This is a genomic window from Brachyspira hampsonii, from assembly GCF_002214805.1.
GTDB classification, from domain to species: Bacteria; Spirochaetota; Brachyspiria; order Brachyspirales; family Brachyspiraceae; genus Brachyspira; species Brachyspira hampsonii.
The window spans coordinates 2,422,200-2,537,542 of sequence record NZ_CP019914.1 but is presented as its reverse complement, the minus strand read 5'-3'; the positions used below and the strand labels follow the sequence as shown (position 1 = coordinate 2,537,542).

The 115,343-nt window shown below is 26.8% G+C and carries 95 protein-coding genes, 1 tRNA gene and 1 riboswitch (2 of these 97 cut by a window edge); of the genes, 47 read left to right on the top strand and 49 right to left on the bottom strand.

What is annotated here, in order from left to right:
- Positions 1-9 carry the start of an Rpn family recombination-promoting nuclease/putative transposase gene (locus tag BHAMNSH16_RS11155; protein WP_083250049.1) on the bottom strand. Its footprint begins 903 nt before the window's first position, so only the first 9 of its 912 coding nucleotides appear in the window; its start codon is at positions 7-9; the stop codon falls past the left edge of the window.
- Between the two features lie 156 nt (positions 10-165).
- Between BHAMNSH16_RS11155 and BHAMNSH16_RS11150 the strand changes: the two genes are divergently transcribed.
- Together BHAMNSH16_RS11150 and BHAMNSH16_RS11145 are read left to right on the top strand one after the other, a co-directional pair.
- The gene (locus BHAMNSH16_RS11150; protein ID WP_008728675.1) at positions 166-1,050 is read left to right on the top strand and encodes a polyprenyl synthetase family protein; all 885 of its coding nucleotides are present in this window, start codon (positions 166-168) and stop codon (positions 1,048-1,050) included.
- An 89-nt stretch (positions 1,051-1,139) separates the two neighbouring features.
- On the top strand, positions 1,140-2,993 hold the full coding sequence (locus BHAMNSH16_RS11145) for a motility associated factor glycosyltransferase family protein (protein WP_069731577.1): 1,854 nt from the start codon (positions 1,140-1,142) through the stop codon (positions 2,991-2,993).
- Positions 2,994-4,017: 1,024 nt separating this feature from the next.
- Here BHAMNSH16_RS11145 and BHAMNSH16_RS11140 read toward each other — a convergent pair.
- Positions 4,018-4,881, bottom strand: coding sequence for a hypothetical protein (locus BHAMNSH16_RS11140; protein WP_008730105.1), 864 nt, complete (start codon positions 4,879-4,881; stop codon positions 4,018-4,020).
- Positions 4,882-5,083: 202 nt separating this feature from the next.
- Between BHAMNSH16_RS11140 and BHAMNSH16_RS14345 the strand changes: the two genes are divergently transcribed.
- From BHAMNSH16_RS14345 to BHAMNSH16_RS11120, 4 genes are all read left to right on the top strand, one after another.
- Positions 5,084-5,263, top strand: a complete 180-nt coding sequence (locus BHAMNSH16_RS14345) for a hypothetical protein (protein ID WP_164071382.1) — start codon at positions 5,084-5,086, stop codon at positions 5,261-5,263.
- A gap of 220 nt (positions 5,264-5,483) precedes the next feature.
- Entirely contained in the window at positions 5,484-6,890 is a 1,407-nt protein-coding gene (locus tag BHAMNSH16_RS11130; RefSeq protein ID WP_069731969.1) for a hypothetical protein, read from the top strand.
- Positions 6,891-7,192: 302 nt separating this feature from the next.
- Positions 7,193-7,396 carry a 50S ribosomal protein L31 gene (rpmE, locus tag BHAMNSH16_RS11125; RefSeq protein ID WP_008724038.1) on the top strand — a complete coding sequence of 68 codons (204 nt, stop codon included), beginning with the start codon at positions 7,193-7,195 and terminating at the stop codon, positions 7,394-7,396.
- 146 nt (positions 7,397-7,542) lie between these two features.
- The gene (locus BHAMNSH16_RS11120) at positions 7,543-8,247 is read left to right on the top strand and encodes a B3/B4 domain-containing protein (protein WP_008730088.1); all 705 of its coding nucleotides are present in this window, start codon (positions 7,543-7,545) and stop codon (positions 8,245-8,247) included.
- A 124-nt stretch (positions 8,248-8,371) separates the two neighbouring features.
- Here the strand turns inward: BHAMNSH16_RS11120 and BHAMNSH16_RS11115 are convergent, their stop codons facing one another.
- The gene (locus BHAMNSH16_RS11115) at positions 8,372-11,497 is read right to left on the bottom strand and encodes an efflux RND transporter permease subunit (RefSeq protein WP_008730085.1); all 3,126 of its coding nucleotides are present in this window, start codon (positions 11,495-11,497) and stop codon (positions 8,372-8,374) included.
- A gap of 241 nt (positions 11,498-11,738) precedes the next feature.
- Positions 11,739-12,002, bottom strand: a complete 264-nt coding sequence (locus BHAMNSH16_RS11110) for a hypothetical protein (RefSeq protein ID WP_069731970.1) — start codon at positions 12,000-12,002, stop codon at positions 11,739-11,741.
- Positions 12,003-12,123: 121 nt separating this feature from the next.
- Between BHAMNSH16_RS11110 and BHAMNSH16_RS11105 the strand changes: the two genes are divergently transcribed.
- From BHAMNSH16_RS11105 to BHAMNSH16_RS11095, 3 genes are all read left to right on the top strand, one after another.
- On the top strand, positions 12,124-12,741 hold the full coding sequence (locus BHAMNSH16_RS11105) for an HD domain-containing protein (RefSeq protein ID WP_008730081.1): 618 nt from the start codon (positions 12,124-12,126) through the stop codon (positions 12,739-12,741).
- Between the two features lie 390 nt (positions 12,742-13,131).
- A complete protein-coding gene (locus BHAMNSH16_RS11100; RefSeq protein WP_008722843.1) occupies positions 13,132-13,386 on the top strand; it encodes a DUF4160 domain-containing protein in 255 nt (84 codons plus the stop codon).
- 2 nt (positions 13,387-13,388) lie between these two features.
- Positions 13,389-13,637 (top strand): DUF2442 domain-containing protein, encoded by a 249-nt coding sequence (locus BHAMNSH16_RS11095; RefSeq protein ID WP_008730080.1) that lies wholly within the window; start codon positions 13,389-13,391, stop codon positions 13,635-13,637.
- 228 nt (positions 13,638-13,865) lie between these two features.
- Here BHAMNSH16_RS11095 and BHAMNSH16_RS11090 read toward each other — a convergent pair whose 3' ends face one another.
- From BHAMNSH16_RS11090 to BHAMNSH16_RS11015, 16 genes are all read right to left on the bottom strand, one after another.
- Positions 13,866-15,779 (bottom strand): P-loop NTPase fold protein, encoded by a 1,914-nt coding sequence (locus tag BHAMNSH16_RS11090; RefSeq protein ID WP_088859753.1) that lies wholly within the window; start codon positions 15,777-15,779, stop codon positions 13,866-13,868.
- The gene (locus BHAMNSH16_RS14750; protein ID WP_069731939.1) at positions 15,780-17,042 is read right to left on the bottom strand and encodes a TaqI-like C-terminal specificity domain-containing protein; all 1,263 of its coding nucleotides are present in this window, start codon (positions 17,040-17,042) and stop codon (positions 15,780-15,782) included. It lies immediately after the preceding gene.
- Positions 16,999-17,151: an Eco57I restriction-modification methylase domain-containing protein gene (locus tag BHAMNSH16_RS14745; protein WP_123809073.1), complete on the bottom strand. Its 153-nt coding sequence runs from the start codon at positions 17,149-17,151 to the stop codon at positions 16,999-17,001. Before BHAMNSH16_RS14745 ends, BHAMNSH16_RS14750 begins: the two co-directional genes overlap by 44 nt.
- Before the next feature lie 171 nt (positions 17,152-17,322).
- Complete coding sequence (locus tag BHAMNSH16_RS11075; RefSeq protein WP_008728037.1) at positions 17,323-17,499, bottom strand: type II toxin-antitoxin system HicB family antitoxin; 177 nt, start codon at positions 17,497-17,499, stop codon at positions 17,323-17,325.
- A 2-nt stretch (positions 17,500-17,501) separates the two neighbouring features.
- Positions 17,502-17,744 carry a type II toxin-antitoxin system HicA family toxin gene (locus tag BHAMNSH16_RS11070; RefSeq protein WP_008728036.1) on the bottom strand — a complete coding sequence of 81 codons (243 nt, stop codon included), beginning with the start codon at positions 17,742-17,744 and terminating at the stop codon, positions 17,502-17,504.
- Between the two features lie 1,154 nt (positions 17,745-18,898).
- On the bottom strand, positions 18,899-20,074 hold the full coding sequence (locus tag BHAMNSH16_RS11065; RefSeq protein WP_069732206.1) for a hypothetical protein: 1,176 nt from the start codon (positions 20,072-20,074) through the stop codon (positions 18,899-18,901).
- On the bottom strand, positions 20,064-20,594 hold the full coding sequence (locus BHAMNSH16_RS11060; RefSeq protein WP_069732207.1) for a hypothetical protein: 531 nt from the start codon (positions 20,592-20,594) through the stop codon (positions 20,064-20,066). Before BHAMNSH16_RS11060 ends, BHAMNSH16_RS11065 begins: the two co-directional genes overlap by 11 nt.
- A gap of 310 nt (positions 20,595-20,904) precedes the next feature.
- The gene (locus tag BHAMNSH16_RS11055; RefSeq protein ID WP_008729260.1) at positions 20,905-22,215 is read right to left on the bottom strand and encodes an Eco57I restriction-modification methylase domain-containing protein; all 1,311 of its coding nucleotides are present in this window, start codon (positions 22,213-22,215) and stop codon (positions 20,905-20,907) included.
- A 54-nt stretch (positions 22,216-22,269) separates the two neighbouring features.
- Complete coding sequence (locus BHAMNSH16_RS11050) at positions 22,270-23,394, bottom strand: UvrD-helicase domain-containing protein (protein ID WP_069732209.1); 1,125 nt, start codon at positions 23,392-23,394, stop codon at positions 22,270-22,272.
- Positions 23,381-25,108 (bottom strand): ATP-dependent nuclease, encoded by a 1,728-nt coding sequence (locus tag BHAMNSH16_RS11045; protein ID WP_069732210.1) that lies wholly within the window; start codon positions 25,106-25,108, stop codon positions 23,381-23,383. Before BHAMNSH16_RS11045 ends, BHAMNSH16_RS11050 begins: the two co-directional genes overlap by 14 nt.
- 69 nt (positions 25,109-25,177) lie before the next feature.
- A complete protein-coding gene (locus BHAMNSH16_RS11040; RefSeq protein WP_241033608.1) occupies positions 25,178-28,321 on the bottom strand; it encodes an Eco57I restriction-modification methylase domain-containing protein in 3,144 nt (1,047 codons plus the stop codon).
- A 965-nt stretch (positions 28,322-29,286) separates the two neighbouring features.
- Positions 29,287-30,438 (bottom strand): XRE family transcriptional regulator, encoded by a 1,152-nt coding sequence (locus tag BHAMNSH16_RS11035; protein WP_069731680.1) that lies wholly within the window; start codon positions 30,436-30,438, stop codon positions 29,287-29,289.
- Positions 30,431-31,153, bottom strand: a complete 723-nt coding sequence (locus BHAMNSH16_RS11030; protein WP_069731681.1) for a DUF5986 family protein — start codon at positions 31,151-31,153, stop codon at positions 30,431-30,433. Before BHAMNSH16_RS11030 ends, BHAMNSH16_RS11035 begins: the two co-directional genes overlap by 8 nt.
- Positions 31,154-31,292: 139 nt before the next feature.
- Positions 31,293-34,637: a type IIG restriction enzyme/methyltransferase gene (locus BHAMNSH16_RS11025; protein WP_069731682.1), complete on the bottom strand. Its 3,345-nt coding sequence runs from the start codon at positions 34,635-34,637 to the stop codon at positions 31,293-31,295.
- Between the two features lie 116 nt (positions 34,638-34,753).
- Positions 34,754-37,525, bottom strand: coding sequence for an isoleucine--tRNA ligase (gene ileS, locus BHAMNSH16_RS11020; protein WP_008727898.1), 2,772 nt, complete (start codon positions 37,523-37,525; stop codon positions 34,754-34,756).
- Between the two features lie 136 nt (positions 37,526-37,661).
- Positions 37,662-39,983: a BspA family leucine-rich repeat surface protein gene (locus BHAMNSH16_RS11015; protein ID WP_069731689.1), complete on the bottom strand. Its 2,322-nt coding sequence runs from the start codon at positions 39,981-39,983 to the stop codon at positions 37,662-37,664.
- A gap of 792 nt (positions 39,984-40,775) precedes the next feature.
- Between BHAMNSH16_RS11015 and BHAMNSH16_RS11010 the strand changes: the two genes are divergently transcribed.
- From BHAMNSH16_RS11010 to BHAMNSH16_RS14740, 5 genes are all read left to right on the top strand, one after another.
- Entirely contained in the window at positions 40,776-41,453 is a 678-nt protein-coding gene (locus BHAMNSH16_RS11010) for a hypothetical protein (protein ID WP_008730918.1), read from the top strand.
- Between the two features lie 14 nt (positions 41,454-41,467).
- The gene (locus tag BHAMNSH16_RS11005) at positions 41,468-41,905 is read left to right on the top strand and encodes a hypothetical protein (RefSeq protein ID WP_008730919.1); all 438 of its coding nucleotides are present in this window, start codon (positions 41,468-41,470) and stop codon (positions 41,903-41,905) included.
- Between the two features lie 171 nt (positions 41,906-42,076).
- Entirely contained in the window at positions 42,077-42,331 is a 255-nt protein-coding gene (locus BHAMNSH16_RS11000) for a hypothetical protein (protein WP_008722815.1), read from the top strand.
- A gap of 307 nt (positions 42,332-42,638) precedes the next feature.
- The gene (locus tag BHAMNSH16_RS10995) at positions 42,639-43,316 is read left to right on the top strand and encodes a hypothetical protein (protein ID WP_039954849.1); all 678 of its coding nucleotides are present in this window, start codon (positions 42,639-42,641) and stop codon (positions 43,314-43,316) included.
- A 171-nt stretch (positions 43,317-43,487) separates the two neighbouring features.
- A complete protein-coding gene (locus BHAMNSH16_RS14740; RefSeq protein WP_008730922.1) occupies positions 43,488-43,613 on the top strand; it encodes a hypothetical protein in 126 nt (41 codons plus the stop codon).
- A 116-nt stretch (positions 43,614-43,729) separates the two neighbouring features.
- On the opposite strand, the gene BHAMNSH16_RS10990 is transcribed toward BHAMNSH16_RS14740, so the two are convergent.
- The 4 genes from BHAMNSH16_RS10990 to BHAMNSH16_RS10975 form a co-directional block, all read right to left on the bottom strand.
- Positions 43,730-45,160 (bottom strand): sodium:solute symporter family protein, encoded by a 1,431-nt coding sequence (locus tag BHAMNSH16_RS10990; RefSeq protein WP_008730924.1) that lies wholly within the window; start codon positions 45,158-45,160, stop codon positions 43,730-43,732.
- A gap of 150 nt (positions 45,161-45,310) precedes the next feature.
- Entirely contained in the window at positions 45,311-46,672 is a 1,362-nt protein-coding gene (locus BHAMNSH16_RS10985; RefSeq protein WP_008730925.1) for an MATE family efflux transporter, read from the bottom strand.
- 544 nt (positions 46,673-47,216) lie between these two features.
- Entirely contained in the window at positions 47,217-48,275 is a 1,059-nt protein-coding gene (locus BHAMNSH16_RS10980; protein ID WP_008730926.1) for a tetratricopeptide repeat protein, read from the bottom strand.
- Between the two features lie 442 nt (positions 48,276-48,717).
- On the bottom strand, positions 48,718-50,877 hold the full coding sequence (locus BHAMNSH16_RS10975; protein ID WP_069731683.1) for a tetratricopeptide repeat protein: 2,160 nt from the start codon (positions 50,875-50,877) through the stop codon (positions 48,718-48,720).
- Positions 50,878-51,050: 173 nt separating this feature from the next.
- Between BHAMNSH16_RS10975 and BHAMNSH16_RS10970 the strand changes: the two genes are divergently transcribed.
- Positions 51,051-52,064: an alpha-hydroxy-acid oxidizing protein gene (locus tag BHAMNSH16_RS10970; protein WP_008726962.1), complete on the top strand. Its 1,014-nt coding sequence runs from the start codon at positions 51,051-51,053 to the stop codon at positions 52,062-52,064.
- 267 nt (positions 52,065-52,331) lie between these two features.
- Here the strand turns inward: BHAMNSH16_RS10970 and BHAMNSH16_RS10965 are convergent, their stop codons facing one another.
- The 7 genes from BHAMNSH16_RS10965 to BHAMNSH16_RS10935 form a co-directional block, all read right to left on the bottom strand.
- On the bottom strand, positions 52,332-53,165 hold the full coding sequence (locus tag BHAMNSH16_RS10965) for a leucine-rich repeat domain-containing protein (RefSeq protein ID WP_069731684.1): 834 nt from the start codon (positions 53,163-53,165) through the stop codon (positions 52,332-52,334).
- 132 nt (positions 53,166-53,297) lie between these two features.
- Positions 53,298-54,281 carry a leucine-rich repeat domain-containing protein gene (locus BHAMNSH16_RS10960; RefSeq protein ID WP_069731685.1) on the bottom strand — a complete coding sequence of 328 codons (984 nt, stop codon included), beginning with the start codon at positions 54,279-54,281 and terminating at the stop codon, positions 53,298-53,300.
- A 287-nt stretch (positions 54,282-54,568) separates the two neighbouring features.
- Complete coding sequence (locus BHAMNSH16_RS10955; RefSeq protein ID WP_008732784.1) at positions 54,569-55,138, bottom strand: hypothetical protein; 570 nt, start codon at positions 55,136-55,138, stop codon at positions 54,569-54,571.
- Positions 55,139-55,315: 177 nt separating this feature from the next.
- Positions 55,316-56,746: an SGNH/GDSL hydrolase family protein gene (locus tag BHAMNSH16_RS10950; RefSeq protein WP_069731686.1), complete on the bottom strand. Its 1,431-nt coding sequence runs from the start codon at positions 56,744-56,746 to the stop codon at positions 55,316-55,318.
- A 161-nt stretch (positions 56,747-56,907) separates the two neighbouring features.
- Positions 56,908-58,383, bottom strand: coding sequence for an MBOAT family O-acyltransferase (locus tag BHAMNSH16_RS10945; RefSeq protein ID WP_069731687.1), 1,476 nt, complete (start codon positions 58,381-58,383; stop codon positions 56,908-56,910).
- 117 nt (positions 58,384-58,500) lie between these two features.
- Entirely contained in the window at positions 58,501-58,767 is a 267-nt protein-coding gene (locus BHAMNSH16_RS10940; protein ID WP_069731688.1) for an HPr family phosphocarrier protein, read from the bottom strand.
- A gap of 12 nt (positions 58,768-58,779) precedes the next feature.
- The gene (locus tag BHAMNSH16_RS10935) at positions 58,780-60,639 is read right to left on the bottom strand and encodes a BglG family transcription antiterminator (protein ID WP_088859752.1); all 1,860 of its coding nucleotides are present in this window, start codon (positions 60,637-60,639) and stop codon (positions 58,780-58,782) included.
- A 153-nt stretch (positions 60,640-60,792) separates the two neighbouring features.
- Here BHAMNSH16_RS10935 and BHAMNSH16_RS10930 point away from each other — a divergent pair, with 153 nt between their 5' ends.
- The 8 genes from BHAMNSH16_RS10930 to BHAMNSH16_RS10895 all read left to right on the top strand — a co-directional run bounded on the left by BHAMNSH16_RS10930 (position 60,793) and on the right by BHAMNSH16_RS10895 (position 68,551).
- Positions 60,793-61,098 carry a PTS sugar transporter subunit IIB gene (locus BHAMNSH16_RS10930; RefSeq protein ID WP_008728615.1) on the top strand — a complete coding sequence of 102 codons (306 nt, stop codon included), beginning with the start codon at positions 60,793-60,795 and terminating at the stop codon, positions 61,096-61,098.
- 22 nt (positions 61,099-61,120) lie between these two features.
- Positions 61,121-62,443, top strand: a complete 1,323-nt coding sequence (locus tag BHAMNSH16_RS10925) for a PTS sugar transporter subunit IIC (RefSeq protein WP_008728616.1) — start codon at positions 61,121-61,123, stop codon at positions 62,441-62,443.
- An 18-nt stretch (positions 62,444-62,461) separates the two neighbouring features.
- The gene (gene celB / locus BHAMNSH16_RS10920; protein ID WP_008728617.1) at positions 62,462-63,787 is read left to right on the top strand and encodes a PTS cellobiose transporter subunit IIC; all 1,326 of its coding nucleotides are present in this window, start codon (positions 62,462-62,464) and stop codon (positions 63,785-63,787) included.
- A 31-nt stretch (positions 63,788-63,818) separates the two neighbouring features.
- Positions 63,819-64,901: a DUF871 domain-containing protein gene (locus tag BHAMNSH16_RS10915; protein WP_008728618.1), complete on the top strand. Its 1,083-nt coding sequence runs from the start codon at positions 63,819-63,821 to the stop codon at positions 64,899-64,901.
- Between the two features lie 20 nt (positions 64,902-64,921).
- The gene (locus tag BHAMNSH16_RS10910) at positions 64,922-65,248 is read left to right on the top strand and encodes a PTS lactose/cellobiose transporter subunit IIA (RefSeq protein WP_008728619.1); all 327 of its coding nucleotides are present in this window, start codon (positions 64,922-64,924) and stop codon (positions 65,246-65,248) included.
- A 200-nt stretch (positions 65,249-65,448) separates the two neighbouring features.
- A riboswitch (TPP riboswitch) is annotated at positions 65,449-65,559 on the top strand.
- Between the two features lie 148 nt (positions 65,560-65,707).
- Positions 65,708-67,315 carry a peptide ABC transporter substrate-binding protein gene (locus tag BHAMNSH16_RS10905; protein ID WP_008728620.1) on the top strand — a complete coding sequence of 536 codons (1,608 nt, stop codon included), beginning with the start codon at positions 65,708-65,710 and terminating at the stop codon, positions 67,313-67,315.
- 78 nt (positions 67,316-67,393) lie between these two features.
- Entirely contained in the window at positions 67,394-68,056 is a 663-nt protein-coding gene (locus tag BHAMNSH16_RS10900) for a TenA family protein (RefSeq protein WP_069732203.1), read from the top strand.
- 84 nt (positions 68,057-68,140) lie between these two features.
- Entirely contained in the window at positions 68,141-68,551 is a 411-nt protein-coding gene (locus BHAMNSH16_RS10895; RefSeq protein ID WP_008728621.1) for a rhodanese-like domain-containing protein, read from the top strand.
- Positions 68,552-68,663: 112 nt separating this feature from the next.
- Here BHAMNSH16_RS10895 and purH read toward each other — a convergent pair whose 3' ends face one another.
- Positions 68,664-70,193, bottom strand: coding sequence for a bifunctional phosphoribosylaminoimidazolecarboxamide formyltransferase/IMP cyclohydrolase (gene purH / locus BHAMNSH16_RS10890; protein WP_008728622.1), 1,530 nt, complete (start codon positions 70,191-70,193; stop codon positions 68,664-68,666).
- Positions 70,194-70,369: 176 nt separating this feature from the next.
- Here purH and BHAMNSH16_RS10885 point away from each other — a divergent pair, with 176 nt between their 5' ends.
- The 7 genes from BHAMNSH16_RS10885 (at position 70,370) to BHAMNSH16_RS10855 (ending at position 78,835) form a co-directional block, all read left to right on the top strand.
- Positions 70,370-71,692, top strand: a complete 1,323-nt coding sequence (locus BHAMNSH16_RS10885; protein WP_069732204.1) for an AAA family ATPase — start codon at positions 70,370-70,372, stop codon at positions 71,690-71,692.
- A gap of 16 nt (positions 71,693-71,708) precedes the next feature.
- The gene (locus BHAMNSH16_RS10880; RefSeq protein ID WP_069732205.1) at positions 71,709-72,155 is read left to right on the top strand and encodes a hypothetical protein; all 447 of its coding nucleotides are present in this window, start codon (positions 71,709-71,711) and stop codon (positions 72,153-72,155) included.
- Positions 72,156-72,486: 331 nt separating this feature from the next.
- The gene (locus BHAMNSH16_RS10875; protein WP_069732115.1) at positions 72,487-73,590 is read left to right on the top strand and encodes a hypothetical protein; all 1,104 of its coding nucleotides are present in this window, start codon (positions 72,487-72,489) and stop codon (positions 73,588-73,590) included.
- A gap of 162 nt (positions 73,591-73,752) precedes the next feature.
- A complete protein-coding gene (locus BHAMNSH16_RS10870; protein WP_008728075.1) occupies positions 73,753-74,637 on the top strand; it encodes a DUF4261 domain-containing protein in 885 nt (294 codons plus the stop codon).
- Between the two features lie 230 nt (positions 74,638-74,867).
- The gene (locus BHAMNSH16_RS10865) at positions 74,868-75,368 is read left to right on the top strand and encodes an NADH-quinone oxidoreductase subunit NuoE family protein (RefSeq protein ID WP_008728074.1); all 501 of its coding nucleotides are present in this window, start codon (positions 74,868-74,870) and stop codon (positions 75,366-75,368) included.
- A 14-nt stretch (positions 75,369-75,382) separates the two neighbouring features.
- Complete coding sequence (locus BHAMNSH16_RS10860; RefSeq protein WP_008728073.1) at positions 75,383-77,071, top strand: NuoF family protein; 1,689 nt, start codon at positions 75,383-75,385, stop codon at positions 77,069-77,071.
- A 15-nt stretch (positions 77,072-77,086) separates the two neighbouring features.
- Positions 77,087-78,835 (top strand): NADH-dependent [FeFe] hydrogenase, group A6, encoded by a 1,749-nt coding sequence (locus BHAMNSH16_RS10855; RefSeq protein ID WP_008728072.1) that lies wholly within the window; start codon positions 77,087-77,089, stop codon positions 78,833-78,835.
- 92 nt (positions 78,836-78,927) lie between these two features.
- Here the strand turns inward: BHAMNSH16_RS10855 and BHAMNSH16_RS10850 are convergent, their stop codons facing one another.
- Together BHAMNSH16_RS10850 and BHAMNSH16_RS10845 are read right to left on the bottom strand one after the other, a co-directional pair.
- Positions 78,928-79,878, bottom strand: coding sequence for a flavodoxin family protein (locus tag BHAMNSH16_RS10850; RefSeq protein ID WP_008728071.1), 951 nt, complete (start codon positions 79,876-79,878; stop codon positions 78,928-78,930).
- Between the two features lie 254 nt (positions 79,879-80,132).
- On the bottom strand, positions 80,133-80,597 hold the full coding sequence (locus BHAMNSH16_RS10845; protein WP_008728070.1) for a NanQ anomerase/TabA/YiaL family protein: 465 nt from the start codon (positions 80,595-80,597) through the stop codon (positions 80,133-80,135).
- A gap of 218 nt (positions 80,598-80,815) precedes the next feature.
- Here BHAMNSH16_RS10845 and BHAMNSH16_RS10840 point away from each other — a divergent pair, with 218 nt between their 5' ends.
- The gene (locus BHAMNSH16_RS10840; RefSeq protein ID WP_069732116.1) at positions 80,816-81,904 is read left to right on the top strand and encodes a PP2C family protein-serine/threonine phosphatase; all 1,089 of its coding nucleotides are present in this window, start codon (positions 80,816-80,818) and stop codon (positions 81,902-81,904) included.
- A 12-nt stretch (positions 81,905-81,916) separates the two neighbouring features.
- Here BHAMNSH16_RS10840 and pth (BHAMNSH16_RS10835) read toward each other — a convergent pair whose 3' ends face one another.
- The 5 genes from pth (BHAMNSH16_RS10835) to BHAMNSH16_RS10815 form a co-directional block, all read right to left on the bottom strand.
- Positions 81,917-82,813, bottom strand: a complete 897-nt coding sequence (gene pth, locus BHAMNSH16_RS10835; protein ID WP_008729113.1) for an aminoacyl-tRNA hydrolase — start codon at positions 82,811-82,813, stop codon at positions 81,917-81,919.
- Positions 82,810-83,400 carry an aminoacyl-tRNA hydrolase gene (gene pth, locus BHAMNSH16_RS10830; RefSeq protein WP_008729112.1) on the bottom strand — a complete coding sequence of 197 codons (591 nt, stop codon included), beginning with the start codon at positions 83,398-83,400 and terminating at the stop codon, positions 82,810-82,812. The genes pth (BHAMNSH16_RS10835) and pth (BHAMNSH16_RS10830) overlap by 4 nt, the downstream gene beginning before the upstream one ends.
- A 25-nt stretch (positions 83,401-83,425) precedes the next feature.
- Complete coding sequence (locus BHAMNSH16_RS10825) at positions 83,426-84,016, bottom strand: 50S ribosomal protein L25 (RefSeq protein WP_008722958.1); 591 nt, start codon at positions 84,014-84,016, stop codon at positions 83,426-83,428.
- Between the two features lie 17 nt (positions 84,017-84,033).
- A complete protein-coding gene (locus BHAMNSH16_RS10820) occupies positions 84,034-84,987 on the bottom strand; it encodes a ribose-phosphate diphosphokinase (RefSeq protein ID WP_008729110.1) in 954 nt (317 codons plus the stop codon).
- Between the two features lie 23 nt (positions 84,988-85,010).
- Positions 85,011-85,082 (bottom strand) — tRNA-Gln (locus BHAMNSH16_RS10815).
- Positions 85,083-85,278: 196 nt separating this feature from the next.
- On the opposite strand from BHAMNSH16_RS10815, the gene BHAMNSH16_RS10810 reads away from it, so the two are divergent.
- Positions 85,279-86,736: an HD-GYP domain-containing protein gene (locus BHAMNSH16_RS10810; RefSeq protein ID WP_069732117.1), complete on the top strand. Its 1,458-nt coding sequence runs from the start codon at positions 85,279-85,281 to the stop codon at positions 86,734-86,736.
- Here BHAMNSH16_RS10810 and BHAMNSH16_RS10805 read toward each other — a convergent pair.
- Both BHAMNSH16_RS10805 and mtnK read right to left on the bottom strand, forming a co-directional pair.
- Entirely contained in the window at positions 86,733-87,788 is a 1,056-nt protein-coding gene (locus BHAMNSH16_RS10805; RefSeq protein ID WP_008728583.1) for an S-methyl-5-thioribose-1-phosphate isomerase, read from the bottom strand. The genes BHAMNSH16_RS10810 and BHAMNSH16_RS10805 overlap by 4 nt on opposite strands.
- Before the next feature lie 39 nt (positions 87,789-87,827).
- Positions 87,828-89,042: an S-methyl-5-thioribose kinase gene (gene mtnK, locus BHAMNSH16_RS10800; protein ID WP_008728582.1), complete on the bottom strand. Its 1,215-nt coding sequence runs from the start codon at positions 89,040-89,042 to the stop codon at positions 87,828-87,830.
- Positions 89,043-89,476: 434 nt separating this feature from the next.
- On the opposite strand from mtnK, the gene BHAMNSH16_RS10795 reads away from it, so the two are divergent.
- From BHAMNSH16_RS10795 to BHAMNSH16_RS10780, 4 genes are all read left to right on the top strand, one after another.
- Positions 89,477-90,835 carry an FAD-dependent oxidoreductase gene (locus BHAMNSH16_RS10795; RefSeq protein WP_008728581.1) on the top strand — a complete coding sequence of 453 codons (1,359 nt, stop codon included), beginning with the start codon at positions 89,477-89,479 and terminating at the stop codon, positions 90,833-90,835.
- 252 nt (positions 90,836-91,087) lie between these two features.
- Positions 91,088-91,678, top strand: a complete 591-nt coding sequence (locus BHAMNSH16_RS10790) for an ECF transporter S component (protein ID WP_069732066.1) — start codon at positions 91,088-91,090, stop codon at positions 91,676-91,678.
- A gap of 26 nt (positions 91,679-91,704) precedes the next feature.
- Complete coding sequence (locus BHAMNSH16_RS10785; RefSeq protein ID WP_069732067.1) at positions 91,705-92,655, top strand: dipeptidase; 951 nt, start codon at positions 91,705-91,707, stop codon at positions 92,653-92,655.
- Positions 92,656-92,736: 81 nt separating this feature from the next.
- Positions 92,737-93,435 (top strand): hypothetical protein, encoded by a 699-nt coding sequence (locus BHAMNSH16_RS10780; protein WP_069732068.1) that lies wholly within the window; start codon positions 92,737-92,739, stop codon positions 93,433-93,435.
- 4 nt (positions 93,436-93,439) lie between these two features.
- On the opposite strand, the gene queA is transcribed toward BHAMNSH16_RS10780, so the two are convergent.
- From queA to BHAMNSH16_RS10755, 5 genes are all read right to left on the bottom strand, one after another.
- Complete coding sequence (gene queA, locus BHAMNSH16_RS10775) at positions 93,440-94,519, bottom strand: tRNA preQ1(34) S-adenosylmethionine ribosyltransferase-isomerase QueA (RefSeq protein ID WP_008732575.1); 1,080 nt, start codon at positions 94,517-94,519, stop codon at positions 93,440-93,442.
- 24 nt (positions 94,520-94,543) lie between these two features.
- Positions 94,544-96,190 carry a hypothetical protein gene (locus tag BHAMNSH16_RS10770; protein ID WP_069732069.1) on the bottom strand — a complete coding sequence of 549 codons (1,647 nt, stop codon included), beginning with the start codon at positions 96,188-96,190 and terminating at the stop codon, positions 94,544-94,546.
- 10 nt (positions 96,191-96,200) lie between these two features.
- The gene (gene lepB / locus BHAMNSH16_RS10765) at positions 96,201-97,250 is read right to left on the bottom strand and encodes a signal peptidase I (protein ID WP_008732047.1); all 1,050 of its coding nucleotides are present in this window, start codon (positions 97,248-97,250) and stop codon (positions 96,201-96,203) included.
- A 102-nt stretch (positions 97,251-97,352) separates the two neighbouring features.
- Complete coding sequence (locus tag BHAMNSH16_RS10760) at positions 97,353-98,450, bottom strand: McrC family protein (RefSeq protein ID WP_241033606.1); 1,098 nt, start codon at positions 98,448-98,450, stop codon at positions 97,353-97,355.
- 138 nt (positions 98,451-98,588) lie between these two features.
- Positions 98,589-100,211, bottom strand: coding sequence for an McrB family protein (locus tag BHAMNSH16_RS10755; RefSeq protein WP_069732070.1), 1,623 nt, complete (start codon positions 100,209-100,211; stop codon positions 98,589-98,591).
- 149 nt (positions 100,212-100,360) lie between these two features.
- Between BHAMNSH16_RS10755 and BHAMNSH16_RS10745 the strand changes: the two genes are divergently transcribed.
- The 8 genes from BHAMNSH16_RS10745 to BHAMNSH16_RS10710 all read left to right on the top strand — a co-directional run bounded on the left by BHAMNSH16_RS10745 (position 100,361) and on the right by BHAMNSH16_RS10710 (position 109,116).
- Positions 100,361-100,894, top strand: a complete 534-nt coding sequence (locus BHAMNSH16_RS10745; protein ID WP_088859751.1) for a hypothetical protein — start codon at positions 100,361-100,363, stop codon at positions 100,892-100,894.
- Between the two features lie 157 nt (positions 100,895-101,051).
- Complete coding sequence (locus tag BHAMNSH16_RS10740; RefSeq protein ID WP_008728629.1) at positions 101,052-102,452, top strand: MATE family efflux transporter; 1,401 nt, start codon at positions 101,052-101,054, stop codon at positions 102,450-102,452.
- Between the two features lie 239 nt (positions 102,453-102,691).
- The gene (locus BHAMNSH16_RS10735; protein ID WP_069732072.1) at positions 102,692-104,626 is read left to right on the top strand and encodes a methyl-accepting chemotaxis protein; all 1,935 of its coding nucleotides are present in this window, start codon (positions 102,692-102,694) and stop codon (positions 104,624-104,626) included.
- Between the two features lie 11 nt (positions 104,627-104,637).
- A complete protein-coding gene (locus BHAMNSH16_RS10730) occupies positions 104,638-106,602 on the top strand; it encodes a methyl-accepting chemotaxis protein (protein WP_008728114.1) in 1,965 nt (654 codons plus the stop codon).
- A 1-nt stretch (position 106,603) separates the two neighbouring features.
- Positions 106,604-107,083: a CvpA family protein gene (locus tag BHAMNSH16_RS10725; RefSeq protein WP_008728113.1), complete on the top strand. Its 480-nt coding sequence runs from the start codon at positions 106,604-106,606 to the stop codon at positions 107,081-107,083.
- Between the two features lie 111 nt (positions 107,084-107,194).
- Positions 107,195-107,767: a sulfurtransferase-like selenium metabolism protein YedF gene (gene yedF / locus BHAMNSH16_RS10720; RefSeq protein ID WP_008728112.1), complete on the top strand. Its 573-nt coding sequence runs from the start codon at positions 107,195-107,197 to the stop codon at positions 107,765-107,767.
- Positions 107,768-107,779: 12 nt separating this feature from the next.
- Positions 107,780-108,895, top strand: coding sequence for an aminotransferase class V-fold PLP-dependent enzyme (locus BHAMNSH16_RS10715; RefSeq protein ID WP_069732073.1), 1,116 nt, complete (start codon positions 107,780-107,782; stop codon positions 108,893-108,895).
- A gap of 2 nt (positions 108,896-108,897) precedes the next feature.
- The gene (locus BHAMNSH16_RS10710; protein ID WP_008728110.1) at positions 108,898-109,116 is read left to right on the top strand and encodes a putative Se/S carrier-like protein; all 219 of its coding nucleotides are present in this window, start codon (positions 108,898-108,900) and stop codon (positions 109,114-109,116) included.
- A 465-nt stretch (positions 109,117-109,581) separates the two neighbouring features.
- Here BHAMNSH16_RS10710 and BHAMNSH16_RS10705 read toward each other — a convergent pair whose 3' ends face one another.
- The gene (locus BHAMNSH16_RS10705; RefSeq protein ID WP_069732074.1) at positions 109,582-110,742 is read right to left on the bottom strand and encodes a cyclically-permuted mutarotase family protein; all 1,161 of its coding nucleotides are present in this window, start codon (positions 110,740-110,742) and stop codon (positions 109,582-109,584) included.
- Positions 110,743-110,754: 12 nt separating this feature from the next.
- Complete coding sequence (locus BHAMNSH16_RS10700; RefSeq protein ID WP_069732075.1) at positions 110,755-112,284, bottom strand: sodium:solute symporter family protein; 1,530 nt, start codon at positions 112,282-112,284, stop codon at positions 110,755-110,757.
- A gap of 188 nt (positions 112,285-112,472) precedes the next feature.
- Between BHAMNSH16_RS10700 and BHAMNSH16_RS10695 the strand changes: the two genes are divergently transcribed.
- A complete protein-coding gene (locus BHAMNSH16_RS10695; protein WP_008728107.1) occupies positions 112,473-113,147 on the top strand; it encodes a Crp/Fnr family transcriptional regulator in 675 nt (224 codons plus the stop codon).
- A 9-nt stretch (positions 113,148-113,156) separates the two neighbouring features.
- Here the strand turns inward: BHAMNSH16_RS10695 and BHAMNSH16_RS10690 are convergent, their stop codons facing one another.
- Positions 113,157-113,597, bottom strand: a complete 441-nt coding sequence (locus BHAMNSH16_RS10690; RefSeq protein WP_008728106.1) for an RrF2 family transcriptional regulator — start codon at positions 113,595-113,597, stop codon at positions 113,157-113,159.
- A gap of 166 nt (positions 113,598-113,763) precedes the next feature.
- Between BHAMNSH16_RS10690 and BHAMNSH16_RS10685 the strand changes: the two genes are divergently transcribed.
- Together BHAMNSH16_RS10685 and BHAMNSH16_RS10680 are read left to right on the top strand one after the other, a co-directional pair.
- A complete protein-coding gene (locus BHAMNSH16_RS10685) occupies positions 113,764-114,702 on the top strand; it encodes an SMP-30/gluconolactonase/LRE family protein (RefSeq protein WP_069732076.1) in 939 nt (312 codons plus the stop codon).
- Between the two features lie 146 nt (positions 114,703-114,848).
- Positions 114,849-115,343: the 5' portion of an NHL repeat-containing protein gene (locus BHAMNSH16_RS10680; RefSeq protein ID WP_008728104.1), read on the top strand. Its footprint extends 429 nt past the window's final position; the window shows 495 of its 924 coding nt (coding positions 1-495); the start codon lies at positions 114,849-114,851; its stop codon lies beyond the right edge, outside the window.

Sequence of the window (115,343 nt, the reverse complement as noted above, 5' to 3'; positions counted from 1 at the left end):
ATTTTTCATATAAAAATTATAACAAAAAGGATAATAAAAGTAAATATTTCTAAATTTAATAAACTAAAACTATATTATTTTTTATTCTTTACATTTTTACTTCTTATTATATACTATTTAAATAATAGCTAATAACAAATAAAATCATCAAAACAGGATTGAATTATGAATCTCAAAGAATATATGAATGTAAGATTAGAAGAAATTAATAAAACTATTGATAATGTATTTGATAAAAGCAGTATAGAATTAGAAAATAGTTTTATAGAAATGCTTAAATATCCATTGGATGCTGGCGGTAAAAGATTGAGACCTATACTTACTTGTTTGGCATGCGAGATTTTTGAAGGCGATTATAAAAAATCAATAATACCTGCTGTAGCATTAGAGCTTATACATACATATTCTTTGGTTCATGATGATTTACCTGCTATGGACAATGATGATTTAAGAAGAGGCAAACCTACAACTCATGTTAAATACGGTGAGGCTAATGCCATACTTGTAGGCGATGGGCTTTTAACTCATGCTTTTCAATTACTTTCTAAAGCAGATGTTAAAGACAGCACTTTAAGAAAACTTTTATTTGAATTAAGCTATGCTGCTGGAATTAACGGAATGGTTATGGGGCAGTTTATAGATTTATATTATGAAGAGAAAGAAATTAATTTTGATATGCTTAAAATTCTTCATGCAAAAAAGACAGGTGCTATGATTAGAGGAGCTGTAAGACTTGGGGCAATATCATCTGAAAATGACAATGATATAGAAAACATAACAAAATACGCTGAAGCTGTGGGGCTAGCTTTTCAGATACAGGACGATATACTTGATGTTATTTCAGATAATGAAACTTTAGGTAAAACAGTGGGTAAAGATGAAAAAGAAGGCAAACTTACTTATGTTAAGCAGTTCGGACTTGAAGGTGCTAAAAAAGAGGCTAAAAAAGTAACAGAAAAAGCCATTGAATATTTAAAGCCTTATAAAGATAGTGAAGCTAAAAATATTTTAATAGAATTAGCAAACTATATAATAGAAAGAAAATCTTAAAAATATTTAAATAAAACCATTTTATTAAATTCTTTTTTTAATTCTCCGATAACAAAATAATAAAAATATAAATTTAATTATAATATATTATGAGTGAAATTAGAAAAATTAATTTAGAAGCAATAAATAAAAATATCAGAGCATATCCTTATGATTTCATTAATATGCTTGAAAATGCTAAAGAATCGGATATAACTCTACAGGTAATAGAAACAAAATCACAGAAACCTTCTGCCAAAGCAACAAAAAACGGCAAACAAATACTTCTTCATAGTGCTTATGATCCTATAAAAGAAGCTAATACTTTAATAAAAGAAATTGAAAATGATGAAGATTTGGATTTAGTATTTGTATTTGGAATGGGCGGAGGTTATTTAATCAATGCCGTTAGAAAATTAAATGTTTCTGTAGCTGTAATTGAACCTGATATAAATTTTTTTAATACTTTAATAAATAATTTCAAATTAGACAAAATACTTGAAGATGATAAAATAACTTTCTTTATAGGCGGAAATGATGATGAAGATATAGAAAAGTTTATATCTATAACTACAACAAAAAAAGTGAAGTTTTTTGTTACAAGGTCTTATGCTTCATTATTTGCTGAAGAAGCTATGCATTATCAAAGCAAAGTTCTTTCTGTAGTTGATAAAAAAATAATAAATATAAATACAATTTCAAGATTTGATAAACTATGGGCTTATAATATAGCTTCCAATGCTGTTGAAATTGCTACTCATTATGGTGTTAATAGATTTTTTGATAAATACAAAAATATACCTGCAGTTATAGTGTCAGCTGGACCTTCACTTGAAAAAAATATAAGAAAATTAAAAAAGATGAAAAATAAAGCGATTATAATAGCAGTTGATACGGCAATGAAACCATTATCATCGCATGGCATATCTCCTCATTTTGTTATAACTATTGATCCACAGAAGAAAAACTCAAAATATTTCAGAAATATTCATTTTGAAGATACGGTCTTAATAGCTGAGTCATCAGTTGACCATGAGGCTATAGAATCATTTAATGGCTCAATATACTTTATAGATTCAATATTTCCATTAGCTAAATACTTTATGAAGCCTTTAGGAAAAAGAGGCGACATAACTATGGGGGGAAGCGTTTCCACTGCCGCTTATGATTTTGCTGTAAAAATAGGTGCTAATCCTATAATAATGGTTGGACTTGATCTATCTTTTCCTAATCATCAGACTCATATAAAAGGAAGCTACCATGAAGAAAATTTCTTTACTGAGATAGGAAAGCTTGATTCTTATGACAGCAGAATATATAAAGTTCTTGTTGCAGGTAATTTAAGAGAAGAAAAGAATGTTTATGGTGAAACTGTATTCACTGATTCAAGATTTGATATGTATAGAAATTGGTATGAGGCTCAATGTGCAAATAATAGTAATATAAAATTTTATAATGCCACAGAGGGAGGCGTTATAATAAAAGCTATGGAGAATATCACTCTTCAAGAGCTTATTGATAAATTAGATAATATAAATATACAAATAGATAGAAATGACAGAAACATAGAAGATAAAAATAGAATACTTGAAAGTTTAAAAAATGGTTTAGTAAAAATAGATAAAGACATTATATCATTAAAACCATACACTGAAGAGGCAATTAATTTATGCTATACAATAAATGATGAGCTTTCAAGACACAGAAAAGTTGACAAACTTATTTCAAAACTAGATGAGGCAGATATAAAAATACTTAATATTAGCAAAGTTAACGAATTTCTAGGAATTACTATGCAGAAAACTATAAAAACTATAACAGAAGGTTTTGAATTTAAAGATGAAACTATGCATAAATCTATAATAAGCTCATTCAAGCTATACGAAGCTATGAAAGACAGCATTGATTTTAACCATTATATAATAGAGCGTGCATTGATAAAGATAAACAAAGAGTTAGAATAAAAATTTTATCATACGCACGGTTAGCTAAATTTAAAATATAATAAAAATTAGAATTCAAAATAAAACAATATTTTTTACTTTGTTCACCGTGCGGTATATGCATCATAAATTTAAAAAAATCTAGGGTGGGTGCTATAATTTCTACAGTAACAAAAAAACAAATTTAAATTTTTATTTTAGAAATAAATTAATAAAGATAATGGGCGGGAATTAGAAAAAAATTCAAAAGAAAATTATTTATATTTCGCTCTATTTATTTTGTTATTAGACATGTTGCAATTTTGTATTTTTATACAGTTAATATTAAAAATATATTATAAATTTTATTTACAGTAATTTAATATCTATTGTTTTTTGTTTTAAATGTAATATGATTTTATCAAAATAAGATATAAAAATGCAGTCTTTTTGCTTCTTTGTGCCAACAAAAGAAGTGGGGTTTGGGGCAAAGCCCCAATTATTAAAATTATAAATATTATTTTTAATATATTGTATAATAATATAACTATATGTATGTACAAAATTGCAACAGGTCTATTATATTATTTGTAATTATAATTTAGATTATATTTAATGTTTATTTAGAAAAAGAACATTTCCCAAGTTTTTTTCATTTGTGAACTTTAACAGCACGCGGTGAGCGTAATTCTGATTTATAGTAAAATTATCTAATTGCCGACTAGCTTTGTTTTTATAAAAAGTTAAACGCGTGGTTAAATATTTTTTAAATTTAGAATTTTTCTCATTCCCCGCCCTTTAAGATTTATAATTTTACTTTGTAATAATCATTTCATTAATCCTTATTAGCTTTGTTAAGAGAAAGGACACCCACCCAAGCGTTTTTTTAATTTGGGAGCTTTTAAAAGCACGCGGCGGAAAGAATTTAAATTTATAGTAAATGTTTAATTATTAACTAGCTTTGTTTATAGAGCAGATTCAACGCGTGGTAAAATAAGTTTATAGATAAAAAACCTGCCCCAATAAAACTATTAAGACAGGCTTTTATTATTATGATTGATTTAATTTATAGCTGATTCCAAGTTCCGCCTGTGCTTCCAAGATTTAAAATTAATTTGAAACCGTCTGTAGCTGCATAGCTTACAGCATCATCAAGCATATATCCATTATTTATATTCACTTTAATTGTAAATGTTGCTTGCTTCTCTGTATCTTTTTTTCCTTCAGTAGTAAAGAAAAAACCAGTTGGTTTAGTTTGCAATGTAATAGCACTTTCAGCACTACTAACATACACACTTCCAGAAGAACTTGTAGCTGTAGCTGTAAATCCTGATGTTTTATTTAGTGTAAACCCATATAAACTAAATGCCCATGTAGGTGTTTCACTTACAACTAGATTTCCTTTTCCTGCACTGCCATTATCTACATTTTGCATTGCTGTTTCTATATCTGTTTGTTTTATTATATCTATATTAGCAACATATAATTTACCATCATCTGCAACTGTTTTATTGTCTGATGTTCTTGTGAATAAGAATGTGAATATATATTCAGATACTTGTCCAGCTGTTGCTTTTCTTACTTTTTCTATTCCTGATGCAGATAATTTTATTCCTATCTCATTTGCTGTTTCTGATACTGTAGAAGTTGTTAATTCAAAATCTGAAGGTTCTAATGATACTCCTAATGATACAACTGTAACTTTACTTATCTCAACTTTAGTCTCTTGTCCTGGATAACATGTAATTTTTCCTTCTTTTATTAAAGAAGTATTTTCTGATGAAGTTCCTATTGTTTTCTCTTCCCTTCTTCCATAAGAGTCAATATTAACAGAAAATTCTCCTTGATCTGGATTTGTAGGGCCTCCGCAGCTTACGGCAAAAATTACTGCTGTGAGGCATAAAATAATTTTGATAACCGCTTTTTTCATTTTGGTTGCTCCTTAAATATTTTTTATTTATAACAATTAAAAATTTTTTATCTTTAATAAGTTATCAAAGATATAAAATGTATTTTGAATAGAAATTAAAAAGGTATTAATTAGACTTTTTGATTTGATGATTTTTTTATTTATGCAATGCGAAAATAAATATAATTTAAAATTATATTGTGTATAGACTTTTTTTATATTTATGATACTATTAATAAATAGGTATGCTGTTGCTGTTGCTGTTGCTGTTGCTGTTGCTGTTGCTGTTGCTGTTGCTGTTGCTGTTGCTGTTGCTGTTGCTGTTGCTGTTGCTGTTGCTGTTGCTGTTGCTGTTGCTGTTGCTGTTGCTGTTGCTGTTGCTGTTGCTGTTGCTGTTGCATAGTAATTATTCCACCATCCAAATTACCTAATTATATATTAAATTAATAAATAAAATTGTCAATATTTATTAAATAATATTTGTATTTTTTTACAATAAAAGCTAATAAAACTATTGTTTTTTATTTAAAACATAATAATATCAAATACATATAATTTTTCTTATGTTATTTTTACTTTTTTCCGATAAACTATTATAGTAGTATTTTTTAAGGTAATTAGATATGAAATATAGAATATTCTTACTTTTATTTATAATTATTAGCTGTTCTAATATATTTGCTCAAAATGCCAACTTCTTAGACACAATTATGTTAGATCAAATAGAGAGAGTTTATCCAAATGATAATGTAGTTTCTCCTTCAAGCTACACAATAAGCATGAATTTTGATTTAAACAGATATAGATTAAATGAACCTATAACTATGGAAATAAAAATATATGCTAAAAAGGGAACTATAAGTTTTACAAACTCAGTTAATCCGTTTAATAATTATAGCTTTACTGTTTATGATAATTATAACAACCCTGTAGTATCATCAGATAATTATACACTTTGGAAATATAAAAATGAAAGAACATTAGATAATTCTCAAGATAGAATAGTAACTCTTAATGAAGGAGAAAGTTTTTCATATTATATAGATTTAAATAATTGGTTCCATTTCGATAAAATAGGAAGATACAGAATAGAATGCAGTTTCAATCCTATGCCTGAAATAAGTGATAATTTTTCTATGCATGCAGATACTGCTTACTTTTTATTGGAAGCTGCTAGAGTATATCAAACACAAACAAACAATGCACCTGTTTATATTACAAATAACAACAATAATCTATCACAAAATCAGGGTGTTTTATACAATTATGCTCCGTCAAGCATTATATCTAACACTTTATTTGCTATGAAAAATAGAGACTGGACTAATTATTACAACTATATGCATATGCCTTCTATAATAAGCATAAGCCAAAGATATTATGAAACATATAGAAATAATTACAGCAATGCATATTTAGAGGATTTTACCGATACAGGAATTCGTCAGAAAGCAAGAGAATTAAGTTTTGAAAATTACCTAAGAACTCAATTCTCAGACAGTATAAGTGCTGATATGCTAAGAACTAATTTTGGAAATAATTTCTTAAATAATTTGGAAATGGCTTATAAATCAAGCAATATAAGAGAACTTGCTATAAGATTTGATATTCTCTATAGAACTTCATTACCGGAAGATAGAAAAATGCTTTTTGAAGAATTCAAAAAATATTTAACTTCAGCTTATGACAGACAGGTAAGAAATGCATTTATAGCAGAACTTCAAAGAGATGTAATTGCTACTAAAGATGCTAAGTTAAAAGAACATTACACTGCCGTACTTGATATGATTAGAAAAGAATATGATCCTGCAGTAACTTATACACTTTTAAATTACACAATAGATAAAACAACTATTACTCAGGAATATGGTTTACAAAAAGCTGAAGTAGAAACTACTCTTTATCATAGATATTTTAATGCTGATACAGGAGATATTTATGATCCTGTTGTAAAAAGAACTTTTGTTTTGAGAAGAATGGGAGATTATTGGTATATAGTTAATTATTATGATACAGTTGTAAATAATTAAAAAACACCAATTATATTATAAGAATGATAAAAAGTGAGAAAATTATAATTATTTATATTTTCTCACTTTTTTATAAAAAATATTGAATATGAAATTAATTATTTAAATTACTTTAAAGTGAGTTCATATAGAAATATTTTTAATTGAATTTATTATTTATCCCTAAATTAAAAAACTCCATAAAGAAAAATGAACAATACCATCAATTTTTAAAAAATTATATTATATAGTATTGCAAAAAGTAAGAGTTTATAATATAATATATACTTACTAATATTTTACTTTTAATGGGAGAAGCAAAAATGAAAAAAGGTATACATCCACAATATTTTGAAACAGATGTAAACTGTGCCTGCGGTGCCAATTTCAAAATTCATTCCGTACAAAAAAGTTTACACGTAGATATTTGTCATAACTGCCACCCTTTCTTTACAGGAAAACAAAAAATTCTTGATACTGCTGGAAGAGTTGATAAATTTAAAAAACGTTATGGTTTAAAAAAATAATGTCTAAAGTAAATTATATAAAAAATAATTAGTTTAAGCTATTTTACCGCTTAGACTAATTACTTTTTATTAATAACATATATTATCTTTCTAACAAAATAAAAAATAATCTCAATCTAAATAATCATTAAATATTAGGATTAATAATGAAATTCATTATAGAAAATAAAGTATTTGAAACTTTAAATGATATATGTGTTGCTGTAATAATTGCTAAAGGAATTGATAATAAAAATAAAATAAATGATATATCAGCTATGCTTAAAGAAAGTATTTCAAATGCTGAAAAAGAATTTGAAAATATAAAGATAAAAGAAAGTGAATATATACAATGTTATAGAAATGCTTTTCAAAAACTAAATATTAATCCTAATAAATTTATGTGTTCTATAGAAGCATTACTTACAAGAATATCAAAGAAGAAAGGAATGCCGGAAATAAATTCTGTAGTAGACTTAGTTAATGCGGTTTCTATTAAATATAAACTTCCTATGGGAGCACATGATTTAGATTCTATGAATAATAAAGATTTTTATATTAGATATTCCGTAAGCGATGATACATTCCTTCCATTTGGAGAAACCGAAACAGAAAAAGTTGATAATAATGAATTGGTGTATGCTGTTTCTAATGATGTGAGAACTAGAAGGTGGATATGGAGACAAAGCGAACATGGAAAAATTACTGAAAACTCTTCAAATATAATATTTCCTATAGATGCTTTTATTGGGACAAATGATGATAAAGCTATAAAAGCTAGAGATGAACTTGCTGAGTTATTAATAAAATTTTTTAACTGCGATATAAAAACAGGAATTATAGATTCCAAAAATAATTATATAGAATTTTAACTTTATTCTAATCCCCGCCCTTTTTAATTTATTGTTTTAATTAAAAATATAAATTTAAATTAGCTTTATTGCCTGCACTCTAAAAGCACACCCGCCCAAGTTTTTATTAAATTTAGAATTTTAATTAATCGTTTCTTATCTTTATATTGAATCTATTTCTAAAACTAGAATAAACAGAAGGTATTATTATAAGAGTAAACATAGTAGAAAATATAAGCCCTCCGCAAACAGCTATAGCTAAAGGTCTGTACATTTCGCTTCCGCTTCCTATTTCAAAAATCATGGGTAATAATCCTAATATAGTAGTTAATGATGTCATAAGCACCGGTCTTAACCTTCTTCTGCATGACTCCAATGCCGCATTATTCCAACTTATATTTCTCTCTATTACAACCCTATTCATATAGTCTATTAAAACTATTCCATTGTTAACAACTATTCCTACAAGCATTATAATACCTATTCCGCTGTAAACATTTAAAGTATTTCCTGAAAAGTACAAAAATATTAAAGCCCCGAATAATGCAAATGGAACTGCCAAAGATATAACAAAAGGAGTAAGATAAGATTCAAACTGACCTGCTATTATGGCATATACAAATACCAAAGCCATTATCATAGAAATGATTAGCTGAACAAAAGCCTCCTGCATATCCTCATAATCGCCTGAAAAATTTATTGAAAATCCGCTTGGTATATATATTTTATTAAGCTCTTTCCTGATATCTGTAATAATTTCATTTATTGGTCTTCCATAAGCACTTGCATTTATCTCTATTATTCTTTTATCATTTTTCCTGTTAATCTCTATAGGACCTGTAGATTTATGTATGTCTACAAGCGATGATATTGGTACTATACCATTTGAAGTAGGAATCATCATTTTTTGAATGCTTGAAATATCATCTCTGTTTCTATCTTCCAAACGAACTATTATATCTGTATCAACATATATAGAATTATCTAAAGTCATCTTGCTTGCAGTTGTACCGCTGAATGAAGTTCTTATAATATTGGCAATCGTATTAATATTGATACCCATTTTAGATACTAAATCCCTGTCTATATCAAAAATAAGTTCATGATTAGAGTCATCTTCTTTTATTAAAACACTTCTAATACCATCAACATTATTTACAGCGGCTATAACATTACTTGCTACATCATATCCCCTGTCAAGATCATCTCCTACAAGCTCTATAATAATGGCACTGTAATTTTTAGGTTTTCCCATAGCAGTATTTTCAGAATTAAGCTCTATTCGTCCAGGATATCCATTAACTTTATTTCTTATACTCTCTATATAATGACTAATATCAAATTTTCTTCCATATTCTCTATCTATCAATTTTACTCTAACTTCCCCATGATGCTCATTTCTCCCTGTTCTCACTCTGGTTTCATAGTATGCCATATTATTGCTAACAGCACTTTCTATATCTTTTTCCATTCTTTCAATAAACATATCTGTAAACTCTACTCTAGACCCTACAGGAAGTCTCAATCTTGATATAATAGTACCCTCATCTGATACGGGATATCCTTCTTTACCTATATTCATTAATAATAAAAACAATGATAAACTTAATAAAAGAGATATTAAAGCAAATGATTTCTTTTTATTCTTTATCACTATTAAAAGAATGCTTACATAAAACTTTTCTATCTTATTATGAAGATTTTTATTAAAGAAAGTTTCTAATTTCATCAATAATAAATTTAATTTACTATCAGGATTTAGTTTATTTAATCTTGATGCTAAAAGCGGTACTATAGTTAAAGCCACAAAAAGAGAAGTTAATAATGATATAGAAACGGTAATACATAAATCGCTAAACATCTGCCCCATCTGTCCTTTGACAAACAAAAATGGAAGAAATACACATACGCTTGTTAAAGTAGAAGCTGTTATTGCAATAGACACTTCACTAGTTCCTAGTATAGATGATTTTATATTATTTATTTTTATCATTCTTTTATCATTTTTATTAATATTGTATTTAGAAAAATAATTACTGTAATAAAAAATATTTTCAAGAACTACTATAGAATTATCAACCATCATTCCAACACCAAGCACTAAACCGGAAAGAGATATTACATTAATGGTAATATTGAAAAAATACATCAATATAAAAGTAGTTATTACAGATACAGGTATTGAGATACTTATTATAAATACGCTTCTTATATCCCATAAATATATCATAAGAACTAATACGGCAAATAAAGCTCCCTGCCACACAGTATTCAAAACATTATGAATAGAACTATTTATTGTATCGGAACTATTAAAAAGTATCTTATAATAAACTCCTGAAGGAAGCATAATATCATTAAGCCTTTTTTCTACATCTCTTGCTATTTGTATAATGTTGCCGCCTGACTCTTTAGTTACTGCAATAGTTAAAGCTTTTTGTCCGTTAATACGAACAATCTCAGAATCATCTTCATAATCCTCATGAACATAAGCTATATCCCTTACCCTTACAGGATAGGTACCATTCTTTAGTACAATGACAACATCTTCAATATCTCCTACTTCTTTAAACTCTCCTGTAGTTCTTATATTATATTTATAAATGCCCTCATAAGTTTCACCGCCTGCAACATTCTGATTTTCTAAAGAAAGTGTTGATACTATATCATTAATATTTATAGAATAGGCATTAATTCTATTTACATCTATATCTACAGAAATAATCTTTTTTAATCCGCCTCTTATTTCTGTTTGTGCTACTCCTTCAACTTGCTCCAATCTCGTGAGTATTTGGCTATCAACTAAATCATAGAGAGATGCCAAATTATCCGTACCAAAAAAAGCTATATTCATTATTGGTTCTGCATCTGTTGAAAATTTAGATATATTTGGATTATCCGCATCATCAGGCAAAGAAGACCTAATCATATCAATGGCTTCTCTTATATCATCGGCTGCCGTCTGCAAATCTGTTCCCCAATTAAATTCTATTTCAACATTAGATTCTGATTCTTTAGATTTTGATTTAATGGTCTTTACATTATTAACAGATGATACCGCATTTTCAACTAATCTTGTAACAGACTTTTCCACCTCTTCCGCTCCGGCATTATCATAAGTTGTTTTTATGCTGATAATCGGAACTTCCATATTGGGAAGATAATTTATACTTAGTCTTGATATACTAATAAATCCAATTATGAACATGGATACTAATGTAACAAATACTGTTGTAGGTCTATTTACTATGAAAGTAATAAATTTTTTCATTTTTTTACAAATTTATATCATAAAAATACTACGGAAATATGATATTAAATTCTAAAAAATATTCAATAGTTTTTATTATAAATTTTATAACTTTTAAACTAATAATATTTTAATTCGATATCATTGATATAATTGCATAACAAAACAAATATTTCTTAATATATAAGTATCAGACTAATAAAATAGTCATATATACACTCTTACAAAATAAACTGCTATAAATATACAGCAAAATAACAAATTATTCTTTTTTATTATTTTTATCTTTATTGTACAAAATCTTTACTAAAAATACTAATGCAATAATTATTAATATTTTTATTATTATGCTAAGAATTCCGTTAATACCAAAAGGTCCTCCAAACATCATAGGAAAATCAAAATAATGTCTGGCATGCGGAGGCGGAGGAGCCATATGAAACATTCTATCAAATGCTGGGGAGCATGAACTCAATAAAAAAAGCGATATTATAGAAGAAAATGCAAAAATAATTTTTTTTAACATAGTGATACCCTAGTTTTTATTTATTTTATTAGACGAAAAAATATGATAAAAGTTCCCTATAATATTTATTTTTTAAAAAATTTATATTATTATAATTAATATAAACAAATAGGAAATAATTATGGAAATATTAGATTTAGAAAGAGCAGAATGCGAATTAAACAAAGCATACAAATCAAACCCTACTCCTTGGGCTGAACACTCAAGGTACACTGCTAAAGCTGCAAGAATAATAGCCTCACACTACAATAAAAACTCTTCAAACAAAAAACTAGATGAAGATAATGCATACATATTCGGGCTTCTTCATGACATAGGAAGGTACACAGGAATAAGTGCGGAGAGGCATTTAATAGATGGTTACAAATACTGCATTAAATACGGCTGGGATAAATTGGCTCAAATATGCATAAGTCATGCCTTCATGATAAAGGACATAAACACAGCAATAGGAAAATTCGATATGCCTGAAGATGATTACAACTTTATGAAAGAGTTCATCAGTAATGCTGTATATGATGATTATGATTTACTTATTCAGCTATGCGATAGTCTTGCCTTACCTACAGGTTTTTGTATTTTAGAAAAAAGGTTTATAGATGTAGCTTTAAGATATGGTACATTTCATCAAAGTGCTTTAAGATGGAAGAAGGTATTTGAAATAAAATCATATTTTGAAAGCACAATAGGAACTTCTATTTACAATTTACTTCCTAACATAAAAGAGAGTATTATTTAAGCATTCGCATATACACTTTATTTGTTATGGGTAGACACTCCAAGTACTCACCTAGCCTTCTAAGTATTTGTCCATACTATATATATAACATATTTCCTCACGGCAACGCTCACCTTTACGGATAGTACAATGTATTCGACCTAGGAAATTACCTGACGAAGTCCTAAGTAGGAGTAAGGGTATGCGGTTGAGTATTCGCCATACGGCATTCCGCACGGTATCGCTTACCCTTACAAAATGCCCCCGCGACCGAACAGAGTGAGGAAGTACACGAGACGAAGCCCGCCTGTGGTAAGGGTATGCAGCTGATTACACGAAATCAAACAAAAATAAAATATTTGTAAAAACATAATCCATATGTTAGAATTAATAAAAAAATAAGGACTTAAAATGCCTGTTATATCAAGATTTTATGGTATCATCATCAAAATGTACTTTCAGCAAAAAGAACATAATCCTCCGCACTTTCATGCTATATATGGAGAATATGTTGGAGTTATCGATATAAATGAATTAAAAATGATAGAAGGCGATTTACCTAATAAAGCATGTTCTCTTGTATTAGAATGGGCTAAAAATAATCAAGATGAACTACTAAATATTTGGAATACACAAAACTTTAAACAATTAGAACCTTTGGAGTAATTATGATTTTCCACAAAATAAAAAATGTTAAAGCTATGGACAATCTAATCTTAAAAATAATCTTTGAAAATGAAGAAGTAAGATATTACGATGTGAAAAAACTAATCTCTGAGCATAAAGAGTTTGAAATTTTAAATGACATCAGTTTATTTAATCTTGTAAAAGTGGATGCTGGCGGATACGGTATTTCTTGGAATGATGATTTGGATATATCATGTAATACTTTATACTACGCCTACGAGATTATATAATACACTCCTAGCTTCACCCTACGGACACTACTTGCCACCTACGGTCGGCACCTTCCCACCTACGAGCTGTAGCACCTTCCCACAGTATTCGCCTATACCCTTACTTCGTTGCAGGTACACTTCGTGCGGGCATTCCGCACGGTATCACTTACCATTACAGACAGTCAACTGTACGTGACCGAAGGAAGTACCAGAAGGGTATGCGGTTTATTATCCAATATTAAACAACTAATAATCTGTATTATTATAGAATTCTATTCTTTCTTTTAATTCACATATTCTAATTAATAAATATTCATCTTTTGTTTCTATATTATCTATAAATGGTTTCAAATTATTTATCATATCCCTTACTTTACGGGCATTATAGTCATAAATTTTATATTGCTCAAAAGAATTTCTTATCGTAATATCTGAATATAAAAACTCCAATAATATTCTCACTGAAAATACATCTATAGGAATAAGTTGTAAATTTTGTGGAATAAATAATAAATATAATATTTTAGAATTCAAATAAAAATCTGATACAAAATAATCTTTATTATGGCATTTAAAATTTTCTAATACTTCATTAAATTCATTTGGTATTTCTTTTATTTTTTCAGTGTATAAGTAATCTAACAATTCTTTTTCATATTCTTCTAAATTGTAATTACTATCACATTCTTTTATATTAATTTTTACTTCAAAAGCTGGATAAAAAAAGAAATTATTATTCTCATATCCAATTTTTGAATAGTAAATAGTTTTAATATTTGTAATACTCCAATGATACTTTAAAGTATCTTTCAAAATATTAAAACTATCTTTTTTTATATCATCAAAAAGATTAGCGTAACTAATATAAACAATTTTATATATATTCCAACAAGATTTTATACTAAAATTATATTTATCATTTTTCATTTCTTTAAATATTATATTTATATTTTCTTTTATTATGTCATAACTTTCATAACCTTGACTAACTATATTATAAGCTTTCAAGACATTTTTATTCAAATATATTTTATCTTTATAAATTAAATGTATTTGCTCAAAATCTAATAAACCACATTTTAAATATCTGTAAAAATAAAATATAGAATTATTATATGTTAAATTTAATTCTCTTATTTTTGAATATATATCTGTAAAATTTTCTGTAATTTTGGACTTATCCTCATTTGTTTTTTGAGAAAATTCTTCACTATTTACTAAATCAAAATTTGATAAAATATTTGTATTAATATTCTTATCATATGATATTAATACAAAAGAAAAATTTTTTAATATTTCTAAAAATAATTCTTCATTATTGTTTAATTTATATTCTTCTTTCTCTATAAATCTATTTATTTCATTTAAGAAATATTTTGACATATCAAAGAATTTTTTAAAAGTCCTTATATTATAACATTCCATTTCCATAAATATATTAATAATATTAGGTATGCATTGCTCATAAAAAAAATGATTACTAATATAATAATTTTCTATGTCTTTATCATATATTAAATTTTTTATTATATATGTTTCTAAAAATAATTTAAAATTATTTTTATCTATACTATGTAATTTTATAGTATGTCTTATGATTTTTTCTTTTATTTTATTATACTCTTCATTATTAATTAATACTTCTTCATTACAAATAAATAACACTTTTACATTATTCGATATAAAATTATCATAAATAGAATATAATAAATCTTCTATATTTATTTTTTTTGATATTCTTTCAACATCATCTATGATTAAAAATACATTTTTTAATTTATCTATATTCTTATTTATTTCTTTAAGAATATTTAATATATTTTTTCCTATATCTTTTCCTATCGGTATTGTATCAACCAATATACCACTAACATTGTTTAATATAGTTTTTGTAGTATTAAGACTTATATCATTAGAATTAAATTTTTTTATTAAACTTGATAAATATATATCATCTACTATTTCCAATATATTTTCCTTTCCAGATATAGAAATATAAAGTTTTTTATATTTATATAATTTTAATAGATTTTTTACAAAATAAGTTTTTCCACACCCCCATTCACCTGTAAGCATTATCCCATAATCTGTATTTTTTTCAGCTAAATAATTTTTTATTGTATTTTTTATATTTTTAAAATATTTATCTATATTTTCCATTCACTCCCCCTCAATGATCCTCACTTCATCATCGCTCAAATTATACAACTTGTAGACTAAAGAATCAATCTGCTTGACAACGGCATTAATCTGCCTGTTAAGCATAGTAATGGCGTTAGGATTTTTCTCGGAAGCTAATTTTTTGTTTAAAGCAATGATACTATCAACTAAAGCAACCATCTTGTCATGCATTTCCTTGTCCTGTTTGTTGTTTAAATCCAAATTAGGAAACTTAAAAGGAGATATAAATTCAGGAGTTAATCTATAGGCATTACCCCTCAAAGCGGTACTAGTATTTGATACAAAAAACCAAAATATCTTTGAATTTAAAATAGTGTAAAAATACATTTCGTTAATATTATTAATTTTTTCATTAAATATTATGCTATGTATACTTGGACCATGATAAAAACAACCTTCAAAATCATAACTAATTCTTAAACTTACCAACATATCTGGTATCATAATCTTTTTTCTTTCATAATAGTTAATACTTCTTAAAGCCGAATATTTATAATAATCATTATCATTCATTTTGATTTTTCTAGTTAACAAAACTGATTTATATTTATTTAGATATCTATATGTTAACGGATATTTTATTTTTAATTCTTTAATATCTATTAATGACATATTATCATCATCTTTATTTTTTACATATGGTAATAATAAATATTTAGCTGCTTTTAAATCCTGATATCTTCTTATAGATTCCCCATAAAGAAAAGGAACTAATAAATCTTTTTCTAATTCTTCTTTTTCTTCTGAAATATTAGATTTAACTATATAAGTATTTTGATTTTCTTCTAAAATATCAAACAAATAAATATTATCATTACCTGTAGAAGAACCTTTAAATATTTTATATGTTATTTCTGAAAACAATAATTCTTGATTATAAATCTTATTTAAAATACATTGAACATCTAAATTATTAAAATTCCAAGAATTATTATTGAAAATAGAGTAATCAAATTTATCATACTCTATATTAGATAAATTTGTATAATCATCATTTAAACTAAATTGTTTATATAAAATATTATTTTTTTCTTTCTTAGATAAAAAGAGTAAACAAGTATATGTTGTAGCATTGCTAAAAACTTGATTTGTAGTAAAATTTACTATAGTATCAATGGCATTATTATTATATAAATATTTTCTTATTTTTTCTCCACTTTCTGATTGAAAAAACTTATGGGGTAAAATATATCCTAATTTACATAGAAAAAGCTTTATAAAAGAAAATAATATATAAATCATAATTTCCTTTTACATAATCTGTATAAATATTATTATAATAATTAACAGTTTCTTTATTAGTATCTGAAAGTGTTTGCATTCTTACATACGGCGGGTTGCCTATCACCACATCGAAACCGCCCGCTTTAAAAACGCTTTTAAACTCATCCTCCCCTACGAGCTGTAGCACCTTCCCGCACAGTATCGCTTACCCTTACCAAACGCACCCTGTAAGTGCGGCTGATTACCCAACATCAAAAAAGAAAATAACCAAAAAAACACACAACTCAAAAACAAAATTTCATGACTTTTTTAATGATATATTTTTTTCTTCAAAATATAGTGCTATCGCATCTTTGATTTCTTTCAAGGCTTCTTCTTCTGTTGCACCAAAAGCACTAATAGAGTCTAATTCTTCAGATAAAGCTATATAACCCTCATCTTCTTCACTATAAAAAATTTTTATACTATAGTTCATAATTACTCCTCCAAACCATATTTTTTAACAAGAGATAAAAACTGCTTAATTTGATAAGGTTTTACCTCACCATTAACATTTTGTATATTAATTAGCTCACTAACCCCTATTTTGGAATATATTTTATGGCTTCCTCTTTGCCTTTTGCACACAAAACCAAAAGATTCAACAATATTACAAAAATAAGAATATTTAATATTTTTATTATTATTTGTAAGTTTATTAATAATTTCTTTTTTATTCATATTTTAATTATAAAGTTATTCAATATAAAATCAACTACTCGCCTAGCTACGCACTCCCTACGGTCGGGGGCTTCCCGCAGTATTCGCCATATGGGCATTCCGCACGGTATCGCTTACCCTTACAGATAGTGCAATGTACGTGCGGCTGAGTATTCGCCATACGGGCATTCCGCACGGTATCGCTTACCATTACGGATAGTACAATGTACGCGACCGAAGGAAGTACCTTTAGGTATGCGGCTGACTACTCGCCGTAGGGGCTTCCCGCACCGTATATCTTAATATTAAGGACAGTAAAATGTAGGTGCGGCTGATTACCCAACATCAAAAAAAAGAAAATAACTAAAAAGCCAACCCAAACTCAAAAACTAACCCAGAAATAATATGTAAACTTTTCTTTACAATCTATTGCACCCGCCCGCCCACCCTATATAGTTAAACAAACATTTTTAAGAAAATAAGCCTAAAAAACTAACTTTTTTAGAAAAAATACGAAAAAGATTGTACTTTTTTCCTATGAAAAAAGTACCAAAAAACTATTTCTTTTGTGGCACAAAAGAAGCAAAAAGCATTTACATACTGTAGGATAACCCAAACATTCTGGTAGCATACCAAAAACGCTAACGCGAATTTTTATTAAATATTGAACGCAGGCTAAAGCCTTTTACTCTGAAATAATGACCTACTTAAATATACGGCTGATTACCTACTACTCGCCGTAGGGGCTTCCCACACCGTATATCTTAATATTAAGGACAGTAAAATGTACGTGCGGCTGATTACCCAACATCAAACAAAAAATAACCTAACTAAAAAGCCAACCCCAAACTAAAACTAACCCATAAATAATTTTTTAAAATTTACCATTTAACCCACCCTAACCCACCCTTATTATTAAACAAACATTTTTAACAAAACAAGCCTGCAAACAGTAACTTTTTTAGAAAAAACGAAAAAAATCGGACTTTCCCAACCCATACAAGCTAGCCATTTGAAACACTCCAGCTACTCGCCTAGCTACGCACTCCCTACGGTCGGGGGTATTCCCGCCTACGAGCTGTAGCACCACCCCCGCACGGCAACGCTCACCCTTACCAAACGCCACCTGTACGTGCGGCTGATTACCAAACATCAAAGAATACATTGAAAATTTATCACATTTTTATTTTTAAACTAGAATATTTTTGGAAAAAACTTTCCAAAGATAATTTATTTCTATATTTAGAATCATATATATTTTTAAACTCATTTATGTAACTAGTATTAGTTATAATCTTAATAAGATAGTTATATAAAAAGTTTTCATTTTCATTATTTTTATAATATACCATTAATACTAATTCCGCTTTTTGAATATTATCTATATTTTCATTTGATAATATAGAACTCAAAATACTACTTTCATTTTCTATATTTTTTCTATTCTTTAATAATAGATTCAAAAATAATTCTGCATCATTTTTTGTAATAGATAAATTTATTTGTGATAATAATGATACTATTGTATTCTCATTAGAATTCGCTATAATAACATCAAAATATTTTGAAATTTGTGTATATAAATAACAATATGATAATATATAATTTACTAAAATAGTATTATCATTTGATATAAAAATTTTATTTATATATTTATCTAAAATTATGTTATCTGGATCTATAAATAAAAATTGAATAAAATTTGAAATTTTATTAAATGGTTCATTAGTATTTTCTAGAATTTTGATTATTAATTTTAATGTTCTATTTAAATCTAAACCTACTAAGATTGATAAAATAATCCAAATATTTGTATAATAAAACACATTATTTTTAGAATTAATTTCTACATAAAGAAATTTTTCTAATAAATTAAAATCATCTTTTGTTATTTCTGTATTATTGCTTAATCCTTTAATTGCTATATTTCTATTTATTACATCATCAGATAACAAATTGTTTATATCGTCTTTAAATTTTTGTTTATAAAATTTTTTAAATACTTCTTCTGGTAAACTTTTAATATTATTAATCTCTTTTTGTATTTCATTAATTTTTGATATATAAAAAACACCAAATAAAACAGTAAATATACCTAAACAAGTAGAAAATAAAACTATTGATGTATTTAAACTTGATATACTTCTATCATATAATTTATTGATATTTTCTTCTATAGTTTTTGTAATAAAACTTTCTTCAATAAGATTTGCATTAGTATCAGAAATATTTATACTTATTGAAATTGGTTCAATTTTTTCTCTATTAGATATAAAAATATGTGAAACAAAAATAGATATTAAACAAGATATAACTAATAAAATAATAAAATACATTATATTATTTTTCATTTTTATTTAATACCTCACCATAGTTGGTATTTTCTTTTAAAAATTTCTTATTAAGTTTTAGATGTTTAATAACTTTTTTTAAATATTCATTATGCTCATCTCTATATTTACTAAAATCTGTCAAATTAATTTCAGACCAATATATAGGATTTATTATTTTACTAGTTAAATCATATCTAATTTGTGAAATCAATAAAGCAACTAAAGAAATTATATATTGTTGATTTTCTAATTTTCTTATATAACTTACAATCCTAATTGCTTCAATACTACCAAATAAATATATTTTATTCATTTGCATATTAAGTCTTTTTATATTATCCGCTATTTTTTCATGTTTATCAGACATTATATCCAATAAAATTGTATTTAATTCCACAGCTATATTTTCTAATTCTTCAAAAATTATTTTGCTTTGCTTACTACTTTTATCTATTTTTCTAGTTATAATAAAAGTAAATATAGCAGTAGTAAATGTATTAAGTATAACAGGTGCTAAAACAATAGCAAATTCTTTCATTGATTTTCCTTAAATAATATTTTTTTTATTAGCAGTTTAAATTATAAACAAAACCCTTAAATTATCAACCCACTATATATAACCCTATACATGTAAACAAGGGCTAACAGCCCTAGCCACAAACTTAATAATAAAAAAAAGAAGTATAACTCAATACCAGAAATAAAGAGTTATACCTCAATATTGTAAATGCTTTTTGTTTCTCGCCGTAGGCGGGCTTTACCTGTGCCACAAAAGAAATGTTTTTTTGGTTCTTTTTTGACACCAAAAAAGAACAGGGAAAAAAGTTTGCTTTCTTTATTTACAAGAACTACCCCTCAATAATCTTTATTTCCTCATCATTAAGCCCATACAAAGCATACACAATCTTATCAATAGCCTTGTCAACCGCCTGAATACGCGTATTAATCATTTCAATAGTGTTAGGGTTTTTCTCAGAGGCTAATTTTTTGTTTAAGTCAATGATACTGTCGACGAGATTAACTAATTTATTTTCAGTATCCTTGTCAGGCTCTGGAATAGGTATTATCTCAACATATTGATTTGAAAGTCTAAAACCTGTATGACCATATTCATGAACATTATGTTTAATCCAAAAATATACTAAATTACTATTCAAAACCCCCAATATATAATATGCTTTTTCTCTTGAATTTAATCCATTAATAAAAGCCATACTATCAAGTATATATTCACCTTCATTTGAAACTACAAATTTATTTCTATCAGTTATACGTTGCCAAACTATATTAATATTTGTAAAACTAGATAAATAAGCACAATTTCTTAAATTATAAGGAGTTATACCTTTATCTAATCTTTTTTCTAATTGCTTATAATATTTATCCAAATGTTTTTTTATAGCTGGATAATCTTTTATATTAATAGGCGGTATATTTTTTTCTTTTATACCATTATGAGTATTAATTAAATATGAAGTATAACATGAATAATATCTTTTTATATCTCTTCCTCTTAATACAGGTTTAATTAACTCTGCACTTTTAGCATCTTCTTTTATAAGATTATCTTTAGTTTCTTCATCAATAACAAATGCTTCATTAAATCCTGTTAAAACACCTCTGTAAATATGAATGTCCCAATCTTTTAAAGGCTTATGTTTATTTATTTTTTCAAAAATACTATTCTCAAGATTATTCATTATAAGCCATTCTTTATCATGATTGGCAATAACTTTGTCATCTCCAAATTGTATATTTTCAAGTTCTGACAAATCATCATAAAATTTTAAAGCCTTAAACTCTCTAGGTTCATTAATTTTTATTTCACCGTCATTTTTTGAATATATTATTATACTAGTATCTACCGTAGCTCCTTGAAATCTTCCTGCCCCCAAATCTATAACGCCATTAACATTTGCATTTTTATAAAAATAATTTCTTGTAATAGCTCCATAATTAGCCTGCATCCACTTATTAGAAGTTATCATTCCCACAACACCGCCAACCTTGAGTACATCTAAACTTTTTTCAAAAAATAATTGATAAATATCGCCTGTTAAAACATAATTTTTATAATTAGCTTCTTTGTAGCCTTCTTTAAGTTCCTTTTCCATACCTTGAATTTGAACATAACTACGAGCTGTAGCACCTTCCCGCACGGCAACGCAACCCCTTACGGATAGTACAATGTACGTGCGGCTGATTACCCAACATCAAACAAAATTAAATTTCTTTATACCATATTCTGTTAAATCTTCATCTGTAACAAAAACAACACTATGTCTAGCTCTAGTAATAGCAACATATAATTTTGATTTATTATCCGAATATTCTACAATATCATTATCTTTTAAAATATCCATCAACCCAGATGTAAGAAAAATTATAACCCTATCATATTCTAATCCTTTAACAGCTCCAAAATTCATTATAGGATATTTTGTATTAACTAAACTATTGGCAGATTTTTTACTATATCTTAGTTGTACAATGTTGTTTGGATACATTTCTAAATATTTGTTAACTTCTTTTTCATTAATAAAATAAATTCCTTCATGACTATCTGAATATTGAGAATGAGAAGATACTTTTCCAAATTCTTTATATAGTTTAGAAGCAAAATCACATATTTCTCTATTATTTCTGTAAGATATATTAAATGTGGTATTATCTATATCACAATTCAATAATCCTTTATTTTTTATAATATATTCATATATATTTATACTATAATTTTTATTAGAATTATTTTTTTTAGTAGAATTTTTTAGAGCATTGTTGGTTTGATATATTCGTTGCCTTAAATCACCAACTAAATATACATTTATAGAACTATTAAATAATAATCTTATAATTTCCAAATCATATCCTGATATATCTTGAACTTCATCTATAAAAATAATATCAAAAATATTTTCTAATCTATTAATAACTTTATTATCAGAAATATAATTGCAGTTAAAAACAAATTCCGCTAGACTTTCAGAATATATTTTATTAGTTTTAGAAAAATAATATTCTGATTTACTTCTATCAATTTTACTATTATGTTTATGTTGATCAAATATTAGTCCTTTAACATCATTAATATTTTTAGTTAAACATGTAATATAAGGCTTAACACCATGCTTAATTAAAAATGAAAACCAAGTTTGAACTTTTATATTTTTAGGTATAGTACCATTTATTTCAAGAATCTTTTTTTTTATACTTCTTTCGTTATTATCTGTATATGTTGTAATTAATATATTATGATTTTTTAATTTTAATGCTTCATTTATTATATAAGTAGTCTTTCCACAACCTGCTGCAGCAAGAAATAACTTATTCACACTCATTTACAGCCTCTTTTATATACTCTGGATATTCTATTGCATCGTGGTATTCAAATATTCTTAAAGCACATTCTACTTTATTATTTAACATATAATTTAATAATGAAATATTATTTTTACAATTTGTTTTAAAAATTTTATTAAATAAATCTATATTGTTATATTTTAATAAATTTGGTTCTAGTGTATTAATATTATTAATATTATTTTTATTATTAATATTATTTTTATTATTTTTATTATTTTTATTATCAGATATTTTTATATCTAAATCATCAAAAGTATTTTCTTTTTTTTCGTAACATATTTTTATATTATTATTATTTTTATATTCTTTATATTTATTCTCTAATTGTTGTACATTTCCATCATTATCAGTAACTACTATAACTTTATTATTTAATTTTTCTGCTAATTCTAAATATCTTAAAAAAGATGTTCCAACAGATATTACATCTATCTCATCTTCTATAGGTAGTTTTCCATATTTATCTTTATATGCTCTTTGAAAAATTAATTCATCACTAGCACCTTCTACTAACACTGTTTTCTTTGACAATACTAATCTCAATGTATCATATCCAGAAACTTTTTCAAAAAAATTAAATGTCTTTTCTTTTAAATCAGTGAAATGAATACTGTTTTCATAATTTATCATTATTATATTTTTTAATAACATTTTATTTGCTACAAAACTACTATGTGTAGTTATAATAATCTGTTTATTTTTATTAGACACATTACTTATATTATATTTAATCTTGTCTAATAAACTATTTAATTTAGAATGTGATAAATGACTCTCTGGTTCTTCTAATAAAATTAAGCTAGCATCTTGTGCTTTATTATCTAATAATGCTAAATTAGTTTTTATATAACATTGTTCTCCTTTACCTATATATTGAAATGGTATATCATCAATATATGTAAGAAGTGTATTTTGCCAATCATTATGTAATAAATCTACTGACAATTTTAATTCTTTCTCAGAAATATTATATTTATCTTGAAATATTCTATCATTTATATTTTTTATATTTTTATCATTAGAAAATGTATATTTCATTTCTCTATGGGCATTAAGAATTTGTATTTTTTCTTCATTACTTATAGATTTTTCTATTATATATGATAAATAAATATCAGAGCCATTCTTTGATTTATTAATAGATGAATCTATTAAAACGGATTTAATTGGAATTTTTTTACGAGTTAAATGATCTCTAGCAAAAGATTTAGTTTCTATTTTATAAAATTCTATAGGTAATACCTCTAATTCATTGTTATTGCAACTATATGAATCACAAAACTCTTTATATTCTTCCTGATAGTCTTCATTAAATAATATTTTAAACTGTATACCACATTCATCAACTGATTTCATATTATTGTTTCCACGCATTTCTTTAAATTCATTATCTTCATCTTTTCCAACTTCAAAATATAATTCTATAATAATTTCTGGTAACTCCTTATAATTAGAACTTTTATTAGAATAATAGTTTTTTACAGCTTTCTTATTAAATATATATGGATTGATTTCATTTTTTAAATATTTTCCATCTAAAACACCTGTTAAAGCCAAATATATAGCCTCTAACAAAGTTGATTTTCCAGCTTCATTATTACCTACTATTATATTTATATCTTCATTTAAATTTAATTCAAAATCCTCAAAACATTTAAAATTTTGAATTTTCACTGTTTTAATATGCATATATTTTCCTTAAAATTAATAACTAATTATAATTCTTATTTATAAAAATTACACAATTTATAGTTCCTTTTATTCGCCCTCAATAATCTTTCTTTCTTCCTCTGATATATTATAAATAGAATAAACAGTTTTATCAATAAAGGAATCAATATCTGCAATATCATTTTTAATGCGATTGATACTGTCAGGATTTTTTTCATTTATAAGCCTTTGATTACATTCTATCATCTCGTTAACATGATTAATTAACTTGTTTTTTAAACTTTCATTGTCAGTATTGCAAATTGGAATATTTAAGAGAGGCTCTTTGTCAATTTGATAATTAGACCCTTGCATTTTTCCCTTGTTCCTTAACCAAAAAGCTATTAACTTTGAATTCAAAATACCCGTTAAATATTTCAAATCAATATCCTCTGGCTTTATAACATAAAATGTAGCAGAAACATAAGAATCAAAATCAACATAACTAAAAATAGGTTTATCAACACATTTTCTAACAGATATTATTTTTTCACCTACAAAAAAATTCTCTTTTCTAGCTCTATGCAAACCATAAGGTGCATTGTCTGAAGTAATAACACTTTTAAATTTATCAAGATGTTTTTTTATATTAGGATATTTTTTTATTTTATTTATATCTTTAAAAGTCGAATCTGTATATATTACCCATTCTTTATTATTACTGTCTGCATAATATCTTTTTATTTGTTCTGTAGTATATACAGGTTTTATTAATTCTAATTCTTCTTTAGATAAATTTAATGCATTTTTTTCTTCATCACTTATAACAAAAATTCCATCTCCAACCTTAAAATCTCCACCTAATATAGACCTGTTTTTTTCATTCAAATAATCTTGTGGATATACTATACCCTGAGCTGTATTTTCTGATGTTAAAAAATAATTTCCCATTTCTTTTATTTTTGATAATACTTTATCTTTACTACTATCAATAAATGTTATTAAATTATTTAACATTTTATCTTTTGATATTATGGTTTTTATATGACTTATATCGTTTGACGGTTCATTTTCAAATAAAAATTTTTCTATATCTATAACATCTATATTTTTATTTAAAATTTTACAATAATCAATTTCATAATCTTTATTAATTTTTTCTTTATTTAATATAAATACCATTGTTTGAATACCAGCTTCAAGAAAAACTCTAAAATCTCCAAAGTCTACATATTTTAAAATTTTTGAATCTGTTAAAACTTTATTTCTTAATATAGACGCCCCTGCATTTGTAATCCAATTATTAGGAGCGATAAATCCTAGTTTTCCATTTTCTTTTAAAATATCCAAACCAAAACAAACAAAGAAATACCATAAATCCATTTTACCTTGATAATATTTAGATAAATTTCCTTTTTTTACATTCTCAAAACTTTCTCTGTCTGTATACTCTTTTACATAAGGCGGATTTCCAATAATTATATCAAATCCTCCTTTTTTAATTACACTTGAAAATTCTTTATCCCAACTAAAGCATTTTATTTTATATTGCGTATCTTCATCAGATGAAAATAAACGCTCTCCCTCACTATTAAAATTACTGTTTATTAAAGAATTTCCAGATTTTATATTATCCTCCAATGACGGTAAAGCTCGCTCATTAAATAAATCCTGATTGTTCTGTATTGACGCAGGACTCTCCCCCTCCAAACACTTCATAAGAAGCGATAATTTCGTTACCTCTACCGCATTGCTGTCTATGTCCACCCCAAATATATTGTTGCGTAATATCTGCTTCTTTATCCAAATTGTCAAATCCCCATTCTCTTTTATCACATCTTCTTTCGACCCCTTAAACTTCGCCCTGTCCTTTATCTTATTATAATATTCAATATGATAATTAAGTAAATATTTATACGCCCCAAGCAAAAAACTTCCGCTGCCGCAGGCAGGATCCAATATTTTTATATTCGCAATCTCTTCTGGCTTCTTACCCCTTATAGCCTCACCAACCGTGTTCTCCACTATATAATCAACTATATACTCAGGCGTATAATATACCCCTCCAGCCTTACGCACCTCTGGTTTTAATTCTATCTTCGCACTATGATTCCTCCCTATAGTGATAGTCTTACCCAAAAACTGCTCATAAGCATTCCCCATTATCTCAACCGATATCACAGAAAACTCATAAGGACTCAAAGGATAATAAAGCTCATTAATAATCTCCTTTATCACCTTATTGTCAATCTCTATATTACCGCTTATACTGTCTTTGGCAAAATCAAAAAGCCCCGAATTATATTTACCGTCAGCCCTTTTAAAAATCCCCAAAAGATTATTATAAAAATTGTCATTCTTACTCTCGCATGTCCTTTTCAAATCCCCATACTCTTCAATGCCTCTGTCCTCAGCCGCCCTCAAAAATATAATCCTGTCAATAATCTGCTGAACCGCATAATTCAAATCCCTTACAGACAAATCTTTGTTTAATTTAGATATATTAGAAGCAAGTTTAGTACGCAAATTATCAAGCGTGCTTAAAAAATCAATATCAACGCTTTCAGTACCTTTTTTGTTTGAACTCCCCGCAATATATTTCTCAAGCGAACCCTGCTCAATACTCTCTTTATTAAGTATCTCATAAAGAAAATCAAACCTTTTTAAATAATCCTCAAAATGAATATACTCAATCCTAGCAGTAGAAGCCTTATCATTTATGCTAGGCTTTCTAGTGCAGTCATAAATAGCAAGCTCCTCAAAATCAGTAAGAAAACTAATCCCCAGCTTGGCACTCCAACCATACCTCCTAAGCTGAAAAGCAGGCAAACTGTCCTCTTTAAGATTAACCCCGGGCTTTTTCGCCTCCACAAAGAAAACCCTATTTCCGCCAATACGAAAAGCATAATCAGGAGCCTTTGTCTCTTTACCCACTTTGAGCTTATCCTCATGAATAACATCTCTATAAGTCTGAGACTTACCCGCCCTGTTAGCCACATCCCAACCGAACGCCTCAAAAAACGGATCCAAAAAATCCCTTCTAGTCTCCGTTTCATTATAATTTTTATTAGTGTATTGAGAATAATTAGATTTAAATTTTTTAATTAGAGAAAGTATTTTTTCGTATGACTGATTTTTAAAATCAGAGTTGACATAATTACCAGAATAGTTTAAAGTGCTGTGCTGTGCTGTGCTGTGCTGTGCTGTGCTGTGCTGTGCTGTGCTGTGCTGTGCTGTGCTGTGCTTATCCATAAAATAAAATCCCCCCAAATTATATTTTTACATACAATACACCCAAACCGCACATTTTGCAACTACTCGCCTAGCTACGCAGTATTAGCCTATACCCTTACTTCATTTCGGGTACCCTTCGTGTGGGCATTCCGCACGGTAACGCAAACCATTACGGATAGTAAAATGTACGCGACCAAAGGAAGTACCTGACGAAGTCCGCCTGTGGCGAGGGTATGCGGCTGACTACTCGCCGTAGGGGCATTCCGCACGGTATCGCTTACAATTACAGACAGTCAACTATACATGCGGCTAAATATCCAACCATTACCATAAAAGAATTTTTTTTTAAATTTACATTATAACCCACCCTAACCGGCCCTTATTATTAAACAAACATTTTTAACAAAATAAGCCAGAAAACGAGAATTTTTTTTTAAGACAAAGAAAAAAAGTTGACTTTCCACACCTAGCCAACCTCTCCCACCACTCGCCTAGCTACGCACTCACTGCGGTCGGGGGCATTCCCGCACGGCAACGCTCACCCTTACAGACAGACCTCTGTACGCGACCGAAGGAAGTACCTGACGAAGTCCACTGTGGCGAAGGTATGCAGCTGATTACCCAACATCAAAAAAGAAAATAACTAAAAAAATAAACCAAACACAAAAACCAACCCAAAAATAATTTTTTTTAAATTTTCCATATATCCCACCCAAACCCGCCCTTATTATTAAACAAACATTTTTAACAAAATAAGCCTGCAAACAATAACTTTTTTAGAAAAAAATCGGACTTTCCCAACTACTCGCCTAGCTACGCACTCCCTACGGTCGGGGGCTTCCCGCAGTATTCGCCATACGGGCTTCCCGCACGGTATCGCTTTCCCTTACCAAACGCCCCCTGTACGTGCGGCTGATTACACAACATCAAACAATGAAATAATAATTTATTTATTAATATGAATACATAACATAAACATGAAATTATTTTCTTAACTTAACAAAATTAATTTTATGCTTCTCATCATCATCTGGCTTTAACTTATTTTCTGGTAAATTTAGTATTGTTTCAATATCTTCTCTGTACATAGAAATACCATTATTTTTAAATTCATCTAACAATTCTTGTTTGGTAAAAACATCATTATCTAATAAAATATCAATAGCATCATTCAATAAAGAAGGTTCAGAAGTTGTTAGAATATCATCAAGTGGTTCTTCTTTTAATATATTTTTGTAATTCATTTTCCTAAATAAATTCTGAAATTGATATTGAGTTATAATTTCTAATGTCCTAGCCCTATATATCATTGCGGACATTGATACATTCCACTTCTTTTTTAATTCTTTATAATAATCTAAGTTATTTGGATATAATAGAACATCTTTTCTAAATTCATCAGCTGGTAATAAAAAAGATGAGGCAAATTCATTTGCACGCTTTTCCTTATTTTTAAATTCTTCTCTGCTTATATTTTCTATATCTTCATTCCATTCATCCAATAATATATGTCCCAATTCATGAGCTATATCAAAATGAATTCTCGTAGCTGAACTTGTGTGTTTATTAATAGCTATAAAATATAATTTTTTGGAACTTAATTTAATTAAAGTACTAAAAGCATCTATATTAGGTGTATCTGTAATATATTTTGTAACTATAATACCATTTTTTTCTATAATACGTATTATATTTTTAATAGGCTTATTTCCTAACCCCCATTTACTCCTTAAATCGTATGATATAGTTTCTACATCATCAGTAGTAATATCATCTAATATATTTAATTCAGGAAATTCTACATATTCAGATAATATAGAATAATATATAGAAAGATATTGCATTTTTGCAATTTGAGCGTTCCTCTCTCTTTTATTAGTACTTAATAATGACCTAAAATATGTTGTTTTTACTTCTAAATTATTTTTATATTCATTTTGAAAAAAATAATCAATTGGAAAACGTAGAATTTCAGAAATTTTTAATACATTTTCTAAAGATAAATTTATATTTTCATTTTCATATTTAGAAAAAGCTTGTCTAGTAATACCTATATATTTTGCTATATCCTCTGAAGTATAACCTCTATATAATCTTGCATTTTTTAATTTATTATAATCTATAATATTATTCATTTTCTATATCTCTTTTCTCTTTTTCTTTTTGAGTTAAATTATTTTTATTTCTTTTTCTATTTATAGATTTCTTAGTTAATTTAATAACGGCATTATTATTATTATTATTAGTAGTAGTAGTAGTAAAATTAGTAGTGGTATAATAGGGTAATTTAATATTTTCTAATTCTAACCAGTTTTCTTTTTTATACAAAAATAAATTTTTATCTAATATAATGTTACTTAATACTTTTAACTGATCTTTGTAAAGATAATATGATATTATAGAATATCTATCAATATAATCCATTATATTTTTATCAACATACATAAATATTTTAGATATTATTTTATCATATATATCTTCATTTTCGTCATAACAATTAACATCAAATTGAAATTCTTTTTGTAATGATATATCTGAGTTAAAGCTATTTACAAGTGCTTTAGAATATTTAGGAAGTTTATTTATACTTCTGTAATTATGAATTGAATATAATAATCTAGTATCTTTATCTAAAAATAAGAAAAGTTCTCTTGAAGATTGCTTAGTTTGCAAATAATAAATATTTAAAGAATTATGTAATATTTTATCTTTAATATTTCTTGAAACTAATTCAAATTTCAAATCAGCAGAACTATTATTAAATGGCAAATCTAAATTAGCTATAGCTTCATTATAATCATTATTTAAAACATCTAAAAAAGATTCTAAAACAATTTGTTTAAATGTCATAATTATCTCCTTTAGCTATTATAATACAATATTTACAAATAAAAAGCAACTAAAAATATATAATAAAAATAAAAAAGCAATTAAACACCTATAATATTTATATAAAAGAATATTATTTCTAAAGTATTGTATTTATATATTAGTCTTTTTCTATAATTTTTCTTTCTTCATTTGATAAGTTATAAAGTTTATAAAAAATTTCATCTATTTCTGTTTCAAGTTTAGAAATATCTTTATTTTGTTTTTTTAACTCAATTATATCAAGAACTAATTTATAAACTCTATCTATCATTTTATCATCAGCTTTTACTATAGGTAATTTTTTTATATCATCAATTAAAAGTTTTGGAAAAATTCCTTTTGATGCTTTAGGTGATGAATTAAAATGATAAAATGTCATTAATTTAGAGTTTAGTAACCCTAATAAAAATAATAAATGTTTTGGATTATTCTTATTTTCTACAATAATAATCAAACTTGGGTCATTATACATTTCTTCATCTGTGTATGCTGCATATATTTTTGGATTTGTAATCTCTCTTATTAGTATTCTTTTAGAGTTGAAGAAAAAAGGTTTACGAGGATTAGCAACCTCATTACAATAATTAAAATATTCTTTTCCATTCCATTTAACAGAATACGGAGTAACATCTTCACCATATAACCATTTTTTATAATCATCATTTATTTTTTTATAGGAATGAAACTTTCTACTTTTTATAGTTTCTTCAGACTGCCCTCTGTATTTATCATAAGCAATAAGACCTTGAGAAATTAATTCTTTATAATAAAATTCTAATTCCATTGTATTATTTGAAACTATTTTTTGTACAATATTCAAATTCTCTTTAGGTTTCAAATATATTAAGCTCCAATTTCTAATGAAAGCATATAACATTTTTATATCTAATAATTGTAATTTTTGTTTTAATAATGTATTAACATCATTTATATTTTGAGAAGGTATATATTCTATTTTATCATGTTCTTTCAACGACATAGTTATAATTACATTTCTCACAATTGCATGCTCAAATAAATCAAAATTAGAGCAATCAATTAGTCCTACTATATTTTTATCATCTAATAATTTTTTTCTAAAAGATTCGGCAAATACATTAAACATAATAGAATTAGGTATTATATAACTTATAATACCATCTTCAGATACTATTTTTTTAGCTAATATCATAAACCAATATTGAATTTGTATATCAGGAACTTTTCCATGACAACTTTCATATATTGTTCTTAAATCTTTACTAATTTTAACCCCATAAGGCGGATTGCCTATCACCAAATCAAATTTATCTACGCCAAACATCAAACCGCTGTCAAAAAAATCATAGCTTTTTAGCATGTCAAACGGATTATAATTTTCTAATTTCGCATTATGATTAGAATACTCTTTGATAAGCCTTAAAATCTCCTTTCTTATCTCTTTTTTGTTCTCATAACTCGCATTAAAATACTCCCGCATATTTTTGATAAGCTCATTCTTATCCCAAGTAAGAGAAATCAAACTCGCTTCTTTATCATCAAGCTCTATCAAACTATTAGCAGATATTATCTTAAACTCCAAATTAGGAAGTATCTCCAAATCAATAAACCTCTCATCGCTTTTTATATCCGTATAATAACTGCTCTTTAATAATTCTATCCATAACCTCAAACGGCATATATTTACAGAGTTCGGATTTATATCAACCCCGTAAAGCTGATTACTTATAATATGCTCCTTAGCTTCAAATAATGTTTTTTCTATCTCCTGCTTTCTCTCTGTAATATTATCATTTTCTATATTATACTTAAAATGCGTACCATCTATATAATTTATAACAAGCTCATCTTCCGATATATTAATATCTATATTATCATGCAAAACCCTAAACTCGCTCTTTATCCTTATAAGCTCATTCAAACAAGCAACCAAAAAGTGTCCGCTTCCGCAAGCAGGATCTATTATCTTTATAGAATTCAAAATATCTTTTATATTATCCCTATAAATATGTATATTAGCCCTCACATAATTTTTTACTTCTTCTATATTATTAAAATGCGTATCCTTAAAATATTTATTAAACTTCTCAATAATAATTTTTTCTATGCCGTATCTAGCCATATACATAGTGATAGCAGGCGGAGTAAAATGCGAGCCGTCCTTATAACCGTTAAGCCTTTCAAATACAAGTCCCAAAACTGAAGATTTTATTATTGTATTTTTATCTACATTCTTAGCATCAGCATTAAATACATAGCAATTCAAAAATCTAAGTATATACTCCAAAAATGTTAATTGACTGCTGTTAAAATCCCTATCATTATAAAGTATACTCCCAGACATTACTTTCATTTTTGAATCATTATTCAATTTTGTTATAGAAAAAATCAGCTCATCTTTCCCCTCTTCAAATAATGAACTGTTAAGATAAGGTATATAATTATAATCATTATTAGATGATCTCATATTTTTAGGCTTAGCAAGCACATTAAAAAATAATGTATACAAATAATTATAATCTTTAATTTTAAAAGGATTTAATATATCCAAATGCTTATCATTCCTAAAAGTTCTAAGCTGTGCCTCAAGTATCTTTAAAAATAATATTCTATTAACCCATATAATATTAAGTTTCAAAGCCTCATCAAATATATCATTTTCATTTGCTTTATCACTGCTATTTCTAATTATCTCCATAGTAAGCCTTATTAAACTATTATCAGTATTAGATAAACGTAATTTTCTCTCCTTGTCTTCTTCAAGCCCCATCATATAAATTATTTCTTTATAAAATGTATTCGATATAGAATTAATATCATTTCCAAGTTTAACAGAACAAATATTATAAGAATTAAAAAACCTATATATAAGAACCTCATCATCATTAAATAAATCTATCTTATACCCAATAACTTCAAGATTAATATTCTCTAAAAACCCGCCGCAAATCTTATAAAAAGTTTCATTTTTTACTTTACTATTTTCATTAAAATAATTCACTATCTGATTATCATTAATAAGTTTTTCAAAATCATATTTAGAAAATAAATACACTTTTTCAAAATTAGTAATAATAATATTATCAATATTAAAATCTTTATTATCTTTATTTTTTCTGCTTTTATAATAATAAAGTATAGTCTGATAAAATGCTTTATTATTATAATTATTATCATCAATCATCTCTAATGTATTATTATAATTTTTAGTTTCTATAATGGTTTTAATATTATCATCAAACTTTATAACCAAATCTATTTTACCTTTTGTATTGCTGTCATACCCAAAGGCATTAACTAAAAATTTATTCAATATACCCTTACAATGTTCTTCTGTTTCGCCTTTATTTTTAGCATTATTTATTTCATTTCTATACCATTTAATATCTCTTTTAAAATAATCTAATTTATCATTATCAATTTCATAGTTTAATAAATTTCTTAATTTTAATAATTCTTTTGCATTTTTAGTAACAGACTTCATAAATAATACTCCAATAGTAATGATATTATTATACAGTAAAACAAAATAAAAACAAACAAAAAAGGACAGCCATTAAACATAGCCGCCCTTTTAATATTGAAAAATTATATTATTTTTTATTTAACCGCTTCAGCACATCTAGCACATAACTCTTTATGCTCGCTGTCTTCGCCTACACTCTCATAATGTCCCCAGCAGCGAACACATTTTTCATGGCTTGCTTTCTCTGTCTTAACAAATGAAACGCCGCCATCTATAAATGTATCGTCCTTACTGTCAGAAATTGTTACTTTACTTACAATGAATACTTCGTTTAAATATTTTTGGTATTTTGTAAGCAAGTCTTTTGAAGATGATTCTTTGGTGCATATTGTTATATAAGCCTCTAAAGATTTACCTATAGTGTTGTTATCTCTAGCTCTTTCAAGCGATAATAATACATCATCTCGTACTTTAAGAAGTGAAGCCCATTCTTGTTCTAATTCTAAATCAATCAAACTATCATCAGCTTTAGGATATAATTCCAAATGTACAGAAGAAGCATTTTCTCCTTTGTAGTATCCCCAAACCTCATCAGTTGTGAAAGGAAGTACTGGAGCTATAAGTTTTACTAATACATCTAATATTTCAGTAAGTACAGTCTGAGCACTTCTTCTTGAAATAGAATCTTTTCTGTCACAGTATAATCTGTCTTTTATAATGTCAAAGTAAGTAGCAGAAAGTTCAACTACACAGTAATTGATAAGTCTTTGATAGAATAAATGAAACTCATAACCCTCACAGGCTTTATCAGCAACTTTTATAAAGCTATGAAGTCTTGATAATGCATATCTGTCTACAGGAAGCAAATCTTTAACTTCTACTTTATCTTTAGACAAATCAAAATCAGAAATATTTCCAAGCAAATATCTGAAAGTGTTTCTTATTTTTCTGTAGTTATCGGCAATAGCTTTCATCATGTTATCACCAACACGTGCATTGTGAGTGAAGTCTTCACTTATACACCAAAGCCTTAATATATCAGCACCGTATTTGTCAATAACTTCTAAAGGTGAAACAACATTACCAGCACTTTTATGCATAGCTCTGCCTTGTTCATCTAAAGTCCAGCCATGTGTAACAAGCTCTTTGTATGGCGGAATTCCTCTTATAGCCATAGAAGGCCAAATTGCAGCTTGGAACCAACCTCTGTATTGATCGCCTCCCTCCAAATATATATCAACAGGGAAAACTCCGTCCAAATCTTTATTAGTTTTCTGTGCCGCAAAAGATGATACTCCAGAATCAAACCAAACATCCAAAATATCCTCTTCTTTACCAAAATCAGAAGAACCGCATTCGCATTTAGTGCCTTCAGGAAGTAAGTCTTTAGGCTCTAATTCAAACCATACATCCATTCCTTTAGTTTTTACTATTTCAGCAAAATGTTTAGTAGACTCTGCAGTAAGTAAAGTTTTTCCACAGTTTTTACAGTAGAATGCAGGTATAGGAACACCCCAAGAACGCTGTCTTGATAAACACCAATCCGGACGATTTTCAAGCATCTTTCTCATTCTGTCATGTCCCCAAGTAGGATACCATTTAATATTGTCTAAAGATTTAACAGTTCTTTCGTCTATATTGTCATGTTTCATATCCATAAACCACTGAGAAGTAGCTCTGAATATCAAAGGATTTTTACATCTCCAGCAAATAGGATAACTATGTGTAACTTTCTCTTTATAGAATAATGAGCCGTTATTTTCAAGTATTTCAATTACTTTAGGGTTAGCGTCTCTTACTTTCATGCCCTGCATTTCTGGAAACTCGCTTGTATATCTGCCAGCTTTATCTACAGGACAATATATATCAAGTCCATAATTAACTCCTGTCTGATAGTCTTCCATACCATGACCTGGAGCAGTGTGAACAACACCAGTACCAGCAGTAGCCTCAACATAGTCAGCAAATACAACAGCAGACTTTCTATCCTTTATAAAAGGATGTGCTATTTCAAGTTTTTCAATCTCTTCTATAGATACTGGAATCATATCTCTGCCTTCTGCTTTCATGTCTTTTTTGCCAAGAACAGTATCAACTAGGCTTTTAGTCATTATTGCATATCTTCCGTCTATTTCAACAGCCACATAATCTAAATCTCTATTGAAAGCACAAGCCATATTTGAAGGAAGTGTCCAAGGAGTAGTAGTCCATATCATAACATCAACATTGCCGTCTAATTTATCATTGATTTTATTTAATACTGGAAATCTCACATAAACACTTGTAGAAGTATGATTATCGTCATATTCTATTTCAGCAGCAGCCAATGCAGTTTCACAGTCCATACACCAGTGAATGGTTCTAAGTCCTTTATATATATATCCTTTCTCTACAAGTTTAGCAAATACTTCAACTATTTCAGATTCATATTCAGGCGACATAGTGAGGTAAGGATTTTCCCAATCACCCATAACGCCAAGTCTTTTAAACTCTTTTCTTTGAATATCAATATATTTCTGAGCATAAGCACGGCATTTTTTTCTCATTATAAATTTAGAAGTTTCTTTATATTTATCTCCCAAACTTTCCTGCACCTTTAATTCTATAGGCATACCATGACAGTCCCAGCCAGGAACATAAGGCGAATCAAAACCTTTAGCAGATTTATACCTTACAATAATATCTTTAATAATTTTATTCAATGATGTTCCAATATGAATGTCGCCATTCGCATAAGGCGGTCCATCATGTAAAATACATTTAGGAGCACCTTTTCTTAATTCTCTAAGCTGTTGGTAAAGTTTTTCTTCGTCCCATTTTTTTATTATTTTGGGCTCTTTTTCCTTCAAACCTGCTTTCATAGGAAAAGCGGTTTTAGGCAGATTGATAGTAGAACTATAGTCCATCTTAATTTTTGCTCCATTAATTAGATTTTCTTAAATAAAATTTTTATTATTTTATAAAGATATTCAATTTTATACTATAAGCAGGAATTTTACAAGTTTTTATCTGCATAAAAATAATTTAAGTTTTTAAATTTAATTAATTAAACATATATGCAAGTCTGAAATCCCATATCATAAATATAAGAATAGTATAGATAAATCTTCTTGATACTTCTTTGTTTTCATCACTTTTAAACTCAATATTTATTTTTACTTTATCTTTATAATCAGCTTCACCATTAATTTGACCCTTTATTATAAAAGTATCTCCATTATCAAGACTTAAATTATATTCTTTGATTGTTCTGTACTCTGTATATGAAGACATCATTCCATATCTCATTCCAAATGCTTTAAAAGTACCATAAGCAATTTCAATATTCTGAAGTTTATTTATTTCATTTTCCAAATTATTTTTATCAAGTTTTATTATGCTTAATTGATTTATAGGCTGCGATAATTCATAATCTTCTAATTGCTTTTTCCATTTTGTAATGGTTTCTTCTTTCATTTCAATAGGGCTTGCTAAACTTATAAAGGTATTATCATCAATTTTTACTTCTTCATCATCTGAGTTGGTATAACTTCCGTCTCCTGAATATCTGAATGTTGTTATAAAATTATTATTTATATCATATAAATTCCATATAAGTGATAAGTCAAATTTATTCATTATTGGATTATCTATAAAAACTTCTTTGAAAAAATTACAATCGTATTTATCACCTGCAATAAGTAATTTATTTAATATATACGAGAATTTTTTTATCATATTATAAACTTCTTCTCTTATATGTTTTATTTCTTCTTTTTTATTATTATATAAATTTCTTGGAATTGATTTTAATATTTTATTCATCTTTATATCGAATATACTTACAGAATAATCATTGTTTAATATTAATTTATAATTTTCATCAATAATTTTTTCGCTGTTTTTGTCAAAGCCAATATTTGAATTATATTTCAATTCTAAATTGTAAAAAGGAATTTTTTTATCTTTAGCAATTTCTATTAAAATATCTAAAGCATTATTTTTCGTTGCCATTTTTTTAGCATTATTATATATATTAAATAGTATTTTAATTGTGTATTCATTTTCTTTATTTAAAGATAGTATCTTAAAAAATAATTTTGATTCTCCGTCTTTTTTGTATATTTCTTCTAATGATCCTCCATATAATCCGTAAATTAATTGTGCTGTTTCTTTACCTGTTTCTTTATAAATATCATAAGCAAAGCTCAAAAAACTTTCTTTCTCAATTAAATCTATAATAGAATCAATTTCAATAATACGATAAATATATTTCTTTAATTCTAAATATTTTAAGTATATGTATTTTATTACTTTTATATTAACTTCTCTTGATTTATCCTTTATTAATACATTAGCTTTTTTTATAAAGTCAACTTTCTTTTCATCTTTTTTATTTAAATTATTTTCAGCATAATTTTCTACTTCTTCTATACTTTTGAAAGTTATACAATCTGCTAAATCTTTTAATTCATCATAATAAATATTTTCTAATCTTTTTTTGAAAGATATTATTTTTTTATTTTTGCTTTCAGATGATATTTTATAAATTTCTTTTAAATTATCTTTTATAATATCTTTGCCGAAATTATTATCATCTAATACATGTAAATATAAAGTCCATTTCAAATTTTTAAAATTTTTAAAGTTATTACAGAATTGAAAAATATTCTCCATAGAATTAACTTGACTAATATCCCAATTTTCTAAAGAACAGTATTGATTAAAATTATAAGTGCCGCCAAACATATAACTCATATTTTTTACTTTATTAACATTCCATTTATCAAGGGGCTGATTAAACTTTGAAGCAAGATAAAACATGTATGATGTATCTTTCACATTTGATATATCCCAATCATTTAAAGGCTGATTAAACTCTAAAGCTTGTACAAACATACAATACATATTTTCAACATTAGATACATTCCAACTATTAAGCGGCTGATTAAATTTGCTGCATCCTCTAAACATATAACTCATATCTTTAACACTCTCAACATTCCAAGATGAAATATCCTGATTAAAGCTAAAAGCATCATTAAACATATAATTCATAATTTTAACTTTATGAACATTCCAATTATTAAGCGGCTGATTGAATTTAGCTGCATCCCTAAACATATAGCCCATATTTTCAACATTAGATACATTCCAATTATTTATATTATGATTAAAATTTGATGCAAAAGAAAACATAGAGTTCATACTTATAACATTAGAAGTATCCCAAGTTTCTATTCCAGAAAAATCCTTTCTTTTACTTCCAGAAAATAATCCGCTCATATCCGTAATAAGGCTTGTATCTATATCGCCTAAATAAATATTTTCATCTTGTATTATTGTATATAATTCTTTTAATATCTCTGGTTTGTATTTATGCATATATTTATCCATAATTTTATTACTATAGTATAATATATTTGTTTTAGAATTTTTATCAAATAAATATACATTCAAATTTTAAAAACACATTAACGCACGGATAATAAAATTTTATAAATTATTAAAATTTTTATTAAAAATTAGTTTATATTGTTAGTTTTATTTTTCGTGCGGTAAGTCATACAATAAATTTAAAAAAATCTAGGGTGGGTATTATAATAACGGCATAAAATGAAAAAGAAAAGTAATACAGAAATAACAAATAATATAAAAAGCATAAAGGGTGGGCAATTTTAATTAAATTTTAAAACTTTTATTACATTCCCCGCCCTTTAATATTTCATTTTATTTTGAAATTCCAATCTAAATTTATTTTGTAATTAAATTAGAAAATAAAGCACCCGCCCAAGTCTCTATTATATTTATAGATTTTCAAACGCTTCAAAGCCTTGTTATTGGAAGGAGATAATTTTTCTAAAATAGTACGAAACAATACTAATATCGAAACGCTTCAATTCCTTGTATTTGAGGGGAGAATATGTTTATAAAAATTAGTACGAAATAGTATTAAAGTTATAATCTCTTTTACAAGTCAAATGTAGCATAGAATTATAAAAAATCAAATATTATACTTGTAATTTATTTAAAATAATATATAGTATAATAAATTTATATTTAAATTTAAATCCGTATTTAAATTTAATAATACATTTAAAATATTTAAATTAAACAAGATATAAATTTCTATTTGTAGATATTTATATATAAAAACTAATTAAAAGGAGTTTTACTATGAATAAAAAAATTTCAGCAATCTTTCTAAGCCTATTTTTAGTAGGAGTGTTATCAGTAAGCTGCTCCAACAAGGACACAACAGGAGCTGGTTCTGCAATCAGCAAAACTATAAACATAAAATATGCTGGTATATGGGAATATAATAGTACTGGTGATAATGTAGAAATAGATATGAACGGTAATATATACGAATATAAAAATTCATCACGCGGAGCAAAAGGTGAAATCATAGAAGCTAATGATCCTAATTACAAAATAAGAATTTATGATGATGAGGTTACAATAACATTTTTATCAGATGCAAAGAGTGCAGATGTAACTACTAAGAATGGAAAAGTTACATATACTAAAACTTCAAAAGACATAGAAGATTATAACGGTAATAAATATGTATCAGCAAATATGGGAGGTAATTATTTGTGGATATCTATAGAAAATGGTCTGGTTGCTATGACTCCTAATACAGATGCTAATAACCCACCTACTTTTTATGGATATATGTCTGGAATGGCTGGTTATGGTACAGATTATAATTTTTGGTCTGACGATCGTTCTACAGAAGGTACTTTAAAATTCTCAACTGATGGAAATTCTGTAACAGTTACACTTACAAGAAATGATCCTGCACCTGAAGCTGTAGGACAAAATTTTGTATGTAATATAAAAAATAATTAAAAGGAGATTTTACTATGAGTAAAAAAATTTCAACAATCTTTCTAAGCCTATTTTTAGTAGGAATCTTGTCAGTAAGCTGTTCTAATAAGGACACAACAGACCCAAAAGGCATAGAACAATATAATGGTAATATTTATGTATCAACTCAAAGTTTTGACCTATCTAAAATTGATTTGTTTGGTAAAGGTTATGAAAATGCATATATGTGGGTATCAATACAAGATAGTCAAATTGGTATATTTCCAAGTAAAGATAATAATACAGAACCTGTATATCAAGGATATTTTCCTGTAACAGGTTCAGGCACTGATTATAGTTTTTCTGTAAACAATGGAGGAGTTGTGGGTACTTTACAATTTTCCTCTGATGGTTCTTCTGTAACAGTAAACTTTACAAAAAATACAGTAATGCCTAGTATTGAAAATACAGATATAGTTTGCAATAAAAAATAATAATCAATCATATTTTCATTTAAACGGCTTTGCCTGTATTTTCAGGTAAAGCCTTTTATTTTTATACAATTTTTTATTTTATACAAAAATAAAATTCTTAAAAATTATGACAGTTTTTGCCGCAAATATAATATATAATTAAAACATAAGAAAAACTAAAGGAGGATTTTTATGGCTCAAAACTTTTACTGCGAATACTGCGGTGCTAAATATTCTTCAATAGCTTCACTTACTAGCGGTTATTGTCTCAAACACCCTAATGGTCCTAACAAGGGTAAGCATAAACTTTATGAAGGCGGTGAAAAGTCTGAATATTTTTGTAAGTATTGCGGAGCTAAAAACAAATCTTTACAGTCATTAGTAAATGGTTATTGCCTCAAACATCCTAATGGACCTAACAAAGGAAAGCATGCACCTGCTTTATAATTTATAAATTAATAAAAATTAAAAATCAATCATAAAACAGCATTAAAAGGCTTTGCTTGTATTTTAGGGTGAAGTATTTATCTAAATTAGTGTGAAACAGTATTAAATATTCCATACTCAATAAACTTTTATACGCGAAAATATAGCATAAAATTGTAAAAAAATTAAATATTATAGTTGCTATTTGTTTAATATAATATATAGTGTAATAAATTTAATAGTGTAATAAATTTAATTTAGTATTATATTTAAATTAAATAGGATATAAATATCTTTAATGATATTTATAATTAAATGGAGCTTTACTATGAGTAAAAAAATTTCAGCAATCTTTCTAAGTCTATTTGTACTAGGTATCTTATCAATAAGCTGTTCTAATAAGGATACAACAGGAGCTGGTTCTTCAATCAGCAAAACTATAAACATGGAATATGCTGGTATATGGGGATCTAGTAGTAAGAGTTATAGTGTAGAAATAGATATTAACGGTAATATATACGAATATAAAAATTCGTCACGCGGAGCAAAAGCTGAAATCATAGAAGCTAATGATCCTAATTACAAAATAAAAATTTATGGCAGAGAGTTTACAATAACATTTTCAGATGTAAATAATGCAACTGTAAATATTGATGGACAAAATGTTACATATACTAAATCAACAGGAATAGCAGAGTATAACGATAATACTTATGTATCTATAGAAACTTTTTATTACGATAACGACAAAGTATATTTATGGGTATCAGTTAAAGATGGTAAAGTTGCCATAAATCATGATGCTGGCAATGAAACAGCTCCTAAACTTACTCATTTTACTGTAGCAGGTTATGGTACAGATCATAGTTTTTCTATAGTATTTGATTTAGTAGTAGGTACTCTTAAGTTTGCCCCTGACGGCTCTTCTGTAACAGTTAGATTTACAAAACAGCTTATTTCATATCAATCAATGTTAAATATAGACATAGTTTGCAATAAAAAATAATAATCAATCATATTTTTAGTTAAAGGCTTTGCTTGTATTTTCAGGTGAAGCCTTTTATTTTTGTATGGCTTTTTATATTTATACAAAAAATAAAATTTTTTCAAATTATGACAGTTTTTGCCGCAAACATATTCTATAATTAAAACATAACAAAATTAAATGAGGATTTTTATGGCTCAAAACTTTTACTGCGAATACTGCGGTGCTAAATATTCTTCAATAGCTTCACTTACTAGCGGTTATTGCCTCAAACATCCTAATGGACCTAACAAAGGAAAGCATGCACCTGCTTTATAATTTATTTTAATTAATACAAAACTCAAAATATATCATAAAAATATCTCACACAAAATAAAGGCAGATAAAAGATTTATACATATTCTATCTGCTTTTATTATATTTTAATCAAGTTTTTATTTTGTATTTGAAGCATCAGGTTTAGGCTGTATTATAGCAGAGAGAACTAAAAATACTATTAAGCTTGCAACAATACCAGGTATTATAGGGTCAACTCCAAATAAATTGATATTTTTATTGTATTGGAAAAATATTGTAACAACACTTCCGGCTATCAATGATCCCATACTAGCAGCCGCAGAAAGTTTTTTATTTGTATAGTTCCCAAATAAATACGGAATAAATACTCCGGCAGCTCTCAAACTAAATGAGAACATAAGTATTGTTATTAAGTTTGAAGCCTTAAAAGCTATAAACATAGATATAAGCCCAACTGCAATCATACATGCTCTTCCTAAAAAAAGTAATTGTTTATCAGTGGCATTTTTATTAATGTATTTTTTATATATATCATTTGTGGCAATTACTGACACTGCAAGCATATCGGAGTCAGCAGATGACATAGTAGCAGATATTAAGGCAGAAAACAATAATCCCACTATAACAGGAGGCATAGTGTGAATGGCTAAAACAGGCAAAATATATCTTGTACCTTCAGAAGTAAGAAGTTCAGAAGTAATAAGTCCGTCTTTAACCACGCTTGAAGCAATCAAACCTAAAAAAGCAGGAAATAAAGAATATAATATACATACTAATCCGCCGACTAAAGAACCTATCATTAAAGATTTAGAGTCCCTAGCAGAAAAAAATCTCTGACTTATTTCAGGACCAACTGAATATGATGCAATATACATTATAGTTAAAGATATTATAGTAGGCCAGCCCATACCTGCTGTAAAAGATTTTTGAGCGGATGTTAAATTTGCTGCCACATGTTCAAAACCGCCTGCATAATGTAAAGCAAAAGGTATGGCAACTAAACTTCCTATAAATACTAATGAGCCTTGAATTAAATCAGTAAAAGCAACACCCCAAAGTCCTCCCATAGATGAATACGCAGTAACTACTATTGTAACTATTACTACTGATAATTTATAATTCCAGCCTGTCATAACAGTCAAAATACTTGCTGAAGCTATTATCTGAGCGGCTGTTATACCTATCATAGGAAGTCCCATTATTATAGAAGTTACCAAAGCATTAGCCTTTCCGTATCTTTTATAAAAATATTCTGATACAGTAGTAACCATTGCATTTCTAAATCTCTGAGCCAAAAAAGCAAGAACTAAATATGCAATAGAAGCTGTTATTACATACCAAACAGCAGAAAGCCCCCATTTACCATAAGCCTGTTCTGCCAAACCTAAGGAAGTACCGCCTCCAATATTTGTAGCAGCTAAAGTTCCAGCCAAAAGTACAGGTCCTAAATTTCTTCCAGCCAATGCAAAATCATTACTACTGCTGATTTTCTTACTAGAGTACACACCTATAAGAAGCATAGCTGCCAAATATACAACTACTATAATTATTACTATAGTTCCTCCCATAATTAAAAACTCCTTGAATATTTTTTGTTTTTTATAAAAAATATGAATAAGTCATTATAATATTTTTTTAATTAAAAAAAGCCATCTTTTTGTAAAAAAACACAAAAATTTTTAGATTATTTTAAAAAATCATAATATTTTTTTAATTTACTAGTTTGTAATATTTGCATTTTTCTGCCATTTGTTAGATTTTAAATAATACATACTAAAGAAAGTATTAATTATATAACATATACCCATAGAAAGCCATATACCCACAAGTTCAAAATGAGGCGATAAAGCATAAGCTAAAATTGTCCTTAAAATTAATGTTGTTGAAGTGGTGAAAGCCATTATTACTATAGTTTTTCCTGCTCCGTTTATAACACCATTACATACAAACATCACAGAATAAAAAATAAATATAGGCATTATAGTATAAATATAGCTTCTTGCATATTCAAAAACTTGAGTATCTTTTGTAAACATTCTTATAAGTAAGTATGGATTAGTTATTGAGAATATACTCATAATAGAAGAAATTATAATTCCTATAATGATTCCGCTTTTTAGAATTTCTTTTACTCTCTCTAATTTTTTAGCTCCGATATTCTGTGCAGACATTGTCATAACAGCATTTCCCAAAGCTCCCATAGGCATTATAAAAAGAGATTCTACCCTATTTACTATAGCAACTGTTGCACTTGCAGCTTCCCCAAAACTGCTTATAAGCCTAGTTATAACAAGCCAGCCGAATGCTACTATAAATTGATTGAATGAAATAGGTATTCCTAATTTCAGTATTTTTTTAGTCATATTCAAATCGAATGTAAATATAAAAGGATTAATTTTTATAAAGCTGTTTTTTATTCTTAAATAAGTTGTACTTATAAATACAGAAGTAAACTGAGATATAACAGTGGCAATTGCCGCACCTTGAAGACCCATTGCCGGTATTATCCAAAAACCTTTTATCAGTATAGGATCTAATATTATGTTAATTATAGATGATACAATCAAAAATATTAATGGTCTTACAGTATCTCCTACGGCTCTTAATATAGAAGAAATAAAAAAGTAAGTATAAGCAAAAGGCATACCCAAAATAGATATTCTTAAATATATTAAAGCCATATCCATAGCATTTTCAGGAGTTTTCATCATTACCAATATATTTCTTGAAAATATCAGCATTAAAGCTCCGACAGTAACAAGTATTATAACTCCCAAAGTGGTAGATACTTTTATAACATGGCTTACAGTATCATAATCTTTAGCTCCATAATATTGCGATACTATAACTCCGTTCGCCATATTTACACCAAAAGCAAAAGAACCCATGATAAGCATTATTGGAAAACTTACCGCAACAGCAGAAAGTCCAAGCGGTCCTATAATATTACCTATCCAAATACTATCTACTATATTATATACAACATTGAGCATATTAGAAAGCAATATCGGAATAAGGAGTTTTAATAATGTGGGAACAACTTTTGCTTCTGTGAGATCTGTTCCTATATGATTAGCCATTGATACTTTTTACACCTATTATTTAATTAAATTTACAGCAATATTATAAACCAAATAATAATTAATTGAATAGTAAAAAGAGAAATTATTTTTACTATTCAATACTATTTTTTAATTAAACGCACGGTTAATTAAATTTTATATATATTAAAATTAGAATTACAAATCGATCTATATTTAATGATTTCGCTTAAAGTGCGTTATGTATATTATAAATTTAAATAAATCTAGGGTGGGGTTTATTAATAACAGTTAAAGCTAAAATGATAAATAAGATAAAAATAACAGATTAAATTGATAAATATAAAGGGCGGGGTATGTAATTAATGTCTTTATTTATTTTTATCAACTTTTCCCAAAGCACACCATACTTAACAGTACTTCCTTCGATTGCAGGCACGCTTCGCTAAAGTGCAATTAAAAAATAAATATATTATAAAATTCTTTTACTGTATGTTAAATGAATTTTAAATATAATTAATACTTTTATGGTGCTAAAATGCTAGTTAATTTTTATAATTAAAAAAAACAATATATTACAGCTTCATTTCAAACCATATTCTTCTTTAAGATATTTTATATTTTCTTTAGCATATTCATTATTAGGATCTAATTTTAAAGCCTTTTTATAATCTTTTAAAGCCTCTTCATAAAGACCTAAATTTTCTTTAGAATAGCCTCTATTATTATAAGCATCAGCATAATCAGGATTTAATTTTATAGCCTTGTCGAAATCTTTTATAGCCTCTTCATAAAGACCTAAATTATCTTTGGCGTTTCCCCTATTATTATAGGCAAAAGCATAATTAGGATTTAATTTTATAGCTTTATCATAATCTTTAATAGATTCTTCATAAAGCTCTAAATTATATTTTGAATTACCTCTGTTGTTGTAAATAACCGCATCATCATCTGCTATTTTTATAGCTTTGTTAAAATCTTTTATTGCTTCTTTAAAAAGTCCAAGCTCATTTTCTAATACTCCTTTATTATGATAAGCATCAAACAAATTAGGATCTATTGATAAAGCTTTGTCAAAATCTTTTATAGCTTCTTCTAAAAGTCCTAAATCGCTTTTAAGAAGTCCTCTGTTATAATAAGCATCTGTATAATCAGCTCTTAATTCTATAGCCTTATTATATTCTTCTATAGCTTCTTTTAAAAATCCAAGTTTAGTTTTGGCAATACCTTTATTATAATAAGCATCTGCCATATTAGGGTTTAACTTTATGGCTTCATCATAATATTTTATAGCTTCTAAATATTGTCCATTAGCACTTTTATAAATACCTTTAGAATTATAATCATGATAATCAGTAAGAATGTTTAAACTATCAATATCAACTTTTTTCTTATTGTCAACTATATTTGTGAAACTGCCTATAAGATATATTTTATCTGAAATTATTTTATTTAATTCTTCATTAAAAGTTTTTGCTCTTTCGTTAAAATCATCAAAATCGGAATAGTTTTCTGCATCAATATTATTTAAAAAATAATTAAATTCATCTACACACTTATTTAATTCTATTTTGAAATTTTCTAATTTGTTTTTAGCTTCTTTTACATGTTGCATAAATAAAAAATTAGTCATTGCTGACATTTTTAACTCCTATAACTATTTATTATTAATATACAAGTTACAATTTTGTATATGATACAATTATATCATAATATACACCTAAACAACTATATTTTGTCAAAATAAATTTATAGTTTCTTTTTAATATATGGGGCTTTGCCCCATACCCCAGTTCTTTTATTGGTATAAAAGAACCAAAACAACTGCATTTTTAACCTAAAATTATGGTATTACACCATATTTGATACATATTCTTAAAATATAAAGTTCTAGCAATTGCGTTGCCATAGGCAGCAACTTTGACAAAGTCCGCAGAGCGTGTGCGGCAAAAAAGTTGATAATACATTTATAAAAATATAGAAATTTACAAAATATATTTGTTTAGGTATATACTAAAACTTTTTAAGTTTATCAATTTTTCCAAAATTAAAACAAAAAATAAAACAGCTGCTAATATTATAATTTATAAAGAAATATTTTTATCTTTACAAAATTCAGCTGCTAAATCTATATCTGTAAATTCCTCTTTTATAATATCTTTGAATACCATAAGATTAAATTCATCTTCTAAAGCTAACTCATAAGATTTCTCCAAATCATCTAATGCTGACTTCTCTAAATCACTATAACATTTTTGTGATTGATTAATTTTTGATATAATTTTACCAAAAAATGATTTCTTCTCATCTGTTTTATTTTCTAAATTACTCTCTTTTGATAAAAGAAATTTTACTTTAGACCTTAAAATATACAAAAACCAATCATTATTATTTAACTCAATAGCTTTATTATAATTTTCGATACTTTCTCTATATTGATGTAAATAATCATAGCAAGAAGCTTTTTCACTGTAATAATTTGGATTATTTGGATTATATTCTATAGCTTTGTCTAAATCTGAAATAGCTTCAGCATAATTTTTTAAATACTTTTTAGAACATCCCCTGCAATAATAAGCATTAAAATGATTAGGATTTTTATTTATCAGTATATCAAAATCTTTTATAGCTTCTTCGTACTTTAATGCTCTATATTTAGTATATCCTCTTTCATAATAAACATCAAAATTATCAGGATACTCTTTTATTATTTTATCGTATATTTGTAAAGCCTCTTCATATCTGTTCATATTAGATAAACAAAAAGCAATATTATAATAGGTACTAAGTTTATTAGGCTCTATTTCTAATACTTTGTTATAATACTCTATAGCCTTATCATATATAGCTTCTCTTGAATATATAAGTCCAATATTAGTATAAATATCTGCTTCATCATAGCCCAATTCCAATGCCCGATTAAAATCTTCCAAAGCCTTATCATAATCTTCTAAACTTATCTCAGCAAGAGCAATATTATAATAAGCTAAGCTATAATGAGGATTTATTTCTAATGCTCTTTTATAATAGTCAATAGCTTCTTGATAATTTCCGCAATTATGCTCGATAAGTCCTAAATTGATATAAGCAGCTGAATATTGAGGATTTATCTCCAATGCCTTATTATAATATTCAATAGATTTATCATAATCATGCATTTCATAATAGGCTAAACCAATATTATAATATGCCATGTCCATAGAAGTATTTAACTCTAATGCTTTATTGAAATTTTTAATAGCTTCTTCATAATTTCTTTTATAATGATATACTAATCCAATACTATTATATATTTCGGCATTATTAGTATTTATTTCTAAAGCCTTATTTAAATAAGATAAAGCCTCATCATATAATTCTAATTCTATTTTTATCAAAGCAATTTCATTGTAAATACCAATATCATTACTATTTATTTCAAGTATTTTTTCTAAATAAAATAAAGCTCCGCCATAATCACCTAAAGCTCTTTTAATTAAAAATATTTTAAAATAAGTATCTGCACTATTAGGATAAATGATAAGTGCTTTTTCTAAATATTCCAAAGCCTCATCATTTAAATCTAATTTATGCAAAGCAAAAGCAATATCATAATATGCATCAATAAAGTTAGGATTTATTTCTAATGCTTTTTTTAAATATTCTAAAGCTTCCTCCATATATCCTGAATCAATTTTTATATTTCCTATTCTGTCATAAATATAAATGTCATCAGGATACATTTCTATAATTTTATTTAAATATTCATTGGCTTCACTATGTAATCCTAAATCAGATTTTATAAAATAAATTTTTAAATATGTTTCAATATTATTAGGCTCTATTTCTAAGGCCTTATTTAAATAGTATAAAGCCTCATCATCTAAACCTATAGAATGTTTTATCAAAGCAATGTTATGGTAGGCGGTAATGAGATTAGGATTTATCGCTATAGCCTTCTCATAGCATTTTAAAGCTTCATCAAATTCATTTAGATTGTATCTACATAAACCAATATAGTTATATACAAAACTTGCTGTATAATTTTTATCTAATTCTACAACTTTATTAAAATCATTTATAGCTTCTTCAAATTGAGATAAATAAAACTTACATAATCCTCTGTTATGATAAAGATCACAAGAATCACCATTATAAAATATAACTTTATCAATATATTCAATAGATTTTTCATAGTCTTTATTTTCAAATGATTCCTTAGCTTTATTTAATAATTCTTCAATACTATTATTACTATTATTCATGATACACCCCATATTGTTTTTTAAGACTTTTCATATTTCCAATTTCATATTTATTAATCTAATAATATTATATTATAAAAATAATTTAATACTATAAATTTGCTTGTTTTATTTTTTATATTTAGTATTATTGATGTGGAATTATTATCAGTTTAATTATTAGGAGTAAATTTATGACTTATAAAGAAATTATAGAAAATGCCAAAGACTGTATGGGTTTCTGTAAGGCCTGCATTATATGTAATGGTAAGGTATGTAAAAATAGTATGCCCGGACCAGGTGCCAAAGGAATAGGAGATGTAGCCATTAGAAATTATGACAAATGGAGAGAGATAAGACTTAATATGGATACAATATGTTCTAATGAAGATGTTGATACTTCTTTTGAACTATTCGGCAAGAAATTCAAATATCCTATATTTGCCGGTCCTGTAGGTGCAGTTCAGCTTCACTATGGCAATAAATATACAGAAGAAGAATATAATGATATATTAGTAAAATCATGTCATGAGGCTGGTATTGCCGCTTTCACTGGAGACGGAACTAATCCTAATGTAATGATTGCTGCTACTACTATGATAAAAAAACAAAACGGCGTAGGAATACCTACTGTTAAGCCTTGGAATATTGATGTTATAAAAGAAAAAATGAAATTAGTTGCAGACTCAAATGCCTTTGCTGTTGCTATGGATGTTGATGCTGCAGGACTTCCTTTTTTAAAAAATCTTACTCCGAAAGCAGGAAGCAAAACTATTGATGAATTAAAACAAATAAAAGAGATTGCCAAAATACCATTCATAGTAAAAGGAATAATGACTGTCAAAGGAGCTAAAAAAGCAGTTGAGGCTGGAGCTGATGCAATAATAGTATCCAATCATGGAGGACGCGTACTTGATCAATGCCCTTCTACTGCTGAGGTTTTACCAGAAATTGCTGATGCTGTTAAAGGAAAAATAAAAATATTAGTAGACGGCGGAATAAGAAGCGGGGCTGATATATTAAAAGCACTTGCTATAGGGGCTGACGGAGTTGTTATTGCTAGAACTTTTGTAATAGCAGCTTACGGCGGAGGAGAAGAAGGCGTTAAATCTTATGCAGAACAATTAGGTGCTGAACTTGAAGATGCTATGACTATGTGCGGAGTTCATAATTTAAAAGAAATAACAAGAGATATAGTAAGACTTTAATTTATTTAATTTTGATTAATTTTATTTTTTAAACTCAATATAGAGAGCTTTCAAAAAACTTTTTATATTGAGTTTATTTTTTAATAAATAGTTTAAAATGATATACTTGTTTAAAAAGTCATAGGCAAGATTAAGTATAAAATTATAAACAAATGTTTTACATATTATATAACTTATTATTTTGTATATAAATATGTAGTATTTCGTGAGTTAGTCTGCACAATCATAAATAAAATTGTTTTTGAAACAAGTATATTATTTATTATATTACTGTCTTCTTATATCAGTAAAAGTTCCGCCTAAAAAAGTTTTCCAAGCTGGATCATCAGGATTTGAGGCATTAGGTATTTTTAGAGTTTTTAGCTGAGTGCTTGAAAAAATTTTACCATCAAAAGTTATATTATTGGGAGATGTTCCTAAATATGTAACAGTAGTTAATTGAGATCCGCTTGAGCCTGAAAATGCTCCGCTTTTTATAACCTTAACAGAAGCAGGTATTGTTAATTCAGTTAATGCAGTAGAATAATGAAATGCATTTTTTTCTATAGTTTGAATATTATTTCCCAATGTTAATTTTTCTAATGAATAGTTTAAGGCAAATGCATTATCATTTATAGTGATAACAGAATCAGGTATTTTTACTTCTTTTAAATTATTATTAAGTCCATTAAAAGCAAAACTTTCTATAGTTTTTACAGTATTTTCTGGAAATATAAAATTAAGAATTATATTTTGAGAAGGCTTTCCCATAAACATAGAACTATTTATAGTAGCATTTTGAAACTCAATATTTCTTATATCCATAATTATATCAGAGATACCGATTTTCTCTGCCTCATCTATTACCAAACATGATACAGAATTTTTCTGCGAATATTCTAGCTTAGGCACACCTATAAATATGAGTTTATAATAACCATTATCTTTATAATATTCCTGAAGTCTATCTCTTATCTGACTGCTTATAACAGAATCCTCAAGCCCTACATCAATACCGTATTTCATTACCTCTTTATCAAGAATTTCTATAGGAGAATTAAAATCAGAACATGAAGTTAATAATATTAATGAAAATATTGTTATTATAATTTTTTTAATCATATATATTTCCTACTCTATTATGATATCATTATAATACAAAAAATCAACAAATAAGTTTTACATAACAAAAAACTTTTGACTTTAATAAATAAAAAATAAAGCCAAAAGCTGATATTATAAAAAATATATAAGTTACTGCTTTTTTACAGTTGTAAAACTAGCACCTAAAAAAGTTTTCCAAGAAGCATCATCAGGATTATCAGCATTAGGTACTATTAAAGTAGTGAGTTTATCACAACCTTTAAATATATCGCTTCCAACAGATAATATATTAGGTTTTGCTCCCAAATAAGTAAGTGTAGTTAATTTCTGAGAAAATGCAAATGCTTGCATTCCTATTGACTTTACTGAAGCTGGTATTGTAAGTTCTGTAATACTAATAGTGTCAAAAGCAGCGTCTCCTATTGATTCCAATGAAGAAGATAATTTTAATATTTCTATTGGTGCTCCGCTGAATGCTCCCATTCCTATTGATGTTACTGAGTTTGGTATTACCACCTCTTTCAATGCATTATTATATAAAAATGCCATATCTCCTATAGTTTTAAGACCATTACCTAATGTTAATTTCTCTATATTTTGGCAATTATTAAATGCATCATTTTCTATTGAAGTTATAGAATCTGGTAATATTATTTCTCTTATATTGTACAAATTATCAAAAGACATGCTTGCTATTGTTTTTATCTTATCTTCTGGAAATATAAAATTAAAATTTATAGTATCATCAATAGTTTCTCCAGAAAACATACCAGTATTTATAGTTTCATTTTGGAAATCAATATTTCGTATATCCAGATCTATATTTTTAGCAGTACCTACATTAACAGCTGCTTTAACAGTTAAAATAGAAAGTGATTCTACTGTGCTTTTAGTATAATCTTTAGGAACACCTGTAAATATCAATCTATATGAACCCATCTCTTTATAATAAGCTTTTAGATTCTCTTCTATCTTTTGGCTTATTTCAGCATCGTTCAGACTTATATCTATAGCATATTTTGTTATTAATTCTTCTTCTGTGGGGACCTTATCATTATTACTATTAGGTGATACAATTTCTGGTGAACAAGATACAAGTAATAATGTCAATATCAATAAAATATTTTTAATCATTATTTATCCTCTAAATTAAAGTTAATTATATAATAACAAAAATTAGAAAAATGTGTTTTTATTTAAAAAAATATAAATTTTTATATTATAAATAGTTTTATATAATTTATTTCTTGTATTATAATAAATTACATAAAATTTTACCATATGTATTTTTTAACAATACTATATATTTTATTTGAAAGAAAATTATGATTATTGAAAAATAAATTATTAATAATAAAAAAACTTATACTGCTAAATTTTATTAAACAGTATAAGTTACATTATATTTGTTAGTACGGTAATTATAATATATCTTTTATTTCTACAACTTTAACTTCATCTATAAATAGATTCATCACTACTAATTTAATACTTTTTGTTTTAGATTCTATATTTGAAGCCTGTGTCAAATAATAATAATTGCATCCCTGAACTATTTGATGTGCCAAATAAAGCTCAGCTTCATAATCAAGACCTAAAACATTATACATACCTTTTGAAAATAATTTAAGCAGATTATTAGCTTCTGTAGAATTAATTATTCTTATAGGAGCCTCATCTTCTTTAGAACATATTATTCCTCCTATTGGAGAAGCTGAACTTTCTAATATAGTTTCTCTTCTTACAATACAAGTTTTTCCTGTTTCATTAATATTTATTATTATTAATTCATAATAAGGTAAAGGATTAAGCACAGAAGGCTCATTTCTGGATATATAGGCATGATTTACACCATGAACTACTTGTTTTCCTAAATAAAGCATTAATTCCATGCGTACACCTAATAAATTAGTTCCTTTTTTAAAAATATCTTCAATATCTTTAGGTATGTCATTTTTTTGTTGTATATTTATTTCAAAACTTACTAACATGATAAAAACTCCTTAAATTTATTCTTGATTAATTATTTAAGATTATAAAGAGCAAATATATTATGTAAACTATATATAGTAGGCATTAAAAGGAAATATGCAACCGATAATATAAATATGTTTTATTTGTAGAAATTAATTTGCTAAATATTAAGCTTTATTTAATTAATTATAAAATTAATAATCTCTTTCTATTGTCTCAGTCAATTTATTATTAGTGTAATCCAAACCAAAGAAATCAACTACTTCAGAGGTTATATTATCATATACTATTATATTAACACCATTGGTAGTTTTTCTTAAATTGCTCCTGCTTATCATTATTCTGTTTCCGCTGTCAACTACTAAATCATTGTATTTATTAAGCTCTTTATGATAAAGATAATTAGTTTCGCCCATTGAAGAAAATACTAATTTATTTTTATCTATAACATAAGAAACATTATTAGTATACATTTCATTAGTAATATTAAAATTAGAATAAAGCCCTTTTATAACATTATCATTAGTATTGTACTTGCCCAACATATTTATTACTATAGTATAATCATTAAGATTAGTTATTTTTGTTATATAGTTATGAATATTATCTATATCTCTAAGATTCATATCATAAACTCTATTGTATTCGTATAAAGCATTTTTCTCCCAAGTATTATAATTGCTGTCTCCTCTTCTGTCAGGAAAATCAAAATTATCTTTTAAATATTTTCCTAAAAATGAAGTATATTTTTCTACTCCCTTATAGTTTAAATGCCCAGCATCATTATAATCAGTCCAAAAATCCAAATCATAATCATCATAATAATGATTAAAATTCATAAAAGGAACATCATATTCTTTTGCAATCTCACCTACCCTATTAAAATGTCTAGCCTCATCATCAGTCATAGGGAAAGGAGAGGCTATAACTACTATAGGTATATTATTAGTTTTGGCAAGCTCTAATATTTTTCTGTAATAGGTTTCCTGCTCTTCAAGTAAAGGCAGAGTATCTTTTATATTTCTTATATTAGGCTCTTTAACAGGAAATGTTTTATTATGAAAAGAATAGCCTTTGAAATATTTATAATGATTATAATTATTAGCATAAGGAATAAAGTCTTCATCTTTTAAATCTTTATATCTGTTATGGTATCTATACATTGGGTTAATAAACTCATCAAATCTATCTGCAGCAGTAATTTTTAAAGAGTTTATTCTATTTTGAGACCATCTTAATGCATAAGTAGCTGCTACTATTTGATAATCTACGACATTAGTTCTGCTTGCTGCTATAATATAGGACTCTAATGCTATTAATTTAGGTTTTTGATATTTTAAAGCTTCTATTAAATAATGATATGTACTCCATATAGGCTGGCTTCCAGATGTAAAATTATAAGCGGCAATTCCATACTCATTATATAAAGCAGCCGGATTAATATTATAGTGTACATGACTGCTTCCAAGAATAAGTAAATCTATGCTGTTAGTTTTCTGTTCATAAAAACTGTCGCCCTGATATATACCATTCTCATTTTTAAATCTTAATACTCTGCTGGAAGTCCAGAGTAATATAATAAATACCGCTATAAAGCAAATAATTTTTAATGTGTTTTTTATCATATATAAACAGCCTATTATTTTTTATATTTAACTTAAATAAATACCGAAACTTTTTAGTTTATAAATATATTCTTATTTTTACGCAGCTTTATATCAAAAGTGTAATTAACAAATTCTATATACATAGTTAATAAAACTTTTATTATATTGTTTAATACCTCCTAAAACTGAAAATATATAAACTGCTTAGGATCAAAGCCTGCACCATATTTGCCGTATATGATTATAAAAAATAACAAGAAAAATATTACAGCCCATCTGAAATACAAGCATTGATTTTTTAAAAACTCATAAATAGTTTCTTTCTTTATATACTTAATAACATCAGCTAAAAATAACACTATCAAAGATATTATAAGTATATTCATTTCAAAACTGTCTAGTCCCAATTTATATAAAGAGCCGTCAAACAAACGCCATAAATCTATTTTAGTAAACATTCTCTTTATATAATAAAATGCGTCATGTATAGTTTCTGCCCTAAAAAATATCCAAGCTAAATCTACTATTATAAATGTAATAATCACTTCAAGAAGTTTAAAACTGAAACTTTTCACCTTCACTCCAAATTTATTTAAAACATTATTTCTAAACTTTGAAGTAATATCTTCTATTAAATAGCATATACCATGAATAGCACCCCAAGCTATAAATGTAAAATTAGCTCCATGCCATAAACCGCTTACAAGAAAAGTTACTAATATATTAAAACTTCTTCTTAATTTTGAGCATCTGTTTCCGCCTAAAGGTATATAAAGATAATCTCTAAACCAAGTAGATAATGATATATGCCATCTGGCCCAAAACTCTTTTATGCTCCTAGCAAAATACGGAGTATTAAAGTTTTCCATTAAGTCTATTCCCATAACTTTGGCAGTTCCTATTGCTATAAGTGAATAGCTTGCAAAATCACAGTATATCTGCACTGCAAAAAGTAATGCTGATAATAATAATTCGCTTGAGTTATAAATATAATATCTGTTGAAAACAGTATCTACTAATATAGAAGCTCTATCTGCTATTACCATTTTCTGAAAATAACCGAAAAGCATCAAAATAAGCCCTTCAGTTATTCTTTGATAATCGAATCTTTTTATTTTATCCATATTCTGAATTTGCCCAAGCAAATGCTTAGAACGCTCTATAGGACCTGCTACTAGCTGCGGAAAAAATGATACAAACAATGCATACTTGATAATATTTTTTTCAGATTTTATTTCTCCTCTGTAAACATCTATTGTGTAACTTAATGCCTGAAAAGTGTAAAACGATATTCCAACAGGAAGTATTATATCAAAAGGCTTTTCTATTAATTTTATATTAAATGCCGATAAAATCATATTTATATTTAATAGTAAAAAATCAAAATACTTGAAAAATACTAGTATTGCAATATTTATTATAAAGCTGAAAGCTACAACTATTCTTTTATATTTTAATTTTTCTATTAATATGCCGCTTAAAAAAGTTACTACAGTAGATGTTCCCATTAACAATGCATACTTTGGATTCCAAAACATATAAAATATATAACTAGCTATGAAAAGACATATATATCTTAATTTTTTTGGAAATATCCAATATAAAATAAGCGTTATAGGAAAAAATATCAAAAAATCTGTAGAATTAAAAAGCATCTATATAACTCATAATAAAATATACATTTATAACTTATAAAACAATTAATTGTAATATGAATTATATAAAAAAGCTAGATTAAAATTTAATATATTATATATAAAATAATCTATGAATCAAAAATTCATTTTAAAAAAATTATATATATTCTCTTTTGCTGTATTTTCTAAAATATCATTTTTTCCGTTTATAATAACATCCAGCTCATCCCCTACTTTCAATTTCAACTGTATAAGCCCTATAATCTTTTTTAAATCTTTTAAATTTTCACCTTTTTTTACAGATACTTCACAATTACTGTCTTTAGCTATTTTGGCAAGTTCGCTTAAAGGTCTTGCATGTATATTACTTATATTGTTAATAGTGTATTTAAACTCTGTCATAAAATCCTCATTTTATTCTGAATTACTTTTAAGTAAAAAAATTAAATTTTCAAAAGTTTTATTATCTATTAATTTCTTTACACTGCTCTCATTGAGAAGAAAATTAATAGTATATTGATAAAATTTTTTTAAATCATCATTTTTATTTGATACCGAAATCAAAAATACCACCTGAACATTATTCTTCTGCCATAATATAGGCTTATCTAATACAGCAACATACACAAATGTATCTTTTGTAACAACCTCTATAGGATGCGGTATAGCAACTAAATTACCAATATCCGTTTCTGCTAATTGCTCCCTTTTCATGACCAATTCATAAAAATTATCAGGTATATTTTTATATTTTTTTATATTCACACATATATTCTTTATGATTTCTTCTTTTGTATCACCTTTTATATCTGTTGTAAACATTTCTTTTTTATAATAATCTAAAATAATATTTCTATTTAAAGATTCAAATGAATTTTTAACATTAATAATATCATCACTCTTCAAAAAATTACTTATATAGACTATTGGAACAGGCAATTTAAAACTAATCGGAACGGTAGAAAATACATAATCTACCTGATAAAAATTAAAATCCTTTAATCCAATTAAATCTACAGCATAAATATTTTCTATGTAATCATTAAATTCTTTTCTATACTTTGTAACCAATAAATTTGAAGTTGTTTTTCCGCTGCCGCAAACTATTAATATATTCATTTTATTTATATTTTCTACTGTTTCTTCTAATCCTATTTGAAACAATAATGATAAATATCCTATTTCATCTTCTGATATATCTTTGTTATAATACTCCTTCAATATCACAGCACTTTCCGAGGCTAATAAAAATGAAAGACTGTAATTATTTTTTATATCATTAAGCATAGGATTTTTTTGAAATATATTGTACCTTATTCTTATATCCAAAGGTATCATATGCTGATTAAGAAGAAGTATCAAATTAAAATTATTTCTTAAATCTATTTTTAAATTTTTATATACCATATCAAGCATTTTATAAATTATAGCAGAAAACTTATCCTGTATTACAGAATTATAATTTTTAATAGAAAATAAATTTTTAGAAGCTATATGTATAGCTATATATATAATTTCCGCACCATTAAACTTTATATCGATTTCATTTTGTATCTGCTTTATCAATTCTTCTGATAATCTTATCTCTTCAGCTATATCTTTAACAATATCATTCTCACAATCACATATAAAATTATTATTTTTTATTCTGCTTATTGAAACATTTATATATTGAATAAAATTTTCTAAATTAATTTCTGAAAATTTTATTTCATATTTATTGAGAAAATTTATAATTATACTTATTAATTTTTCATTCATATTATTTTCATATAAAAAATCATTTAAATAATTACATATTATAAAATTTCTTATATCAAATTCATTTCCTATTAATCTTATGCCATAATTAGGTCTTCTTTCAAGTGTAAGATTATAATATTTTAAATTATATTCCATAATCTTGAATATATTTGTTAAAGTAGTTTTAGATACATCTAAAGAATCGCATATATCATCAGTCTTTATATATTCACTATTCATTTCTAATAAATATTTAAAAATAATTCTAATTCTGTAATCAATATCATTATTAATATTAGATAAAAAATCAATAGATTTAAAATTATCATAATTATCACATACCAATTTATATCCGTATCTAGGTTTTGATTCTATATTTATATTAAGTTTCTGCAATTCATAATTGATTTCTCTTATCTTTGTTCTGATTGTTTTTTCACTTACATTTAATTGTTTTGATAAGGCTTCAGCAGTTATATATGAATCTGTTGACAACAGTGATAATATTTCTTTTATATACTTAATATTCATAAATATAACTTTATTGTATAATTTTTCCTTTTATTATATACTTTTTTATAAAAAGAAAAAGCTAATAAATTACCATATTAATACTGAAATTTTATTGTTTGAGTTATTTTTTAAAAACATTATTATTGTGAAAAATAAAAAAAGGAGCAAAGCATGAAAAAGATTTTACTTTTATGTTCTGCTGGTATGTCTACCAGTATGATAGTAAAAAAGATGCAGGATAAAGCTAAAGCAGACAATATCGATGCAGAGATAGAAGCTGCAAGTATTTCAAGATTTGAAGAATTAGCGGATAGTTATGATATTTTCCTATTAGGACCTCAGGTTAAATACATGAAAAATGAACTAACTAAAAAAGCTAATGCTAAAGGAAAGCCATTAGATGTTATAGATTTTAAAGACTATGGAAAAATGGATGGAGCTAAGATATTAGATTTTGCTTTAAATTTAAAATTATAATCTGTTAATATTAGAACATATTATGAATGATAAAATTATTAGTTATATAGAAAACAAAATAGCTCCATTTGCAGCTAAATTATCAAATAATAGATATCTCTCATCAATAAAAGATGCATTTGATTATATTACGCCGTTTTTAATAGTAGGCTCTTTTATACTTTTAATATTTAACCTACCTTTTAAAGATGAAAATAGCTTTTTATATATTGAATGGTATGATAATTTTACAGCTGCATTTTCAGGACATTTCATTCAAATATTCAATGTAAGTATGGGCTTATTATCATTATTTATTGCCTATGGTATAGGATATTCTTTGGCTGCTTCTTATAATTTAAGCAGTGTTACTGGAGGGTTCTTATCTTTATTTGCATTTTTAATTATATCGGCTAAAGTAAGTGCTTTATCTGTTTCTGAAGATTTTGCCGGAATATTTTTAGTAGAAGCCGCAAGTAATATTAATGTATTAGATGCAAGATTTTTAGGTGCTGAAGGAATATTCTCTGCTATAATAGGCGGTATAATTTCAATAGAAATTTATAGATCCTTAGTAAGCAAAAAAATGACTATAAAACTCCCTGATTCCGTACCCCCGGCAATAGCAAAATCTTTTGAAATAATAATACCTATAGCTGTTGTGGGAATATTATTCCAAATAATAAATATAATAATACAGAAAAAATTACTTATGTTAACTTCTAAACTAATAGATAATATAACTTCTCCTTTACTGTCAATGTCAGATAGTTTAGCATTGGTAATAATACTTCTTTTAATTATACATATATTATGGTTTGTAGGTATACATGGGGCAAATGTAATCAATGCAATAATCAGCATAATAACATTATCAAATTTAGCTTTGAATCAGGCAGCTTTACAGGCTGGAGAGGCTTTCCCCAAAGTAGTAGCAGGAGAGTTCTTTAATGTTTATGTATATATAGGAGGAGCAGGTGCTACATTAGGTTTAGCAATAGCTATGGCATTAAGTAAAAATGAGCATTTAAAATCTATAGGCAGGGTTTCTATAATACCGGGAATATTCAACATAAATGAGCCTATTATGTTTGGTACTCCCATTGTTATGAACCCTATATTATTTATACCTTTTATTTGTGTTCCTATAATTAATGCTGTAATAGCATATACAGTTTTGAAAATAGGTATTGTAGGAAAAATTATAGCTCTTGTAACTTGGACTACACCGGGACCTTTAGGAGCTTTGATAGCATCAAATTTCAATATTCCTGCTATGGTTTTGAGTTTATGTTTAGTATTATTATCATATTTAATATATACTCCTTTCATCAATGCTTATGCTAAAACTTTACAAGATAATTAAAAAATAAGGATAAAAAATATGAACGACAAAATTATTAATTTTATAGAAAATAAAATAACACCAGCAGCAGCTAAATTAGCTAATAACAGATATTTAAATGCTATTAAAGATGCATTTATTTATACTATGCCTTTCTTAATAGTAGGTTCTTTTGTACTTTTGATATTTAATTTACCTTTTACAGATAAAAGTAATTTTTTATATATGGGTTGGTATGATAATTTTGCTAAAAATTTCACAGGAAATTTTATTCAAATATTCAATGTGAGTATGGGGATATTATCAGTATTCGTTGCTTATGGTATAGGATATTCTTTGGCTGGTTCTTATAATTTAAGCAGTGTTACTGGAGGATTCTTATCTTTATTTGCATTTTTCCTTATAGCAGCTAAGGTAAATGCTTTATCTGTTGCTGAAGATTTTGCAGGAATATTTTTAGTAGAAGCAGGAAGCAATATTAATGTATTAGATGCAAGATTTTTAGATGCTAAAGGAATATTCTCTGCTATAATAGGCGGTATAATTTCAATAGAAATTTACAGATTCTTGGTAAGTAAAAAAATGACTATAAAACTTCCTGATTCCGTACCGCCGGCAATAGCAAAATCTTTTGAAATAATAATACCTATAGCTGTTGTAGGAGTATTATTCCAAATAATAAATATAATAATACAGAAAAATATGATGATACTTGTACCTAATTTGATAATGAAAATTATTTCTCCTTTATTATCAATATCAGATAGTTTACCATCAGTAATAATACTTCTTTTAGTTATACATATATTATGGTTTGTTGGAATACATGGTGCTAATGTTGTTAATGCTGTAATCACTACAATAACATTATCAAATTTGGCTTTGAATCAAGCAGCTTTACAGGCTGGAGAGGCTTTGCCAAAAGTAGTAGCAGGAGAGTTCTTTAATGTTTATGTATATATAGGAGGAGCAGGTGCTACATTAGGTTTAGCAATAGCTATGGCATTAAGTAAAAATGCCCATCTTAAATCTATTGGAAGATTATCAGTAATACCTGGGTTATTTAATATTAATGAACCTATTATGTTTGGTACTCCTGTTGTTATGAACCCTATACTATTTATACCCTTCATTTGTGTACCTATAATTAATGCCATAATAGCATATACAGTTTTAAAAATAGGTATTGTAGGAAAAATTGTTTCTTTAGTGCCTTGGACAACTCCTGGTCCATTAGGTGCTTTCTTATCTACTAATTTAAGTGTACCTGCTATGATTTTGAGTTTATGTTTAGTATTATTGTCATACTTAATATATACTCCTTTTATCAATGCTTATGCTAAAACTTTACCGGATAATGAATAAATCTAAAAGATAAAAATAGGAGAACATATAAATGAAAGAGTTAGGAATATCTATTTACCCATTTCACTCAAAAATGGAAGATAACAAATCTTATATAGATTTGGCATCTAAATACGGATTTACAAGATGTTTTATGTGCCTGCTCTCTGTCGATAAATCTAAAGATGAAATAACTAATGAATTTTCAACTATTATAAATTATGCCAAAGAAAAAGGAATAAGAACTACTTTAGATATATCTCCTGCTGTATTTAAACATCTGGATATAGATTATAAAAATCTTGACTTCTTCCATAAATTAGGAGCTTGGGCTGTAAGATTGGATTTAGGATTTACAGGCAATGAAGAAAGTTTAATGACATACAATGAATATGATTTAAAGATAGAATTAAATATGAGCAATGATACAAATTATCTAGATAATATAATGAAATATTATCCTAATACAGATAATCTGATAGGCTGTTATAATTTTTATCCTCATGCATATACAGGGCTAGACAGAACACTTTTTAAAAACAGTATGAAACGTTTTAAAAAATATTCTATAAGCTCATCTGCGTTTGTAAATGCCAAAGAAGCCGCTTTCGGACCTTGGCCTGTAAGCGATGGTATTTGCTCTTTAGAAGAACATAGAAATATGCCTATAGATATTCAAGCTATGGAATTATTTGCTCTTGGCGTTGATTGTGTTTTCATTGCTAACTGTTATGCAAATGAAAATACTTTAAAAACATTATATAATATGGATAAAAGATTAATAACTTTTAAAGCAGAATTAGTAAATTCAATTCCAAAAGAGGAAAAAAGTATTGTATTAAATATGCTTCATCAAAATAGATTAGATGCTTCTGCAGATGTTATAAGATCTTCAGATACAAGAGCAAAATATAGAGGACATAATTTCAAAATATTTAATGCAGTTTCCGATATAAAAAGAGGAGATATACTAATAGATTCATCAGAATATGGAAGCTATAGCGGAGAAATGCAAATAGCTTTGAAAGATTTAAAAAATACCGGAAGAACTAATGTAGTAGGAAGAATTAAAGATGAATATTTATTTCTGCTCGATTATATAAGTCCGGCTAAAAGATTTATTATAATAGAATAATTTTATGGAGTTTATTACTTATGACACAAGATTATGAAACATTTATGGAAGAAAATGTATTTCCGATTATAGCATTAGCCGGAGAAAGTAAGAGTTTAGCTTATGAGGCTTTAAGGCTTGCTAAAGAAAATAAATTTGAAGAATCCGATAAAAAAATGAATGAAGCTGATCAATTATTACTGCAGTCCCATCAATACCAAACTGATTTAATATCGAAAGAAGCTAATGGCGAAAGTTTTGTAATAAACTTACTTTTTATACATGCACAGGATCATTTAATGACTGCAATAAGCGAAAAAAATTTAATAAATGAGCTTATTGACATATTGAAAATGAACCATAAATAATTTTTTATTCTCAAATTAATTAATAATGGGTATTATTCATTTAATACCCATTTAATTATTTTTCTCATCATATTTTCTTTATATTTTATGCAATTAAAAAATATTTTAATTTTTATACTAATACTATTAAAAGAACATGATTTTTAAAAAATTCTATAAGTAAATGCTTGATATAAAAATAAAAATACTATATCATTTTTGGTATAAAACTGGGGAGCTTGAAAAGGCTGAGAGGAAGTTTAAATAGTTTGACTTCGACCCTTATAACCTGTTTGGGTAATGCCAGCGTAGGGAATTATCTCTTTTATTAATTTTTCAAATACGGCTAATAAAATGAGACCTTTTCTAAAGTTGGTCTTGTTTTATTAAAAAATATCAAGCAAGACTAAAAATTTCAATAAAACAAAACAAACGGTGTTATAAAAATCTCTATTTTTTTAATATATCAAGGAGCTTTTTATGACTTCAATACAAAAATTTATTATTTTGTTATTTCTATTTGTATCCTTCATATCTTGTAAAAAACAAACGAAAAATATTAAAGATGAAATCACTGTAAATCTAGGATATGAACTTAATACTATAGACCCCACTTTAAATGATGAAACTTACGGATACATTTATATTAATCATGCATTTGAAGGACTTCTTAATAAAGATATAAATGGCAATATTGTAGAAGGCGTTGCTGAAAAATGGGATATAAGCGATGATAAACTAACATATACATTTCATTTAAGAGATAATGCAAAATGGAGCGACGGTAAAAAAGTAACAGCTGATGATTTTGTTTATTCTTATAGAAGAGCAGCAGACCCAAAAACAGCTTCGCCATTAAGCTATTTAATGGAATATATAAAAAATGCTAAAGACATAATAAGAGGCAAACAGAGCGTAGAAAATCTAGGAGTTACGGCTATAGATGAAAATACATTAGTGATAGAACTTGAAGAGCCTACAATATATTTTACTGACTTATTAGCATCAGGAGGCGTATATATGCCTGTAAGAGAGGATATAATAGAAAAATACGGTGATGATTGGACTTGGAATCCTGATACTTATATATGTAACGGTGCTTATAAAATGACAGAAAGAAAACCTGATGAAAAAATAGTTTTTGAAATTAATACTAATTATTGGAATTATACAAATCAAGTTTCTAAAAAAATAAATTTCGTTTTGATAGCCGATGAATATATTTCACTTAATGCTGTTAGGACAGGAGATGTTGATTTTTCTATAAATGCTCCCCCTATTGGAGAGATAGAAAATCTTATAAAAGAAAATCTAATGGCAGTAAGCGATATTATAGGTATTTATTATATAGACTTAAATACTAAAGATAAAACACTATCTGATAAAAGAGTAAGAAAGGCATTATCTCTAGCAATAGACAGAAACTATATAGTATCAAATATAGGATATGGTAAATTAATATCAGCAGAAGCATTCGTACCTCCAGCAGTAAAAGGACTTGAAAAATCATTCAGAGAAGAAAGCAGTAATTATATTATAGCTAATAATTATAATAAAAATGTTGAAGAAGCAAGAAAATTATTAGCCGAAGCGGGATACCCAAATGGAGAAAACTTTCCTATTTTAGAGTTAAAAGTATCATCAGGATTTTATACTACAGTTATGGAAGCAGTACAGCAAATGTGGAAAGAAGCACTTAATATAGAAATAGCTGTAAGAACAGAAGAATCAAAAATTACTCTGCCTTTTAGAGAATCTGGAAATTATCAAATGGCTAGAACAAGCTGGACAGGTGATTATAATGATCCTCTTACTATGCTTCAAATTATGACAAGCGATAGCGATATAAATTACGGAGGCTTTTCAAATGAAAGATACGATTCTTTAATAGATTTTGCCATTACGGCAACAAATGCAAAGAAGAGAATGGGGGCGTTAAAAGAAGCAGAATCTATACTTTTTGAAGAAGTACCTATTATACCTTTTATATATAGAACTGACTTTTTGGTAGTTAATCCCAAATTAAAAAATTATATTGATGAGCCTTTGGGCAGATATAAATTTAATTATGCATATATAGAAGAATAGCAAAAGTAAGAAAATATACTTGATAAAATAAAAACATAAAAATCTAATAATTAATACTCAAATAAAAAGGAGAATAAGATGAAATTTTCAGAAATAGTTTGGAAAAAAAATGAAGGGCTATATAAAAAAATAATTGATATGCCATTTAATAAAGAGCTTATGGAAGGTACTTTAGATAAAGAAAAATTTGCTTATTACATAGAACAAGACAGCCTATATCTAAAATACTACTCTAAAGTATTAGCAACAATATCTTCAAAAATAAATAATAATGCAGATTATGCTATTGCTTTTTTAAAATCATCTATGAATGCCTATATAGTAGAAGAAGAAATTGTACATAAATATTTCAGAGACGCTTTTCAATTAAAAAATACAAATAAAATTACAACTGCCAATATTGGTTATACTAGTTTTTTAATTAACACGACTCATACTGAGGCTTTTGAGGCAGCTGCTGCTGCTATACTTCCATGCTTTTGGATATATAATGAAGTAGGAAAACACATAAAAGAAAATGCAAAAATAGAAAATAATCCATACAAAAACTGGATTGATGCTTATGCTGATGAAGAGTTTTCAAAATCAACAGAAAATATGATTAAAATTATTGATGAGCTATATAATAATGCTTCTGATTATGTCAAAGAAAAAATGATAATTGCTTTTGATATAGCCTTTGTTTGGGAGTACAGATTTTGGAATGATGCTTATAATTTAGATGATTTTTATAATGTGTGAAATTTATTTAAATAAATTAAGTTAACTAATTGAAATTTAATTCCCTGTATGATATAATAATATTATACATATAGGGGGTATATAATGAATAATGCTTTAACCTTAATAATAGGGATTATATTAACTTTTATAATATTAAGTACTATAAGAAAAATTATTTTTAATATAAGAAGTAAAGGAAAATTCAAAAATATAAATGTAAATGATGCAGTTTCCATTTATAAAAATAATAAAAATATAGGCTTAATAGATGTTAGAAGTTATATGGAAGTTCAGCAAAGCGGGTATATAAAAAACAGTATTAATATTCCTTTAGATGATTCTAAATTCAATGAAAAAATGTCTAAACTTGATAAAGATAAAGAATATATAGTATACTGTGCAAGCGGAAACCGTTCAGGTACAGCCTGTATGCGTATGTATAAATTGGGTTTTACAAATATTAATAATCTTATAAATGCAGGATATTTTCAGCTTTCATCACATTTAAAATAATAAAAAATAATATTAAGTCAAAAATCTTTCCCTTTATTGAAAATTTTAATATATAAAAAAGCGAAGCTAATGAAAATTAACTTCGCTTTGAAATATTATAAGAAATAATATATTAGTGTTTAAAATGTCTTATACCGGTAAATATCATAGCAATGCCATGTTCATTACAAGCATCTATTGATTCCTGATCTCTCATAGATCCGCCCGGCTGAATTATAGCTTTAATATTATATTTAGCACAAGCATCTACAACATCTCTGAATGGGAAAAATGCATCAGATGCCATTACAACTCCATCTCCGGCACGTTCCAAAGCATCTTCGCAAGCCCATATTCTGTTAGTCTGTCCGCTTCCTATACCTTTGGCCATAAAGTCTTTTATTACCACTATAGCATTTGATTTAGCATATTTTACAACCTTCATTCCAAATATTAAATTTTTCATCTCTTCTTCAGTAGGTTTTTTATCAGTTACAACTTTATAATCTTCAACTAAAACACTGTCCTCATCTTGAACAAGTAATCCTCCATCTACTTTAACAAGATTGATTTTATCGCTTGTATTAGTTTTATATTTTATAACTCTTAAATTCTTTTTGCTTTTTAATACTTCCAAAGCTTCAGGAGTAAAGTCTTTAGCAATAACAATTTCTAAAAATATTTTTATAAGTTCTTTAGCTGTATCCTCATCTACTGTACTGTTAAAAGCAACAATACCTCCGAATATAGAAGTAGGATCGCAGTTATAAGTTCTAGTATAAGCCTCAAGTACATTAGAACCCAAAGCAGCACCGCAAGGCGTAGAGTGTTTTATTGCTGAACAAGCATATTCATTTTTAGCCTCATCGAACTCTAATACTATTTTTAAAGCTATATCCATGTCTCTAATATTATTAAATGAAAGCTCTTTTCCGTTTAACTGTTCAAAATCTTTCATAGAGCCTTTATCTGTGGTTGATACATAGTAGCTTGCTCCCTGATGAGGATTCTCTCCGTATCTTAATTTCTCCTCTAATCTATAAGACATATTTAGATAATTAAGTTTTTTATCTTCTTTACTTTCTAGTGAATTAAACATAAACTCTGACACTGCTGCATCATAAGCAGAAGTTAAATTAAATACTTTAGAAGCTAAATATTTCTTAGTCTCAAAACTCACTTCCCCTTTTTCCATTTCATTTTTAACTAAATCATAATCTTTGACATCACTTATAACCACAACATCTTTGAAAGATTTAGCAGCAGAACGAAGCATTGTAGGTCCGCCTATATCTATAAACTCTATTTTCTCTTCAAACTTCAAACTGTCATCTTGTACCTTTTCAAAGAAAGGATAAAGATTAACTATCACCATATCAATAGGAGTTATTCCTCTCTCTTTAATAGTTTCCATATGAGTAGGATTATCTCTTATAGCAAGTATTGCTCCATGTATTTTAGGGTCTAAAGTTTTTACCCTTCCGTCAAGCATTTCTTTAGCACCTGTAACTTCAGCAACCTCTATAACATTTATACCATTCTCTTTTAAATATTTATAAGTTCCTCCTGTAGAAACTATTTCCACATTTTTTGAAGCTAAAAACTTAGCGAACTCTAATATTCCGTCTTTATAAAATACGGATATCAATGCTCTTTTAATCATTACAGCAACTCCTAATAATAGTTTTTAATAGTTTTTTATTATTTGAAATAAATAAAAACGATAATACATTATAATATAAAATGTGTTATTGTAAAGAGTAATTTTATTTTATCTTGATTTTTACTAAATTTATGATAAAATGTCATAAAAACCGATAAAATAAAGGCTAAAATAAAATGTTTACTTATGTAAAACTTAAAAATTATAAATCATTAGTAGATTTTGAAGTAGATTTAACATCATCAAAAAATAATCCCAAAAAAATGATTATCATTTACGGAGAAAATGGAGCTGGCAAAACTAATTTTATAAATGCATTTTTTACTTTATTTGAAACATTAAACACTAAAATACATTATGATAAAATTAATAAACTTATAAATGAAAATTTAGATAATAAAAATAATTTAGATATTATAAAAGATATATTCAAAAGTACAGATTATATTATTAATGATTCAAAAACAATTGGTTCAAATGGTAATATGGTTTTAGAATTTGGATTTATATTGAAAGATAAAGAGTCAAACAAAGATAAAAATGGGGTATATTATATAGAAACAGATAATAAAAATATAGTAAAAGAAAAATTAGAATATACATTAACTAAAAATAAAACAATTTATTTTGAAATAGATAGTAAAAAGAAATATATTAATAAATCTTTATTTAAAGAAAAATATTATAATGAAATAAAAGATCTAATTGATAAATTTTGGGGTAAACATTCATTTTTATCAATATTATTATTTGAAAGAAATGATAAGACAAAACAATATATAGATGATAACATAAAAAAAAATATTTTTGATGTTATAGAATATTTCTTATCTATGTCAATTCATCTTGAAAAAAATAAGAGTATAAAGATAGGAAAAATATCATCATTAAAAGATGTAATTATCAATATGGATAAAGGAATTATAAAGAAAAATGATGAACATAAACTAAAATTTACTGAAGAAATATTGAATGATTTTTTTACTTCTATTTATAGTGATGTTAAAAAAGTATTCTATAAGAAAAAGATTAAGGAAGATAGAATATTATATAATTTATTTTTTAAAAAAAGAGTATATGGAAAAATGATAGATGTAAATTTTGATTTAGAATCGAATGGAACACAAAAATTATTAAAATTACTCCCATTTTTATTAACTTCTTTAGATGAACAAAAACCACGAGTAGTAGCTGTAGATGAACTAGATAGCGGAATTCATGATTTATTAACTTCAGAAATATTAGTTTCATTATTTAATAACATAAATGGGCAATTTTTTATTACAACTCATAATACAACTATTTTAGAATCTAATATAGATAAAGATTCTATATATGTATTTAATATTGACAGTATAGGTAATAAAATATTAGTACCAATAAAATCTTATGAAAATGAACATCCAAATATAAATTTTAGAAAAAGATATTTAAATGGAATATATAATGGCATTCCAATAACTTCAGGAATAGATTTTGAAGATATATTAAAAAAATAGGAATAAATTATTTGTTATGAATTACACATATAGTAAAGATTATCTTAAAGTAATAGTGATATGCCATGGTAAGTCAGAAAAAGATATTTGTGATGTAATTAAAGCTGAACTTAAATTAAACATGAAAATTATTTCTAGGGATAATGGGAGTACATCCATACAAATAACTAGTTTATATGATGAATTAGATAAACATAAATTAAATAATTATGATGATTTTATAAAAGAATATGGTGATATAATTGATTATAAAAATGATGAAATTATTAGTAGTTTTAAAATTTTTATAATAATGGATACTGATGATTGTACTCCTGATCAGAAATCTGAATTTATAAATAAAAGTATGTTTAAAGATACAAACTTAAGAAAATATATTGTACCAATATATAATGACAAAAAATTAGAAGATGTTTTTTATAAGGCAAAATTAATTGATATTAGAAAAAATACGAGTAAATAAATAAAAAGAGGATATAGAAAATTAATGACTAAATGGATGCAAAATAAATATAAACAAGAAGAATTTTATAAGAAACTACTAAAAGTAAAAAATATTTCAAATATGCATGAGTTTATTAAATTTTGTTTAGATAATAGACCTATTCATAAAAAAACTAAATAATCTTTTCATCGCAAGCATCAATACTAAACCCCGCCCACCCGCCCCAAAATTTTTTCTGCGTAAGCATTTATATAGTTATCATAATTGTAATTTTATGTTAACTATGTTATAATAAATTTTTATATTATTAATTCTAATATAATATTCCATTAAAAATAAGGGTTAGTTTATGAAACATTTCTTATATTTTTGTTTTATCTTTGTTATTCTTATAAGTAATATATATGCAGCGGTAACTGTAGATTTCAGATTATTTTCAAGTTCCTATGCATATAACGCCGAAAACACTTTATGGCAGGACACTAGAACAACATTAACATATTTTGAAAATTTCACAGAAGGAGCTTTTGATATAAAATTTAATGATTTTATAAGTTTAAGAGTAGGAGCTTCAATATTTTTTCCATTCACATTTGAATTTCCTCAAGGAATAAGAGTTTTTCCTATAGTTACAACACAATTATCTAATGAATATATTTCTTTGAGAATAGGCACAATGACAGGAGGACATAATTTACCATCACCTATAAGAGATCCTTTAATGGATATGACACCAGTTGTTCGTTCTACTCCAGATAATACATTAATAGCAAAAGGACCGGAAGAATATAAATATAATGAACCTTTCACACATGGATATTATGAGTATGGTGCTTCTTTTGAATGGTTTAAAGGCGGTAAAGGTGAAATATATATGAATTGGCAGATACAGCATAATGCCAAACATAGAGAAAGATTTGATGTAGGACTTACTTATGCTATGGACTTTGTTCATGATATAGCAACTCCTTATGCGGCCGTTCACTATTGGCATAACGGAGGGCATGAATATCCATTCGTAGCTGGAAGTCCTGCTATTACAGAGAACTATGTTGGGGCTATCGGTATTAATAGTTATTATTTATCTATACTTTATATGGCCTCTTATAACCTTGCTGACAGAGATAATGAGCCGGGAGTATTCGGACATGGACTTTTCTTAAGAGGAACAATACCTGTTATGACTTGGTTTGAAATAGAGCCTATAATATTTGTTTCAGGGTGGTATATAGATAAAAAGCATAAATTCATAAGTGTTGAAGGCGATCCTTTCTATAGAGTACCTTTCTATTTTGGACTTAATTTAAAGAAAGACTTCGTATTTGACAATGGTATAGTATTAGGACTTGCTTTAGTTAATGGATTATTCCTCAATGAAAAAAATGAAATAGGAATAAGATACGATCAAAGTTTACAATTTGACTTTACATATTTAGTACCAGTAAAACAGTAATTAATAATTTTTATTATTGACAGCGATAAACTAGCCTATATTCTAGATTATCGCTATTATTTTATGATTTTACAATATAAAAAATATAAACTTATATAATAATAATAAATTGCTTTTATTAAAAAATATAGTAATATTTATATTTATAGGAGTTTTTTAAATATGAAAGATAAAAAAGAAGTTAATCCAAATACTAATCATAAAAGTATAAATCATGATGAGGCCAATTTCTCACATGTATATTTCTATAAACTTTTATTTGAAGAAAAACCAGAATTACCTAATATAGAATTAATCAAACAGAAAATAAAAAAATTCTATAATGATATAGAAGTAATATCATCAGATAATGGTATTTACAGCATAGCAATAAATGATTTAAAAGTAAAATACAAAGATGATAAAGAAGTTCCAGCACAAATATTGATGCCTAGTGCTATGGAATTTGATTATACTACTATAAGCGATTATTATTATAGTCAGATGTGGGATATAAAAGAACCTAAGGAAGTTATAAAGAACTGTAATTATGAAATAATGCTTAGTGATTTTTTGGCAGCAGGTCTTGATTATAAAGATAGAACAACACTTTTAAATAATTGGCTTTATACAGCATTACAGCTTTTCAATAATTGTGTAGCTGTGTACAATGAGCAAAGCGGCAAACTTCTTCTTCCAGAACAAATACTCAATAATAACTACCCTAAAGATTTTAGATTTATGCTCTCCGGAGTTAATATAAGACTTTTTAATGTTCAGGATTCAAATGATATTATAGTTGATACTTTAGGAATGTATGCTATAGGCTTACCGGATATACAATATCATTTTCATGATCTAAATCCTAATGATGTAATCTCACATGCTTTAAATATAGCTGCTTATATATTTGATAAAGGCGATATTATAAAAAGCGGCGATACTATACAAAGCATATTTGAAAATGTACAATGGAAATGTCAGTATGAAAAATCTCTTCTAAAACCGCATAGAGAAATTTTGGATATTAATATGCTTGAATATGCTTCAGGAAAAAGACATAATTAATGATAAAAATAGAAATATCTCTATAATTTAATAAAAATAAATAAAATTGTAATATTATAAAGCTATTACATCAGTATAAAATACCATATAGTAGTATTATATCGTATATTTCCTGTAAATATGTACATAAAAAATCACATATATATAATAATAATATTGAATTTGAATATATTTTTTCCTATACTATAAGGATATGATTTTAATTTTTATTGTATAAGTGGAGGTATATAATGAGCGAAGATGTTTCTCTATTAACTAAAGAGGATATTGCTGATGAAATAAAATCATTAGTTGAAAAGTGGAAAGATTCTGAAGGAAATCTTATTATGATTTGTCATGGTATTCAGAAGTATTATGGTTATGTTCCTAGAAATGTTGCAAAATATGTATCAGAAGAAGTAAATATACCGCTTGCTAGAATTTATGAAATTCTTACATTTTATAATTATTTCTCACTAGAACCGCCTGCTGAAAATAGTATCGGTGTTTGTATGGGTACAGCATGTTATTTAAAGGGAGGCGGACAATTAGTAGAAGAGATTAAAAGGAAATTAAACCTAAAAGGAGATCAAAAATATTCAGCTGATAGGAAATATAAATTGGAAGAAGTAAGATGTATAGGCTGCTGCGGTTTAGCACCTGTAGTAACATTTAATGAGGAAGTTTCTGGAAGGGTAACTGTTGATGATATAGCAAATTTTATCAGCAATAATCAGGATAAAAAAGAGTGAAATGGAGTATCAAAATGGCAGAAAAATTAGATAGAAAAAAATTAGAAGAATATAGACTTAATAAAGAAAAAGAAATAGGTTTAAGAAAAGGCGGAGAGTCATCTACATCTTATAAACATCATATACTTGTATGCGGAGGTACAGCATGCGAATCAGGTAAAAGTGATGAAATTGTAAGGCTGTTAAGAGAATATGCAGAAAAAAATGGTATTGCTGATGAAGTATTAGTTGTAAAAACAGGATGTTTTGGTTTCTGCAGTCAGGGTCCTGTTGTAAAAATTATGCCGGGCAGAGTTTTTTATACACATGTAGGACCTGAACATGCTCAGGATATCATAGAAAAACATATAATGAAAGGCGAATTATTATTAAGAATACTATATAAAGAACAAAGAGAGCATAGGGATTTTTCCAAAGAGATTAACTTCTATCAAAAACAAAGAAGAATAGTATTAAAAAACTGCGGAGTTATAGATCCTGAAAATATAGATGAATATATAGGCAATGATGGTTATAAAGCTTTATCTAAAGTATTATTTGAGATGACACCTGATGATGTAATCAAAGAAATGCAGATTTCAGGACTTAGAGGACGAGGCGGAGCGGGATTTCCTACTTGGAAGAAATGGAGTTTCACAAAAGCAGTTGAATCTGAACAAAAATATATAGTATGCAATGCTGATGAGGGGGATCCAGGTGCCTATATGGATAGAAGTATACTTGAAGGAGATCCTCATTCTGTAATAGAAGCGATGACTATAGCAGCATATACTGTGGGGGCAAATAAGGGATACCTATATATAAGAGCTGAGTACGGACTAGCTGTTGATAGAGTAAAAATAGCTTTGAAACAGGCTTATGATTATGGTTTATTAGGAGAGAAAATTTTAGGAAGTGATTTTTCATTTGATTTGGATATAAGACTTGGAGCCGGTGCTTTTGTATGCGGTGAAGAAACTGCACTTTTAGCATCTATAGAAGGCAACAGAGGTACACCAAGACCAAGACCTCCTTTCCCTGCCATAAAAGGGTTATTTGATTATCCTACAGTTATTAATAATGTTGAAACATTTGCTAATGTTACAGCTATAATAAATAACGGAGGCAATTGGTTTTCTTCTATAGGTACTAAAAATTCAAAAGGTACTAAAGTATTCGCTTTAACAGGTAATGTTAATGTATCTGGACTTGTAGAAGTACCTATGGGAACTACTATAAGAGAAATAGTATTCGATATAGGAGGTGGAATACCTAATGACAAGTTTGTAAAAGGTGTTCAGACAGGAGGACCTTCTGGAGGAATACTTCCTGAATCATTATTCGGTACTAATATAGATTTTGATAATTTAGTTGAATTGGGTTCTATGATGGGCTCAGGCGGTATGATTGTAATAGATGAAGACAGTAATATGGTTGATTTTGCTAAATTCTATCTTGGATTTTGTGTTGATGAAAGCTGCGGTAAATGTGTGCCTTGCAGAGTCGGCGGAATGCAGATGCTTAAAATATTAGAAAAGTTCACCAAAAAAAGAGCCAAAGAAGATGATATACAAAAATTAAAAGATATTGCCTTAACTATGAAAAATGCTTCATTATGTGCTTTAGGTTCTACGGCTGCCAATCCTGTAATGTCTACATTGAAGCATTTTGAGGAAGAGTACAAGGCTGGAATATTTACTCCTCCTGTTCCAAAGAAAAATTAAAAGGAGTATAAAATTATGGTTAAAATAAAAATAAACGGCAAACAGATTGAAGTGGAAGAAGGGCTTACAATTTTAAAGGCTGCTAAGAAATTAGGTATAAAAATTCCTTCTCTATGTTATCACCCTGATATACCGCCTACTTCAGCATGCGGAATATGTGTTGTAAAATTAGCCAATCAGGGAAATAAATATGTAAGATCATGTTCTATGACTGTAGAAGACGGAATGGATATTATTACGCATGATTCAGAAATTAACACAGTGAGAAAAGGAGTTTTGGAATTAGTATTGTCAGCACATCCTAACGATTGTTTAAACTGTATAAGAAACGGTGAATGCGAACTTCAAACTGCCGCTGCTGACTTCGGAGTTAGAAACTCTAAATATGATAATATAAAACAAAATCACCCTAGAGATGATTCTGCAGGAAGTATAGTTCTTAATCCTGAAAAATGTATAAAATGCGGAAGATGTGTTGTTGTTTGTCAGGAGATGCAGAAAGTGCATGCTTTAGGATTCGTTAATAGAGGATTCGATACATACTTTGCTCCTGGTGCTGTTTCATTAAAGGATTCTCCTTGTGTAGACTGCGGACAATGTGCTGCTCATTGCCCTGTAGCTGCTATATATGAAAAAGATCAAACTAGAGAAGTTGAAGATGCTATAGATGATGCAGACACTTATGTTACTGTTCAAATGGCACCTTCTGTAAGGGTTGCTTTGGGAGAATACTTCGGACTTAAAGCCGGAGAGAATATTACAGGTAAAATTTATGCTGCTATGCGTTTAATGGGATTCAATGCTATATTTGATACAAATTTCGGAGCGGATATGACTATAATGGAAGAGGCTCATGAATTTGTTAAAAGATTTACTGAAAGTGAAGGAAAAGTTTGTATGACTACATCATGCTGTCCTGCTTGGGTAAAATATGCAGAAAAATATTATCCGGATTTGCTTGATAATATATCAACTTCTAAATCTCCTCATATGATGCTTGCTCCTATGACTAAAACTTATTATTCTGAAAAAGCTCATGTAGACCCTTTCAGCATATTCAATGTATCGATTATGCCTTGTACTGCTAAGAAAAATGAAATTAGAAAGAATGAAACTATGTATTCAAGCGGTTATAAAGATGTTGATGTTGTACTTACTACAAGGGAATTTGCAAGAATGATTAAACACTATGGTATAGATATTGCCGGTATTGAAGCTGAAGAAGCTGACAGTATATTAGGAGAATATTCAGGAGCTGGTGCTATATTTGGTGCTACAGGCGGTGTTATGGAAGCGGCTTTAAGAACTGCTTATAATATAATCGCAGGAAATAATCTTAATAATGTTGATTTTGAAGAAGTAAGAGGACTTGAAGGAGTAAAAAGATCTACAATAAAAATATTAGATAAAGAAGTAAAAGTTGCTGTTGTAAATGGACTTCATAATGTTGATTCTGTAATGCAGGAAATAAGGGCGGCTAAAGAAAAAGGAGAAAATCCTCCTTATCACTTTATAGAAGTTATGGCCTGTCCGGGAGGATGTGTAGGAGGCGGAGGTCAGCCTTATGGTCCTACTAATGAAGTAAGAATTGAAAGAGCGGGCGGTTTATACAATGAAGATAAAAATACTGTTAAACATAGATGCTCTCATGAAAATGAAAATCTTAAAAAACTTTATGATGAATTCTTAGGAAAACCGCTTGGAGAGAGAGCTCATCACTTCCTTCACACTAAATACCAATCTGATGAAAAATATACAAAATAATATCTAAAACTTATAACTAAAAAGCACTATGATAAATAAGTAAATATTATCATAGTGCTGTTTTTATATTATTGAAAAAGTTTTATTAACGGCTATTTTATAGTTTCAAATTTCATTTCTCTGAATCTTTTATATTCTTCTTCTATTTCGCTCTTTTTTGACATAAAATTATCTCTTGTATGCATTATTTCCTGTAAATGTACTGCTCTTGCCTCATTTATATTTCTATCTCTTATAAGCCCGTTTTCTGCAATTACAAATTTATATTCTCCATTATCATTTTTTACTAAATCTCCGCCCGCACCGCAAACAGCACATTCAAAATTAAATTTTACTCCGTCCCAATGTTCTTCTCCTGGATATACTAAAGATGAATGGCATCTAGGACATAATCCTAAATTTGGATCCCCTAGCCATTTTCTTTCATTAACAGGAGTCTTTATTGCCTGAGCTACATTTTTACCCATCTGATATGCCCTATCCAAATAATCTTTATGTATAAGAACATTTCCGGGTCTTCCAACACTCTCAGCCAAATACATATCCACTACAGTAATGGACTGAGTAAACATTGTAGCAGCAAGCCCCTCCAAACTCATAGTCTGCCAATCATGTTTAGAGCCTCCCACTCCTATAAGTCCAGCCACTGTATTAGGATCTTCTTTCACCTGCCCTATTTTTATTCTAAACGATAATTCATAAGCCAAAAATCTTTGAGCAAATGATAAATATAAAGAAGATGGAAGCAAATCATAAGTTGGACATCCTACTATTATTCCCTGACATTGATTCATAACTTCCACTATCTTGTCCATGTCATCTTTTTCTTTATAGATGCATCCTTTATATTCTTTTCCTTCTTTAAATGACTTTTCCATACCTATTGTACAAGATTCGCAGCCTGAACAAGGCTTTATATTATAATCAAATAAATTAATAAGTATAGCTTCTCCGCCTGCATCTTTTACCGCTGTTAAAGCTTGTTTCACTAAAATTTCACTATTTCCGTTATGTCTTCCGGCAACTATTCCCATAACTTTCATAGAATATAATTCTCCTTTTTTATTGAAATTATAATTACTAGACAGGCAGCTAGTCTTCGTTTTTGATATAAAAAGAGTAAATTATCGAAGTTTATCGGAAATCTTATATCCTAGAAAGAAGTATAAGCCCTACCTTATAATATATAGTATACAATATATTTTCAGTATTGTCAATAGCCAATTATGATACAAAAAAGACCGATACTTAAAAATAAGCATCAGTCTTTAATATTTCAATTATTAATTATTAATGATTAACCTTTATAAGGTACTTTAACTATAGCTTTTTTAACATGATTTTTTCCTGATTTTGGAGGAAGTCCTACTCTATGAGCATCATAAGGAAGAAGTATAAGCATATCTCCCTGAGATAAAGTTAAACGAACAGTTCCCTCTCCTTCCCAATCATGATAATCGCTTGCTTCATCATAAGTTTTAGGTTTTAATGAAGAAGTATTTGCTATTATAAAATCTTCAGCTCCCTCAAATATTATCTGAACATCAACATATTTTAAATGTGATTCCCAAGGCGGATTATCTTTATTGTCATACTCTGTAACATTGATAAAAGCACCTTCGCAAATTTCTTTGTCTAGCAAATGCTTACCGTTAGGAAGTTTTTTTAATTCATCATAATGATCCCTTATGTAATTTTTTGCCTTCCAAATAGAATTATGAAAATCCTGATTGAATTCGCTTTTTATTGGTTTTAATATCATAATAACTCCTCCGTTTTTTAATATATAATCAAATGCTGTTATGCACTCGAGAACAAAGATAAAATAATTAAAAATCCTTTTAACTAATATATTTATATTCTATAAAGTATGTATATTTTTTGCAATATCCATAGCTATTATTTTATAAAAAATATTTGCAAACTACAATCTTTTTGATATAATCTATAGCATAATTTTCAATCCCAAGCAAAATTAATATGAAAAATGAACGAATTTTAATATTTTTTAAATTTATTTCTATGGTATTTCTTATACTCTTTTTACTTTTAAATATAGCATGTATATCATATTATAAAAATAAATTTATTTTTATACTTTTATTAGTATTATTTATGTTATTTTTTATTCCCGGTATTATTTTATATAAAAACATTATAAATTTATACCTAATCCAAGATTATAAGCAGGTAGAAGAAAAATCATCAGATGGTAAAATATATAGATTCTCAAAAATAAACAGTACAATAATAAATGATTATCAAACAGCAATAAAAGATTTGAAAGAAAAAAATAGTTATATATTAGGTAGATATGATGTTTTAGATGATATAAAAAAACAATATAAAAAAGATATGAAAAAGGCAAGAAAACTGCAGGAAACTATGATGCCCAAAAAAATGCCTAACAATAATAGAATAAATTCTGCATCTTTATATAAACCTCTTGAAACTATAGGAGGAGATTTTTTTGATTATATATATCTTGATGAAGACAGAATACTTTTTATAATTTCGGATATCAGCGGACATGGTGTTGAGGCTGCAATAATAACTGCTATGTTTAAAACTGTTTTTAGAAATTTTGCTCAGTCATTCAAATCACCTTCTTCTTTTTTATATGATATCAATAACTACATAATCAAAATTCTACCTATAAATTACTATCTTACAATGACGGCAGCAGAAATAGATTTAAAAAATAAAACAGTAAAATATTCTAATGCCTCCCATACCCCCATGCTCATATTACAAAATTCTGCAATAAAAGAGTACAATAAAGGCGGAACTATAATAGGGCTTTTCCCTCAGGCATATTATGAGGAAGAAACTGTTAATATAAAAAAAGACGATGTATTAATATTTTATACTGACGGAGTAACAGAAGCATCAAGATCTAAAAATAAATATGACTTTTATGGAATAGATAGATTTAAAAAAGTGCTATTTAACAATAGGAACAATGCCGCTGAAAATATAATCATAAACATAGAAAAAGATTTTTATGATTATCTTTCATATATGTCGCCTGATGATGATTTTACTATCGCAGCATTTAAGATAAAATAAAAACTTTTAATATTATTTTACTTCTTTATATAAAATAACATCTTTATCGCCTGAAGTTAATTCTCCCAATTTAGGAACTATCGCTTTGAAATGCTCTGAATTATTATGACTTTCTATGGCTTTCTCATCTTTCCATTCTTCTATAAAAGTAAGATATTTTCCGTCTACACTTTCATATAAATTGTAAGAAATGCATCCTTTTTCTTTTCTGCTTTTATCAATAAGTTCTTTAGCTTTTTCTATAAATTTTGATTTATTTTCATGGCTTACAGGATTTCTAGCTACTATTTTAATCATATTTTTATTACCTTTATTTTTATCTGAATTTTCTTTGCCTATTTTTTTATTGTATTTATTTTGAGCTATCACAGGAGATTCAAATAAAGCTATTTTAACAGCATCTATTATATCATCTGCAATTACCGTATCTAATTCTTCTCTTTCTTTCTTGCTAAAATTTGAAAGAACATAATCATTAACTTTTTTACCGGCACTAGGTCTTCCTATACCGATTCTGATTCTTGTGAAATCGTCGCTTTGTAAATGAGAAATAAGGCTTTTTATACCATTATGTCCGCCTGAACTTCCGCCTTTTTTGATTTTAAAAGTACCAAAAGGTATATCCATATCATCGTATATGACTATTATATCTTCTGGTTTTATATTAAAAAATTTTGATATAAAAATCGCAGATTCGCCGGAAAGATTCATAAAAGTCTGCGGTTTAAGAAGTATATATTCTATATTCTTTTCTTTGGATCTTGCATATAATGATTTCTTTTTATTATTATCAAAATTGATATTAAAATTTTCAGCTATTTTATCTATGAGTATAAAACCTACATTATGCCTATTATTTTTATACTCATCTCCCGGATTTCCTAGCCCTATAATTAATTTAGTTATCATGGATATTTCTTTTTAGCAGCCTGAGGAGATTCAAATAAAGCAACACAAGCAGCATCTACAACATTGTCAGATATATCTCTTATCTTTTTTCTTTCATCTTTAGTAAAAGGAGCTAAAAGAAAGTCAGCTTTTTCTTCATCTTCCGGACATGCTCCTATACCAACACCTATTTTAGTAAAATTGTAGCTTTTTAAGGAATCTCTTATACTTTTTACACCATTATGATCTATTTCAATATCATTGACTTCGGCTTCGGAATCATCATTTTTAGAAGGTATAACCCTAAATTCACCTATAGGTATATCCATATCATCATATATAACTATAATGTTTTCAACAGTGATTTTCATAAAACTTGCCATATAAAGAGCAGCTTCACCGGAAAGATTCATAAAAGTCTGAGGCTTAAGGAGCAAATACTCCATTTTACCAGATTTACCCTTTCCAAAAACTGTTTTTTTCTTTTTTATGTCAAGTTCTACATTAAGTTTCTTGGCAATTCTATCCAAAATCATGTATCCGACATTATGTCTATGATTTTTATACTGTTCTCCTGGATTGCCTAGTCCCATTACTAATTTCATCATATAATAGTAACCCTAGAACTATATTTTATGCTTCTGCTGCACCTTTGTTAGCATCTTCATCTTGAGTAGTAACAACAGTAACAATAGCTTTAGAAGCATCACCAACAGGATCAACACCTTCTGGGAATTTTATATCGCTAATATGCAAACTGTCTCCAACCTTTAATTCGCTAACATCAACAACCAATTCTCTAGGTATAGAACCCGGAAAAGCTTTAATATTCAAACCGTATTCAACCTGCTCTAAAGTACCTCCGCCTAAGCGAACACCTTCAGGAGTACCTTCGATGTGAATAGGAACATAAGTTTTGATTTTTTTATTTCTATCTATTTCATAAAAATCTATATGTCTAATACTTCTTTTGATACCATCTATTTGATAATCTTTAACCAATACTTCTCTTGCTTTATCATTCTGTATGTCTAAAGTGATTATATCATGCTGACCTGCTAAAGAAAAAACTTTAACAAATTCTTTTAACTCTACAGCAATAGAATATTGATTTTCTCTTCCGTAAAGAGTAGCCAAAGCATAACCTTCATTTCTCAATTTACGGCCAACACTTTTAAATTTAGTATCTCTTTGCAAAGCTTTAATAGTATAATTCTCACTCATTTTTCTTTCCTTTAATTTTACTTATCAAATAGAACACTTATAGAAAGCTCCATATGTATATGTCTTATAGCATCAGCAATAACAGGAGCAACTGAAAGAACTTCTATTTTACTGCCTAATCTATCTTTCATAACTTTTAAGCTGTCTGTTATATAAAGCTTTTCTATATCACTGGCATTAATTCTCTCATAAACATCACCGGAACATACTGCATGAGTTATAAATACATATATCTTTCTCATACCAGCTTTTTTCAAAGCCTGCATACTTTTTATAAGAGTACCACCTGTATCTATTATATCATCTATAATAATAGCATCTTTGCCATTAACATCGCCTATAATATTCATTACTTCACATTCATTGGCTCTGTCTCTTCTTTTGTCTATGATAGCTATATCAAGATTTAATTGTTTAGCTATAGCTCTAGCCCTTCCTACGCCTCCTATATCAGGAGAAACAATAATAGAATTAGACATATCAAGATCTTTTCTTATTTTATCCAAGAATACATGTTTTGAAAGCATATGATCCACAGGAATATCAAAAAAGCCTTGTATCTGAGCTGCATGCAAATCTAAAGCCAAAACTCTATGTGCTCCGGCTTCTGACAAAAGATTAGCAACTAATTTAGCTGTTATAGGCACCCTAGGTTCATTCTTTCTATCCTGCCTAGAATAACCATAATATGGAATAACTGCGGTAATTCTTTTAGCACTAGCTCTTTTTAAAGCATCTATAATACAGTAAAGCTCCATCCAACTTTCACTGCTGGAAGGTCGTCCTGTAGGCTGTATTACATAAGTATCTTTGTTCCTAACAGTTTCTTCTACCTGAACAAAAGTCTCGCCATCAGCAAATTTGCGTATTTCCATATTTCCCAATTTAAGACCAAGATTCTTAACAACATCTTCAGATAACTGAGGATTTGCTGTACCGCTTAATATTAATATTTCGTCTGTTATTCCCATTTAAGTACCATATAAGAGAAAAGTTGGGGTGGAAGGATTCGAACCCTCGAATAATTGGACCAAAACCAATTGTCTTACCGCTTGACGACACCCCAGTATTAATAAATGAACTTTTAGTTCTATGAGTTTCATATTCTACTATATAAAAAAAAATTGTCAATACCTTAAAATGATTTTTTACATTATTTTTTTAACAAATAAAAATTAATTAAATCATATAAAATTATTGATAAAAAATAAAAAAAGTATATCATTACAATAATTATCAGTATTTAATTTTAAAGGCTGAATATGGATATTGATTTAGATAAATATACAGCAATAGATATAAACTTTATAAAAGATAATATAGACAATATTAAATTTAATTCTCCAGAAATTATATGTACAAGCAATGATAATTTATATTTATCAATACCTAATTATAAAATAAATATCCTTTTCGACAAAAATGCTATAAACAGTGATATATTTGATAATTTCTATATACCCAAAAATTCAAAATCAATTATAGATTTAGTAATTGAAAAAAATGAAAAAAACGAATACAAACATATTGAAAACATTAATCAGTTCATTAAAGTATATAAAGACTGTATGCCGGATTCTGAAAATACAAAAATTTTCGAATATAAAATGTTAGAGATGATATTAGAGGAAAGCCCTAAAGAAAGATTCATATCTATAAAAAACTATATTGACATATTAAATCAATACTATAATGAGGGCTTGTATGCTGATGCTATAAAATATATATTAGATATAATAACCAGACTTGCGTTTATAGAAAGAATTAATTTAATTCATTTAGTAAATGCTTCTAAAGACAAAATGAATCAAATATATTTTGATGATTTAGAATATTATGATACACAAATAGTAACAAATGACTTGATATTGTCAATCACCAAGTTAGTAGAAAAAATATACCCTAATATAAGTTTATTTTACGGATTAGACAATTTTGACTGCAGAAATGTTATAGGACATGGAAATAGAGTTTTTATTATATTTATAGAATTTATGCTTTATTACAATGATCAAATAGATAACCAGTTAAATCTAAGAACTATTATAAATTTTAATAAAAAATTTAAAAGCTTTTATGAAAATGTTTTCAAAAAATATAATATAGATAAAACTAATATTAAATTCAATGATGTATTTAAAAACGGACTTAAAAAAATATCAATAGAAAATATAGCATCATTTGCTGCCGGAGCATTTTGGCATGATGTTGTTAAAGTAAAAGAATTAGACTATTTAAATATTAATAAATCAAAAGAGTATGCTAAAGAATCAACTTCACATGCTATTAAAGGTTACCAATTCTTAAAACTTTTCAGAAATTATAATGATAATATATCATTGATTGTAGGAATGCATCATGAATACTACGGTTATGGAAATGATGTAATAAAAATAATAAATAAACAATTCAATGAAAATAAATCTTTAAATCCTTCTTCTCTTATATCAGATGATGTTGATGATATTCAAACACTTCAAAGCCTAGCATTTTTCCCTGCTAAAGTATTAGAAATAATAGATTTATTTGACACAACTGTAATGCCTCAAAAAAATTATAACAGAAAAGACATGAGTGCTGAAGATGCTGTAAAATTAATATATGATAATTATATAGTTAAAGAAACAAAATTGGATCCTATATTATTTGAATTGTTTATAGATTTTTTAATAGACATAAAAAAAGAAAATATAAAAAATCCGCTAAAGGAAAATTATTAATATTCACCTTCATCATTGCCTATATAATATTTAAATACATCATAAGGACTGTAAATACCTAAATCTGTTACAACAGCACTGACTAAATGCGGCGGAGTATAATCGAATGCCGGATAAAAACCTTTTACTCCTTCTTTAGATGTCTTTACACCCATAGCCTCAGTTACAAGTTTTTCATCTCTAAACTCAAAATGCACATCTTCAAGTCCATGATATCCTTTATCCGGAGCTCCTGTTACAAAATAAGGAATACCTAAATATTTTGCTACTATTGCAATTTGGAAGGTTCCTATTTTATTTACAACTGCCCCATTCAAACATATTAAATCAGCAGCTGAAGTAAATACATCAATTTTTTTCTCCTGCATAGTGTATGCCACCATATTATCAGTAATAACTGTAACATCAGCACCCTGATCATAAGCAACCGTTGCTGTAAGCCTAGCACCTTGAAAATAAGGTCTAGTTTCAGCACACACAACCTTTATATCTTTATTTTTTTTCTGAAACTCCTGTATCATAAAACCTACTATAGACTCACCGAAACATTGAGTAAGTATACTACCTTTATCCGGAAACATTGAAACAAGATTCTCTGCTATTTTTTTTATTTTGGAATATCTTTTTGTAGAAAGTTCTATTCCCCTATTAAACATAGCTTCTATTGGGTCTTTGCCTGATTTTATAGCCTCAGTACCAGCTTCTAAACATGATTTTGTTATAGACATCATTCTGGCACTTGTTGTAGGTCTTGAATTAGCCAAAGTATTGCAGGCATAAGTTAGAAAATCTATTCTGTCATTACCTTCTAAATGTTTTGATTCATATCCGGCCAATGCCATTCCCATAGCAACAGCCAAATAAGGACCGGCACTTTGTGTTACCATATCTGCTATGGCTTTTGAAACTTCTTTATGAGTTTTACATTCAACAAAATTAACTTTATTAGGATAAACTCTCCTATCTAATATTTTAACGCATCCGTCATCATACCAAGCTATATTTTCAAACTGAAGCATAAAAGCTAATTCTTTATCTATTCTATTAATCATAAAAAACTCCAAAAATTATTAAAAACACAAATTTAAAAATTATAAATTTATATTATCAATTACATTATCTACAAATTTCATAAACTTTTCTTCTTCAGAAAGTCTGTCTCTATATGATAAGCACTCAATACCTATATTTAAAAGAGTGTACTCTATATCTCTTCTTATATCATCATCAGAAACGGACTCTATTTCTTTTACTCTGGCACATCCTGTAGTTCTTCTCAATAATTCAAGCCCGCATATACCAAACCCTGTTTTCAATACCTCAAGAAGATAATATTCTACAAAATAATCATTTTGTGCTGATATATCAGTACTTTCATTCAAGAATTTACTAATGAACTTATTTTTAAAAAGTTTTAGAGTATTATCAATAACATTGAAAAGAAATGATGTATAATTTTTATCTTTAGTAACATATAAATGATAAACATAAGAAAATATAAAATTAGCTATAATAGTACCTAAATCATAGCCTATAGGACCATAAAAGGCAAATTCGCAGTCCATTACCTTTATATAATCTTCATTAACAAATATAGAGCCTGTATGTAAATCTCCATGTATTAAAGCCTGAGGATTATTCATAAATTCATACTTTAATTTTGCCGCTTCTAATTGCAGCTGCTTATTGTTATAAAGATTATCCTCTACAAATTTATTTAATGATTCAGAAAAAACATTTTCTTTAAGAACATTAAAAAATGGTTCTCTGAATACTAATTCTTCACTTATCTTACAAAGTTCTTTATTAGTATATTTTATAACATTTTCTTTTTTGGTAAATGGGTCCATAAAAAAATCAGCTGTAGACAATGTTGTTTCAACTAAAAAATCTGTTATCTGTTCTTGTAAATGATGATATATATGTCCTTTCATTAAAGCATCTCTAAGTACAAGAAAAGATTTTAAATCTTCCATTACAAATAAATTCATAACTCTATCTATAGAAATGATTTTAGGGGCTAAATCAGGAAGTATGCTGCCGTAAAAAGATAAAATATCAGCCTCTCTTGAATTTCTGTTAATATCAAGTATTCTTCCTGATGAATTGCTTCTAGTATGTACGCCTGCCTGTTTAAGTATTATTGAATCCTTACCATTACTTATTCTATATACATAATTAATATTACCGTCGCCTATTTCTTTACAAATTATATTATCATCTTGAGAAAAATATTTTAATTTATTTTTTACATAAAGCAAAACATCTTTCTCTTCCATCAAAAAATACTCATTAAAATTTGTCATAATATTAAACCTATAATTTCAATTTTTTAATAATATAGCATAAAAAGTATAAATATCAATACATTATAACAATAATATTTTTATATTATTATTATTATATATCACATAATTTGCTTTATTTTAAACTACTATTTATATAAACATTATAGTATTATTAAAGCTATTTTTTATAATTTTAATATTTTTGTAAAATTATTATACTTTTATCATAAAAATTTTACATACAAATTTTGATGCATAAGTATAATAAAAAACAATAAACATTTTATTTATAATCATTTTCCCTAATTAGTGAAATTATTACATAAAAAACATACTAAAATTCTTAAAATTTACTAATATAAATATAATATAACTTGACTAAGTATTTTTTTTGTACTATAATAAACACCAATTTTATATTCAATTTATTTTTAATAAGGGGTTAAATTATTATGAAAGTTATTGTAATAGGATGTAACCATGCTGGTACTTGGGCAGCAAAAACTTTGAAAGCTACAGATCCTAATTGTAAAGTAGTTACTTACGATAGAAACGATAATATATCTTTCTTAGCCTGCGGTATAGCACTTTGGGTTGGAGGAGTAGTTAAAGATCCTAAGGGTCTATTCTATGCTAGTCCTGAAAGTCTAAAAGGCGAAGGTATTGATGTTTATATGGGACATGAAGTAACAAAAATAGACTGGGCTAACAAAAAATTACATGTAAAAGAACTAAAAACAGGAAAAGAGTTTGAAGATAATTACGACAAACTTATACTTGCTACTGGTTCTTGGCCTGTAACTCCTCCTATAGAAGGATTAAAACAGGAAGGTACTGAATATGGTCTTAAAAAAGGTATTTTCTTTGCTAAATTGTTCCAACAAGGACAGGATATTATTAATGAAATAGCTAAACCTGATGTAAAAAGGGTTATGGTTGTTGGTGCTGGTTATATAGGTGTTGAGCTTATAGAAGCATTCAAAAATCATGGTAAAGAAGTTATCTTAATGGAAGCTATGCCTAGAGTTATGGCTAACTATTTTGATAAAGAAATCACTGATGAAGCTGAAAAAAGAATCAAAGAAGCTGGAATAGAAATGCATTTAGGCGAAACTGTTAAAAAGTTCGAAGGTGATGACAGAGTTAAAAAAGTTGTTACTGATAAAGGTTCTTATGATGTAGATATGGTAGTTATGTCTGTTGGTTTCAGACCTAATAGCGACCTTTATAAAGACTATTTAGAAACTTTACCTAATGGTGCTATTGTAGTAGACACTACTATGAAAAGCAGTAAAGATCCTGATGTTTATGCTATAGGAGACTGTGCTACTGTATATTCTAGAGCTTCTGAAAAACAAGAATATATTGCTTTAGCTACTAATGCTGTAAGAATGGGTATTGTTGCTGCTAATAATGCTTTAGGAAAACATGTTGAATACTGCGGTACTCAAGGTTCTAATGCTATATGCGTATTCGGATATAATATGGCTTCTACTGGATGGTCTGAAGAAACTGCTAAGAAAAAAGGATTAAAAGCAAAATCTAATTTCTTCAAAGATTCTGAAAGACCTGAATTTATGCCTGGCAACGAAGATGTATTAGTAAAAATCGTTTATGAAGAAGATACAGGCCGTTTATTAGGTGCACAAATTGCTTCTGAACATAATCATGCTGAAGCTATTCATGCATTCTCTTTAGCTATACAAAGAGGTATGACTGTTCAGGAATTCGCTTTATCTGACTTCTTCTTCTTGCCTCATTACAACAAACCATTATCTTGGATGACTATGGTTGCTTATACTGCTAAATAATAAATAGTAATTAAATCAGTAAATTAACTCCTAGTAAATAAAATATATTTACTAGGAGTTTTTTTATATAGAAAATAATATTGAAAATAAATTTTATTTCAGTATAATAATTATATAAAGTTTTATCTTTAGTGCTTTTATAATATTTAAGTATAAGGACGCTAATATTACTGCGATAAAAACTAGTTTAATACTTTAAAAATATATTACTTAAATAAATTATATTTTACGGAATTATTTGGAAAAAGAAAAATGAATAATGATTTAAAATACAATATATTAATAGTATTTATAGGAATAGTAATTAATTTTGCTTTAACATTTATAGTATTATTATTTAAAATACCATTTTTATTTTTAGATTCTGTAGGCACTATTTTATCCGCTGTTTTGCTTGGACCTATTTACGGTGCTATTGTAGGTATATTAACAAATATTATAATATCGTTATTTATAAACTATTCGCATTTAAATTTTGCAGTAATAAATGCATTAATAGGGATAATAATTGGGCTTATAGCAAAAAAAATTAAATTTAATATTATACCAGCTATTATATCAGGAATTATAATTGGAATAATATCACCTTTAATAGGAACCCCAATATCTATAATATTATCTGACGGATTCACAGGTGCAAAAATAGACAGCTTTATAAAAATTTTAAATGAAAACGGCGTAGATCTTTTTCATGCATCTTTTATAATTAGATTATTAACGAATATATTTGATAAAGTATTATCATGCATTATTGTATACATAGCAATAAAAAAAATAATTTTGTTTCAAAAAAATGACTGTATAAATAATCCAAATACTTCAAATAATAATGATAAAAATTAACTGATATAAACAAGAGGCAAATAAATATGATTTTCGATGCTCATTCTGATATATGGACTGATGTTGCTGTAAAAACTTTCAAAGGTGAAAACAATATTATAAAAAAGCATCATTATGATAATATGATAAAAGGTAAAATAGGAGGATCTATATTTGTAATATGGACTGAGCCGAAAAATTATCATAGAGCATTAGAAAGAGTAAGAGAAATTCAGTATTCTATAAATAAAGAACTTGAATATATAAATGATATTATATTAATAGCAAAGAATTATAATGATATTATTAATGCACAAAAAGAAAATAAATTATATATATTTATAGGATTTGAAGGACTTATATCCATAGATGATAATATTGATTTGATAGACGAGTTTTATGAGTATGGGGCAAGACATGCTAGTCTTACTTGGAATGAAGAAAATAAATTAGCTGCGGGAGTGAGAGGAAATTCATCAAGAGGATTAACTGAATTAGGAAAAAAGGCTGTAAAAAAAATGCAGGATATAGGTATGATAGTTGATGTATCGCATTTAAATGATAAATCTTTCTTTGATGTTATGGATATTACTTCATGTCCTGTTATAGCCTCACATTCTAATTCCAGAGCATTATGCAATAGTATGAGAAATCTTACAGATGAACAATTAAAAGCAATAAGAGATGTTAATGGCGTTATAGGATTTAATTCTTATAAAGGCTTCATTGATGAAAACAAAGAAAAACAGAATATAGACAGAGGCATAGACCATATAAAATATATAGCTGATAAAATAGGAATAGATCATATAGGGCTTGGTTTTGACTATAATGAATATTTTGAAGATGAAGATGCCCCTTATATAAAAGGTTTAGAAAATGCATCAAAGTCTTATGATATTATAATAAAATTAAAAGAAGCCGGATTTAATGATGAAGAAATAGAGAAAATAGAATATAAAAATTTCCATAGAATTATAAAAGAAGTAGTAAAATAATTATTTAATAATTGATATTTTTCATTTTTATTGTATCATATAAAAAGTAAATATTTTTTACATTTATATGGAGACATTATTATGAAAAAATATACAGATTTATTTTCAAGCAATATTAATTTTATTATATCAATATCACTATTAGTATTTTCAGGCTTAGTATTTTGGGTAATATCTTTTAAATTGATTTCAATTATTATATTTGTATTCTTATTGTTAATTTTATTTTACACATTGCAAGATAAATTACAAAGCTATATTAAAAATATTAAGTTTGATAAAACTAATAGAGTCGATGAAAAAGAAACTTCATACGATAATAACCATAACACAGAATCAAATAATAATAATAATAAAACAAATAGTTTTGACAAGAATATAAAAACAAACATATCTCAAATAGATGATTCTGATTTAAGACTTATTATAAATGATGTGCTTTACAAACTCAATTTTATTTTAGAAAAAACCAGCAATAATAAATCATATAAAAGAACTTATAATTCTATAATTGATTATTATATACCAACGATTGAAAAATTCATGAATAGATACATAGAATTAGATGAAGGCTGTATGGATAATAGTAAAAAACAAAAAATAAAAAAAGATATAAAAAGCTCTATATGCATTATAAATTTGGGATTTAAAAAAATGATTGATGAATTTAATAATGATTCTTTGATCGATATTTACAGTGATATAGATGTATTAAGAGCTATTTTAATTAAAGACGGATTAATCAATGAAAGAGATTTCCCAAAAATATATTTAGCATAGAAATCTATTCAAACATAAACATAGCATCGCCGTAAGAAAAAAATCTATAATTATTTTCTACTGCTGTTTTATATGCATTCATTATATTATCATATCCTGCAAAAGCACTAACCATAGCAATCAATGTAGAATGCGGGGTGTGGAAATTAGTAATTAAAGCATCAACACATTTAAACTTATACGGCGGATAAATAAATATATTAGTGGATCCTTCCATTCTTTTAAAATCATAATTATCATATTCGCTTTCTAATACTCTTGCAACTGTAGTTCCGCATGATACGACTCTTCTACCATCTTTTTTGGCATTTATTATAATGTCATAGCTCTCTTTTGGTATAATAAACTTTTCTTCATGCATAATATGATTTCTTAAATCATCTTCTTTTAAAGGATTAAAAGTTGAGAAACCTACATGCAATGTAACATAGCATACAGTAACTCCAATAGATTTTATTTTCTCTAAAAGCTCTTTTGTAAAATGAAGTCCGGAAGTAGGAGAAGCTATACTGCCCTCATTTTTGGCATATACATTCTGATAAAACTCTTTATCATTACTATTGTATTCCTCCTCTCCTTTTCTTTTTCTGCTTTGAATTATATAAGGAGGAAGCGGAATCTTTCCTATGGCATCTAAAATATCACTTGTTAATGGCTTTGAAAATTTTATTAATTTAGTTGATATATTATCTTTTTCTATTAATGCCTCAATATTTCCTACATTATCTAAATGAGAATAATCTAAATATAATGTATCAGCCTCTTTAATATTTTTACCCTTTATCAAACATTCCCAAGTACTTTCGTCATTATTAACTTTATTAAGAAGCAGAATTTCCGAATTGCCTCCTGTATTTTTTTTAGCGTATATTCTAGCAGGTATTACTTTGCTGTCATTTAAAACTAATACATCATCTTTATTTAAATAATTAATAATATCTGCAAATATCTTATGTTCTAATTTACCCGTATTCTTATTCAAAGTCATTAATTTACAATGATCTCTTTCATAATTAGGATTAGTTGCTATTAAGTTCTCAGGTAAATAAAAATTATAGGTTTCTTTATTAAAATAATCTGTCATAACTTTTTACCGCTCATTTTTTATTTAGAATGTTACTATTATCTTTCTTTGTCTTAAAAATTTGGTAAGGCTTTTTTTAGTTGAAGAACTAGATTTTACTATAGCATATTCATCATTAATTTTTGTTATAATTATGCCTTTTCTTTTAGCCTCATAAATTATTTCTTCTAATTTATTGGCATCTTTTATTATAACAAGAGTAACATTATCATATACATAAGAAATAATGCCTCTCTCATACCATCTCTTTATACTAGTTTCTATATGCTTAGGAATATCCACATTATTGTCTAATAATGTATTTTTTAATACTGCCAAAAATTTATTAAATGAATATTCTGACTCTTCATCGCTTATAATAGTTTTTCCTTTTAATATGTTTTCTTCTGTCATAGTATAAGTGTATACTGTTTCCTGCTTATCAAGTTCAAAATATAAATTACACATATAAATAAAATTATTAGAAAACAAATAATGATTTATCAATGTAAGTTCAAAATTTCCATTAATGAATGATCTTTTTAAATTGCTTTCTTCTGTATAAGTATTAACATTTCTAACTGCAAGTACGGCATTCTCATAAAAAGATACTTCAGCAATACCTAAAATAAACATAGAATAAATAATATTATTATATGTTTCAGCAGTTATAGAGATATTATATTTTTCTTTCAATTTCATAAAAAGTACTGATTTTGATATGCTTTCTTTCTCCATAATAGAAAAAATATGCTTATAATAATCAGAATAATTTTTATAAACTTTTTTTGTTATATTATCAATTCTTTCTTCTATAGAAGATGAAAGATATTTTTTTATATTATCATATTCCAATGATATAAAATTTTTATTATCTAATTTAATTAAATCCAATTTTAAACATATATTTATTATAACAGAAGAATCCAAATTATTAGTTAAAAAATTTATATTAATATCATCAGAAGATAATTTCTGAACATCGCATTCATATATAAAAGTTTCAATATCATTCAATATATTAAAATGATTATAAATAAAAACTGAACTTTCAATATTCTCTTTTAAACTCTTCTCTAAATTCTCTAAAACATTTTTATTATTGACAGCAACATAAACCTTAAGATCATTTTGATAAAAATAAACAGAAAGAATATTAGATTTGCATAAAGTAAATAATTCATCATCATCTATTTTTGCTTTATTATATTCTACAATATTTCCATTTTCATATATATTAATTATTTTCTGAAGATATTTTTTATATATATTAGCAGTGTATGTACAATCTATATAATTAGTAATTTTAATACTTTCTTTTAGTATAATACTTTCTATTATAGGCTTAACATTAGGAAGAAAGTACAAAGTATCATCATGAGAGTTTAATCTTCTTCTTTTTATTTTTAAATATAGAAGTCCTGATTTTTTTATTTCATCTATATAATTGAAGAAAGCAGGTATTTGTTTTTGAGTATATTTAAGAGAATATGCTATATCTATAGAGTTTAGTTCTTTGCTTTCATTTTTCAGTACATAAAGCACAATATCTTTAGCTTCTTTGGATAAAGCATAAAATTTAAAAGAGACAATAAAAACATTAGAAGATTTTGTTTGTAAATCCTCTGTATTTTTTGCTTTCCAAATTTTACATAATTCTTTTAAAGTATCTTGAGAAATTTGATCATACATATTGCTATTCTTATTTAATTATAAAGTATTTAAAGAAGCCTTGTTCAACATCATCAGGTCTTTTAGACTGTATCCAAGCAATCATAGGCTGACCTTTTATATGTCTGTAAGGAACTAATCCCCACATTCTGCTGTCGCAGCTTTGGTCTCTGTTATCTCCCATTACAAAGAAATAATCTTCTGGGACATTGTATATATATTCATCTGGTCTGTCTTTGGCATTAGGAACATATATATTCATCCAATACCATAATTTTATATCATCGCTTACTATCTCATCATTTATATAAACTTCAAAAGAACTGTAATCATTATAATAATCTGTTTTATCAACTATCTTTTTAAATATCATAACATCACCTTTTTTAGGAACATAAATAGGTCCATATATATCTATACGAGGAACAAACTCTCTATCATTTCCATAAAAGAAATAACCCCATTTATCTTCTATTTCATTTCCATTTATAATTATTTTTTTATTTCTAATTTCAACAGTTTCTCCAGCTGTAGCTATGACACGCTTAACAAATTCTTTTCTAGGATCCAAATCCACAGTTTTAAGTCCCAAAAATAAATTAGCAGGTGCTAAATGCGTACCCCCAGTAAGTTTTTCTCCTATATAGTCTGCAAGTAAAAATCTAGGGTCCCAAGTAAAAGGTGTGAGAGCAAATATCATAACTGGAAGTTTTAAAAACTGAACCAATGGAGAAGGCTCATAATAAGGCATAGCAGACTCACATCCGAAAGAAGCAGAAGGAGGTGCTCTAAATACTACCAAATCCCCTCTTTGAGGTGATTTTATTTTAGGAAGTCTGTATCCTAAAAGTCCGTCTGTAAAAGGCAATTTAACTCCGTATACAAATCTATTGGCAAAAAGTCTGTCTCCGGGCATTATAATAGGAATCATAGAGCCTGTTGGTATTTGATAATTCTGTATTAAAAATGTATTTATAAGAAGCACAATAATTATTGCGTATAATATTTCTTTTAATGTATGTTTAAAATTACGGCATTCGCCTATGATTGTTTCTGTAATATTTTTTATAGGATTCTCCATTAATTTAACCCCTTGCAATAATAAATATTGATGTAAAAGTATATAATAAAACTGTTAAAATAGCAATTGTATAAAATGAATTTACGAGAAAATATAAAATTATTAATCTAATACTGGAAGGCTAACACCAAGTTTATAAAACTTCACTAAACCACTAATTTTTTCTTTTTTTTCAAAATCTATGCTTTTATTATTTGAATCATTTAAAGGATATATTATAAGGCATTTTGGAACATAGTTTTCAATATCATTTGCAAACTCTTCTACTATACTTTCAACTCTTCCATATCCAGAAAGCTGTCTAATATCTTCTATGTTTATACCATTATTATAGCTGCTTTTATATTTGGAATCAGCTATATAATCATATCCATTGCCCTTAATAATAAAATCAGGTTTTAATTTATGACGGCTATATCCTTCTTGATATAATATTTTTGCATTTTTATTTTTTAGTGAATCGTCAAGTAAAGCATAAACATATTTCTCAAATAATAATGACATATCAATATAAAAAGGATGGGCTTCGTTTTTACTGCATGAGTCCTTATATCTTTTTAATTTTATTATATTAATAGCTAATTTTATAAGAAGTTTATATTTTTTATATAGGGGATTTAATTTTATATTATGAAGTTCATAAAAATGAAGCTCATCAGATACTTCAGAAAAAAAGCTCATACAAGAAAAAGAATTATAAATACTTCCTATATTGGAGTAGCATATTTTTAATGCCTTTTTTAGTATTCTATTTTCCAAGCAGTTTATATCATAATCAAAATAAGAACAGTATACCCTGTCATTTCTGGCAGCCATAATATTTTTCTTTATATGATTTGAAAAGTTTATTTTACCTTTTATTTTTGAATTAAGATTTTCTTCTTTTTTTATAAAATTTCTTTTAAGTCCATTATGAAGTTCTAATTCGAGCATTCTCAAAAAATGTATACTCGTTAATGCATCAAGTCCTTTTATTAATATATTTCCTTTATAATCTATAGGAGGCTCTTCAAAATTAATGCTGTATATTTTATCAAAATCTTTTATAATACTTGAATAAGACAAGCATTTTGAAAACATTTTCATAAAATCAATATTCTCTATTTTAGGATTAATTATAATATTTTTTGTATATTCATTATCAAGCCAGAAAGCACCTATATAAATAGGAAAGAGTTTTGCCGTATAAATCTTCTCCAAATATGTATTCTCTGTATTTTGAATTATTTATATGTTCAATAAGTGAATCACAATTTATATCATTATGTTCCTTAAATGAAGCAGAATTATTTTTACAAAATTCACATTCGCATTGATTATTTAAATTATCCATAAGAATTATATTGCCAACTCTTTAATTTTGTCTTTTAGTTCTTTATCACTTTTTAATATACCGTCTTTATAATACTCTAATAATAAAGGCTTTATTTCATAATCTAATTTTCTTTTTAGCTCTTTTTCATCTTTAGCCATAAAATAGCTATGCCCTATCATAATATCATCAATCTCAAATTCTTCATTTAAATTTTCTTTAATAATGTTTTCTATATTATTAAATAGTGCAGAAGCTTTTGATTTTAATTCTTCATTATCATTATAATAATTTTCAATTTTTTCTATATCAGACTTGATAGTTATAAATGCAAATCTTCTTCTTAAAGCATAATCAATATATCCTATGCTTCTGTCAGTTGTATTCATAGTACCTATTATATATAAATTGCTAGGCACAGAAAATATTTCTTTTGAATAAGGCAGCTTAACTTCTATTTCATTGTCAGCATTTTTTCTTTTATCAGCTTCTAATAATGTAATAAGCTCTCCGAATATTTTTGCTATATTACCGCGGTTAATTTCATCTATTATAAGCACAACAGGATTTTTATTATTTTCAATAGGCTCTGATAAATTATAATTTTCTTTTAAATAATCTAATAAAGGCTCGGTATATGATAAAGCAGATTTATATTTATTAAAATACAGACCAAATAAAGCAGCTCTTATATATCTCCAATTATCGCCTATTTGAGATGCGGGCTTATATCTTACATATCCGTTGTCATCAGTAGTTAAATAAAAATCAAGACCAGTTTTTGTTTTTAGAGTAATCTTTCCAATATTATTGTTTTTTTCATCGAATCTTATATCTTCTTCAATTAATTTATTTTGAAATTCATTCCATACATATTCTATATTATTTTTATCATTACCTGCTGTAATTGAATATCTGCAAGCCTCTTTAAAAATTCCGTCTGTTATTTCATAAGATATATTGCCGTCATTAGAGATAGGTTTATATCCTTCAACAAACTCCTCATAATCCATTGACTGATGAAAAGTTGTGAAAAATATCTGATTATTTTTTATAAGCTCTTTATATCTTTTCATAACTTCTTTTCTGTCATCTGGTACTTTTTCATCAATTAGATTAACAGCAATTTCGGCAGTAGAATAAGTTTTTCCAGTACCCGGAGCCCCTTGAAGTATGATCTGCTTTTTTTGACTTAGTATATTAATAATCTCTTCTTTTTCCATTTTTTTTAGTTCCTTATAATAAGCATTATTACATTGTGTTAAATAATCACTTCTATTGTTTTGAACAAATCCTGTACCTGAAGAAGTAGGATAGTTAATAGGTTCTCCTAGTTTTATCCATTTATTAACTTTAATTATATCAACTTCATCTTCTAAAGACACACCGTAATAATTGGCTTTTTCTTCATCTATTAAATCTTTCCAACTCCAATACTCTTCTAAAGCTGAAGCAACTTGTCCTAAAGCTATTATTTTTTCCCCATTCTTTGCGGCTATTAAATCACCAACTTTTAAATTTCTAAAACCTTCTATTCTTCTGTTGTAGCTTCCTAATATAGCAGAATTATACTTTTTAAACTCTTCAAAATATGAAGGCTTACCACCACCCCAGCTAACTCCGCATGCAAAAACTTTTTTTAGTTCCATATAACACTACTATAATTATGTATTTTATATTAAATAATATAACACAAAATATATAAATGTCAATAATATTAATTATAAACCATATGTTTTATTTACAAAAAATAAATAGGTTATATAATAATATAGTTATAAAACTTACGGAGAAAATATTGAAAAAAATAATACTGCTTTTTATATTTATTCTAACATTATCATCATGTGCTGCTAAAGTGAATCTAATAGAAGACTCTTTTTATGGACAAAAATTCTATCAAACTGATTATGTATCTATCACTTTTTGGTCTGCAACTATAAAGTTTAGATTAAAAAATATAGGCGGCACTGATAATATAGTGTTAGAAGCACAATACATTACAGATGGTTCTTTTAATATTACAGAAAAAAGTAAAGTAGTATTAAAATTTTCTGACGGTACATTTTTAAACTTATATTACACATCTTCAATGCCTAAAACAGATAATGAAATAATATATGGTACTTCTATATATTTTATGGATACAGCGTATGTGGACAGAACATACAGCATACAGGCAGAAAATAAAGTAACAGATATGAAAAAAGTTACAGATATAAGGGTAGAAACTGCTGACGGATTTAAAAATTTCAAAGTAAAAGAAAGTGCCGCAAATGATTTAATGAGACTTTATAATGAAATGCAGGATTTATTACAACAAAAGCAATGATATACAGCAAATATATAATTTCTTAATATTTTTATAAATAATGCTAAAAAATTAGATAAATCATATTGACAAATATAAAAATAGCTATATATTACATCTCGTTTTATTGATTATAGCAAATTTATACTTTGATTTTTTATATAAAAGAGATTATATTATGAATACCAATTCAATGAAATTTAATACCGGTAAAAAAACTCTTTTTGGAAATTTTGATTTTTATAAATTATGCATATCCATTGCCGTACCTGTAATGCTTCAGCAGCTGATAATGGGAATGGTATCACTAATAGATAATTTCATGGTGGCCGAATTAGGCGATATAAAAATGGCTGCTGTGAATGTATCGAATCAATTAAATTTTATATACTTAGTAATACTTAATACATGCTACGCGGCAGGCGGAATATATATGGCACAGAATAACGGTGCTAATAATAAAGAAGGTATGCAGCAGGCATTTAGATTTAAAGTAATACTTCCTCTTGTTATTTCTATTTCTTATATGATATTAATGCTAGTCAATCCTGAAATATTTATGCGTTTAATGACTAGAGGAAATGCATCTCAGGAAGCAATATTGATGTCAAGTACAAAATACATGAGTATAATAGCATTTACTTTTATTCCAATATCAATATCCGGTGCTATAGGAAGTTCATACAGAGAGATAGGAAAACCTCATATACCGCTGATAATATCAGTAATAGCTACATTATGTAATACTATGGGAAATTATATACTTATATATGGAAATTTCGGAGCTACAAGACTAGAAGAAACAGGTGCTGCTATTGCTACATTAATAGCTAGAATAATAGAAATGGTTTTATTTATAGTATATATAAAACTTCGTCATGAAAAATTTTATGTGCGAACTAGAGAAATACTTAAAGTAAAATTAGATGTATTTTATTCTATGCTGAAAAAATCAAGTTTAATATTTTTAAGTGAAATAAGCTGGGGATTAAGCGAAATGTTCATGACTGCTTTATATAATAGCAGAGGCGGAGCTGAAACAGTTGCAGGTATGGCATCTGGATTTACTATAGCCAATATCTTCTACTTAGTTTTTCAGGGTATATTTGTATCTACTATGGTAGTTGTAGGCGGTACACTTGGACGAGGCGAGTTAGAAGATGCTAAAAATAAAGCAAGATGGATATTAAACGGAGCTGTTATAGCAGGTTTAGCGGTTGGATTAGTACAAATGTCTTCTACCCTATTGATACCTTTTATATTCTCTAAACTTACAATAGATGCTCAGGCAATAACAAGAAATTTAGTAACACTTATAGCCTGTTATATGCCTGTATGGACATATATTAATGCTCAGTTTGCAGTTTCAAGAGCTGGAGGCGACACTATATTTGGTTTTGCTGTTGATGTTCCTGTATCATTGCTTATGTTCGCACCTCTAGCATTAATATTGGCCAAATTTACTTCTGTAGGTCCTGTGGCTATGTTTGGTATAGCTAAATTAACTGATTTTGCCAAAATTACAATTGGTGTTATAATGCTGAAAAAAGAACGATGGGTAAGAAAACTCACAGAATAGCGTTATTTATGTTTAATATGTAAGTTAATAACCATAATATATATTTCCTATTATAAATAGTATGAATAATTATTCAAATTAAAAAATTATTATAAGAAAGTAAATACTTGATAAACTAATTCCGAACATATAAACGGTATTTTGTTTTTTCGTTAATTTTATTTTTTATACTTTTAATATATTAAAATTAACTTATAATAGTATTTATATAATATCATTTGATTAATTACAGAGGATTTATGGATTACAATTTTTCCCTTATAACATTGGAATTAGGAATTCCTGTTATGGCAACTATAATATCAATAGTTGGTATAATATTATATTCTTATATATATTTTCAGCTCTATGAAGAACCTCAGGCTATTATATTACTTTTAGGTTTCCTATCTTTTTTATTTTCAGGATTGGAAGCATCAAATATAATACTTTCTCTATACAGCAAGAATAATTATTTAGCACTTAATATGTATAAATTTGAACAATTAGCTCTTTCTCTGACTATTATACCATGGATGATGTATATACGAACTCAATTAACTTTAAGCGAACATTTCCATTCCGTATTATATAAATTATATATAGCTATTATATTTATATTAATACTTTTATCTGCTATATCACTACTATATCCTCAGCTTTTCATATCAACATCTGAACCTATAACTACATTAAACGAAACTATGAAAAATAGTATAAAAAGCAGAGGTGAATTGGGAACAGTATATATAATTAGAGATTTTGTCTTTACTATATATTGCTTTGTCATTATATGTTCATTTATATATGAAATGACTGTAAATAAAAAAATTAAAGAAAATGTTCTTCTATTAATATTAATGGCATTAATATCTTTGGCATTTTTTGATGATTTTAATGGAATATCAATATATACCAAATATTCAAGTAATTTCTTAATTTTTAAAAATTCTACATTTACTAGAATTACTTTAGTATATGCCATATTTAATATCATAATGATATATTCATCTGTAAGCAGATTTATTTCAGCTGTATATAAGAAAACTAATCAATCTTATGATTTAGAAAGTATAAAAGCTCAGGACTCCATAATAATTAATACAGCGATAAATACATCTGAAAAATTATCTGAATTAAAAACAAATTTCTCTGAATCTGTTAATAACTTAGTAAGTAAAGTAGAAAATACTTATTCCACTATTAATAATTTAAAAAATGATATAAACAGAGTTATAGAATATACAAACGAATTTATCACTATAGAAAATTTCCAAATAAATGATGGAAAGATTAATGTAGACAAAATAAATGAATTGATAGAAACATATCCAAATCTTCAGGCTTCTGTGGAATTGCAGAAGAAAACACTTGAAGAATCTAATGTAAAACTGCATGAATCTGTAGAAAAAATATATGCTTTACAAGCACAAAGCAGAAATATAATAGCTATATTTGAAGATTTGCAAAAGAATTTAGAAGCAGAAAAAAATAATTTCATTAAAGAATTTGCCAAATCAGAAACTTTCAATCAATTAAATTTTCAAATAAATAAAATAATATCATTTATGACAAATATGTCAGATAAAACAAAAACTCTCGCCATAAATTCAAGCATACAAGCCTCAAAAGCAGGAGAATGGCATAGTAACTTCAGTGTTGTATCCAAAGAGGTTAGCGAACTAGTAAATGAAACTTCTCAGGCTACAAATAGAATGCAAAATCTATTATTTACAATAGAAGACATATTTAAAAAATATACATATTCCAGCAATAATATTAATAATAATATGTCTCAATTATCAGAAGAAATTTCTATACATTATGATAGAATAAATAAATTTAATATTAGTATGGAAAAACAAAATGATTATAATATGAATATAATAAAAAATACTGACAAAATGCATAATTCAATATCAAATATGACAAATATTATAATTAATGAAGAAAATGACTTTTTGAATATAAAAACAAGAATAGAAGAAATAAATGATTATGTAATTGATATATCAGATAAAGCATCTGCAGAAAATTCGGAAATAAAAAACCTTATGAGAGATATGAATAAACTTTTAGCAACATCTGATGATTTGGAATCTATAACTAATAAACTTAACGAAGAGATGAAAAAGTTTTTAGAATATACAAATGATTTAGAAAGTAAAGTAGATGAATACTCCAAAGTTATGTAAAAGGAATAGTTATGAATATATTTTCTAATTTAATATATGGATATAATATAACAGTAATACAATTACTAGCACCTATTATTGGTATTTCTCTAATGTCTGTTTTTATTATGATGTATTTACTATTATCTATAAAAACAAGAAAAGGTATATATATCACTATCTCCGTTACTTTATTATTGATATTAATATACAATATTATATCTCTTATTATAATATTTTTGGGTACTTATGGATCATACAAAACTAATCAAAATATATCGGTAGCTCTGTATTTAGCAAATAATATAATAATACTATTGGCAATAATATTAATGCCTATAAACTCTAAAAGTTTTATATCAAAAAATAAAAATATAATAAATTTAAATAACGGTATATTTGTAATTGTACTTATATCATCTGTAGTATTAATCATTTTAGGTATAATATATCCTAACATCTTTTTTAGAACTACAATTAATTACTATTATACAGTAACCAATTCATACTATATAAAACCTGAAGGATTATTTTATGTATTTAAAAATTATATTATATTATCAGTATTTTTAATTATGTTTGTATCAACTTTGGCAGATATGATAATTAATTATGATTATAAATCTAATATACTTATGATAATATCTATAGTTATAGCATTAATATTAATAGTAAGGTATATGTATTTAGAAAGAATTACAGATAATATAGATTTTGACTCAATAGGTTTTGCCATAGTAATATCATCATCATTCAGATCTATATCTATATTTTCAACTTTTGCTAAAAATGCTCTTGAATCAATAAAAAAAGAAAGTTTATTAAATAATAAATTACATTTGAATCTTAAAACATTAAATAATATAGATAGAATATCAGAGGAATTAAATATTATAGATAGGAATTTGATGGATACATCTATGTTTGTTTTTGAAATAGATAAAGAAGCAAAAGATGCATACAGTATAATAAGTTCAAAAATAGATTCCATTTTAGAAGCTAATGATAAATTAATGGATGCTAAAAATAGTAAGAAAAATCTTATAAAAGACGGTTTAAAATATACAAATACCATATTCACATTCTTTGATAAATATAAATCACAAATGCAGGAGCATCTTAGAGTATTGAATCAAACTATTTCTAATATGAAAGAATCGGATTTCTCTAATGAACAAATAATATCATTGAAAAATGATTTAAGACTTATAAAAGAAAGTTTTAAAGAAAGTACAAGTAAATTCTTGAATACAATAATAGAATCTGCAAATCAGTTTAAAGATGTAAACAATATTACAGAATCTATATATAATACAATAGAATATATTAAAGCTATCACAAATAAAACCAATCTTTTATCAATTAATGCCGGTATTCAAGCATCTAAGGCTGGATTTTATGGTAAAAGTTTCTCTGTAGTAGCGAAAGAAATAGGAAGCTTATCATTTGAAATATCCAAGGGAACAGATTCAATAGAAAAAATGCTTACTGATATATTTGCCGGATTAGTTATGATAGAAAATTCTTCTTTCTATATAAAAGACAGATGCAAAATAATAGAAAAAGAAATTAATAGAATATCAGATACTATAGATAAATTTATTGAGGAAATGGAAAATAATATCAATAATGACTCTAAAAAATTAAGCCATTTTAAATCCTTAGAGCAGTATAATGATGTAATGTCAAATATATTGGTAAATCAAAATTTAATAGTACTCTCAATAAAAGAAAATATATCAGCTATGCTGGAAGTTCAAAATAATCTAAACTCAAAAATAGAATATCAAAACCAAGACATATATAAAATATTTAATAACTTTAATAATGTAATAAAATCTAAAGATGATCTTAATGAAATAACTAAGAAAATAGGAAATTATTCTTCATTTTCTCATACCGATATAGAAGCATTATCAAATATTATTAATACGCATAGAAAGAAAAGCAGCTTTACATTTGCTCCTATAATATCTTTATTAAAGAAATCATCATAATATGTTCAGTAATATTGATATACTATTAATTGCAATATTAGTTTTTGCTTTAATATATGGATTGTATAGAGGATTAATATCAATTATTATCCCTGTTATAGCAGTAATCATAACATTTATAATAGCACCATTAATATATAATCATCTGTCTAAATATTTTGATCATTCTTTTATATTAAAAATAATATCTTTAATAGCTACATACTCCATCACGAGGATAATACTTTCTAAAGTGGAAAAAAGTGTAAAAGACATATTAAAAATAATATATCTCTCTTGGGCAGATAGAATAATTGGTGCAGCTGTATTATTATTTATATCAAGTGCTATTATTTATTTTGTAGTTGGTATAATCATAACTTTATCTCCTGAAAACACTCAATTATTTTCAAAATCAATTATACTCAATTATATATTTGAATTATTCCATAATGTATTTTTAGCATTTGAAAAAGATAATTATATGGCACATTTTATATAATAAAAATTTATTTTATTAAATCTTATTTTGATGCATATAATTGACAATAAATTTTTTTTAATATATCATATACGCTATTATTACAAATTATATATTTAAGGAAGTAAAATTATGAAAACAGTAAATGCTAAAGGCGTGCCTTGTCCAAAACCATTAATCTTAACAAAAACCGCAATAACAAATGCTGCTTTAAATGAAGAAATAGAAGTATTGATAGATGATGAAGTGGCATTTCACAATATTACAGACTTTTTAAAAAATAACGGCATAACATATACAAATGAAGGATTAAATTTTAAAATTATAAAAAATAAAGAATTATCTTCTAATGATACTAGTAAAGAAAAATCTTCAGGTCCTGTAATTGCTGTTGTTGATAAAAAAGTAATGGGACAAGGAAATGATGAATTAGGTGAATTATTATTAAAAGCATTTTTAGGAGCGTTAAAAGATGCTAATCCAAAACCAGAGGCATTATATTGTTATAACGGCGGAGTTTATTTAGGCATTGAAGAGCCGTATAAAACTTTATTACAAGAATTAAGAAATGCTGGAATAAAAATATTTTTCTGCGGTACTTGCGTTAAATTCTATGAATTAAATGAGATAAAAGTTGAAGAACAAACTAATATGCTTGGTATTATAGAGGCTATGGCAAATGCTTCTGCTGTTATAAGGGTTTAAAAAAATAGTATTATGAAAAATTATTATTTTGATAACTCTACTACAAGTTTTCCAAAGCCGAAAGAAGTTGCTGAGGAAATGTATAATTTCTTAATAAATGTAGGAGGAACTTACGGCAGAGTTAATACTAAAAGAGGAAAAGAAACTACTCAAAAAATAGAAGAATGCAGAGAATTATTAGCTGAAAATTTTTTGGGTGTAAAAAATGCCTCAAATATAGTATTTACACCCGGAGCCACAAGATCAATAAATGATATACTTACAGGACTAGATTTAAGCCACTGTAAAGTATTAATATCCGCTTTAGAGCATAATGCCGTAGTTAGACCTATATACAAATTAAGTAAAAATAAAAATGTAGAGTACAAAATAATACCATCTTTAGAAAGCGGAATAACAGATATTAATGCTATTACTGAAATAATAAAAAAAGAAAAAATATCATTAGTTATTATTAATATGGAAAGCAATATAAGCGGGGTTATACAGCCTATAAAAAAAATAAAAGAAACTATAGGAGACATACCATTGCTAGTAGATGCCACCCAATCTGTAGGTATACATAATATAAAAGCTGATGAGTGGGATATAGATTTTATAGCATTTACAGGACATAAAGGACTTCTTGGTCCTACAGGAACAGGAGGATTTTATGTTAAAAATCCAGAAAAATTGAACCCTGCATATTTTGGAGGAGGTTTTGGTGATGGCTACGAAACACCTTATAGCATACCGGAAATATATGAAGCTGGAACTCCAAATACTGTAGGAATAATAGGACTTTTGGCGGCATTAAAAAATAGACCTAATTGGAATATAAATATAGATGATATAATTGATACTATAAAACAAATAGAGGCTATGAATAAATATAAAGTTATATGGTCTAAAAATAAAGATACGCAAGGATTTTTATTTTCTATAGCAGCCATTAACAATAATATGAATATGGCTAATTTTGCTCATAAACTATATGAAGATTATAATATAGAATGCCGATATGGTTTTCATTGCTCATTTTTAGCCCATAACTTTTATAAAAATGATGAAGGTGCTTTGAGATTTTCTTTTTCACCTTATACAACAAAAGAAGATTTAAAATATTTAATAAAAGTATTAGGACAATAATTATGGTAAAAAGTTTTTGTTATTTACAAACTCCTAGAGATTTGATTAAGGCTGAAAAAATTTTATTGGATGCAGGAATAGAAGTTGTTGTTCGTCCTGCCCCAGAACCTGTATTTGGTGTATGCAATATGGCCATAGATATAGAAGATAAAGATAAATTATATATTATATCATTACTCGAAGCTGCAGGATTAGTTGTAACCATTAAAGATATGGAATAATTCTTTAATATCACAAAGATAAACATATCAATCAATTATTAGAATATTCTTATAATCCCACCCTATAGGCTTTCTATCTATTATGTCATTTTTATTTCATACTTCCTTTCAAATTTTAATCTGTTATTTTTACCCCCACCCTAGTTTTAAAAAAATTATAGTATTTTTCACCGCACGATAAACATATTTATATATATATAAACAAAACAGTAATTGCAGTTTTTATTATATACAAAAATTCATTTACCGTGCGTTAAATAAAACAAAAATATAATAAAAAATTTGGGCGGGCATGCTTTAATGAATTAAGCAAAAAAACAGTATTCTTTTTTATTTTTTATAAAAACCAAAAAGCATAATGGGCGGGATTTAAAATATATTTTACTATCAATAATAAAAAATAAGAGCTTACTCATTTTAAGTAAGCCCTTATTTATGGAAAACTTTTAATAATAGATATTGTCTTTATTTAGCAGTAATTGTACCGACATACATTTTATCTGTTCTTACGCCGGGTTTAATTTCACCATTTATAGAATAAATTTTATTTCCTATTAATATTAAACCTTCGCCGCAAGGAGCATCAAAAGGAATTTCGCCTATTGTTTTCCAAGTATTAGAATCGCAGTTATAAATTAATATATTACTATTCCAATTAAACTCATAAGGATCAGCTCCGAAATATCCAGCTCTGAAATTAGCTAATTCAGTACCTTGAAGATTACCTAAATTATAAACAGCATCATCATAAATAGCTTTATTAAATCCGCCTATAACAAGCATTTCACTTTCATTAAGTTTAACAGATACCGCACCAAGCAAAGATATTCCTTCATTATTAAGAGCTACATCAGCAACTTTTTCCCAAGTATTTTTTTCAAAATCATATTTATAACCATCAGTATATGCTATAGCATCACCGCCGCTAAATACATATATATTGCCGTTTAATAATTGAGCAACTGCCTGAGTTCTGCTTTCTTCACCTGGTACAGGAGCTAATTCTTTAGCTTCTTTAGCAGTTAAATCATATTCATAAACTTTGTTGCTGCCTTTGCCTGCTTGTTTTCCTGTGATAACATATAATTTATTATCTTTATAAACAGCTACCCCATTTTGTAATGTAAAAGGTAAATCTCCTATCTTTTCTACATTTAATTTATTATCTTTCAATGTTATAAATAATATATCATCATCAGCATCAGGGTTTGAAGATCCTCCAATATAGTATATACCGTCTGCAGTAGTAACAGAAGCACCATATCCTAATTCATTTTCCCAATTAATATGCTCAACAACTTCTAATACGCCGTTTTTATCTTCAAGCATATAAATATCAGAATAAGTTTTTTTAGCTCCGCCATTAAGTACAGATTCTTCAGGGAAGTTGGCTCCGCCGCCTACAACTATATATTTACCGCCTAAAGAACCATATAAAACTCCGGCAGTACCAATATTTTTTTCCATTCCTGTTTGAGCAGGCAAATGTCCGCCCATTTCCCAAACTATTTTTTTATCAACTTTTGAATCTAATACATTACTGTTTGAAGAAGATGCAGTATTAGTTGAACAGCTTAAAGCAAATATACTAAATATAAATAAAAATATTAAACAAATTTTCTTCATTTTATCACCTCATTATTTATTTTTCATAGTTGTAGAATAAGTTAATCCTTTTATTTTTTCTGCAGATGGTTTTCCAAAAACAAAAGAAGCCAAGAAAGAACCTATTACACCAACACCTATAATTATAAATGAAAGCATAAACTCAAAAATTTTAGGTTTAACATAACCCGGTATAAATTTAGTAAGCATTCCGGCAGGATCGCTTATATAGAATGCTACTATAACAGAAAGTATAAATCCTACCCATACAGCTTTAGTTTCAATTTTATCAAAGAATATACCTACCAAGAATACAGCAGCTATAGGACCGCCTAAAAGACCTGTTATAGCTTGGAAGTAAAGGAACATATCTCCCTGACCATTATATATGAAGTAAATAGCAAGTAATGTACTGAATATACCTACAATCCAGCTTGATAATCTAGCAAATTTTAATTTAGAAGCATCTTCCATACCAGGTTTTAAAAACTCTAATATATCAGCAGTCATACAAGTAGAAACAGAGTTAAGACTAGATGATACTGTAGACTGAGCAGCAGCAAATATAGCAGCTATTACAAGTCCGGATATACCAACAGGCAAAGCATTTACAACGAAATAAGGAAGTATAGCATTACCATTAACACTTTCAGGTAAAGTAGCTTTGAAATGGAAGTAAATATATAAAGCAGAACCCATACCTATAAATATTACAATACTAGTACAAAGCAAAGGAATATTCATATACAAACTTTTTTTTGCTTCATGTTCATTTTTATTTGTAGAGTATCTTTGAACTATGTCTTGGCTTCCTATATAAGAATATATAGAATTAACAAAACCGCCCACTATCATAACCCATATACTAGATTTAGCTAAATCTAATGAGAAGAAATCAGGACTTATGATTTTACCGTCATCAGCTAAAAGCTGAAAACCTTGCCCTATTCCTTCAGGTGCAGAAGCGAAACCTACAATAATGATTAGGAAAGCTCCCAAAAGAAGTACAACTGTTTGTATAGCATCAGACCATAATACAGCTTCTATACCGCCCATAGATGTATAAGCAACACAGAATATTGATACTATAATTGTTATTAAAACAGGATTAAGAGCAGGCAATACTTGCTGTATAGCCAAAGTAGGAAGGTAAATTACTATAGCCATTCTTACCACATGGAAAAGTATAAATGTTAAACTTCCAACTAATCTGAAAGAACTATTAAATCTTTTTCCTAAATATTCATAAGCAGTTGTAACATTAACTCTTCTAAAGAATGGTACAAATGTAGGGGCTACCCACAATACTATTAAAATAATACCTAAAGGAGCCATACCCAATAGCCAGCTGTTATTATAAACAGAAGCAGGTATAGCAATAAATGAAATAGATGATAAAGCTGTAGCGTAAATACTCATAGCTGTTACCAATGCAGGAACTCTTCCTCCTGCTTTAAAATAATCATCTGTAGATTTTGTTCTTTTGGCAAAAAACATACCAATTAGAAACATTACGATAAAGTATAGCCCAATGACTACCCAGTCAAACCAATGCCAAGCCATATTAAGTTCTCCTATAAATAATATTGTTCACGTGAACAACTATAGTATAGTCAAATAAATTTGTATTGTCAATAAAAGATAAGAATAAATTAAATTTTATAAAAAAATAGATTTATCAAAATAAATAAAGATGTTGATTTTTTATAAAAAAATGCTAGCATTATACAAAATTAATATTAATATTTTTAATGAATATGGCAAATGAATATATAGACATTTTAATTAAATCAGAAGTATTTAAAAGTATAAGTAAAGATGAAATCATTAATATTTTAGATGATTTTAAAACACAAAAGAAATCTTTTAAAAAGTCAAATATAATAATAGATACCGGAGATATAGTAGAAAATATTTATATTATCTTAAAAGGAAAAGTAGAAATTTCAAAAGAATATGATGATGCTAGAAAAAATATTGTAAATATACTAAATCAAGGTGATATATTTGCAGAAGCATTTGCTTTTTCTACAAATAAAGTATCATCTATACAGGCTCTTGCATTAGAAAATACAGAAATAATAAAAATAAATATAGAAAATATATTTAAAGCAAATGATAACAATATCAAAAATATATTTCTGCATAATTTATTAAGAGTTATATCTGATAAAAATAAATTCCTAGCATTCAAAAATGATATTCTTAGTCAAAAAAGTCTAAGGAGTAAAATAATAATATACATTAAATATATGGCTAATATTCAAAAATCTAAAAATATAATAATACCGTTTAATAGAGATAAATTAGCAGAGTTTATATCCGCAGACAGAAGTGCATTATCAAGAGAATTAAACAGATTATCAAGAGAAAATATTATAGAACTAGACGGAAACAGAATAAGCATCATAAATATAAAAAATTAATATTAAAAATTATTTATTCATAAAATCCAAATGCTTTTTTCTTTTTCTAACTTCATCAGCTATTTGTTTAATAGTTATTTTAGACATAGACTTTTCAAAATCAAGTCTTACATTATTGAACTCTTCGCCTAAAACATCAAACATAGCACATCCTACAGGGCATACATGATTAGGTTCATGAAAATTAAAAAGTCCCCTCTCTTCCTCGGTAAATACAGCTTCATATATAGAAAGAAGTGTTATATCTTTTTCATCTTTTATAAGTCTGCTGCCCTTTTTATTAGTTTCAACTATTCCTGCTGCCTGAAGTTTCAATAAAATCTTTCTTATTATAGAAGGATTAGTCCTTACACTTTTGGCAAGCAGATGAGATGTAGTGCCTTCATTTTCAAAAAATGCTATACACAAAACAATATGTGATGCAACTGATAACTTAGTATTAATTTTCATAGTATTATAAATATACTCAAAAAATTATAATAGTCAATAAATAATTTAAATAATATAAAATAATTGTAATCATTTTGGTAACAATATTTTTATCTTTTATTATTGATATAATTATAAAAATATTATAAATTCTAATAACAATTTTTACTAATAAGGAGAAATTCAAATGAATAAATTTTTTACTTCAATAGTTTTATCAGCTTTCTTATTTGCTGTATCATGTTCAAATAATGCTGACAAAACAACATCTAATAACGCTCAAACTGCTCAGCCAACTAAAAAAGAAGCAGTAACTATCAATATCGACGGATTAGCCGCACCTGAAAGTGTTAAATTAAGAAACGGAAAATTATATATCGCTAATTTAGGAGATCCTAATGCTCCTGCAGACGGATTTATAATCGTTGCTAACGAAGACGGTTCTAATCCTCAAAAACTTTTTGAAGGACAATTAGACAGCCCTAAAGGTTTTTCTTTCTTAACTGATGACATTATTATTATTCCTGATCAAGTAAATGACAGTTCTTTAACAGGAAATTTAGTATTAGCTAATATTAAAGAAAATAAAATAATAACTAAACTTCCTATAGAAGGCTCTAAATTCTTAAATGATACAGTAGTAATAGATCCTACAACTGTAGCTCTAACTGATACAGGTGCTTCAACTGTTCATTTTGTTAAAGTAGATAATAATTCATCTTTATCTATAACTTCATCTGTAACAGGAGTAGTTGGTGCTAATGGTATATTATTAGATAACGGAGTATTATATATAGCTGGAAGTACATTCGGCGGCGATCCTAATGGAGGAGATATTTATACTTTAAATATAGACGGAACAGGATTAACTAAATGGACAGCTTCAGTATTAGGTGCTGGTGCTTTAGATGGTATTGCTATAGCTAATGGCAAACTATATGTTTCTGACTGGGGCGTAGATGGTGCTAATAACAATGCTTGCATATATGTATTTGATTTAAATACTAAAGAACAGTTAGAAAAAATTGAAGGTTCTTTAAGCGGCGTTGCTGATATAGATTTGGTTAATAATGTTATTTATATTCCTGAACTTTCTACTAGCTTAATTAAAAAAGTACAATTATAATTTATAATTTTGTCATAGTAGCTCTAAGCATCTTTAAATATTAAGTTATTTAAAGATGCTTTTTTATTATAATCAATTGAAATTTTCATATTGATATATTAAAAAAAAAATAATATAAATTATAAAAAATATTAAGGAGTTTTATTATGAGTAAAATTATATTTATTTTAATTTCTAGCATATTATTTATATTAAGCTGTTCTAACAATAATACAAGCAATATTAATAGTAAAAATGAAACCGTTTTAAGGGAAATAAATATTATTAATGCTGAAGGTACTTCTTCACCTGAAAGTATAAGATTAAAAAATGGAAAATTATATATTGCAAATATTGGTAATGCTGATATAGAAAAAGACGGTTTTTTTCTATGCGTTAATGAAGACGGAAGCAATCCTATAAAACTTTTTGAAGGTGAATTAGATGCCCCTAGAGGATTTTATTTTATTACTGATGATGTTATAGCAATTGCAGATCAAGACGCAGATAAAGGGCTATCTGGAAATGTAGTATTAGCTAATGTTAAAGACAATTCTATTATAACAAAATTAACTATAGATGAGGCTAAATTATTAAATGATATAGCAGCAATAGACAATACAACTATAGCAGTTAGTGATACAGGTAATAATAAAGTATAT

What these genes read in the sequence shown, in the direction of transcription:
- BHAMNSH16_RS11150 (WP_008728675.1), top strand. Translation starts at nt 166, where the DNA reads ATGAATCTCAAAGAATATATGAATGTAAGATTAGAAGAAATTAATAAA.
- BHAMNSH16_RS11145 (WP_069731577.1), top strand. Translation starts at nt 1,140, where the DNA reads ATGAGTGAAATTAGAAAAATTAATTTAGAAGCAATAAATAAAAATATC.
- BHAMNSH16_RS11140 (WP_008730105.1), bottom strand. Translation starts at nt 4,881, where the DNA reads ATGAAAAAAGCGGTTATCAAAATTATTTTATGCCTCACAGCAGTAATT.
- BHAMNSH16_RS14345 (WP_164071382.1), top strand. Translation starts at nt 5,084, where the DNA reads ATGATACTATTAATAAATAGGTATGCTGTTGCTGTTGCTGTTGCTGTT.
- BHAMNSH16_RS11130 (WP_069731969.1), top strand. Translation starts at nt 5,484, where the DNA reads ATGAAATATAGAATATTCTTACTTTTATTTATAATTATTAGCTGTTCT.
- rpmE (WP_008724038.1), top strand. Translation starts at nt 7,193, where the DNA reads ATGAAAAAAGGTATACATCCACAATATTTTGAAACAGATGTAAACTGT.
- BHAMNSH16_RS11120 (WP_008730088.1), top strand. Translation starts at nt 7,543, where the DNA reads ATGAAATTCATTATAGAAAATAAAGTATTTGAAACTTTAAATGATATA.
- BHAMNSH16_RS11115 (WP_008730085.1), bottom strand. Translation starts at nt 11,497, where the DNA reads ATGAAAAAATTTATTACTTTCATAGTAAATAGACCTACAACAGTATTT.
- BHAMNSH16_RS11110 (WP_069731970.1), bottom strand. Translation starts at nt 12,002, where the DNA reads ATGTTAAAAAAAATTATTTTTGCATTTTCTTCTATAATATCGCTTTTT.
- BHAMNSH16_RS11105 (WP_008730081.1), top strand. Translation starts at nt 12,124, where the DNA reads ATGGAAATATTAGATTTAGAAAGAGCAGAATGCGAATTAAACAAAGCA.
- BHAMNSH16_RS11100 (WP_008722843.1), top strand. Translation starts at nt 13,132, where the DNA reads ATGCCTGTTATATCAAGATTTTATGGTATCATCATCAAAATGTACTTT.
- BHAMNSH16_RS11095 (WP_008730080.1), top strand. Translation starts at nt 13,389, where the DNA reads ATGATTTTCCACAAAATAAAAAATGTTAAAGCTATGGACAATCTAATC.
- BHAMNSH16_RS11090 (WP_088859753.1), bottom strand. Translation starts at nt 15,779, where the DNA reads ATGGAAAATATAGATAAATATTTTAAAAATATAAAAAATACAATAAAA.
- BHAMNSH16_RS14750 (WP_069731939.1), bottom strand. Translation starts at nt 17,042, where the DNA reads ATGATTTATATATTATTTTCTTTTATAAAGCTTTTTCTATGTAAATTA.
- BHAMNSH16_RS11075 (WP_008728037.1), bottom strand. Translation starts at nt 17,499, where the DNA reads ATGAACTATAGTATAAAAATTTTTTATAGTGAAGAAGATGAGGGTTAT.
- BHAMNSH16_RS11070 (WP_008728036.1), bottom strand. Translation starts at nt 17,744, where the DNA reads ATGAATAAAAAAGAAATTATTAATAAACTTACAAATAATAATAAAAAT.
- BHAMNSH16_RS11065 (WP_069732206.1), bottom strand. Translation starts at nt 20,074, where the DNA reads ATGAAAAATAATATAATGTATTTTATTATTTTATTAGTTATATCTTGT.
- BHAMNSH16_RS11060 (WP_069732207.1), bottom strand. Translation starts at nt 20,594, where the DNA reads ATGAAAGAATTTGCTATTGTTTTAGCACCTGTTATACTTAATACATTT.
- BHAMNSH16_RS11050 (WP_069732209.1), bottom strand. Translation starts at nt 23,394, where the DNA reads ATGAGTGTGAATAAGTTATTTCTTGCTGCAGCAGGTTGTGGAAAGACT.
- BHAMNSH16_RS11045 (WP_069732210.1), bottom strand. Translation starts at nt 25,108, where the DNA reads ATGCATATTAAAACAGTGAAAATTCAAAATTTTAAATGTTTTGAGGAT.
- BHAMNSH16_RS11040 (WP_241033608.1), bottom strand. Translation starts at nt 28,321, where the DNA reads ATGGATAAGCACAGCACAGCACAGCACAGCACAGCACAGCACAGCACA.
- BHAMNSH16_RS11035 (WP_069731680.1), bottom strand. Translation starts at nt 30,438, where the DNA reads ATGAATAATATTATAGATTATAATAAATTAAAAAATGCAAGATTATAT.
- BHAMNSH16_RS11030 (WP_069731681.1), bottom strand. Translation starts at nt 31,153, where the DNA reads ATGACATTTAAACAAATTGTTTTAGAATCTTTTTTAGATGTTTTAAAT.
- BHAMNSH16_RS11025 (WP_069731682.1), bottom strand. Translation starts at nt 34,637, where the DNA reads ATGAAGTCTGTTACTAAAAATGCAAAAGAATTATTAAAATTAAGAAAT.
- ileS (WP_008727898.1), bottom strand. Translation starts at nt 37,525, where the DNA reads ATGGACTATAGTTCTACTATCAATCTGCCTAAAACCGCTTTTCCTATG.
- BHAMNSH16_RS11015 (WP_069731689.1), bottom strand. Translation starts at nt 39,983, where the DNA reads ATGCATAAATACAAACCAGAGATATTAAAAGAATTATATACAATAATA.
- BHAMNSH16_RS11010 (WP_008730918.1), top strand. Translation starts at nt 40,776, where the DNA reads ATGAATAAAAAAATTTCAGCAATCTTTCTAAGCCTATTTTTAGTAGGA.
- BHAMNSH16_RS11005 (WP_008730919.1), top strand. Translation starts at nt 41,468, where the DNA reads ATGAGTAAAAAAATTTCAACAATCTTTCTAAGCCTATTTTTAGTAGGA.
- BHAMNSH16_RS11000 (WP_008722815.1), top strand. Translation starts at nt 42,077, where the DNA reads ATGGCTCAAAACTTTTACTGCGAATACTGCGGTGCTAAATATTCTTCA.
- BHAMNSH16_RS10995 (WP_039954849.1), top strand. Translation starts at nt 42,639, where the DNA reads ATGAGTAAAAAAATTTCAGCAATCTTTCTAAGTCTATTTGTACTAGGT.
- BHAMNSH16_RS14740 (WP_008730922.1), top strand. Translation starts at nt 43,488, where the DNA reads ATGGCTCAAAACTTTTACTGCGAATACTGCGGTGCTAAATATTCTTCA.
- BHAMNSH16_RS10990 (WP_008730924.1), bottom strand. Translation starts at nt 45,160, where the DNA reads ATGGGAGGAACTATAGTAATAATTATAGTAGTTGTATATTTGGCAGCT.
- BHAMNSH16_RS10985 (WP_008730925.1), bottom strand. Translation starts at nt 46,672, where the DNA reads ATGGCTAATCATATAGGAACAGATCTCACAGAAGCAAAAGTTGTTCCC.
- BHAMNSH16_RS10980 (WP_008730926.1), bottom strand. Translation starts at nt 48,275, where the DNA reads ATGTCAGCAATGACTAATTTTTTATTTATGCAACATGTAAAAGAAGCT.
- BHAMNSH16_RS10975 (WP_069731683.1), bottom strand. Translation starts at nt 50,877, where the DNA reads ATGAATAATAGTAATAATAGTATTGAAGAATTATTAAATAAAGCTAAG.
- BHAMNSH16_RS10970 (WP_008726962.1), top strand. Translation starts at nt 51,051, where the DNA reads ATGACTTATAAAGAAATTATAGAAAATGCCAAAGACTGTATGGGTTTC.
- BHAMNSH16_RS10965 (WP_069731684.1), bottom strand. Translation starts at nt 53,165, where the DNA reads ATGATTAAAAAAATTATAATAACAATATTTTCATTAATATTATTAACT.
- BHAMNSH16_RS10960 (WP_069731685.1), bottom strand. Translation starts at nt 54,281, where the DNA reads ATGATTAAAAATATTTTATTGATATTGACATTATTACTTGTATCTTGT.
- BHAMNSH16_RS10955 (WP_008732784.1), bottom strand. Translation starts at nt 55,138, where the DNA reads ATGTTAGTAAGTTTTGAAATAAATATACAACAAAAAAATGACATACCT.
- BHAMNSH16_RS10950 (WP_069731686.1), bottom strand. Translation starts at nt 56,746, where the DNA reads ATGATAAAAAACACATTAAAAATTATTTGCTTTATAGCGGTATTTATT.
- BHAMNSH16_RS10945 (WP_069731687.1), bottom strand. Translation starts at nt 58,383, where the DNA reads ATGCTTTTTAATTCTACAGATTTTTTGATATTTTTTCCTATAACGCTT.
- BHAMNSH16_RS10940 (WP_069731688.1), bottom strand. Translation starts at nt 58,767, where the DNA reads ATGACAGAGTTTAAATACACTATTAACAATATAAGTAATATACATGCA.
- BHAMNSH16_RS10935 (WP_088859752.1), bottom strand. Translation starts at nt 60,639, where the DNA reads ATGAATATTAAGTATATAAAAGAAATATTATCACTGTTGTCAACAGAT.
- BHAMNSH16_RS10930 (WP_008728615.1), top strand. Translation starts at nt 60,793, where the DNA reads ATGAAAAAGATTTTACTTTTATGTTCTGCTGGTATGTCTACCAGTATG.
- BHAMNSH16_RS10925 (WP_008728616.1), top strand. Translation starts at nt 61,121, where the DNA reads ATGAATGATAAAATTATTAGTTATATAGAAAACAAAATAGCTCCATTT.
- celB (WP_008728617.1), top strand. Translation starts at nt 62,462, where the DNA reads ATGAACGACAAAATTATTAATTTTATAGAAAATAAAATAACACCAGCA.
- BHAMNSH16_RS10915 (WP_008728618.1), top strand. Translation starts at nt 63,819, where the DNA reads ATGAAAGAGTTAGGAATATCTATTTACCCATTTCACTCAAAAATGGAA.
- BHAMNSH16_RS10910 (WP_008728619.1), top strand. Translation starts at nt 64,922, where the DNA reads ATGACACAAGATTATGAAACATTTATGGAAGAAAATGTATTTCCGATT.
- BHAMNSH16_RS10905 (WP_008728620.1), top strand. Translation starts at nt 65,708, where the DNA reads ATGACTTCAATACAAAAATTTATTATTTTGTTATTTCTATTTGTATCC.
- BHAMNSH16_RS10900 (WP_069732203.1), top strand. Translation starts at nt 67,394, where the DNA reads ATGAAATTTTCAGAAATAGTTTGGAAAAAAAATGAAGGGCTATATAAA.
- BHAMNSH16_RS10895 (WP_008728621.1), top strand. Translation starts at nt 68,141, where the DNA reads ATGAATAATGCTTTAACCTTAATAATAGGGATTATATTAACTTTTATA.
- purH (WP_008728622.1), bottom strand. Translation starts at nt 70,193, where the DNA reads ATGATTAAAAGAGCATTGATATCCGTATTTTATAAAGACGGAATATTA.
- BHAMNSH16_RS10885 (WP_069732204.1), top strand. Translation starts at nt 70,370, where the DNA reads ATGTTTACTTATGTAAAACTTAAAAATTATAAATCATTAGTAGATTTT.
- BHAMNSH16_RS10880 (WP_069732205.1), top strand. Translation starts at nt 71,709, where the DNA reads ATGAATTACACATATAGTAAAGATTATCTTAAAGTAATAGTGATATGC.
- BHAMNSH16_RS10875 (WP_069732115.1), top strand. Translation starts at nt 72,487, where the DNA reads ATGAAACATTTCTTATATTTTTGTTTTATCTTTGTTATTCTTATAAGT.
- BHAMNSH16_RS10870 (WP_008728075.1), top strand. Translation starts at nt 73,753, where the DNA reads ATGAAAGATAAAAAAGAAGTTAATCCAAATACTAATCATAAAAGTATA.
- BHAMNSH16_RS10865 (WP_008728074.1), top strand. Translation starts at nt 74,868, where the DNA reads ATGAGCGAAGATGTTTCTCTATTAACTAAAGAGGATATTGCTGATGAA.
- BHAMNSH16_RS10860 (WP_008728073.1), top strand. Translation starts at nt 75,383, where the DNA reads ATGGCAGAAAAATTAGATAGAAAAAAATTAGAAGAATATAGACTTAAT.
- BHAMNSH16_RS10855 (WP_008728072.1), top strand. Translation starts at nt 77,087, where the DNA reads ATGGTTAAAATAAAAATAAACGGCAAACAGATTGAAGTGGAAGAAGGG.
- BHAMNSH16_RS10850 (WP_008728071.1), bottom strand. Translation starts at nt 79,878, where the DNA reads ATGAAAGTTATGGGAATAGTTGCCGGAAGACATAACGGAAATAGTGAA.
- BHAMNSH16_RS10845 (WP_008728070.1), bottom strand. Translation starts at nt 80,597, where the DNA reads ATGATATTAAAACCAATAAAAAGCGAATTCAATCAGGATTTTCATAAT.
- BHAMNSH16_RS10840 (WP_069732116.1), top strand. Translation starts at nt 80,816, where the DNA reads ATGAAAAATGAACGAATTTTAATATTTTTTAAATTTATTTCTATGGTA.
- pth (WP_008729113.1), bottom strand. Translation starts at nt 82,813, where the DNA reads ATGATAACTAAATTAATTATAGGGCTAGGAAATCCGGGAGATGAGTAT.
- pth (WP_008729112.1), bottom strand. Translation starts at nt 83,400, where the DNA reads ATGATGAAATTAGTAATGGGACTAGGCAATCCAGGAGAACAGTATAAA.
- BHAMNSH16_RS10825 (WP_008722958.1), bottom strand. Translation starts at nt 84,016, where the DNA reads ATGAGTGAGAATTATACTATTAAAGCTTTGCAAAGAGATACTAAATTT.
- BHAMNSH16_RS10820 (WP_008729110.1), bottom strand. Translation starts at nt 84,987, where the DNA reads ATGGGAATAACAGACGAAATATTAATATTAAGCGGTACAGCAAATCCT.
- BHAMNSH16_RS10810 (WP_069732117.1), top strand. Translation starts at nt 85,279, where the DNA reads ATGGATATTGATTTAGATAAATATACAGCAATAGATATAAACTTTATA.
- BHAMNSH16_RS10805 (WP_008728583.1), bottom strand. Translation starts at nt 87,788, where the DNA reads ATGATTAATAGAATAGATAAAGAATTAGCTTTTATGCTTCAGTTTGAA.
- mtnK (WP_008728582.1), bottom strand. Translation starts at nt 89,042, where the DNA reads ATGACAAATTTTAATGAGTATTTTTTGATGGAAGAGAAAGATGTTTTG.
- BHAMNSH16_RS10795 (WP_008728581.1), top strand. Translation starts at nt 89,477, where the DNA reads ATGAAAGTTATTGTAATAGGATGTAACCATGCTGGTACTTGGGCAGCA.
- BHAMNSH16_RS10790 (WP_069732066.1), top strand. Translation starts at nt 91,088, where the DNA reads ATGAATAATGATTTAAAATACAATATATTAATAGTATTTATAGGAATA.
- BHAMNSH16_RS10785 (WP_069732067.1), top strand. Translation starts at nt 91,705, where the DNA reads ATGATTTTCGATGCTCATTCTGATATATGGACTGATGTTGCTGTAAAA.
- BHAMNSH16_RS10780 (WP_069732068.1), top strand. Translation starts at nt 92,737, where the DNA reads ATGAAAAAATATACAGATTTATTTTCAAGCAATATTAATTTTATTATA.
- queA (WP_008732575.1), bottom strand. Translation starts at nt 94,519, where the DNA reads ATGACAGATTATTTTAATAAAGAAACCTATAATTTTTATTTACCTGAG.
- BHAMNSH16_RS10770 (WP_069732069.1), bottom strand. Translation starts at nt 96,190, where the DNA reads ATGTATGATCAAATTTCTCAAGATACTTTAAAAGAATTATGTAAAATT.
- lepB (WP_008732047.1), bottom strand. Translation starts at nt 97,250, where the DNA reads ATGGAGAATCCTATAAAAAATATTACAGAAACAATCATAGGCGAATGC.
- BHAMNSH16_RS10755 (WP_069732070.1), bottom strand. Translation starts at nt 100,211, where the DNA reads ATGGAACTAAAAAAAGTTTTTGCATGCGGAGTTAGCTGGGGTGGTGGT.
- BHAMNSH16_RS10740 (WP_008728629.1), top strand. Translation starts at nt 101,052, where the DNA reads ATGAATACCAATTCAATGAAATTTAATACCGGTAAAAAAACTCTTTTT.
- BHAMNSH16_RS10735 (WP_069732072.1), top strand. Translation starts at nt 102,692, where the DNA reads ATGGATTACAATTTTTCCCTTATAACATTGGAATTAGGAATTCCTGTT.
- BHAMNSH16_RS10730 (WP_008728114.1), top strand. Translation starts at nt 104,638, where the DNA reads ATGAATATATTTTCTAATTTAATATATGGATATAATATAACAGTAATA.
- BHAMNSH16_RS10725 (WP_008728113.1), top strand. Translation starts at nt 106,604, where the DNA reads ATGTTCAGTAATATTGATATACTATTAATTGCAATATTAGTTTTTGCT.
- yedF (WP_008728112.1), top strand. Translation starts at nt 107,195, where the DNA reads ATGAAAACAGTAAATGCTAAAGGCGTGCCTTGTCCAAAACCATTAATC.
- BHAMNSH16_RS10715 (WP_069732073.1), top strand. Translation starts at nt 107,780, where the DNA reads ATGAAAAATTATTATTTTGATAACTCTACTACAAGTTTTCCAAAGCCG.
- BHAMNSH16_RS10710 (WP_008728110.1), top strand. Translation starts at nt 108,898, where the DNA reads ATGGTAAAAAGTTTTTGTTATTTACAAACTCCTAGAGATTTGATTAAG.
- BHAMNSH16_RS10705 (WP_069732074.1), bottom strand. Translation starts at nt 110,742, where the DNA reads ATGAAGAAAATTTGTTTAATATTTTTATTTATATTTAGTATATTTGCT.
- BHAMNSH16_RS10700 (WP_069732075.1), bottom strand. Translation starts at nt 112,284, where the DNA reads ATGGCTTGGCATTGGTTTGACTGGGTAGTCATTGGGCTATACTTTATC.
- BHAMNSH16_RS10695 (WP_008728107.1), top strand. Translation starts at nt 112,473, where the DNA reads ATGAATATGGCAAATGAATATATAGACATTTTAATTAAATCAGAAGTA.
- BHAMNSH16_RS10690 (WP_008728106.1), bottom strand. Translation starts at nt 113,597, where the DNA reads ATGAAAATTAATACTAAGTTATCAGTTGCATCACATATTGTTTTGTGT.
- BHAMNSH16_RS10685 (WP_069732076.1), top strand. Translation starts at nt 113,764, where the DNA reads ATGAATAAATTTTTTACTTCAATAGTTTTATCAGCTTTCTTATTTGCT.